This is a genomic window from Pseudomonadales bacterium (assembly GCA_024234615.1).
Taxonomy (GTDB): Bacteria; Pseudomonadota; Gammaproteobacteria; order Pseudomonadales; family IMCC2047; genus JAJFKB01.
This window is the reverse complement of sequence record JACKNY010000003.1, coordinates 1-115,078: the sequence shown is the minus strand read 5'-3', so window position 1 is coordinate 115,078 and position 115,078 is coordinate 1. Positions and strand designations below refer to the sequence as shown.

General features: G+C 48.3%; 120 protein-coding genes and 2 pseudogenes (1 of these 122 cut by a window edge). 67 read left to right on the top strand and 55 right to left on the bottom strand.

Annotated features, from left to right (window positions below; all coding sequences use genetic code 11):
- Positions 1 to 444, bottom strand: partial view of a 2,3-bisphosphoglycerate-independent phosphoglycerate mutase gene (locus H6995_13230; protein MCP5215961.1) — the 5' portion only. 1,107 nt of this gene lie to the left of the window's left edge; the window shows 444 of its 1,551 coding nt (coding positions 1-444); it begins with the start codon at positions 442 to 444; the stop codon falls past the left edge of the window.
- 307 nt (positions 445 to 751) lie between these two features.
- On the opposite strand from H6995_13230, the gene H6995_13225 reads away from it, so the two are divergent.
- Genes H6995_13225 through secB form a run of 3 tightly spaced genes read left to right on the top strand, consistent with a single transcriptional unit; the run spans position 752 to position 1,963 of the window.
- Positions 752 to 1,135, top strand: a complete 384-nt coding sequence (locus tag H6995_13225) for a rhodanese-like domain-containing protein (protein ID MCP5215960.1) — start codon at positions 752 to 754, stop codon at positions 1,133 to 1,135.
- Positions 1,136 to 1,147: 12 nt separating this feature from the next.
- On the top strand, positions 1,148 to 1,408 hold the full coding sequence (grxC, locus tag H6995_13220) for a glutaredoxin 3 (GenBank protein MCP5215959.1): 261 nt from the start codon (positions 1,148 to 1,150) through the stop codon (positions 1,406 to 1,408).
- Positions 1,409 to 1,447: 39 nt separating this feature from the next.
- Positions 1,448 to 1,963: a protein-export chaperone SecB gene (gene secB / locus H6995_13215; GenBank protein ID MCP5215958.1), complete on the top strand. Its 516-nt coding sequence runs from the start codon at positions 1,448 to 1,450 to the stop codon at positions 1,961 to 1,963.
- An 11-nt stretch (positions 1,964 to 1,974) separates the two neighbouring features.
- Here the strand turns inward: secB and trmL are convergent, their stop codons facing one another.
- Positions 1,975 to 2,451 (bottom strand): tRNA (uridine(34)/cytosine(34)/5-carboxymethylaminomethyluridine(34)-2'-O)-methyltransferase TrmL, encoded by a 477-nt coding sequence (gene trmL / locus H6995_13210; protein ID MCP5215957.1) that lies wholly within the window; start codon positions 2,449 to 2,451, stop codon positions 1,975 to 1,977.
- Between the two features lie 268 nt (positions 2,452 to 2,719).
- On the opposite strand from trmL, the gene H6995_13205 reads away from it, so the two are divergent.
- From H6995_13205 to H6995_13125, 17 genes are all read left to right on the top strand, one after another.
- Positions 2,720 to 3,655, top strand: coding sequence for a hypothetical protein (locus H6995_13205; protein ID MCP5215956.1), 936 nt, complete (start codon positions 2,720 to 2,722; stop codon positions 3,653 to 3,655).
- Positions 3,652 to 4,269 (top strand): PilN domain-containing protein, encoded by a 618-nt coding sequence (locus tag H6995_13200; GenBank protein MCP5215955.1) that lies wholly within the window; start codon positions 3,652 to 3,654, stop codon positions 4,267 to 4,269. Before H6995_13205 ends, H6995_13200 begins: the two co-directional genes overlap by 4 nt.
- Positions 4,269 to 4,955: a hypothetical protein gene (locus H6995_13195; GenBank protein ID MCP5215954.1), complete on the top strand. Its 687-nt coding sequence runs from the start codon at positions 4,269 to 4,271 to the stop codon at positions 4,953 to 4,955. The genes H6995_13200 and H6995_13195 overlap by 1 nt, the downstream gene beginning before the upstream one ends.
- Positions 4,952 to 5,314 (top strand): hypothetical protein, encoded by a 363-nt coding sequence (locus tag H6995_13190; GenBank protein ID MCP5215953.1) that lies wholly within the window; start codon positions 4,952 to 4,954, stop codon positions 5,312 to 5,314. The genes H6995_13195 and H6995_13190 overlap by 4 nt, the downstream gene beginning before the upstream one ends.
- 47 nt (positions 5,315 to 5,361) lie before the next feature.
- A complete protein-coding gene (gene mshL / locus H6995_13185) occupies positions 5,362 to 7,092 on the top strand; it encodes a pilus (MSHA type) biogenesis protein MshL (GenBank protein ID MCP5215952.1) in 1,731 nt (576 codons plus the stop codon).
- A gap of 109 nt (positions 7,093 to 7,201) precedes the next feature.
- A complete protein-coding gene (locus H6995_13180) occupies positions 7,202 to 8,113 on the top strand; it encodes an AAA family ATPase (protein MCP5215951.1) in 912 nt (303 codons plus the stop codon).
- Positions 8,110 to 9,528: a hypothetical protein gene (locus tag H6995_13175; protein MCP5215950.1), complete on the top strand. Its 1,419-nt coding sequence runs from the start codon at positions 8,110 to 8,112 to the stop codon at positions 9,526 to 9,528. The genes H6995_13180 and H6995_13175 overlap by 4 nt, the downstream gene beginning before the upstream one ends.
- 12 nt (positions 9,529 to 9,540) lie before the next feature.
- On the top strand, positions 9,541 to 11,292 hold the full coding sequence (tadA, locus tag H6995_13170) for a Flp pilus assembly complex ATPase component TadA (GenBank protein MCP5215949.1): 1,752 nt from the start codon (positions 9,541 to 9,543) through the stop codon (positions 11,290 to 11,292).
- 20 nt (positions 11,293 to 11,312) lie between these two features.
- Complete coding sequence (locus H6995_13165; protein ID MCP5215948.1) at positions 11,313 to 12,536, top strand: type II secretion system F family protein; 1,224 nt, start codon at positions 11,313 to 11,315, stop codon at positions 12,534 to 12,536.
- Positions 12,536 to 13,060: a hypothetical protein gene (locus H6995_13160; GenBank protein MCP5215947.1), complete on the top strand. Its 525-nt coding sequence runs from the start codon at positions 12,536 to 12,538 to the stop codon at positions 13,058 to 13,060. Before H6995_13165 ends, H6995_13160 begins: the two co-directional genes overlap by 1 nt.
- Before the next feature lie 72 nt (positions 13,061 to 13,132).
- Positions 13,133 to 13,696, top strand: a complete 564-nt coding sequence (locus tag H6995_13155; GenBank protein MCP5215946.1) for a type II secretion system protein — start codon at positions 13,133 to 13,135, stop codon at positions 13,694 to 13,696.
- Positions 13,697 to 13,788: 92 nt separating this feature from the next.
- Positions 13,789 to 14,226 (top strand): type II secretion system protein, encoded by a 438-nt coding sequence (locus H6995_13150; protein MCP5215945.1) that lies wholly within the window; start codon positions 13,789 to 13,791, stop codon positions 14,224 to 14,226.
- A gap of 58 nt (positions 14,227 to 14,284) precedes the next feature.
- A complete protein-coding gene (locus H6995_13145) occupies positions 14,285 to 14,731 on the top strand; it encodes a prepilin-type N-terminal cleavage/methylation domain-containing protein (GenBank protein ID MCP5215944.1) in 447 nt (148 codons plus the stop codon).
- 55 nt (positions 14,732 to 14,786) lie between these two features.
- On the top strand, positions 14,787 to 15,296 hold the full coding sequence (locus H6995_13140) for a prepilin-type N-terminal cleavage/methylation domain-containing protein (protein MCP5215943.1): 510 nt from the start codon (positions 14,787 to 14,789) through the stop codon (positions 15,294 to 15,296).
- Between the two features lie 8 nt (positions 15,297 to 15,304).
- A complete protein-coding gene (locus H6995_13135) occupies positions 15,305 to 16,093 on the top strand; it encodes a prepilin-type N-terminal cleavage/methylation domain-containing protein (GenBank protein MCP5215942.1) in 789 nt (262 codons plus the stop codon).
- Positions 16,083 to 16,538 (top strand): pilus assembly PilX N-terminal domain-containing protein, encoded by a 456-nt coding sequence (locus H6995_13130; protein MCP5215941.1) that lies wholly within the window; start codon positions 16,083 to 16,085, stop codon positions 16,536 to 16,538. Before H6995_13135 ends, H6995_13130 begins: the two co-directional genes overlap by 11 nt.
- A gap of 11 nt (positions 16,539 to 16,549) precedes the next feature.
- Entirely contained in the window at positions 16,550 to 21,832 is a 5,283-nt protein-coding gene (locus tag H6995_13125; GenBank protein ID MCP5215940.1) for a hypothetical protein, read from the top strand.
- A gap of 35 nt (positions 21,833 to 21,867) precedes the next feature.
- Here H6995_13125 and ntrC read toward each other — a convergent pair whose 3' ends face one another.
- The 6 genes from ntrC to H6995_13095 form a co-directional block, all read right to left on the bottom strand.
- Positions 21,868 to 23,265 (bottom strand): nitrogen regulation protein NR(I), encoded by a 1,398-nt coding sequence (gene ntrC / locus H6995_13120; protein MCP5215939.1) that lies wholly within the window; start codon positions 23,263 to 23,265, stop codon positions 21,868 to 21,870.
- Positions 23,262 to 24,341 (bottom strand): nitrogen regulation protein NR(II), encoded by a 1,080-nt coding sequence (glnL, locus tag H6995_13115; protein MCP5215938.1) that lies wholly within the window; start codon positions 24,339 to 24,341, stop codon positions 23,262 to 23,264. The genes ntrC and glnL overlap by 4 nt, the downstream gene beginning before the upstream one ends.
- A 263-nt stretch (positions 24,342 to 24,604) precedes the next feature.
- On the bottom strand, positions 24,605 to 25,195 hold the full coding sequence (locus tag H6995_13110) for a DUF4124 domain-containing protein (protein ID MCP5215937.1): 591 nt from the start codon (positions 25,193 to 25,195) through the stop codon (positions 24,605 to 24,607).
- Positions 25,196 to 25,343: 148 nt separating this feature from the next.
- The gene (glnA, locus tag H6995_13105) at positions 25,344 to 26,750 is read right to left on the bottom strand and encodes a glutamate--ammonia ligase (protein MCP5215936.1); all 1,407 of its coding nucleotides are present in this window, start codon (positions 26,748 to 26,750) and stop codon (positions 25,344 to 25,346) included.
- Positions 26,751 to 27,013: 263 nt separating this feature from the next.
- Entirely contained in the window at positions 27,014 to 27,250 is a 237-nt protein-coding gene (locus H6995_13100; protein ID MCP5215935.1) for a sulfurtransferase TusA family protein, read from the bottom strand.
- A 5-nt stretch (positions 27,251 to 27,255) separates the two neighbouring features.
- Entirely contained in the window at positions 27,256 to 28,317 is a 1,062-nt protein-coding gene (locus H6995_13095) for a tRNA (5-methylaminomethyl-2-thiouridylate)-methyltransferase (GenBank protein MCP5215934.1), read from the bottom strand.
- 162 nt (positions 28,318 to 28,479) lie between these two features.
- On the opposite strand from H6995_13095, the gene typA reads away from it, so the two are divergent.
- Positions 28,480 to 30,294: a translational GTPase TypA gene (gene typA / locus H6995_13090; protein ID MCP5215933.1), complete on the top strand. Its 1,815-nt coding sequence runs from the start codon at positions 28,480 to 28,482 to the stop codon at positions 30,292 to 30,294.
- Between the two features lie 54 nt (positions 30,295 to 30,348).
- Here the strand turns inward: typA and uvrA are convergent, their stop codons facing one another.
- On the bottom strand, positions 30,349 to 33,222 hold the full coding sequence (gene uvrA, locus H6995_13085) for an excinuclease ABC subunit UvrA (GenBank protein MCP5215932.1): 2,874 nt from the start codon (positions 33,220 to 33,222) through the stop codon (positions 30,349 to 30,351).
- 267 nt (positions 33,223 to 33,489) lie between these two features.
- Here uvrA and ssb point away from each other — a divergent pair, with 267 nt between their 5' ends.
- The 3 genes from ssb to H6995_13070 all read left to right on the top strand — a co-directional run bounded on the left by ssb (position 33,490) and on the right by H6995_13070 (position 35,694).
- A complete protein-coding gene (gene ssb / locus H6995_13080; protein ID MCP5215931.1) occupies positions 33,490 to 33,960 on the top strand; it encodes a single-stranded DNA-binding protein in 471 nt (156 codons plus the stop codon).
- Between the two features lie 39 nt (positions 33,961 to 33,999).
- The gene (gene rfbD / locus H6995_13075; GenBank protein MCP5215930.1) at positions 34,000 to 34,896 is read left to right on the top strand and encodes a dTDP-4-dehydrorhamnose reductase; all 897 of its coding nucleotides are present in this window, start codon (positions 34,000 to 34,002) and stop codon (positions 34,894 to 34,896) included.
- Between the two features lie 144 nt (positions 34,897 to 35,040).
- Positions 35,041 to 35,694, top strand: a complete 654-nt coding sequence (locus H6995_13070) for a 1-acyl-sn-glycerol-3-phosphate acyltransferase (protein ID MCP5215929.1) — start codon at positions 35,041 to 35,043, stop codon at positions 35,692 to 35,694.
- Position 35,695: 1 nt separating this feature from the next.
- Here H6995_13070 and fabB read toward each other — a convergent pair whose 3' ends face one another.
- The 4 genes from fabB to H6995_13050 form a co-directional block, all read right to left on the bottom strand.
- Entirely contained in the window at positions 35,696 to 36,913 is a 1,218-nt protein-coding gene (gene fabB, locus H6995_13065; protein MCP5215928.1) for a beta-ketoacyl-ACP synthase I, read from the bottom strand.
- Between the two features lie 9 nt (positions 36,914 to 36,922).
- The gene (gene fabA / locus H6995_13060; protein MCP5215927.1) at positions 36,923 to 37,441 is read right to left on the bottom strand and encodes a 3-hydroxyacyl-[acyl-carrier-protein] dehydratase FabA; all 519 of its coding nucleotides are present in this window, start codon (positions 37,439 to 37,441) and stop codon (positions 36,923 to 36,925) included.
- A 107-nt stretch (positions 37,442 to 37,548) separates the two neighbouring features.
- Positions 37,549 to 38,445, bottom strand: a complete 897-nt coding sequence (locus H6995_13055; protein ID MCP5215926.1) for a PilZ domain-containing protein — start codon at positions 38,443 to 38,445, stop codon at positions 37,549 to 37,551.
- A gap of 392 nt (positions 38,446 to 38,837) precedes the next feature.
- Positions 38,838 to 39,692: a fructosamine kinase family protein gene (locus tag H6995_13050; GenBank protein MCP5215925.1), complete on the bottom strand. Its 855-nt coding sequence runs from the start codon at positions 39,690 to 39,692 to the stop codon at positions 38,838 to 38,840.
- 62 nt (positions 39,693 to 39,754) lie between these two features.
- On the opposite strand from H6995_13050, the gene H6995_13045 reads away from it, so the two are divergent.
- Complete coding sequence (locus H6995_13045) at positions 39,755 to 40,189, top strand: OsmC family protein (protein MCP5215924.1); 435 nt, start codon at positions 39,755 to 39,757, stop codon at positions 40,187 to 40,189.
- Between the two features lie 3 nt (positions 40,190 to 40,192).
- Entirely contained in the window at positions 40,193 to 40,831 is a 639-nt protein-coding gene (gene pdxH, locus H6995_13040) for a pyridoxamine 5'-phosphate oxidase (GenBank protein ID MCP5215923.1), read from the top strand.
- Positions 40,832 to 41,109: 278 nt separating this feature from the next.
- Here pdxH and coq7 read toward each other — a convergent pair whose 3' ends face one another.
- Positions 41,110 to 41,757, bottom strand: a complete 648-nt coding sequence (gene coq7 / locus H6995_13035) for a 2-polyprenyl-3-methyl-6-methoxy-1,4-benzoquinone monooxygenase (GenBank protein MCP5215922.1) — start codon at positions 41,755 to 41,757, stop codon at positions 41,110 to 41,112.
- A gap of 159 nt (positions 41,758 to 41,916) precedes the next feature.
- On the opposite strand from coq7, the gene H6995_13030 reads away from it, so the two are divergent.
- The 5 genes from H6995_13030 (at position 41,917) to H6995_13010 (ending at position 45,997) form a co-directional block, all read left to right on the top strand.
- Complete coding sequence (locus H6995_13030; GenBank protein ID MCP5215921.1) at positions 41,917 to 42,255, top strand: PilZ domain-containing protein; 339 nt, start codon at positions 41,917 to 41,919, stop codon at positions 42,253 to 42,255.
- Positions 42,256 to 42,374: 119 nt separating this feature from the next.
- The gene (locus H6995_13025; GenBank protein MCP5215920.1) at positions 42,375 to 43,604 is read left to right on the top strand and encodes a spore maturation protein; all 1,230 of its coding nucleotides are present in this window, start codon (positions 42,375 to 42,377) and stop codon (positions 43,602 to 43,604) included.
- Positions 43,605 to 43,736: 132 nt separating this feature from the next.
- Entirely contained in the window at positions 43,737 to 44,078 is a 342-nt protein-coding gene (locus H6995_13020; protein ID MCP5215919.1) for a histidine triad nucleotide-binding protein, read from the top strand.
- Positions 44,079 to 44,084: 6 nt separating this feature from the next.
- Positions 44,085 to 45,338, top strand: a complete 1,254-nt coding sequence (locus H6995_13015) for a DUF711 family protein (GenBank protein ID MCP5215918.1) — start codon at positions 44,085 to 44,087, stop codon at positions 45,336 to 45,338.
- Positions 45,339 to 45,427: 89 nt separating this feature from the next.
- On the top strand, positions 45,428 to 45,997 hold the full coding sequence (locus H6995_13010) for a hypothetical protein (protein ID MCP5215917.1): 570 nt from the start codon (positions 45,428 to 45,430) through the stop codon (positions 45,995 to 45,997).
- Between the two features lie 60 nt (positions 45,998 to 46,057).
- Here H6995_13010 and H6995_13005 read toward each other — a convergent pair whose 3' ends face one another.
- Both H6995_13005 and H6995_13000 read right to left on the bottom strand, forming a co-directional pair.
- Positions 46,058 to 46,579 (bottom strand): GNAT family N-acetyltransferase, encoded by a 522-nt coding sequence (locus tag H6995_13005; GenBank protein ID MCP5215916.1) that lies wholly within the window; start codon positions 46,577 to 46,579, stop codon positions 46,058 to 46,060.
- A gap of 39 nt (positions 46,580 to 46,618) precedes the next feature.
- Positions 46,619 to 47,161: a peroxidase-related enzyme gene (locus H6995_13000; GenBank protein MCP5215915.1), complete on the bottom strand. Its 543-nt coding sequence runs from the start codon at positions 47,159 to 47,161 to the stop codon at positions 46,619 to 46,621.
- Between the two features lie 212 nt (positions 47,162 to 47,373).
- Between H6995_13000 and H6995_12995 the strand changes: the two genes are divergently transcribed.
- Both H6995_12995 and H6995_12990 read left to right on the top strand, forming a co-directional pair.
- Complete coding sequence (locus tag H6995_12995; GenBank protein MCP5215914.1) at positions 47,374 to 48,525, top strand: alpha-hydroxy-acid oxidizing protein; 1,152 nt, start codon at positions 47,374 to 47,376, stop codon at positions 48,523 to 48,525.
- Between the two features lie 98 nt (positions 48,526 to 48,623).
- Positions 48,624 to 49,067, top strand: a complete 444-nt coding sequence (locus H6995_12990; GenBank protein MCP5215913.1) for a DUF4124 domain-containing protein — start codon at positions 48,624 to 48,626, stop codon at positions 49,065 to 49,067.
- Between the two features lie 172 nt (positions 49,068 to 49,239).
- On the opposite strand, the gene H6995_12985 is transcribed toward H6995_12990, so the two are convergent.
- The 5 genes from H6995_12985 to tehB form a co-directional block, all read right to left on the bottom strand.
- Positions 49,240 to 50,160 (bottom strand): paraslipin, encoded by a 921-nt coding sequence (locus tag H6995_12985; protein ID MCP5215912.1) that lies wholly within the window; start codon positions 50,158 to 50,160, stop codon positions 49,240 to 49,242.
- A gap of 39 nt (positions 50,161 to 50,199) precedes the next feature.
- Complete coding sequence (locus H6995_12980) at positions 50,200 to 50,643, bottom strand: NfeD family protein (protein ID MCP5215911.1); 444 nt, start codon at positions 50,641 to 50,643, stop codon at positions 50,200 to 50,202.
- A gap of 112 nt (positions 50,644 to 50,755) precedes the next feature.
- Positions 50,756 to 51,124 carry an HNH nuclease family protein gene (locus H6995_12975; GenBank protein ID MCP5215910.1) on the bottom strand — a complete coding sequence of 123 codons (369 nt, stop codon included), beginning with the start codon at positions 51,122 to 51,124 and terminating at the stop codon, positions 50,756 to 50,758.
- Between the two features lie 172 nt (positions 51,125 to 51,296).
- A complete protein-coding gene (locus H6995_12970) occupies positions 51,297 to 51,674 on the bottom strand; it encodes a nuclear transport factor 2 family protein (protein MCP5215909.1) in 378 nt (125 codons plus the stop codon).
- A gap of 92 nt (positions 51,675 to 51,766) precedes the next feature.
- A complete protein-coding gene (gene tehB / locus H6995_12965; GenBank protein ID MCP5215908.1) occupies positions 51,767 to 52,333 on the bottom strand; it encodes a tellurite resistance methyltransferase TehB in 567 nt (188 codons plus the stop codon).
- A 211-nt stretch (positions 52,334 to 52,544) separates the two neighbouring features.
- Between tehB and H6995_12960 the strand changes: the two genes are divergently transcribed.
- A complete protein-coding gene (locus H6995_12960) occupies positions 52,545 to 53,003 on the top strand; it encodes a hypothetical protein (GenBank protein MCP5215907.1) in 459 nt (152 codons plus the stop codon).
- On the top strand, positions 52,981 to 53,325 hold the full coding sequence (locus tag H6995_12955; GenBank protein MCP5215906.1) for an IS110 family transposase: 345 nt from the start codon (positions 52,981 to 52,983) through the stop codon (positions 53,323 to 53,325). Before H6995_12960 ends, H6995_12955 begins: the two co-directional genes overlap by 23 nt.
- 504 nt (positions 53,326 to 53,829) lie before the next feature.
- On the opposite strand, the gene H6995_12950 is transcribed toward H6995_12955, so the two are convergent.
- The 6 genes from H6995_12950 to H6995_12925 form a co-directional block, all read right to left on the bottom strand.
- Positions 53,830 to 54,174: a hypothetical protein gene (locus H6995_12950; protein MCP5215905.1), complete on the bottom strand. Its 345-nt coding sequence runs from the start codon at positions 54,172 to 54,174 to the stop codon at positions 53,830 to 53,832.
- A gap of 125 nt (positions 54,175 to 54,299) precedes the next feature.
- The gene (locus H6995_12945) at positions 54,300 to 54,608 is read right to left on the bottom strand and encodes a hypothetical protein (protein MCP5215904.1); all 309 of its coding nucleotides are present in this window, start codon (positions 54,606 to 54,608) and stop codon (positions 54,300 to 54,302) included.
- Positions 54,609 to 54,699: 91 nt separating this feature from the next.
- Complete coding sequence (locus H6995_12940; GenBank protein ID MCP5215903.1) at positions 54,700 to 55,173, bottom strand: hypothetical protein; 474 nt, start codon at positions 55,171 to 55,173, stop codon at positions 54,700 to 54,702.
- Positions 55,174 to 55,288: 115 nt separating this feature from the next.
- The gene (locus H6995_12935) at positions 55,289 to 55,933 is read right to left on the bottom strand and encodes a hypothetical protein (GenBank protein ID MCP5215902.1); all 645 of its coding nucleotides are present in this window, start codon (positions 55,931 to 55,933) and stop codon (positions 55,289 to 55,291) included.
- Positions 55,934 to 56,420: 487 nt separating this feature from the next.
- Positions 56,421 to 57,263 carry a hypothetical protein gene (locus H6995_12930; GenBank protein MCP5215901.1) on the bottom strand — a complete coding sequence of 281 codons (843 nt, stop codon included), beginning with the start codon at positions 57,261 to 57,263 and terminating at the stop codon, positions 56,421 to 56,423.
- A gap of 94 nt (positions 57,264 to 57,357) precedes the next feature.
- Complete coding sequence (locus tag H6995_12925) at positions 57,358 to 57,744, bottom strand: ankyrin repeat domain-containing protein (protein ID MCP5215900.1); 387 nt, start codon at positions 57,742 to 57,744, stop codon at positions 57,358 to 57,360.
- A 247-nt stretch (positions 57,745 to 57,991) separates the two neighbouring features.
- On the opposite strand from H6995_12925, the gene H6995_12920 reads away from it, so the two are divergent.
- Positions 57,992 to 58,960 carry an integron integrase gene (locus H6995_12920; protein MCP5215899.1) on the top strand — a complete coding sequence of 323 codons (969 nt, stop codon included), beginning with the start codon at positions 57,992 to 57,994 and terminating at the stop codon, positions 58,958 to 58,960.
- Here the strand turns inward: H6995_12920 and H6995_12915 are convergent.
- The 4 genes from H6995_12915 to gatC all read right to left on the bottom strand — a co-directional run bounded on the left by H6995_12915 (position 58,957) and on the right by gatC (position 62,587).
- Positions 58,957 to 59,253 (bottom strand): PA4642 family protein, encoded by a 297-nt coding sequence (locus tag H6995_12915; GenBank protein MCP5215898.1) that lies wholly within the window; start codon positions 59,251 to 59,253, stop codon positions 58,957 to 58,959. The two genes, H6995_12920 and H6995_12915, sit on opposite strands and share 4 nt — an antisense overlap.
- Positions 59,254 to 59,261: 8 nt before the next feature.
- Positions 59,262 to 60,722 (bottom strand): Asp-tRNA(Asn)/Glu-tRNA(Gln) amidotransferase subunit GatB, encoded by a 1,461-nt coding sequence (gene gatB / locus H6995_12910; protein ID MCP5215897.1) that lies wholly within the window; start codon positions 60,720 to 60,722, stop codon positions 59,262 to 59,264.
- 46 nt (positions 60,723 to 60,768) lie between these two features.
- Complete coding sequence (gatA, locus tag H6995_12905) at positions 60,769 to 62,223, bottom strand: Asp-tRNA(Asn)/Glu-tRNA(Gln) amidotransferase subunit GatA (GenBank protein ID MCP5215896.1); 1,455 nt, start codon at positions 62,221 to 62,223, stop codon at positions 60,769 to 60,771.
- Between the two features lie 76 nt (positions 62,224 to 62,299).
- The gene (gatC, locus tag H6995_12900) at positions 62,300 to 62,587 is read right to left on the bottom strand and encodes an Asp-tRNA(Asn)/Glu-tRNA(Gln) amidotransferase subunit GatC (protein ID MCP5215895.1); all 288 of its coding nucleotides are present in this window, start codon (positions 62,585 to 62,587) and stop codon (positions 62,300 to 62,302) included.
- Positions 62,588 to 62,820: 233 nt separating this feature from the next.
- Between gatC and H6995_12895 the strand changes: the two genes are divergently transcribed.
- From H6995_12895 to H6995_12865, 7 genes are all read left to right on the top strand, one after another.
- Positions 62,821 to 63,855: a rod shape-determining protein gene (locus H6995_12895; GenBank protein ID MCP5215894.1), complete on the top strand. Its 1,035-nt coding sequence runs from the start codon at positions 62,821 to 62,823 to the stop codon at positions 63,853 to 63,855.
- Positions 63,856 to 64,149: 294 nt separating this feature from the next.
- Entirely contained in the window at positions 64,150 to 64,968 is an 819-nt protein-coding gene (gene mreC / locus H6995_12890) for a rod shape-determining protein MreC (GenBank protein MCP5215893.1), read from the top strand.
- Positions 64,968 to 65,450 carry a rod shape-determining protein MreD gene (gene mreD / locus H6995_12885; GenBank protein ID MCP5215892.1) on the top strand — a complete coding sequence of 161 codons (483 nt, stop codon included), beginning with the start codon at positions 64,968 to 64,970 and terminating at the stop codon, positions 65,448 to 65,450. Before mreC ends, mreD begins: the two co-directional genes overlap by 1 nt.
- A 29-nt stretch (positions 65,451 to 65,479) precedes the next feature.
- Positions 65,480 to 66,067 (top strand): septum formation inhibitor Maf, encoded by a 588-nt coding sequence (maf, locus tag H6995_12880; GenBank protein MCP5215891.1) that lies wholly within the window; start codon positions 65,480 to 65,482, stop codon positions 66,065 to 66,067.
- 98 nt (positions 66,068 to 66,165) lie between these two features.
- Entirely contained in the window at positions 66,166 to 67,650 is a 1,485-nt protein-coding gene (gene rng, locus H6995_12875; GenBank protein MCP5215890.1) for a ribonuclease G, read from the top strand.
- Positions 67,651 to 67,811: 161 nt separating this feature from the next.
- Positions 67,812 to 71,747, top strand: coding sequence for a TIGR02099 family protein (locus tag H6995_12870; GenBank protein MCP5215889.1), 3,936 nt, complete (start codon positions 67,812 to 67,814; stop codon positions 71,745 to 71,747).
- Between the two features lie 11 nt (positions 71,748 to 71,758).
- Entirely contained in the window at positions 71,759 to 72,598 is an 840-nt protein-coding gene (locus tag H6995_12865; protein ID MCP5215888.1) for a carbon-nitrogen hydrolase family protein, read from the top strand.
- Between the two features lie 54 nt (positions 72,599 to 72,652).
- On the opposite strand, the gene H6995_12860 is transcribed toward H6995_12865, so the two are convergent.
- The 13 genes from H6995_12860 to H6995_12800 form a co-directional block, all read right to left on the bottom strand.
- Entirely contained in the window at positions 72,653 to 73,162 is a 510-nt protein-coding gene (locus H6995_12860) for a DUF615 domain-containing protein (GenBank protein MCP5215887.1), read from the bottom strand.
- 36 nt (positions 73,163 to 73,198) lie between these two features.
- Positions 73,199 to 74,557 (bottom strand): magnesium transporter, encoded by a 1,359-nt coding sequence (gene mgtE / locus H6995_12855; GenBank protein MCP5215886.1) that lies wholly within the window; start codon positions 74,555 to 74,557, stop codon positions 73,199 to 73,201.
- Between the two features lie 320 nt (positions 74,558 to 74,877).
- A complete protein-coding gene (locus H6995_12850) occupies positions 74,878 to 75,147 on the bottom strand; it encodes an HPr family phosphocarrier protein (protein MCP5215885.1) in 270 nt (89 codons plus the stop codon).
- Positions 75,144 to 76,013 carry an RNase adapter RapZ gene (gene rapZ, locus H6995_12845; protein MCP5215884.1) on the bottom strand — a complete coding sequence of 290 codons (870 nt, stop codon included), beginning with the start codon at positions 76,011 to 76,013 and terminating at the stop codon, positions 75,144 to 75,146. Before rapZ ends, H6995_12850 begins: the two co-directional genes overlap by 4 nt.
- A 15-nt stretch (positions 76,014 to 76,028) precedes the next feature.
- Positions 76,029 to 76,490 carry a PTS IIA-like nitrogen regulatory protein PtsN gene (gene ptsN, locus H6995_12840; GenBank protein MCP5215883.1) on the bottom strand — a complete coding sequence of 154 codons (462 nt, stop codon included), beginning with the start codon at positions 76,488 to 76,490 and terminating at the stop codon, positions 76,029 to 76,031.
- A gap of 20 nt (positions 76,491 to 76,510) precedes the next feature.
- Positions 76,511 to 76,819 (bottom strand): ribosome-associated translation inhibitor RaiA, encoded by a 309-nt coding sequence (gene raiA / locus H6995_12835; protein MCP5215882.1) that lies wholly within the window; start codon positions 76,817 to 76,819, stop codon positions 76,511 to 76,513.
- 185 nt (positions 76,820 to 77,004) lie between these two features.
- A complete protein-coding gene (locus H6995_12830; protein ID MCP5215881.1) occupies positions 77,005 to 78,519 on the bottom strand; it encodes an RNA polymerase factor sigma-54 in 1,515 nt (504 codons plus the stop codon).
- A 152-nt stretch (positions 78,520 to 78,671) separates the two neighbouring features.
- On the bottom strand, positions 78,672 to 79,397 hold the full coding sequence (gene lptB, locus H6995_12825; GenBank protein ID MCP5215880.1) for an LPS export ABC transporter ATP-binding protein: 726 nt from the start codon (positions 79,395 to 79,397) through the stop codon (positions 78,672 to 78,674).
- Positions 79,394 to 79,948, bottom strand: a complete 555-nt coding sequence (gene lptA / locus H6995_12820) for a lipopolysaccharide transport periplasmic protein LptA (GenBank protein MCP5215879.1) — start codon at positions 79,946 to 79,948, stop codon at positions 79,394 to 79,396. The genes lptB and lptA overlap by 4 nt, the downstream gene beginning before the upstream one ends.
- On the bottom strand, positions 79,926 to 80,495 hold the full coding sequence (lptC, locus tag H6995_12815; protein MCP5215878.1) for an LPS export ABC transporter periplasmic protein LptC: 570 nt from the start codon (positions 80,493 to 80,495) through the stop codon (positions 79,926 to 79,928). The genes lptA and lptC overlap by 23 nt, the downstream gene beginning before the upstream one ends.
- A 16-nt stretch (positions 80,496 to 80,511) precedes the next feature.
- On the bottom strand, positions 80,512 to 81,048 hold the full coding sequence (gene kdsC / locus H6995_12810) for a 3-deoxy-manno-octulosonate-8-phosphatase KdsC (protein MCP5215877.1): 537 nt from the start codon (positions 81,046 to 81,048) through the stop codon (positions 80,512 to 80,514).
- 1 nt (position 81,049) lies between these two features.
- The gene (locus H6995_12805; protein MCP5215876.1) at positions 81,050 to 82,024 is read right to left on the bottom strand and encodes a KpsF/GutQ family sugar-phosphate isomerase; all 975 of its coding nucleotides are present in this window, start codon (positions 82,022 to 82,024) and stop codon (positions 81,050 to 81,052) included.
- A gap of 84 nt (positions 82,025 to 82,108) precedes the next feature.
- A complete protein-coding gene (locus H6995_12800; GenBank protein ID MCP5215875.1) occupies positions 82,109 to 83,083 on the bottom strand; it encodes a calcium/sodium antiporter in 975 nt (324 codons plus the stop codon).
- A gap of 283 nt (positions 83,084 to 83,366) precedes the next feature.
- Between H6995_12800 and H6995_12795 the strand changes: the two genes are divergently transcribed.
- The 9 genes from H6995_12795 (at position 83,367) to hisD (ending at position 90,093) form a co-directional block, all read left to right on the top strand.
- Positions 83,367 to 84,179: an ATP-binding cassette domain-containing protein gene (locus H6995_12795; GenBank protein ID MCP5215874.1), complete on the top strand. Its 813-nt coding sequence runs from the start codon at positions 83,367 to 83,369 to the stop codon at positions 84,177 to 84,179.
- A complete protein-coding gene (gene mlaE, locus H6995_12790; GenBank protein ID MCP5215873.1) occupies positions 84,176 to 84,958 on the top strand; it encodes a lipid asymmetry maintenance ABC transporter permease subunit MlaE in 783 nt (260 codons plus the stop codon). Before H6995_12795 ends, mlaE begins: the two co-directional genes overlap by 4 nt.
- Before the next feature lie 2 nt (positions 84,959 to 84,960).
- On the top strand, positions 84,961 to 85,419 hold the full coding sequence (mlaD, locus tag H6995_12785; protein MCP5215872.1) for an outer membrane lipid asymmetry maintenance protein MlaD: 459 nt from the start codon (positions 84,961 to 84,963) through the stop codon (positions 85,417 to 85,419).
- A 23-nt stretch (positions 85,420 to 85,442) separates the two neighbouring features.
- A complete protein-coding gene (locus H6995_12780; GenBank protein MCP5215871.1) occupies positions 85,443 to 86,108 on the top strand; it encodes an ABC transporter substrate-binding protein in 666 nt (221 codons plus the stop codon).
- A 16-nt stretch (positions 86,109 to 86,124) separates the two neighbouring features.
- Positions 86,125 to 86,427 (top strand): STAS domain-containing protein, encoded by a 303-nt coding sequence (locus tag H6995_12775; GenBank protein MCP5215870.1) that lies wholly within the window; start codon positions 86,125 to 86,127, stop codon positions 86,425 to 86,427.
- A gap of 101 nt (positions 86,428 to 86,528) precedes the next feature.
- Positions 86,529 to 86,765, top strand: a complete 237-nt coding sequence (locus tag H6995_12770; GenBank protein ID MCP5215869.1) for a BolA family transcriptional regulator — start codon at positions 86,529 to 86,531, stop codon at positions 86,763 to 86,765.
- Positions 86,766 to 86,825: 60 nt separating this feature from the next.
- The gene (gene murA, locus H6995_12765; GenBank protein ID MCP5215868.1) at positions 86,826 to 88,088 is read left to right on the top strand and encodes a UDP-N-acetylglucosamine 1-carboxyvinyltransferase; all 1,263 of its coding nucleotides are present in this window, start codon (positions 86,826 to 86,828) and stop codon (positions 88,086 to 88,088) included.
- A gap of 48 nt (positions 88,089 to 88,136) precedes the next feature.
- Positions 88,137 to 88,781 carry an ATP phosphoribosyltransferase gene (locus H6995_12760; GenBank protein ID MCP5215867.1) on the top strand — a complete coding sequence of 215 codons (645 nt, stop codon included), beginning with the start codon at positions 88,137 to 88,139 and terminating at the stop codon, positions 88,779 to 88,781.
- A gap of 1 nt (position 88,782) precedes the next feature.
- On the top strand, positions 88,783 to 90,093 hold the full coding sequence (gene hisD / locus H6995_12755; GenBank protein MCP5215866.1) for a histidinol dehydrogenase: 1,311 nt from the start codon (positions 88,783 to 88,785) through the stop codon (positions 90,091 to 90,093).
- A gap of 44 nt (positions 90,094 to 90,137) precedes the next feature.
- Here the strand turns inward: hisD and H6995_12750 are convergent, their stop codons facing one another.
- Positions 90,138 to 91,301: a Do family serine endopeptidase gene (locus H6995_12750; GenBank protein ID MCP5215865.1), complete on the bottom strand. Its 1,164-nt coding sequence runs from the start codon at positions 91,299 to 91,301 to the stop codon at positions 90,138 to 90,140.
- Positions 91,302 to 91,375: 74 nt separating this feature from the next.
- Here H6995_12750 and H6995_12745 point away from each other — a divergent pair, with 74 nt between their 5' ends.
- On the top strand, positions 91,376 to 92,137 hold the full coding sequence (locus H6995_12745) for a Nif3-like dinuclear metal center hexameric protein (protein ID MCP5215864.1): 762 nt from the start codon (positions 91,376 to 91,378) through the stop codon (positions 92,135 to 92,137).
- Positions 92,138 to 92,149: 12 nt separating this feature from the next.
- On the opposite strand, the gene H6995_12740 is transcribed toward H6995_12745, so the two are convergent.
- The 5 genes from H6995_12740 to H6995_12720 form a co-directional block, all read right to left on the bottom strand.
- The gene (locus H6995_12740; GenBank protein MCP5215863.1) at positions 92,150 to 92,638 is read right to left on the bottom strand and encodes a YhcB family protein; all 489 of its coding nucleotides are present in this window, start codon (positions 92,636 to 92,638) and stop codon (positions 92,150 to 92,152) included.
- 63 nt (positions 92,639 to 92,701) lie between these two features.
- Positions 92,702 to 92,914: a cold-shock protein gene (locus tag H6995_12735; GenBank protein ID MCP5215862.1), complete on the bottom strand. Its 213-nt coding sequence runs from the start codon at positions 92,912 to 92,914 to the stop codon at positions 92,702 to 92,704.
- A 166-nt stretch (positions 92,915 to 93,080) separates the two neighbouring features.
- Positions 93,081 to 95,855 carry a valine--tRNA ligase gene (locus tag H6995_12730; protein MCP5215861.1) on the bottom strand — a complete coding sequence of 925 codons (2,775 nt, stop codon included), beginning with the start codon at positions 95,853 to 95,855 and terminating at the stop codon, positions 93,081 to 93,083.
- 106 nt (positions 95,856 to 95,961) lie between these two features.
- Entirely contained in the window at positions 95,962 to 96,396 is a 435-nt protein-coding gene (locus tag H6995_12725) for a DNA polymerase III subunit chi (protein ID MCP5215860.1), read from the bottom strand.
- Between the two features lie 40 nt (positions 96,397 to 96,436).
- Positions 96,437 to 97,942 carry a leucyl aminopeptidase gene (locus H6995_12720; protein ID MCP5215859.1) on the bottom strand — a complete coding sequence of 502 codons (1,506 nt, stop codon included), beginning with the start codon at positions 97,940 to 97,942 and terminating at the stop codon, positions 96,437 to 96,439.
- A gap of 140 nt (positions 97,943 to 98,082) precedes the next feature.
- Here H6995_12720 and lptF point away from each other — a divergent pair, with 140 nt between their 5' ends.
- From lptF to H6995_12705, 3 genes are all read left to right on the top strand, one after another.
- Positions 98,083 to 99,186, top strand: coding sequence for an LPS export ABC transporter permease LptF (gene lptF / locus H6995_12715; GenBank protein ID MCP5215858.1), 1,104 nt, complete (start codon positions 98,083 to 98,085; stop codon positions 99,184 to 99,186).
- 1 nt (position 99,187) lies between these two features.
- Positions 99,188 to 100,249, top strand: coding sequence for an LPS export ABC transporter permease LptG (lptG, locus tag H6995_12710; GenBank protein MCP5215857.1), 1,062 nt, complete (start codon positions 99,188 to 99,190; stop codon positions 100,247 to 100,249).
- Between the two features lie 197 nt (positions 100,250 to 100,446).
- Positions 100,447 to 101,454, top strand: a complete 1,008-nt coding sequence (locus H6995_12705; protein MCP5215856.1) for a GGDEF domain-containing protein — start codon at positions 100,447 to 100,449, stop codon at positions 101,452 to 101,454.
- A 25-nt stretch (positions 101,455 to 101,479) separates the two neighbouring features.
- Here H6995_12705 and H6995_12700 read toward each other — a convergent pair whose 3' ends face one another.
- Together H6995_12700 and H6995_12695 are read right to left on the bottom strand one after the other, a co-directional pair.
- Entirely contained in the window at positions 101,480 to 101,881 is a 402-nt protein-coding gene (locus H6995_12700; protein ID MCP5215855.1) for an RDD family protein, read from the bottom strand.
- A gap of 110 nt (positions 101,882 to 101,991) precedes the next feature.
- Positions 101,992 to 102,384, bottom strand: coding sequence for a PilZ domain-containing protein (locus H6995_12695; protein ID MCP5215854.1), 393 nt, complete (start codon positions 102,382 to 102,384; stop codon positions 101,992 to 101,994).
- Between the two features lie 220 nt (positions 102,385 to 102,604).
- Here H6995_12695 and H6995_12690 point away from each other — a divergent pair, with 220 nt between their 5' ends.
- The 3 genes from H6995_12690 to H6995_12680 all read left to right on the top strand — a co-directional run bounded on the left by H6995_12690 (position 102,605) and on the right by H6995_12680 (position 106,430).
- Positions 102,605 to 103,021, top strand: coding sequence for a hypothetical protein (locus H6995_12690; GenBank protein MCP5215853.1), 417 nt, complete (start codon positions 102,605 to 102,607; stop codon positions 103,019 to 103,021).
- A 460-nt stretch (positions 103,022 to 103,481) separates the two neighbouring features.
- A complete protein-coding gene (locus tag H6995_12685; GenBank protein ID MCP5215852.1) occupies positions 103,482 to 104,672 on the top strand; it encodes an ISL3 family transposase in 1,191 nt (396 codons plus the stop codon).
- A gap of 396 nt (positions 104,673 to 105,068) precedes the next feature.
- Positions 105,069 to 106,430, top strand: a complete 1,362-nt coding sequence (locus H6995_12680) for a tyrosine-type recombinase/integrase (protein ID MCP5215851.1) — start codon at positions 105,069 to 105,071, stop codon at positions 106,428 to 106,430.
- A 20-nt stretch (positions 106,431 to 106,450) separates the two neighbouring features.
- Here the strand turns inward: H6995_12680 and H6995_12675 are convergent, their stop codons facing one another.
- The 3 genes from H6995_12675 to H6995_12665 all read right to left on the bottom strand — a co-directional run bounded on the left by H6995_12675 (position 106,451) and on the right by H6995_12665 (position 107,790).
- Complete coding sequence (locus tag H6995_12675) at positions 106,451 to 106,675, bottom strand: helix-turn-helix domain-containing protein (protein MCP5215850.1); 225 nt, start codon at positions 106,673 to 106,675, stop codon at positions 106,451 to 106,453.
- A 131-nt stretch (positions 106,676 to 106,806) separates the two neighbouring features.
- Entirely contained in the window at positions 106,807 to 107,007 is a 201-nt protein-coding gene (locus H6995_12670; protein ID MCP5215849.1) for an AlpA family phage regulatory protein, read from the bottom strand.
- A 108-nt stretch (positions 107,008 to 107,115) separates the two neighbouring features.
- Entirely contained in the window at positions 107,116 to 107,790 is a 675-nt protein-coding gene (locus H6995_12665) for a LexA family transcriptional regulator (protein ID MCP5215848.1), read from the bottom strand.
- A gap of 83 nt (positions 107,791 to 107,873) precedes the next feature.
- Here H6995_12665 and H6995_12660 point away from each other — a divergent pair, with 83 nt between their 5' ends.
- The 8 genes and pseudogenes from H6995_12660 to H6995_12625 all read left to right on the top strand — a co-directional run.
- Positions 107,874 to 108,173 carry a hypothetical protein gene (locus H6995_12660; protein ID MCP5215847.1) on the top strand — a complete coding sequence of 100 codons (300 nt, stop codon included), beginning with the start codon at positions 107,874 to 107,876 and terminating at the stop codon, positions 108,171 to 108,173.
- Positions 108,163 to 109,680 carry a ParB N-terminal domain-containing protein gene (locus H6995_12655; protein MCP5215846.1) on the top strand — a complete coding sequence of 506 codons (1,518 nt, stop codon included), beginning with the start codon at positions 108,163 to 108,165 and terminating at the stop codon, positions 109,678 to 109,680. Before H6995_12660 ends, H6995_12655 begins: the two co-directional genes overlap by 11 nt.
- Positions 109,667 to 110,269 (top strand): DUF2857 domain-containing protein, encoded by a 603-nt coding sequence (locus tag H6995_12650; GenBank protein MCP5215845.1) that lies wholly within the window; start codon positions 109,667 to 109,669, stop codon positions 110,267 to 110,269. Before H6995_12655 ends, H6995_12650 begins: the two co-directional genes overlap by 14 nt.
- A pseudogene (locus H6995_12645) lies at positions 110,259 to 110,810 on the top strand (helix-turn-helix domain-containing protein). Before H6995_12650 ends, H6995_12645 begins: the two are co-directional and overlap by 11 nt.
- A gap of 44 nt (positions 110,811 to 110,854) precedes the next feature.
- The gene (locus H6995_12640) at positions 110,855 to 111,889 is read left to right on the top strand and encodes an IS630 family transposase (protein ID MCP5215844.1); all 1,035 of its coding nucleotides are present in this window, start codon (positions 110,855 to 110,857) and stop codon (positions 111,887 to 111,889) included.
- A 22-nt stretch (positions 111,890 to 111,911) separates the two neighbouring features.
- Positions 111,912 to 112,613: pseudogene (locus tag H6995_12635) on the top strand (helix-turn-helix domain-containing protein).
- A gap of 187 nt (positions 112,614 to 112,800) precedes the next feature.
- Complete coding sequence (locus H6995_12630; protein ID MCP5215843.1) at positions 112,801 to 113,541, top strand: TIGR03761 family integrating conjugative element protein; 741 nt, start codon at positions 112,801 to 112,803, stop codon at positions 113,539 to 113,541.
- 433 nt (positions 113,542 to 113,974) lie between these two features.
- Positions 113,975 to 115,078 (top strand): ParM/StbA family protein (locus H6995_12625; protein MCP5215842.1); only part of this gene is annotated, 1,104 nt, incomplete at its 3' end.

Here is a 115,078-nt window from a genome sequence, read left to right as displayed (position 1 = left end):
GATGTAAATATTGGTTGCTCCCCGTTGCGCGGCAAGATCCACCATGGCGTGAATGTGATCTTCGTGACTGTGGACGCCGCCCGGGGATAAGAGTCCATAAATGTGTACGGAACGTCCGCCTATAACGGCTTTATCAACCGCCGAACAGAGTGCAGGGTTGCAAAAAAAATCGCCATCAGTAATGGCTTTGGTGATACGGGTATAGTTTTGATAAACCACACGTCCTGCCCCCATCACCATATGTCCGACCTCGGAGTTTCCCATCTGATCAGCGGGTAGCCCAACATCCATGCCGGAAGCTGAGATTAGTGCGTGCGGCGAATTTTGCCAGAGTCTATCCCAGACCGGTGTGTTGGCCGCCTCGATAGCGTTGGCGTCGGAGGTATCGCTGTGACCCCATCCGTCGAGAATAATAAGGGCAATGGGTTTGGGTGCTGTTGTCATGCAGGCTATCAATCTCTTTATCTGATGGTTGAAAATACTTGATTGATGGAATAGATGCCGAATGAGTTAACTAGAGGGCTCTAATCCCGTCAGCGCTGATTCTAACCGGAACAGCCTGTGATGGCTATTCAGCTGAGCGGAGCAAGGTGCGCCAGAGCAAATATTTTGTTAGTAAAATAAAAGGTTAGAGGCCCTCATTAAATTAATGGGGGCTGTTTAGTCATGAGTGATTGCAGTGTATACTTTCGCATCGATTTTTTAACGGAGTCAGGCATTGGAGCAGGTATTCGAGTTTATTGGCAATCATATGCTGTTGGCCACCGCGTTGGTGGTGTTACTGATTGCGTTGGTGGTTACGGAAAATAAACGGGGTGGGCAAAGCGTATCCACCCATGAAGCAACTAAATTAATTAATCGGGAAAAGGCCGTCGTGCTGGATTTGCGACCGCAGGCTGAATTTAAAAGCGGACATATCGTTGACGCCTTAAATATTCCTTATACCAGCCTTTCAGGCCATCTGACAGAGTTGGAAAAATATAAAGACCGCCCCATCATCTTGGTTTGTAAAATGGGTCAACACTCCGGTGCGGCCGCCAAAATACTCATGAAAGCAGGCTATAATCAAGTTACCCGTATGGCAGGCGGCATGGCTGAGTGGGGTTCATCTAATCTGCCGGTGGTGAAAAGCTAAACACGCACTTTTATGTCGGCACTGGTCAAGATTTATACTACAAAGTTTTGTTCCTATTGTATTAGAGCGCGGCGGTTACTCAACGACAAAGGTATCGAGTATCAGGATATTAGAGTTGATGAGGATATCCTGCAAATGCAGGAAATGGTGAGATTAAGCGGGCGTCATACGGTGCCGCAAATCTGGATTGGTGAACGACATGTGGGTGGTTATACAGATCTCAGTGCCTTGGATGATGCTGGCGAGCTAGACGCCCTTTTAGCCGTTGAATAAACAAAATTTAATATTCAGTAGAAAATTAAGGAAATTGATATGGCAGATAATGAATCGACTAATGACGCGGCAACAACAGAAAACTCAGCACCGCAACCCCAGTTTGGCATGCAGCGGATTTATATCAAGGATCTCTCCTTTGAGTCGCCGCGCGCTCCTGTTGCCTTTCAGGAAAAATGGGCGCCACAGGTAAAACTGGACGCGAATACTAATGCCTCCAAAGTGAAAGACGACTTGTTTGAAGTGGTGCTAACACTGACCATCACTGTGACCAATAATGATGAAACTGCTTACCTGGCTGAAGTGCAACAGGCCGGATTATTCTCCATTAAAGGCTTAGAAGGTCCCGCGATGGAGCATACGATAGGCGCTTTCTGCCCTAATATACTCTTCCCCTATGCGCGCGAAGCGATAGACAATCTGGTGGTAAGAGGAAATTTCCCACCCATGCATCTGGCGCCCATTAACTTTGATGCAATTTTTGCCGAAGCCAAGAAGCGTCAGGTGGAGCAGGGTGGGGCTGACGCCCAGAAAGAAGCGGGCACCACACACTAGTCTGATTGCGGTTAACGGCCGTCTTTAAAGCCGAGTTGACGCCAGGCTTCGTAGGTCAGAATAGCAACGCTGTTGGAGAGATTCAGGCTGCGGCTATTGTCCAACATTGGAATGCGTAAGCGTTGATGTTCGGGTGTTGCGTCCAGAATGTGCGTCGGTAAGCCTCTGGTTTCTGGGCCGAACATAAATCGGTCGCCAGCCGCAAAGCGGGGTTCGCTATAGTTTTTGCTGCCTTTGGTGGTGAGTGCATAGGTTAAGCCGGTGGGCTCAGTATGTTTCGATTCAGCACAGTAGTGCTGGTAGTTATCGTAGAGCTTGACCTCGGCCCATTGATGATAATCCAGGCCCGCACGACGTAGTTGTTTGTTGTTCCAATCGAACCCCAGTGGTTTGATGAGATGTAATTGGCAACCGGTGTTGGCGCAAAGTCGAATTATGTTGCCGGTATTTGGTGGGATTTCGGGCTGATAAAGTACAACATGAAACATAAAAAGTATTTGTCCTGAATAAAGAAAATAGAAAGTGCGCCGATACAGGGTTGCATAAGAGCTGAGGTATTTTGATCATCAATACCTGTCTCCCGTCCCACGTATCATATGCGACGCGATAACGACGTGACAACAAGGGGTAGAACCATATAAAGCTTAACAGAAATGACGTTCGGTTTAAGCTAACAAGTACGGCTGAGTAAATGGCAAAGTGGCGAAGGCACGCTAAGCTGTCAAAACAATAATAAAGCTCGTGAAGGAGAGAATATTGCTGGGTCTTTTTAAAAAGAGTGGCAAGCTTAAAGGGTTAGTGGGGGTCAGTGTTGACGCTACAGGCATTGCTGTCGCCCATATCGAGGGCTCCAGTGCAGACAAAATTCAATTAAAAGCCTGTGAATATGGTGAGTGTCAGGGTGCTAAAGCACAACTTGAGGTGCTCACCCAGCAAGTAAATAAAATGGGTCTGCAGGGTGCGTCCGCCAACTTTATCCTAAGTCCTTCCCAATATAGCCTGCTCTTGATTGAGCCGCCGGAAGTGCCGGAAGAGGAATTGACGCAGGCAGTCCGCTGGCGAATTAAAGATTTAGTTGATTTCAATGTCAATGAAGCGGCGCTTGATATCGTTCGCTTGCCAGCCGATGCTTTTCGTGGCCGCCAACAAATGATCTATGTTGTTGCGGCAGCACGCGCAGTAGTTGATGCAGCTGAGGATTTAGTCAATAACGCGGGCATGCAACTGAAATATATTGATGTTGCTGAAACCTCCCTATGCAATTTACTGAACGGTTTTGATACGGAAAGCCATGGTTGTGCGTTGATGTTCTTGAAGCGGGGCGAAGGCATCGTCAATCTGGTTAAAAATCATTCGCTCTATCTAACCCGCAGAATTAAAGCGGATCTCACTGCTGTTGACCCTCAGGAGCTAGCAAGTTCCAACGCCTTCAACCACCTGCTGTTAGAAACCCAGCGTTCTCTGGACTATTACGAAAGCCAGCTAGGACAAATTCCGGCAACTGAATTGTTGTTGCTGCCTGTTGGCGAATTGGGTGGGGCTTTGGGGGATGCGCTCAACGCTAATTTGGGATTAAACGCTCACATGCTTAATTTACCTGAATATTTGCCAGGTGCTGAGGCGCTTTCGATGGAGTTTCAACATCAGTGCCTGCTGGCGATTGCGGCAGGGCTGAGGCGGGAAGCACTATGAGTCAGCAGATTAACCTCTACGAGGCGCGCATCGAGACAAGTTTTTGGCAATGCTATGCACCCTTTCCGCAAATTGCGCTTGGGTTAGCGATGATATTGATGCTGGTTTATCTGTTTGCGTTTTGGGAATACCGGGATTTGCGTACCGAACTGGAAAGAGTGACAGCACAGCAAATATCAGAAGCACAACGGCTGGAAGAATTACGTCAATCTATGCCGCAACCGGGTATTGACCCGAAGCTCGAAGCGGAAGTGAATCGATTGGCTGCAAGACGGCAGGAGAAAGTCTTGCTGCTGAAAGCGTTAACTCAGGATAGAGTGGGCAATGACGGAGGTTTTTCAAGCTATCTGGAAGGGTTGGCGAGGAGGCATGTGGACGGCTTATGGTTGACTAAAATTGAGTTGACGGATGGGGGCATACATTTGGGTCTTGATGGTCTTACCGGGCGTCCGGAATATGTACCACAGTTAATTCAGAATTTAGCACAAGAGCCGGTATTCGAGGGAGCCCAGTTTGATATTTTTAGTTTGGCTAAGACCTCGGAAGCTCAGGCCTCTATGGTTTTTAGCGTTCGGGCAAAAAGCGATAAGGCTCAGAAGCAGGGAGAAAATTAATGTCTGCCGGGCTAGAAAAAATAAAGCAACAGTTTGAGAACATGAGTACCCGTGAGCGCAATATAGTTATGGTCGCCCTGTTGGCGCTACTGGTGTTCTTATGGGATCAGCTGTTGTTTTCGCCGTTACAAAGAAGTTCGGCTAGCCTGCGACAGCAGATCAGCGTAACGCAATCCAAAATAAATGAAGCAAGTACGGAAATGGTACTCGCTCTGAAAGCTGTTGCCGAAGATCCTAATCAAGAATTAAAACAGCAAAAACAACAGTTAGAAAAAGCTCTCCAAGAAGCGAATCAGCGCATTGACGGGTTAACATCAAGGCTGATAGCGCCGCGCCAAATGGCGGAGGTGCTAGAGCAGGTGCTGCGTCAAGAAACGCAACTGAGACTGGTCAAGGTGACCAATATTCCCGGTCGGCAAATTAGCGCAAACCTCCAACAAACGGGTAGTACTAACGCATCCACAGCCCAGCCGGATGAAGATAAGGTCGTGCTTTATCAGCATGGTGTGGAAATGCTGTTAGAGGGTGAATATTTTCAAACATTGCGTTATTTAAAGGCGTTGGAAGAGCTACCTTGGCAGGTTCTTTGGGGTGAACTGGAATATGAGGTGCAGGACTACCCACGTGCCAGTATTCGTTTGCAGATCAATACCCTCAGTACCGATTCCGGATGGATAGGGGTATGAGGGTGCTAAAATTTTCTATTGTCTTAAAAATTGTATTTAAAGCTTGTGCAGTGGCGGTTTTGGCCGCTCTTGTTAGTGCGGTTATCGCGGCGGAATTAAAAGACCCAACGCAACCTGCCTATTATACGGCGGGAGATAATGCCTATTTGTCACGCCTGCGGGAAAGCTATCGGCTGCATTCGGTATTAGTAAGTGCCGGTCGGCGCATCGCCGTGATTAACGGTAAGCGAGTGCGCGAAGGTGAAAAGGTGGCTGAAGCGGTTGTGCAGAAAATCAGTAAGTCGAGCGTTAGACTGGCCATACCTGGTGCTGTTTTTGATATTAGTTTGGCGGGTGAGAATGTTAAAAAAATTAATTAAGAGCTTCTCTCAGATGCTTAAAGTAGAAGGGTAGTGCGGAGACAAATATGCAGAGGATAACCCAAGGGGCAGTGCTGTTGATGGCCATCATGCTGTCAGGTTGCCAAGTAATCAAGACCGGCCCGGCCAAAGACACATCCTCGGTGCGACAGATGGAACAGGAGCTGGAGGCGTCGCTAGAGCAGGCTAAGGCGAAACCTGATAGAGCGACACCACCGGATTCGGTCAATCAGGCCTTAATCCCACCTTTAGAACTGGATCGAAGTTTATCTGAGCCGGTCGAAGACCGCTTCGATATCGCCGTTGATCAACTGCCTGCCCGTGACTTTTTTATTGGTTTGGTGCGTGATACCGCCTATAACATGGTGGTTCACCCTGGGATTACTGGCAATATTAGCTTGGAACTGAAGGATGTCTCAGTTGCTGAAGTCATGCAGGTCGTGCGCGATGTATACGGCTACGATTACGAGCAATCGGGGAATTTGTTTCGAGTGTTGCCGACCGGAATGCGGACCCAAATTTTTAAAATTAACTATCTTAACGTTAAGCGTAATGGCTCCTCGGAAACTCAGGTGAGTGCTGGACAGGTGAGCAGTGTTGATACCTCTAAAACGGGTACGGAAAACGATCTGGATAGTGATAATTTAAGTGATACCGGAGGGGTGCGCGCGGTGGTTGGGACACGCATCAAAACAGAAACACAAGCAGATTTTTGGAATGGTTTGAGCGCGACTATCAGCATGATTGTCGGCGGGGGTGAGGGGCGGTCGGTGGTTGTGTCCCCGCAAGCGGGAATTGTTGTGATCAAGGCTTATCCGGCGGAGTTGCGGGCAGCACAGGAGTTTCTCGATAAAGCCGAGCTGTCGTTGCGACGTCAGGTGATTTTGGAAGCAAAAATTCTTGAGGTTCAACTTAACGAAGGGTTTCAAGCAGGTATTAATTGGGCAGCTGTTGCCCAGGTTGGTCGTGATAAAAATATTATTTTTGGTAATGGTTTGACGCAGGGAAGTCGTATTATCGATTCGGATGGTTCGGCTTCGCTAAATGGCTCCATTATTAATGTGCCTAATTTGCAGACAGACTTATCTGGTACTGATATTGGTGGCGCTTTTAGCGCGGCGCTGAATCTGAAGGACTTCAACGGCCTGATTGAGCTGCTAAAAACTCAGGGTACCGTGCAGGTGCTGTCAAGTCCGCGGATTTCTACTGTCAACAATCAAAAGGCCGTAATCAAGGTCGGCACCGATGAGTTTTTTGTCACCGAAGTATCATCGCAAACCACCACCACCACAACCTCTTCGACACCAACGGTTGATGTGGAATTAACGCCCTTTTTCTCCGGTATTGCACTCGATGTTACGCCGCAAATTAGCGATGAAGGCGATATTATTTTGCATGTGCATCCAACTGTCAGCGAAGTGGTTGATCAGAGTAAAACTGTCGCTGCACCAACCGGGCAACTGACCTTGCCGTTGGCGCTGAGCACCATTCGGGAATCCGATACGATTATTCGTGCGCGTAACGGCCAGGTTGTGGTAATCGGCGGGCTGATGCAAAACAGTTCGACCGATGGCAATGCCAAAACGCCTGGGCTTGGAGACGTCCCCTTTTTTGGTAACGCCTTCCGCCAAAAACGGCAGGGCTCCACCAAGAGTGAGCTAATTATTTTGTTACGGCCAGTTGTTGCGACTGACGAAGCTTGGCAGCACGAGATCGAAAAAAGTCGGGAAAACGTTAAAGGTTTACGCGAAGCGATAGAACCTGGGTTTTTTAAGTAAAAACCCTAAGATGAATATTTCTGACCTGAGTTTGCGATACTGCCTTACCCGAAGCGGGGTGCGGTGTTGACAGATATTAATAATAACACGACAGATCTATTGAAAAACCATGTACCTACAGCATTTCGGCCTCAATGAAATGCCCTTTTCGCTGACGCCGAACACACATTTTTTTCTCAATGTGGGTAGTCACAAAGAGGCAATGAACCTGCTGCTCGTGGGCCTGGATAACGCTGCCGGTTTTATCAAAATTATTGGTGAGGTTGGCACTGGCAAAACCATACTTTGCCGTAAACTCTTGAACAGCTTGGATGAGCGTTATGTAACGGCCTATATCCCTAACCCACATTTAACGCCCGCAGGGATGCGCATTGCCTTTGCCGAGGAGTTGGGGGTGACTGTTCACCGCAACGAAGGTCAGCATGCGGTGTTAAAGAAAATCACCGAGCGGCTCATTGAACTCGCGCAACAGAATAAACTGGTGGTTTTGCTGATAGATGAAGCCCAGGCGATGCCGGAAGAAACCATCGAGGCACTGCGGCTGCTGACTAACCTGGAGACGGAAACGCAAAAGTTATTACAGGTGGTGCTCTTCGGACAGCCGGAATTGGATGAATTATTGAACCGTAAGTCGTTGCGTCAGCTTAAGCAGCGTATTACGTTTTCCTGTTACCTTAAGCCACTGGAATTGGAGACGTTGGATCGTTATATCACCCATCGCATGTCGGGTTCTGGCTACAATGGCGAACACCTGTTCAAACCTGCGGCGCTGAAACTTTTGCATCGTGCATCAGGTGGTGTGCCTCGGCTCATTAATATCCTCTGCCATAAGGCGCTGATGGTGGCTTATGGTAAAGGCGACCATCGCATTGAAAAAGCCTATGTCCAACGTGCTATTCAGGATACTGAAGGGGTCGCTTCAGTGATAAGCGCGTCTAGCTATGCCCACTGGGGCGCGTACGCAATACTGCTGTTATTGGCGGCCTGCGGTGTTTTCCTCGCCGGTCGGATGGCACTATGAGTTTGATAAACGATGTGCTTAAGGATTTGGATGATCGCCGGGCTGGCGGTGAGAGCTTTCAGCAAAGCCATGCTGGCGGAACCATTGCGCCAGTACGGGAGAGATCATCTCAGCTTAACTGGCATCGTCTGCTGTTGCTCTTGATTGTATTGGTGGGTGTGTTGGCCTTAGCGGTTTTCCTTTACCAGCTTTATGGGAGTTACCAGCAGCGCCTGACGACAGCCGAAGCGCAAAATCAAGAAGCCATGGTGTTGCTGCATCCGGCCGTAAAGGCGCAAATAACTCCCCCCACCGCTACTCAGGTCGCTCCGGAGCAAGCACAGATTAGCGCTGTGTTTGTGACACAACTGGAGCAAGGGGCTCGTATAGAAGTGCAATTAACACAAAAGGTAGAGCATCAGGTAAGTGCGCTGAGCCAAACAGAGTTAATGATTAAGTTGCCCAATACGGAATTAACCACGTTGTTACCCAGTGTTGCCGAACACCCATTGGTGGATTCGCTGGATGTAGCGAGCGCGCAGCGTGGCCTGATTTTAAAAGTCACTTTAGCCAAAGCTGCGAATTTTCAGACTTACCTGTTAGCTCGTGGGCAGTATTATGCTCTGGTGTTGGATCTATTTGCCGTACCTGAAATGGCGAATCTATCGAGTCCGGTGGTTGCGACAGAATCTTCGTCAAAGGTTCCGACAGACTTAGAACCCGCAGCGACGGAACCCAAGGACAATGTTCGGCCTAAAGCGCAGGCGCTTGCAGATGAGGGCGGCTCTTTCTCTGAGGTTGATCCAGTGCAGATATCTGGTAAGACGCAGCAGTTCAGTAAAACTACCAGTATACCTTCTCTTGCAGAGCGTGATCGAAGAGCAAGCCAAAATGCGTTAAACCAAATGCGATCCGGTCAGGCGCAGGCGCAAATGGCCGTGACGGAATTGCAGCAGTTTATTACGGAAAATCCCACAGCGCAGCAGGCGCGTGAGACATTAGCGGTTTGGGCGTTATCACAGGCTAAGTTGGAGCTGGCGGAAAACGTGCTGTCCGAGGGAATGCAAATTTCGCCTCAGCACGGTGCCTATATCAAATTACAGGCTCGTTTGCTCAGTGCGCGTGAGCAACAGGCTGAGGCATTGGCTTTATTGAATAGGAACTTGGTGCAGAACAATCAGGATCAAGAATATCTGGCGCTACTGGCATCGCTGTTTCAGCAGCAGGGGCAGCATGCGCGTGCGATAGAAGTGTATCAGGTCTTACTGAAAAAGGATGCGGAACAGGCGCAGTGGTGGGTCGGCAGTGCTATTTCTCTGGAAGCGCTGGAACTTAAGCAGGATGCGCTGAGAGCCTATGTGCAGGCAAGGCGTATCCCTGGAATTGATGCTAGGCTTAAGAAGTACGCTGAGAGCAGAATACAGGTATTAAATTAAACTGATGGAATTATGACAGAACCAAAACGAAAATTGAGACTTGGCGATTTGCTGGTTCAGGCGGGTGCTATCACTGAAGAGCAGTTGATGACGGCGCTGACTGAACAAAAGAAATCAGGTATGCGGCTAGGTCGTGCACTTATCAGCATGGGCTATGTTGACGAGGATAAGCTGTTGAACATTTTGTCGCAGCAGCTGAAATTACCCTATATCGATCTTAAAAATTTTAATTTTGACGAAGACTTGGTTCGGCGTTTACCGGAAACCTTAGCCCGCAGATTTCGCGCCGTGATTCTAAAAAAACAGGGTGGCGGTCTGTTAGTAGGCATGAGTGATCCTATGGATATTTTCGCCTATGATGAAATTTCACGGGTCCTGGGTGTGTCGGTTGAACAGGCTGTGGTGCGCGAATCCGAGTTGTTGGAAGCACTCGATATGGTCTATCGCCGCATCGGTGAAATTTCCAGCTTAGCTGAGGAGTTACAGGATGAATTGGGTGAAGATCAATTCGACTTAGGTCAACTTGCCGCGACCGGAGATGATAACGAAGCACCTGTGGTGAAGTTGCTGCAATCCATCTTTGAGGATGCGATGCAGGTGAAGGCCTCAGATATTCATATCGAACCGGATGAGACAGTCGTGCGGGTTCGGCAACGGATCGACGGTGTGTTGCAAGAACATGTGATGAAAGAGCGTCGCATAACTGCCGCGCTGGTGTTGCGATTAAAACTCATGTCAGGCTTGGATATTTCCGAAAAGCGCGTGCCGCAGGATGGCCGTTTCAGCATTCGTGTGAAAGGTCACGATGTGGATGTGCGGCTTTCTACCATGCCGACGCAGCATGGAGAATCGGTAGTAATGCGTTTGTTGGATCACTCCGAAGGTGCTATTAACTTAGAGCACTCAGGGATGCCTAAGGATATTCTGGCGCGCTTCCGCAAGCTTATTCATCGACCGCATGGGTTGATATTAGTGACGGGACCTACCGGTAGTGGTAAGACCACTACGCTTTATGGCGCATTAACTGAGCTGAATAAACCACAAAAGAAAATTATTACCGTCGAAGATCCGGTGGAGTACCAACTAGAGCGGATTCAGCAAGTGCAGGTGAACACTAAAATTGGCCTGACCTTCGGCAAAGTCTTGCGGGCAACCTTGCGCCAAGACCCTGACATACTCTTGGTGGGAGAGATTCGCGATAGTGAAACTGCCGAAATTGCCTTACGTGCTTCCATGACTGGCCACCTGGTACTCTCCACTTTGCATACCAACGATGCGGTCACCAGTGCTATGCGTTTAATCGATATGGGCGTGGAAGGCTATTTAGCCGCTGCATCTTTGCGTGCGGTTATTGCGCAACGCTTAGTGCGTCGTGTCTGTGATATCTGCAGTGCAGACTATGAACCGGATGTGCAGGAACGGGTATTATTGGAATCAGTGATGGATAGTCGTGACCTGGAGCGTGTCCAGTTTAAGATGGGCAAGGGCTGCCAGCATTGTAATCATACTGGCTACCGAGGGCGCATAGGGGTGTTTGAAATACTTGAAATTAACGCGCCAATGGCGGATGCCTTGCGTAACAACGATACTTCAGCTTTTACTAAAGCGGCAATAGCGAGCTCGGGATTTAAACCACTGATTTACGCGGCGCTTGAGTATGCCGAACAGGGCATTATTTCAGTGGAGGAAGTCTTCCGGGTTGCGGAAGAGGTCGATGAGGCGCCGGAAAATATTGAAGCCGGAATTGTCGAGCCCTCACTATGAGTAAAGTGAATCGCTAAACTATGGCTAAATATCAATACAAAGGGCGTGATGCGCAGGGGGCGTTGATCACCGGACAGTTGGACGCAGTTAATGCTGAGGCGGTAGCGACGCAGTTAAATAGCCGTGGCTTGATTCCGCTAAGCATCCAGGAAGTTGCTGCAGCGGCAGGTAATTCCTTTGATTTTGCCAAGCTGTTTCGCAAGCGCATCAGTGTGGAAGAGCTGATTATCTTCAGCCGCCAGATGCATAGCCTGAACAAAGCTGGCGTACCTATTATCAGGGCGCTGCGCGGTTTGGCGGGGTCGATTAAAAATGAAACCCTTAAAGAAACACTTTACGATGTCGCGGATACGCTGGAGTCGGGGGTGGATCTGGCTTCTTCATTGAATCGGCATCCGGAAATTTTTTCACCTTTATATGTCAGTGTGATCCATGTTGGCGAAAATACCGGGCGTTTAGATCTCGCCTTTAAGCAAGTAGCGGGCTATCTTGAGCTGGAACGAGATACCAAGAAGCGCATCGGTGAAGCAACTCGATATCCGCTCTTTGTCATCGTTGCCATTGTCATTGCCATCGGTGTTATTAACGTACTGGTGGTGCCTGCCTTTGCCAAACTCTTTAGTAGCTTTAACGCGGAACTGCCCTGGCAAACACAGTTTTTGATTAGCTGCTCCAATTTCACGGTCAATAACTGGTATTGGCTACTGCTGGCGATCATTGGTTCTATCCTGGCCTGTCGCTACTATATAGCCACTGATATTGGCGGTTTGAATTGGGATCGCATGAAGTTGCGGATACCCCTGGTGGGCGGAATATTTGAACGTATTAATCTGGGTCGATTTGCCCGCACCTATGCCATGGTGGCGCGGGCAGGTGTGCCTATCATTCAGGCATTGAATGTAGTGGGCAGTGCGGTTGGCAACCGCTACATAGAAAGTAAAATTAATGCCATGCGCACACGCATCGAACGGGGTGAAAACTTTTCCCGCGTGGCGCAAAATAGCGGTATGTTTTCTGAATTAGTATTGCAGATGATCTCGGTCGGTGAAGAAACTGGTACCATGGATGACCTTTTAGACGAAGTGGCCGATTTTTATGAACAGGAGGTCGATTACGACCTAAAAAGCCTAGGCGATAAAATTGAACCGATACTGCTGTTAATAGTCGCTGGTATGGTTTTGATATTGGCCTTGGGCGTATTTCTGCCAATGTGGGATTTATCGAGCGCGGTTAAAGGGCGTTAATGACGAAAGTGAAGGAAAAGAAAAACTCTTATTTAGAGCTGATACTGGCAATTACACTAGTGTTTGTTTTTATCGCTATGGCGTTAAAAATGTTAGTACGTTTTGCGGTCGATGCGGAACAGATGGCGATTGCGGAAGTTGTGCAAAACCTGGAAAAGGCGCTGACTAACCTGACCGCGGAGCATCTGGTGGTCAACGATATGGCGGGATTGTCGCGCTGGGATGGTGAGAACCCAATTAAACTGCTGACCATAAAACCTGAGAACTATGCAGGTCAATACACCAACCTGGAGAACAAACCAGCAAGTGGCAATTGGTATTTTGATTCCAATCGTAAAAAGTTGATTTATGGCGTTAAGCATAAAGGTTATTTTAAGGTACAAAATGGCGCTAAAACGCAGGCAGAATATCAACTAAAGTTCATTTATGCCGATAACAATGGTAATCGACAGTTCGATGCCAAAGTGGATGAAGCGCAGGGGCTTAGGCTGGTGTCGCTGAATCCCTATGAGTGGGTGAATTAGAAAATCAGGAGGGGTTTGTCGGTGCGAGGATAATATCATTTTGATATTTAACCGCATATTATCAGAAAAATTATGGGAGTAAATATGCATAACCAAAGAGGGAGTAGGCTGCAGGGCTTCACCCTGGTCGAGCTTGTCATCGTCATTGTCATTCTGGGGTTACTGGCGGCCACCGCTTTGTCCCGTTTTCTTGATGTCACCGACGAAGCAGAAGCGGCCGCAGTAGAGGGTGTGGGTGGCGGCTTTGCTACCGCCGTTGCTATTGCTCATGCACGTTGGATAGCGGATAAACACAGTCCAGGCACACCTAATATTCAGATCAACCTGGAGGGCAGCAATATCAACATGAACGAAAATGGCTGGCCGGCAAATACCGACACTGTTGGCGCAGGTTTGAACGACCAGAATGAGCAGGAATGCCAGCAAGTTTGGAACAGCCTATTACAAAGTCCGCCTTCTACCTCCGTTGCCGCTGCCGATAGAGGCAAAGCGCGATATCACGTTACCGTGGTAAACGCTAACCCAGACGTTTGCCGCTATGAGCTGGCCAGTGTGCCGGCGGCAAACCCACCCTCACACCGTATTGAATATAACGTGGGTACCGGTCAGGTCATCACCACAGTACCTGATCTATAAAGAACGAAAAAATTATTTGTAACTAACTGAATTTAAACTATAACTTTAGAAGAATTTGGAAGAAACTCATGAACTTAAAGGCAGAGGTAAAAATGCAGAATCAACAATCAGGTTTTACTCTGATCGAGCTGGTCGTGGTCATCGTTATTTTGGGTATTTTGGCGGCAACGGCGCTGCCGAGGTTTGTGGATTTGACTGGGGATGCAAACCAAGCTGCGGTGGAAGGGTTTGCCGGAGCAATTAACGGCGGTAATAATATTAACTATGCGACTTATTTAGCTAGAAGAGTTGATACGACCACGGCTGTTGATGCTGCAACTGGAAGAACTGCTCAAGTAGTTCAAACAACTGGTGGCTGTACCTTAACAGTAGCAAACAACCTATTACAGGAAGATATGCCTACCAGTCCAGCTTATGCAGTAGCAGGAGATACTACAGCTTTAGCATATGGTGCAAATAGAACCTGTACTTTGACAATTACTGGTTCCGGTGTAACTCCAGTTAATTTCACAATCACTGGTGCAGATTAAAAAGGTTTCCCGTTAATTGAGCGCTTTCTTTTTGTTTGAGGGCGCTCTTTAGCTCTAAATGTATAAACATTCTGGTTTCACTCTCTTAGAATTAATAGTCACCATCGTAATTGTCGGTGTACTTGCAGTGACGGTGGCTTCACGATTTGCGAATGAAGATACCTTCGCAGTAAGAATCGAACAGGAAAACCTGATATCCACTCTTAACTTGGCACAACAACTGGCCATGACAGGTCGTACTATCGCCTTTACTATCGATGCGGATAATAAACGTTACAGCCTGACCGTCGATGGTAGTGATTATCAGGTTGCAGGTGTTTCCTACCCTCTCCATTTTCAGGATGAAGTCAGCAGTATTACAGCGTCGACGGCGCTGCCGCTGGATTACAGCAATTCGCTCGGACAAACTACGGAAACTACCTTTACTATCAGTAGCATTGGTGGTGATTCCTTGTGCGTAATGGTAAATAATTCAGGGTTCGCGCGTGCTATTACTTGTCTGTAATTTTTATCGTACTCCTCCAGCTTTGAAACGATTGAATACCCAAAGAGCGCAAGGTCTGCATCTGTGCAAATCCGTATCCGCGCGGGGCTTTACGCTGATCGAGTTGATTATATTTATCGTCATTATTGGTATTGCCACTACCGGACTGTTTGCGGCGTTGAATCAACATAACCTCTCCAGCGTCAACCCCCTTTATCAGGTGCGTGCGCTGGAGCTGGCGCAGTCGACCCTGGATGAAATACTAGGCAAACGCTACGATGAGAGCAGTCCGAATGGAGGCTTCCCACCTTGCGACTCCGGTGAGCTGGGGATGTTGCCCTGTACCCTAGCTGGCAATCTGGGGCCGGAAGAAGGTAGTGTAGATGGATATGATGATGTGGATGATTATGCGGGCTACACGCCAACCTTGGTTGCCCCCTACGTTGGGTTTGGGTTAACTGTGACGGTGCAATATGCCGGAGCAGATATCGGGCTGCTTAGTAATCAGGCTAAGCTGATTCAAGTGACCGTGACACCACCGGTGGGCGCGCCGGTGGATTTAAGTGCCTATCGAGCGAACTTTTAGGTGGCAGGGTGACATCCAATAAAATACACACACAGGTCGGCTTCACCCTGATTGAATTAATTATGGTCATCGTCATTCTGGGGATTCTCGCCTTGGGCACCACGCGCTACATCGTGCAGAGCATGGAGCAATACACCCAGTCCGCCGATCGCGCAAAATTAATAGCCGCTGGGCGCATCGCGGTGGAGAAAATGACCCGGCGTTTACGTAACGCGTTACCCAATAGCGTGCGCGTGAGTACTTCAGGCAGCTGCATTGAATATTTTCCTGTGTTGGGGGCAAGTTCATATGAAGGTGTATTACCTGCATCGGTCAGCACTTTAATCACGGCTTCTTTTACGCTCTCTAGTGCAGCACAAAATTATGCGGTGATTGCCGCGCTCGCGCCGAGCGAACTCTATAAAGACAGCTATAGCGCCAGCGAAGTCATCGCACAAACGACGATTACGGGAACCGGCGCGCGCACCGATATTCCCTTGCAAAGCGAGCATAGTTTTACCCGCACTTCACCCACGCAACGGGTTTATCTCGTCGGTAAACCGGAACGTTTTTGTGCATCGAGCAATGCGCTGACTTTTTATGCCGGTTATAACATCGACAACACCTTTGTCGAAAGTAACCCCGGCGGGACGGACACTTTGATTGCTGAAAATATCGATATAACCGATCCACAGGTGTTTGAGTATGTGCCCGGTACGCAGGTGCGAAATGCACTGGTGAATGTGTCGCTGAATCTGCTGAGAAGCGGCGATCCCGTTAAAATCAGTCATACAGTGCAGATACGAAATGTGCCCTAGCCAAGCTGCACAGCGGCCACCCATGTTTCGTCAGGCTGGTTTCAGTCTGCCGATTGCCGTATTCATTCTGGTGATAATGGCATTATTGGCGGTGGGGATTGCGCAGTTATCATCACGCAGCAATCTGTCAGCGACTCATGAAGAATTATCCAATCGTGCTTTTTATGCGGCGGAAAGCGGCGCATCCTGGGCTATGTCACGATTATTTTTTAACGCCTCGGGACCCGCTGATAGTACTCATTCCAATTTAGAATGCACTGCCATTGGTGCATCCAGTAATTTGAGTTTTTCCCAGGCGGGACTGTATTCCTGTAGTGCGGTGGTCAGCTGCGTCTCACAGTCCGGCAGTAATGCCAGCTATTATACAATTAATAGTCAGGGGAGCTGCGGAAGCGGCCAGGTACAGGCCATTCGTAAGCTTGAGATCGGCGCAAAAAATAACTAAATGGACAATAGATGAAGCGTCTTCAAATAGTACTCACAGGATTGTTAATGCTGGCGTTGTCAACGCTGAGTATCAACGCCAGTGCAGATACTATGTGTGCGAATACGAGCTCTACAGCGAATAGTGGAACGCTTTATGATTCCGGCGGGCCGGGGGGTAACTATGGCAATAGTGAAAACTGTAGTTTTCTAATTCAACCCTCTGGCGGTGGCACTATCACCCTTAGTTTTTCCCAATTTGATACGCAAAATGCCGATCAACTCAGAATTTATAATGGAGCCAATGCCTCTGCGCCCTTGTTAGCGACCCTCAATGGTAGCTCGTTACCCTCGGATGTGGTGGCAAATTCAGGGGCAATGTACTTAGTGTTCACCAGCAACCCTGGTGGCAACCGGGCTGGGTTTACGGCGGCCTGGTCGGTTGCTTCTCCAGCGGCAACATTGCTCGCTCACTACAAATTCGATGTTTGCGACTGGGCGACCACGGGCGTCGCTGGCGACAGTGTCGGTAGTTACGATGGCGCGGTTAGTGGTGCCGTTAGTAGAGATAGTACGGCCACATCCGGTATCAAACCGGACACCTGCTCATCTGCGTTAATGGCGGGTGGCGCGATCGATATTAACGGGTTGCCAGTGAATACGACATCCGGTGCTAAAACCAGTGTTTCCTTCTGGATGTATTGGAGTGGCGCCAACAGTGTGATGCCGATCGGTTGGGGTGGCCACGATCTCTGGCTGGTGAGCGGTTCCTTCGGCTTTAATACCGGCAATAGCGATGTTTACGGTATCGCTTCAGCCGGTTTGGCCGATGGTTGGCACCATGTAACGGCGGTTTTTACTAACAATAATGTCACCGCCAATAAGCTCTACATCGATGGTGTGTCGCAGACGCTGACTCAACGACAGAGTTCACCCAATAACTCGGTAGCGGTGGTGGATCCTCATTTACGGATCGGAGGATGGTGGCGAGACAATGGCTACCGCTTCTCCGGCAATATTGATGAAGTCAAAGTGTACAGCGGCGAGGTAACCCAGGCTCAGGTCAATGCTGATCTCACCTATGTCAGTGCAACCTGCCCGACCTGTGTGCCGCCGCCTCCGGTTCCGGCGGTATTGGTGGCGGAGTACGATTTTGATGGTGACTGGCACCTAAGCGGTACCCTTTTAGATGCCGTGGGTGCGGCGAATGGCACCCAAACCGGAGCGGTAACGCGGGTTGATGCGCCAGCCAGCGGTGGTAAACCCAATACTTGCTACGCGGGGGAATTCAACGGTGGCGCATTTGATATGACTGGGCTGCCTGTTTCAACGGCCTCTGGAGATACAACCAGCGTTTCATTTTGGATGTTTTGGGACGGCACCAATAGCGTAATGCCGATGGGTTGGCAGTATCATGATTTATGGTTATATAACGGTGCGTTTGGCTTTAACTCCGGTGCGGGTGATATTTACGGGGTTTCATCGGCTAGTTTAGCCAACAGCTGGCATCATGTGGCGGTGGTCTTTACCAATAATAATATGACCAATAATGAGATCTACATTGATGGTGTCGCGCAAACTTTAAGTCAACAACACAGCTCACCGAACAATAGTAACTCGGTGGTTAATTCGCATATGCGTATTGGTGGCTGGTGGGGTTCAAATGGCTACCGTTTTAGTGGTCGATTGGATGAACTGAAGGTGTATACGGGAAGTATTTCTCAGGCAGAGGTCTTGGCAGACAAGGATAAAGGCTGTAACGACCCTGTCGCCTGGTGGAAAATGGATGAACCGGCATGGACGGGCGCTGGCGCCGAACTATTAGATGCTAGCGGCAATGGACATGACGCGAGTGCCGTCAATGGGCTGGTAAATGATGATTTGAGCCCAGCCAAGCTGGGAAGTCCTGGCACCTGTCGTTATGGCGATTTTGATGGAGTAAACGATTATATTGCAGTGCCGGGATCAGTGCCGAATTTGACTGGTGATTTTACTATCCTGAGTTGGATTAATGCTCGTGAATTGGGCAAGGATCAACGTATTTATGCCGATGATGAAAACAACTCGGGAGGTTTTGCCTTTAGCCTTGGCGACGGTGGTGATGGCCGCTTGAGATTCTTTTCCAGGAATGTCTCGCCGATAATAGTAGATACACAGAGCGCCGTCATTAGCGCCAATACCTGGCACTATGTCGCGGTTGTGCATAATGCGGCGGCCAAAACCCGACAAATTTATGTGGATGGAGTTGCGGTAGCGCTCAGTACCGGTGGCACCAGTTCTACCTATACTGGCACCTGGGGTAGCGATCCAGGCAGTGCTAGCATTGGTGGGGAAACGAATAGCGCTGGCGGTGAAGCGGTAGCTAATTGGCGCTTCAACGGCTTTATCGATGAAACACGAGTGTATCAGGGTGCGTTATCGGCAACGGAAATCGGTCAGTTGATGAATGAAACCCACCCCTGTGCCAATTCGCCTGTGGCGGAATGGCGTTTCGATGAGGGCAGTTGGTCGGGTGTCGCCAATGAGGTGGTGGATTCCAGTGGCAGCAATTACCATGGCGTTGCTGTTAATGTTTCCACGGTTGGTGGGGTGCTCTGCAAAGCGGCAGACCTTTCTGCAAACAGCGCTTCTGACTATTTATCCATGAACAGCCAAGCGATGAATGGGTTGGAGGATTTTACCCTGGTTGCCTGGGGAAAATCCTCCTCTATCAACGGTTTTCAGGCGATTGTTTCAGGGGCAAGCGGAACCTCGCTGGCAGCTGCTAATGAGCTGGTCATGTTGTTTGATACCGCCAACCGGTTTACGCCGATTATTTCTGAAGAGCTTTTTAATGACACCGGCGATATTAGCCTATTGTCGGCACCAAACGATGATGCCTGGCATCAATTTGCCTGGACCCGTGAAGCGTCAATTCGTGAAAGTTGTTTTTATATGGATGGAGTACTACAGGGCTGTGTTACCCACCCAGACAGTAACGATTCCGATCCGCTGAGTATTGTGGCGGGTGGTCTGATTATCGGCCAGGATCAGGATACGCTGGGCGGTGATTTTGATGCTAGTCAGGATTGGGAGGGTCTATTGGATGAAGTCATGGTGTTCAATCAACGCTTGAGTGCGACTGATATCCAGGCCGGGCGTGCTAACATTTTAGCGGGTAATAATTGGGATGGCACATTGCGCTCCTGCTCGGCGGTGGATCATTATGCGATCAGTTATTCGGCAACGCCTGGTATTACCTGCGAAGCGCAAACGGTGCGCATTACCGCCCACGATACGAACCATGATCCGGTGGCACCCAGTAGCAGTACTCAGATTACCCTGTCAACGGGGCCTGCGGCAAATGGTTGGGCCTTGAAAGCAGGAGGCGGTAGTTTTAGTAGTGGGCCCGGTGCGGGACAGGCGCGCTATACCTTTGATGGTACAGAAACTGTTGTCGAGCTGTATCTGACCCAGACCACAGTGACCACCAGCCCGCATATTGATATCGATGTGGACGACGGTACGGCTAGCGATATTGATGGTTCGTTAGAAGACCCAAATATTGCCTTCGTTGATGCCGCATTTCGTTTTTACGCCAACGGCACAGCGGAGACTATAGGGACGCAAATATCCGGAAAATCCTCCGCCGTAGCGCCGGGTGAGCAAGTCTTGCAATTGCGCGCAGTACAGACCAATACCGATACAATGGCCTGTGAAGGGGCGTTAAGTGGCAGTAATATTCCTGTAGAGCTCGCCTTTGAATGCAACAACCCGACCACCTGCAAAACTAATAATGGTGTAGTAATTTCTGCGGCGCAGACCTTGGCGATTGAAGGCAACCCCAATGGTTCGGTGGTTAGTTATCAACCGGTCAATATGAATTTCGATGCGTCGGGCGTCACCAATTTTAGTTTTAATTATCTGGATGCTGGTGAAATCCGCCTGCATGCCCGCAAGGAGGTGACGGCCTCCGCTCCAGATCCCGCGTTTATTCTGAACGGTGCTTCCAATCAGTTTGTAGTGAAACCGGCGGGCTTGTGTGTGGAGGCGACAGAAGCTGCTTCAGTGTGTGTATCAGGCAATGCCAGCTGTTCCAAGTTTAAAAAAGCCGGCGAAAATTTTGATTTGAATGTGCGTGGAGTCACCTGGGAGAGCGCTGCGGATACGAATTTCTGTTCTGGTGTTGGCGGCACTAACGCTACGACGAAGAATTTCCAACTAGCGAGTATCGGTCTGGCACCAAGCTTGGTCGCGCCAAGCGGCGGCGCAAATGCGACCCTGGGTGTTACTACCGTTACCATTGACGCAGCGAGTAACGGTTCCAAAACGCTGACCAATCAAACTATCAGTGAAGTGGGTGTATTTACTATTTCCGCGAACCCACCGCAATATTTGAATGAAAATTTGGGGCTTTTCACCAGTGCCAATATTGGCAGGTTTATTCCAGATCGCTTCGAACTTTCCGCCGGAATTGTCACCGAAGCTTGCGCTAGCGGAGGTTTTACCTATTTGTCTCAGGATTTCACGACGAGTTATACACTGACCGCGAAGAATACCGGTACGGCGACCACAGTGAACTATCGTGGTGGTTTTATTAAACTGGATGCGACGCTTGGTGCATTGGATTACGGCGCGATCGATTTAGTCATTCCCACATTATTTCCTACTCGACTTACGGAAACTGGGCTAGCTACCTTTAATTGGCATGACGACGGCACCGGTGATGTAAGCTCCACCCTTAATTTAGCGCGAGATACGATGGTTGATGGGCCTTATTTGGCCCAGATTGGCGTATTACCAACAGATGATGATGACGTAACCGTGATTCTGGCGAGCCGAGATTTGGATGTGGATAACGATGCCACGAATGATCATGTCAAACTGGGAGAAACGGTACAGCGTTACGGCCGAATGGTGGTGAATAACGCCTACGGACCGGAACTGTTGGACTTGGATGTGAACTTGCAGTCGGAATATTTTGATGGTGCACAATTTAAGCTGAATACCGAAGACAGCTGTTCTAGCTATATCAAAACAGATGCGACGCTATCGAACTATACGGGTGATTTGGCGGGTGTTGCCCCGGTAAATGTTATAGAACCTAGTGTTTTAACGGCTATGATCAATGGTAGAAGTCCTCGTCTGTCACCGCTGCTATTGGAGAAACCCGGCGCTGGCAATGATGGAAATGTGACAGTGACTCTGACGGTGCCCAATTGGTTGCAGTTTGATTTTAATGGTGATTTAACTCCCGAAAATCCGTCTGGGCTGGCGACCTTTGGTCACTATCGCGGGCATGATCGGATTATTTATTGGCGAGAAAAATTCCAATAGAAGTTAGTGGGGCTGGCGGGTTATTCCAAGCTTATTTACTCCAAGCCCAGCTCCTTAATCTTGCGTGTTAGCGTATTGCGGCCCCAGCCTAGCAACAAAGAGGCATCTCGCTTGCGCCCCGCCGTTTGTTTCAGCGCCGCTTCAATCATAATGCGTTCAAATTTAGGTGTGGCTTGATTGAGGATGCCGGACTGGTTGGCGTTTAAGGCAAGTTCGGCCCATTGCCGTAGCGCACTCTCCCAATCGTTTGGCCCAGTTTGACTCAGCGCGTTTTCGTCGAGTAACTCAGGTGGTAAATCGCGCAGGTGAATTTCACGGCCACTGGCCATGACCGTGAGCCAGTGGCAGGTGTTTTCCAGTTGTCGCACATTCCCCGGCCATTCCAGCATGCCCAGGTAATTTTCTGCTTCAGGTCGAAGTAGCTTCGGCTCTACGTTTAACTCTCGTGCTGATTTACTTAAAAAGTGCTTGGCCAATTGCGCAATATCTTCACGCCGATCGCTCAGTTTGGGCAGGTGGATGCGAATCACATTCAGGCGGTGAAACAGGTCTTCTCGAAATTGGCCTTTTTGGACGAGGCTCTCAAGGTTTTGGTGGGTAGCGGCAATAATGCGCACGTCCACTTTGACGGGTATATGACCGCCGACCCGGTAAAATTCGCCATCAGCCAATACTCGCAATAGGCGCGTTTGAGTGTCGGCGGGCATGTCACCAATTTCATCCAGAAACAGGGTGCCGCCATTGGCTTGCTCAAAGCGGCCCTTGCGTTGACTGGCGGCGCCGGTAAATGCGCCTTTTTCATGGCCAAACAGCTCTGATTCGATGAGGTCTTTGGGAATAGCTGCCATATTCAACGCAATAAATGGTTGTCCAGAACGAGGGCTGTGTTGGTGGAGCGCAGCGGCCACCAGTTCTTTGCCGGTACCGGAAGCGCCGTTAATGAGTACCGTGACGTTGGATTGTGAGAGTCGGCCAATGGCACGAAATACTTCCTGCATAGCAGGCGCTTCGCCAATAATCTCACTTTTTTTAGCGTCAACTGCCGGTGGAATCAGTAAATTTTTCTCGTGCGCGTGATTGATCGCGCGTTGCACAATAGTGGTGGCCTCGTCGATATCGAAGGGTTTGGGCAGATACTCAAAGGCCCCCCCCTGATAGGAGGCGACGGCGCTATCTAAATCTGAATGGGCCGTCATAATAATGACGGGAATATTGGGGTGATCTGCATGAATCAGGGCGAGTAAGTCCAAACCATCAGTACCAGGCATGCGAATGTCGCAAATGATAGCATCCGGTTGAGTCAAGTTGAGCCGTTTCAGCATGGCGTCGCCATTTTCAAAACTCTCGGTGTCGATATCGGCCTGTGCCAGGGCTTTTTCTAATACCCACCGAATTGAGTGGTCGTCATCGACTATCCATACATGATTGGTCATATTGGTTTGGCTGCCTTAAGCGGAATAAATACGGTGAAGCAGGTTTCGCCAGGCCGGCTCTGATATTGGATTAGCCCCTGGTGTTGATTAATAATATGCTGAGCTATGGTGAGGCCAAGACCTGTGCCATCGGCGCTACCGCTGACCATCGGGTAAAAAATCGTATCCTTTAGTTCTGCGGGAATACCAGCACCGTTGTCGGTAATGTCAACGCGGCAAACCATACGGTAGCGGCGATTAGCTAAAGTAATCTGGCGGGCTGCGCGCGAAGCGATACAGATCTTGCCGGGACCTGCCCGCGGGCTTTCCTTGATCGCACGCAATGCATTACGCATGAGGTTGAGGAAAGTCTGGATCAGCTGTTCTTTGTTGCCCAATATTTCTGGGATACTGGGGTCGTAGTCTCGAATAATCTCAACAGAACCTTCAGATTCACTGTCGACTAACTGAGTGACGTGCTCTAACACTTCATGAATATTGAGAGCGCAAAAATTGGTTTTACGAATGGGCCCCAGCATTTGATCGACAAGGTTACGCAACCGATCGGCCTCGGCGATGATGATATTGGTATAGTCGGTTTGTTGTGTGTCGTTCAGTTCCCGCGCCAAGAGTTGGGCTGCGCCACGTATGCCTCCTAAGGGGTTTTTAATTTCATGCGCCAAGCCACGGATGAGTAGGCGCGATGCCTCCTGTTGTCCTTGCAGACTCTCTTCACGAGAAATCCGTAGCCAGCGATCAAGTGGAAAGATTTCAATAATTAAATAAGTTTTCTCACCGTTTATGGGGGTGACCGTATAGTCAACGGTGAGGTGGCCATTGTTATGTAAAATTAACTGCGCTTCACGTTTGGTGTAGGCGTTGCCGGATCTGAGAGCTTCTTTGAGTTCATCGCTAATGGGGTGAGTTTCTGTAAATACCAGCTCTATGGATTGCCCTAGTAGCCTTGAGCCGCTGGAAGCGAAGAGCGCTTCTGCGGCACTGTTCATATACTCGACACACAATTTAGTGTTGAGTAGTAATACAGAAGTGGACTGGTTATCGAGCAGCCGTTGGTAAATGTTCAAACTCACGTTAATTATCCATCTTTTGGTGATGAGCTAATCTGTCAGGTTTATAGAATGCAAAAAACAAACCATCACTGTTTGTTTGCAGGATTTTAAAATCGATGCCGTTCGGAGAGCGGTAAATCAGTAGAAATAGTGGCTAGTTGAGGGTTATACCGCCAATAAAAGAATGTTTAAACTGATTTGCACAGCAATCCATTGAAATAAACTGGCAATTTGTCAGTTGATATTGCACCAAAACGGTGCGCAAAACAATCTAATCTATTTTTTCAATACTATTTAATGGGGGGAGTGGACGCGTCTTTCTTTGTTGGTGGAGGTGCTTCCGGCTTAATGATGCTGGTGCGGTGTACATGAATAGAAAGAGGGGCGCTGCTGATCAGAATCTTGTTATCAGCATTAACGACATCAACTTGGATAAGGTGAGTGCCTCGGCTTAAATTGATGAGCTGCATGGATAGCTTGCGGCTAGGCTCACCGATGGGTTGTCCATTATCGGAGTAAAGTAGCTTATGGCTTCTGCGTAAAGCGGGACTTATTTTCGCGCTGACGAGCACATCCCCCGGATCTCTGATGGTAGTATCCATTGCCGGCGAGCTGATTACGAGTGATTTATAAATGTCCTTTTCCTCAGATTTGTCCTGCAGTGGGTTGGCAGCTGGGGCTTTGGGGAAAGTGTGAACATTGGTGGGGGCAACCTCGATTTTTTCCGCGCCCGGATTTGGCTGATCGGAGAAGGTGACATTGCCTTCAGCATCGACCTGACGATAAACCTCCCCCGCCATCAGGCTGCTCCAGCCCAGACTCATCATGAGGCTAAGGGCAAAGAAGGAAAACTTACGCAACTCTAGGCCTAGTATATTCATTCGTCACCGCCATTTTATATTGGTTGCTGTTAACGATAGTCAGTCCTTTCGGAGTCTGCAAGAAAAAAGCCCTGCATCCGATGAAGGCAGGGCTTTTGACCGCAAAATCGCTGATTAAGTCAGAATTTCTTCTGTCTTTTGATCAGTTTTAAAGGCTGTAGTACATGTCGAACTCAACTGGGTGAGTGGTCATGTTTAAACGCTGAATTTCACCTTTTTTCAATTCAATAAAGGCGTCAATCATATCATCTGAGAAGACACCACCAGCGGTGAGGAAGGCGCGGTCTTGATCCAGGTTTTCCAGCGCTTGTCCTAGTGAAGAACAAACGGTTGGGATGCCCATTGCCTCTTCCTTAGGCAGATCATAGAGGTCTTTATCCATTGCGTCGCCAGGGTGGATTTTATTTTGGATACCGTCAAGGCCAGCCATCAACATGGCGGCAAAGGCTAGGTATGGGTTAGCGCTTGGATCAGGGAAGCGCACTTCAATGCGACGCGCTTTCGGGCTGCTGACATGCGGAATACGAATCGAAGCAGAACGGTTACGGGCTGAATAGGCTAACATGACTGGCGCTTCAAATCCGGGTACTAAACGCTTATAGGAGTTTGTGCCAGCATTGGTGAATGCGTTTAGCGCGCGTGCGTGTTTAATAATACCGCCGATATAGTACAGAGCGCTTTCTGACAGGCCGGCATAGCCATCACCGGAGAAAACGTTGGCACCATCTTTACCAATGGATTGGTGAACATGCATGCCGCTACCATTATCGCCTACCAGAGGTTTTGGCATAAAGGTCGCTGTCTTGCCATAAGCATGAGCGACGTTGTGGGTGCAGTATTTAATGATCTGCACTTCGTCCGCCTTGCGCACAAGAGTGTTAAATCGTGTACCGATTTCACACTGCCCGGCAGTACCAACTTCATGGTGATGTACTTCAATTTCTACACCCATTTGCTCCATGGCGTTACACATCGCACCACGCAGGTCGTGTAATGAATCAACTGGCGGTACTGGGAAGTAGCCACCTTTCACTTTAGGGCGGTGCCCCATGTTGCCGCCTTCATAATCGGCTGAGGAAGACCAGGCGGCTTCTTCAGAGTTGATGGTGTAGCCTGAACCACGTATATCCGAATGCCATTTGATATCGTCGAAGACAAAAAATTCGGGTTCTGGGCCGAAGAAAGCGATATCGCCAATGCCGGTAGATTTCAGATATTCTTCAGCACGCATGGCGACTGAGCGAGGGTCACGCTCGTAACCTTGCATGGAAGTAGGGTCAACAATGTTGCAGCGTAAGTTCAGCGTCACTTCTTCCGTAAAAGGATCAATCACGGCGCTGCTATCGTCCGGCATCAAAATCATGTCGGATTCGTTGATGCCTTTCCAGCCTGCAATGGACGAACCATCGAACATTTTTCCGCTTTCGAAAAACTCGTCATTAATTTCGGAAGTCGGCATTGTGACGTGCTGTTCTTTACCAATAGTGTCGGTAAAGCGTAGGTCAATCCACTTTACGTCATTATCTTTAATCATGCTTAGGGTATTCTCTGACATGCTACTGTCTCCGTTTGGATAGTTGTTAAAATTCAGTTGCTTAATTGTTGCTTTGGGTTAATAAACGTCATGGTTTAGGTCTTTATTCAACCGTATAGGTATCAATGTGGTGCTTCGATATTCTGCATTTGCAAATAGTGTGCCATGCTAAAAATTCTGTAACTCTTTGTTTTTGTAAAGGGTAATAGCGTTGCAGCTAAAGCTTTTGCATCAAAAAGGTGCAAATAAAAATAATTGCACCATTTTTGTGCTCACCATCAAAGTTAGCCTACCTCTATCGTGATGCTAATCACTCTGTCGTGCTCCTGGGTGTTAATTATTCGGTGTCCATTGATGCGACACCAAGCGGGAATATCCTGTAGCGTACCAGGGTCCGTGCAAAGTACCTCAAGAATATCCCCTTTTGCCAGCGTTTTGATACGATCCTGCGTTCTGATAACCGGGATAGGGCAGAGCAGGCGCTGCGCATCGAGTTTAAATCGCTGTGGTTGGCTAGTCATCTGGATCAAATATACCAGTGCTTGGGGATTTCATCAGCGCCGAAAGGCGTTACCTGTAAAACTTGGGCGGTGCCTTGTGTCGGCTCAATTTGAACGGTGACACTATCCGCCAGACGCCCCTGGCAATATCTGGCGACAATTCGGGCTGCAATTTCCAGATCTTCTGGCGTTGGTGCCCCGTCGATCAGTGCTAATGGGCCGGGATGGCTTAGTGTTCGAAGATGGGTGAACTCCTTGCGGTATCCCTCAAGGAAATTATTCTCCCCTTCTTCGCGGCTGACCATCAGTTTGAAGCGTTCATTGGGCCGGATATGACGGCCGATTTTTAACAACAATATGTCATCCAGCTCATAGCGCCGCTCACCTCTAGCTTGCCATAGATCGGCAAGTTTGCGGGAATAACTTGCATCGGTAAGAAAACAGCAGCCGCCAGCGGGTTGGGCGAAATCCTCAAAGCCGAATTGTTTGGCTAGCTCTATTTGTGGTTTGCGACTCCGTCCATGAAACCCGTATAGCTGATCGCGATTTACCCAGCCTTCTCTTTCGGGTAGGGTTTCTGGTAAATTTTTGGCACATAATGGTCTTAGTAAACGGTCATCAGCACCGGACTCCCGGGCAATAATTGGCATGGTTTCGGCGCGTTGTGATTTCGGTCGCTGGCCCACGACTTCACCGGTTATAATGAAGTCGAAATTATTTTCCTCCATCCAGGCCCAGGCTTTGGCCTGATTCACCATGAATATTTTGCAGTCCAGACAGGGGTTTAGGTTTTGGCCGTAACCATGTTTTGGGTTGATGACGATATCTTTGTAGTCTTCAGAGATATCGATAATGTGCAGTTTAATGCCCAGTTGTTCCGCTGACCACAGCGCATTATTGCGCTTGGGTTTGCTTTTGTCCTGCTTGCGAATAGCGTGGGTATGACCTTCGACGCAGAAGCCAGTATAGAAGTTAATGCCTTCGACATGCACGCCTTGCTCCATGATCACCTTAGCGGCTAATAATGAATCTAGGCCGCCTGATATCAGTGCGACGGCTTTGCGTTGTTTGGTTTGATTTGAGAGCATCGTATCGGGATTAGTCAAACAGCTGAAAAGGCAGCAGATTATACAGACAACGGCTGAGGATTTCACCTAATGTGAGTTCGGTGGCTGGGAAGCGAATTTAGTGTTATCCAAGGCGTTAGAGGTATATAATCCGCGCCTCGCAAATTACCCCGGATTAAAGTTGTGATCGAAAAGTTACGTAATATCGCTATTATTGCCCACGTTGACCATGGAAAAACCACGCTGGTCGATAAACTCCTGCAACAGTCGGGTACGCTGGATCGCAAAGATCAGGGTGCTGAGCGTATCATGGACTCCAACGATCAGGAGCGTGAGCGGGGCATAACAATATTGGCGAAGAATACGGCAATTGAGTGGAATGGCTATCATATTAATATTGTGGATACGCCAGGCCACGCCGATTTTGGTGGTGAGGTGGAGCGTGTGTTATCTATGGTTGATTCAGTGCTGCTGTTGGTTGACGCCGTTGATGGCCCCATGCCACAAACCCGCTTCGTTACACAAAAAGCCTTCGATCAGGGGCTTAATCCGATTCTGGTGGTAAATAAGGTTGATCGTCCTGGTGCGCGCCCGGATTGGGTAGTGGATCAGGTGTTTGACCTGTTTGATCGTTTGGGCGCTACCGATGAACAGCTTGATTTCCCCATTATCTATGCCTCGGCGTTGAATGGTGTGGCGGGGCTGGAAGTTGATAATTTGGCGGATGATATGACGCCGCTATTCAAAATGGTGACGGAGCGCGTTCCTTCACCACAGGTGGATGTTGATGGGCCGCTGCAAATGCAAATCAGTGCGCTAGATTACAGCAGCTATGTGGGCGTTATTGGTGTCGGTCGTATTACCCGCGGCAAATTGAAGCCAAGTACGCCGGTTGTTATTGTTGATAGTGACGGCAAGAAAAGGAAAGGCCGCGTCTTACAGGTTATGGGACATCTTGGTTTAGAGCGTATCGACGTAGAACAGGCCCGTGCAGGTGACATTGTCTGTGTGACTGGTATTGAAGGACTGAAAATTTCCGATACCCTGTGCGACCCCGATGTGCCTGAGGCGTTGCCGCCATTGGTGGTGGATGAGCCGACCGTGAGCATGACTTTTCAGGTCAACGATTCGCCTTTCGCGGGGAAAGACGGTAAATACGTAACTTCTCGAAATATTAAAGATCGTCTTGAGCAGGAGCTAATCTACAACGTTGCATTGCGCGTCAAGCCGGGCGACAGCCCTGATAAATTTAAAGTTTCCGGGCGTGGTGAACTGCACCTGTCGGTACTTATTGAAACCATGCGGCGTGAAGGCTATGAGCTGGGTGTATCGCGTCCAGAAGTTATTCAAAAGGAGGTCAATGGCCAGATTCACGAGCCTTTTGAGCAGTTGGTGATTGATATCGAAGATATCCATCAGGGTGCGATTATGGAAGAGCTTGGCCTGCGTAAAGCCGATCTGACCAATATGGAGCCCGATGGCAAGGGGCGGGTTAAACTGGAGTTCGTCATCCCTTCTCGAGGTTTGATCGGTTTTCGCTCGCATTTTCTCACGCTGACTTCAGGTTCTGGCATCATGACCAGTATCTTCGATCATTATGGCCCGGTGAAGCAGGGTGAAGTAGCGCGGCGTCAAAATGGCGTGTTGATTTCAATGGTGAAGGGTAAAACTCTGGGTTATTCGTTGTTCAACCTACAGGAGCGTGGACGCTTATTTACGGGTCACGGTGTCGATGTGTATGAAGGTCAGATTATCGGTCTACATTCGCGTGGTAATGACTTGACGGTCAACCCCACCAAAGCCAAACAGTTAACCAATATTCGTGCAGCGGGCACTGATGAAAATATTATCCTGACCCCGCCGATCAGGCATACCCTGGAGCAAGCGCTAGAATTTATTGAGGACGATGAGCTAGTCGAAGTTACGCCCAATCATATTCGCCTGCGTAAAAAATTGCTGTTAGAGCATGAGCGCAAAAGGGCGTCACGCGCAGGTTAGCAATCCGAGGGCCTATTTAGGCCCTAAACTTTTTCACGCATACCTAGCAGGCTACTAGGTGGTTTCGGCCAGTTGATGTGCTTCAGCTGTTTTGGTGGTTAGCATGGGTTTTAAAAAGCGTCCGGTGTGAGACGCTTTTGCCGTACTGACCTGCTCAGGTGTTCCCGTCGCGACGATGCTGCCGCCGCCATCACCGCCCTCTGGACCTAAATCAATCAGCCAATCAGCGGTTTTAATGACATCGAGGTTGTGCTCGATAACCACGATAGTGTTGCCGTGGTCTCGCAGTCGATGCAGCACATTAAGTAATTGCTCAACATCAAAGAAGTGTAAACCAGTCGTAGGTTCATCAAGTATATAGAGTGTCTGACCAGTATCGCGTTTGGATAACTCTTTAGACAGCTTGACGCGTTGCGCCTCGCCGCCGGAAAGTGTAGTGGCAGACTGTCCCAAACGAATGTAGGAGAGGCCGACATCCATCAGTGTTTGGATTTTGCGTGCCAGCATCGGTACGGCGCTGAAGAATTCATAGGATTCTTCAATTGTCATATCCAGCACTTCGTGAATATTTTTCCCTTTGTATTTAACGTCCAGTGTTTCCCGGTTGTACCTCTTGCCTTTACAAACATCGCAGGGTACGTAAATATCGGGTAAAAAATGCATTTCAACTTTAATGAGGCCGTCGCCCTGGCAGGTTTCACAGCGTCCACCTTTGACGTTAAAGCTAAAGCGGCCAGGTTTATAGCCACGTGAACGGGCTTCCTGCGTCGCCGCAAATAGCTCTCGGATCGGCGTAAACAGGCCAGTGTAGGTGGCAGGATTGGAACGAGGTGTGCGACCGATGGGGCTTTGGTCAATATCCACCACCTTGTCGAGAAGTTCTAAGCCCGTAATCTTTTTATAAGGTGCAGCCTTTAATGTGGTGGCATTGTTGAGTGCTGTTGCTGCCAAAGGGTACAGGGTATTGTTGATCAAAGTTGATTTGCCCGACCCTGATACGCCGGTCACGCAGGTCATCAGTCCGAGTGGGATTTCAATGTCGACCTGCTTGAGGTTGTTAGAGCTGGCGCCTTCTAAACGTAACACTTTATTTTTATCGAATGGGTGTCGGTGTGCGGGGATGTTAATTTCGCGTGTGCCAGATAAATATTGACCCGTGATAGAGTTGGGATTTGCCAGGATATCCTCAGGCGTCCCTTGCGCCACGATTTGACCGCCGTGAACACCCGCACCGGGGCCAATATCGATCACATAATCGGCACTGCGAATGGCTTCTTCGTCATGTTCCACCACAATTACCGAATTACCCAGATCGCGCAGATGGAAGAGGGTTTTCAGCAAGCGTTCATTATCGCGCTGATGCAAGCCAATGGAGGGTTCATCGAGTATATACATGACGCCCATTAAGCCAGCGCCTATCTGGCTGGCAAGACGAATACGCTGGGCTTCGCCGCCGGACAGGGTCTCGGCGCTGCGGCTCAGAGTTAAATATTCCAGTCCAACATTAACCAGGAAGGATAGGCGCAGGCGAATTTCCTTAAGAATTTTTTCAGCCACTTCGCCGCGGCGTCCGGGCAAGGTAAGTTGTTGTGCGTATAGCATGGCTTTGCCAACGGGTAACTGGGTAAGTTCCGGTAGGGTTTTGCCATCGATAAAAACATGGCGAGATTCCCGACGCAGCCGAGTGCCGCCACAGGAAGGGCAGGGCTGCTCGCTCAGATACTTGGATAAATCTTCGCGTACCATCTGCGATTCGGTGGATTTATAGCGTCGTGAAATATTTGGCAGTACGCCCTCAAAAGGGTGAGACTTGATGATGATATCACCACGTTCTGTAAGGTACTTAAACTCGACTTTATCTTCCCCTGAGCCGTGCAGGATGACCTGTTTGGCCTCTGAGCTCAACTCTTCAAAGGGCAGGTCTAGGTCAAACCCATAGTGGTTGGCGACACAGGTCAGCATTTGATAGTAATAGGCATTGCGTCTGTCCCAGCCCCGGATTGCGCCTTCGGCGATCTTGTGGTTTGGTTGATGAACGATGCGATCTTGGTCAAAAAATTGGTGGACGCCAAGACCGTCGCAGGTGGCGCAGGCGCCAGCTGGATTATTGAAGGAGAACATGCGTGGTTCTAGTTCTGAGATACTGTGACCACAGATCGGGCAGGCGAACAGCGATGAAAAAAGCAGCTCTTGTAACTTGCCCGATTCATCTGCTTCCATGGGGACGATTTTGGCGATACCGTTGCTGAGTGATAAGCAGGTTTCAAAGGATTCAGCTAAGCGCAGTTCGATGTCATCGCGGACTTTGAAGCGGTCGATCACCACTTCAATATGATGCTTCTTATTTTTGTCGAGCGCGGGCGCTTCATCCAGTTCAGTGATAATGCCGTTAATACGTGCGCGAATAAATCCCTGCGACTTTAGTTCGTTGAAAAGATGTAAATGCTCACCTTTACGGCCCTGTACCACTGGTGCCAGCATCATAAGTTTGCTGTCAGCGGGTAGTGCCAGCACCTGATCAACCATCTGACTAATGGCCTGAGCTTCTAAAGGTTCGTCGTGATCGGGGCAGCGCGGTTCACCTGCGCGGGCGAACAGCAAGCGCAAATAATCGTATATTTCGGTGATAGTGCCTACGGTAGATCTTGGGTTATGGGAGGTTGCCTTTTGCTCAATGGAGATGGCAGGTGACAAGCCTTCCACATGATCGAGGTCGGGCTTTTCCATCATGGAAAGGAATTGGCGGGCATAGGTCGAGAGGGATTCCACGTAACGCCGCTGACCTTCCGCGTAAAGCGTATCGAATGCCAGAGAGGACTTGCCTGAGCCAGAGAGGCCAGTGATGACCACTAACTTGTCGCGGGGAATATCGAGATCAATATTTTTCAAATTGTGCGTGCGAACACCACGCAATTGGATGTAACTCATAATATCCTATACAGCGCCAAAACCAGTCATTATATAAGGGAAGTTGAAGCGCTGACAAAATATAAGGTGCTTATTTTTGAGTCTCTGTTGAGATGGCAGTTAAGCCCTTAAACAATAGAGTGTTGAAGAAGTTTGTGTTGTTGGCAGCATCCGTGGGTTTATGGATTTATCGTTAGCGGTTTATCTGCTACCATCTTGCAGCTTCGGTTCAGCGAAAAGACGACCAGATGGGTTGGCAAAATGATGATGAATAAGAGGGGATAAACCATGGCGCGTGGCGTGAACAAAGTAATCTTAGTGGGTAACTGCGGTAGTGATCCAGAAACTCGTTATCTGCCTTCGGGTGGGGCAGTGACTAATATCACTGTTGCTACGAGCGAAAGCTGGAAAGATAAGCAAAGTGGTCAACAGCAGGAGCGTACGGAATGGCATCGTGTTGTGTTTTTCAATAAGTTAGCGGAAATTGCGGGAGAATACCTGCATAAAGGCTCAAAGGTTTATCTCGAAGGTTCGTTGCGTACGCGTCAATGGGAGAAGGATGGCGTCAAACGCTACACCACCGAGATTGTTGCCTCCGACATGCAGATGTTAGATAGTCGTTCAGGCAGCGATGCCAGCTCGGGCCAGTCACCGGCGCCGTCTCGCTCAGCTCCCGCCACTGCCTCAAAATCTCCAGCAAGCAGCAATGACAACCCGTCAGCCAGCTTTGATGATTTTGATGACGATATTCCGTTCTAGCTTGCATCTAAGGCAGTTCGGAACAGTGTAATTAGTGCGGTGAAACTACTCATTACAGGATCCGCCGGCCAAGTCGGTAGTGCACTCTGCGCGTTGGCGGAAGCAGGAAATATCGATTATCAGGCCTATTCGTCCGCTGAACTTGATATCACCAGAGAAAGCAAGGTGCTGCGTGTCATGCGCAGAAACCGGCCGACCTGTGTGATTAATGCGGCTGCTTATACCGCGGTAGATCAGGCGGAAGACGACTCCAATCACTGCTTCGCGGTGAATCGCGATGGTGCACGTTATTTAGCCAAGGCCTGTAGCCGTTATGGCGCGTCCATGTTGCAGATATCCACTAGCTATGTATTTGATGGTAAAAAAAAATCAGGCTATGTTGAGGAAGATATCACTAATCCAATCAACCGTTATGGGGCTAGTAAATTAGCGGGTGAACAAGAGATAGCTAAACTGTTAAACCGCTATGCTATTTTGCGAGTCAGTTGGGTTTTTGGCGAAGTAGGCGATAATTTTGTTAAAACGATTGCGCGTGTTTGCCAAGAGCGTGAGGAATTGTCGATAGTCGATGATCAGGTAGGCGCACCAACCCCGGCGACGGATGTAGCAAGAGTCCTTATCGCAATGGCACAACAATATGACTGTGGTTCAAAGGCTTGGGGGATCTACCACTATGCAAGCGAAGGCACTACTAACTGGCATGATTTCGCTGAACAGATTGTTGCTGAAACCAGTAAATATACACCGGTTAAAGTGAGGCAAGTCAAGGCGGTAAAAACGACAGAATATGACTATCAAGCGGCGCGTCCATTAAATTCGCAGTTGAATTGCCAGAAGATTTTAGATGCTTTCGGTATCAAGCAGCGATCCTGGAGATCGGAAATGGCAAAAGTGGTGAAATACTGCTGTCAGTCAAAGCTCAATTTATCGGAATAGATCGTACGTGTCTTCAGCCGCCGCCCTACCACCTCCTTATCCTTAGTTAAGAAAATATAAAGAGTTCTAGTGAAAGAATTTATTCAGCTAGTGAGATCGACGCTATTTTTAGTCGTCTTTGGTTTTGCGACTTTATTGCATTCGATGGTCTGTATTATATTGCTGCCTTGGCTGGCGGTACCGCATCGCTTCAAAATTGCCATTTTGCTCAACCGCTTTGTCATTTGGTGGTTCGGCTTTTGTTGCGGCGTACGCTATCAAATTGAAGGAATTGAAAACTTACCGCAAGACGGCGTCGCTATTTTGGTCAGTAATCATCAAAGTGAATGGGAAACATTTTATTTTCAAATTCTGGTTTCGCCGCTCTGTACCGTACTCAAAAAAGAACTGCTCTGGGTACCTTTTTTTGGCTGGGCGCTAGCCTTAATCAAACCTATCGCAATTGACCGAAAATCGCGAACCGGCGCTTTAAAACAGATTTTGCAGCAGGGCGCAGAAAAATTGAAACAGGGTTTTTGGGTTCTTATTTTTCCCGAAGGGACGCGCGTCAATCCTGGTGAGCGAAGAAAGTTTTCAAAAACTGGGGCGCTGTTGGCGGAGCAAACCGGTAGGCCTGTTGTCCCAGTCGCGCATAATGCAGGAGAAATTTGGCCGGCTCGAGGCTTTCTCAAAAACTCTGGCGTTTTGCATCTGGTGATAGGTGCGCCCATTGACCCGAACGGGCGCACGGTTAACGAAATTTATCAGCAGTCGACGGAGTGGATTGAAACCACCCGGGACCGTATTTCAAGGTGCTGATTTAGCTACGATATTTCTGAAAGACGAGAGAAGCATTCGTACCGCCAAATCCAAAACTATTAGACATGAGCGTGTTTAGCTCAATGTTATCCATTTTTTTAGTGACGATGGCAACGCCTTTTGCCTCAGGATCCAGGTTTTCTATGTTGGCAGATGCCGCGATAAAATTGTTTTCCATCATCAACAGGCTATAAATTGCTTCATGAGCACCAGCTGCGCCGAGGGAGTGTCCAGACAGCGATTTGGTGGAAGTAACATAGGGCACATGTTCGGTAAACACCTCACGTACCGCGTTGAGTTCCTTGATGTCCCCCACGGGAGTGCTGGTGCCGTGGGCGTTGATGTAATCGACGGGTTCTTTCACATTAGTGAGTGCTTGGCGCATGCAGCGTACGGCGCCTTCACCGGATGGGGCGACCATATCAAAGCCATCAGAGGTCGCACCGTAGCCAGTTATTTCGGCATATATTTTAGCGCCGCGCTGAATTGCGTGCTCAAGGCTTTCGATGACCAGCATGGCGCCGCCGCCAGCAATGACAAAGCCGTCCCTATCCACATCATAGGCACGTGAAGCAAGTTCAGGGGTTTCATTATATTTAGTAGAGAGTGCGCCCATCGCGTCGAATTGTGCGGTAAAGGTCCAGTGCTCCTCTTCGCCGCCGCCCGCAAAAACGATGTCCTGCTTGCCAAGTTGAATCAGCTCCATGGCATTACCGATACAATGAGCACTGGTAGAGCAGGCAGAGGTAATCGAATAATTAACGCCTTTAATCTGGTAGGGGGTGGCTAGACAGGCAGACACGGTGCTGCTCATCGTTTTGGGTACTCGATAGGGCCCAATCCGCTTGACACCTTTGCTGCGTAAAATATCCGCAACTTCTACAACGTTGGAGAGGGAAGGCCCACCAGAGCCGGCCACCAAGCCAGTACGAACATTGGACACCTGTTCCTGAGTTAAACCGGCGTCATCAATTGCTTCTTGCATTGCAATGTAAGCAAATGCGGCGGCATCGCTCATGAAACGGCGGTGGCGACGGTCAATGGCGCTGTCGATGTCAATATTAATGCTGCCGGCGATATGGCTGCGCAAACCCAGTTCTTTATATTCTTCTTTAAAGCGGATTCCTGAACGACCCTGTTGCAGTGATTCTAAAACTGAGGCCTTATTATTGCCGAGGCAGGAAACAATTCCCATGCCTGTTACTACGACACGTTTCATAAGAGCTCCTTAAAAGCTGTCGGTTGACTTGAACAGGCCAACTCTCAAATCTTTAGCAAAATAAATCTCTTTGCCATCCACAGATAATCTGCCATCGCCGATACCTAGAATTAACTTTCGTGTGATAACGCGTTTAAGATCAATCTGGTAGGTGATTTTTTTGGCGCTAGGCAGTATTTGGCCAGCAAACTTTACTTCTCCGCATCCCAGGGCTCGGCCTTTCCCCGGGTAACCCATCCAGCCCAGATAAAAACCTACTAATTGCCACATGGCATCGAGCCCAAGGCAGCCAGGCATGACCGGGTCGCCGGGGAAATGGCAATCAAAAAACCACAGGCTAGGGTCTATGTCTAATTCAGCAATAATTCCACCTTTGCCGTATTCGCCGCTTTCAACTGATATTTCGGTGATTCGATCGATCATGAGCATATTAGGAATGGGTAATTGGGCATTACCCGGGCCAAACATTTCGCCGCGTCCGCAGCTGAGTAGTTCTTCTTTTGTAAAGGATTGCTGTCTTTGTGTCATCCAGTATTCCAAGTTATCACGATTTCGAAGCCGTATTGTACGCAACAGGAGGGGAGGATAACAATTAAATTCACGCGCATTGGCGGCTTTGACTATGTAATACGAAATCAGAGTATCCCTGGGTATTGTAACAGAGAGGACTTCACGTCAAGTGCTTGAATGAGCTCAAAGGGTTGAAATTCACTGCCGACTAGGATTTCTTGTAATAACATGATTATGTTGTCTTCACTGCAGCGCATAACGCAGCCCCTGATGACAAAGGTGCGATGCAGCTGATCCAGCTTTAGTGTCATCGTCAGGTGGTCGCCGACTTTTAGAGTATTGGATACCGGTATGTCAGGGTTAAAGCGAATCTGCGTGCTGACCTCTGAATAATTGACCAAAATGCAGTTATAAAGCTGTTGGTTGGCGGTGAGTTCTAATTTGATCGGCATATTGCAAATGAGTCGGTGATGTGTGCGTTGTTCACTGATTTCTAAACTGGTTGCAAGTACCTCCAGGAGCACCAGCTGATGGTTTCGGTAATAGCCATCTTTAGGCAGAATGGATTCACGCACACTGGTTTCAACCATTATCGCACCGCGCTCCTGATAGCGGGCAATTAGTGTAATGGTGTTGCCGTTACGAAACTGGCCGCGGCTGCCGAGCGAGGCCTTGCTAAGGAAGTTGAGTTTGTATTCTTCCCCTGCTTTGCCTGGCAACAGAACGCAAAAGCTGTGAATCTTTGTGAATTCTAAATCTTGATTATCGATATGAAGAGTGATGCGGCCTTTGTCTTCGGCGTTATGCAAAATGTCTAATCGGTTCTGTGTATAAACTAGATGCCCATTGATTTCATAGCCTAGCACGATGGATTCCATCGTCATCTCGGGTTGGTATTCAGGGAAGTACTTCACGCGATCACCTATCGGGAAGTAAGAGACGATTTCCTTGAGTTGCTTAATGTTAACAGCTCGGGGGTGAGGGTTGTTCAGGATGCTGTTGTTATGCGGCTGATCTGGCATGGGCTTATTACTAGATGATGGATCATGTTTGAGTGTAAATGATTATCGGCAGTTTAGTCATAAGCATAAGAGCTAACATGTCGGTAATCAATAAGTCCCGGTAGGGGGTGTTTTCAGCTTAGCTTAGTGAGAGTAATGGCGATGAGCAAGGTTTTCTGGGCATAAAAAAACGGATGGCGGGGGGCCATCCGTAAGTATCACACATAGGTGTGTGGGAGGAAACTGTTACCATGTGTTTCTTTGTGTGAAATAAAGTAACACAACTTGTAGTGAAGAATAGCCCTAGATATGGATGCTGTCAAGCCGAATACAGAATTAATTTCACTATAAATCAAAAAGGATTGTGATTTTCACCGTAAACATTAGGATAAATTAGATTTTACTAATTGTAGCTATTGGTAACGTTTTAATATGATGGCCACTTGCGCATAATAACTGTGGCCGAATAAATTAAGGTGGTTCAGTAAATGGTAAAGATTATAAATATCCATGCGCTCTTCCCAGTCGGCCTGAAACGGGTTGTGTTGATGGTAGTGTTGATAAAAAATTTCTGGAAACCCACCGAATAATTTAGTCATGGCAATGTCTGTTTCCGCCCAACCCCAATAGCAAGCTGGATCGATCAAAGTAGCTCGTCCTTGCCGCCCAGGATGATGATTGCCTGACCAGAGATCGCCATGCACTAAACAGGCGGGTTGTACTGGAATCAAGTCGGCCAGACGATAGCAAAGTCTTTCGACAAAGATCATGTCCTGAGCGGTCAAAAGCCCCTGGCCGTAGGCTAATTGGCTCTGATACAGCAAGCGGTGCTGGGCAAAAAAATCGTGACCGTTTGCGCTATTCGGATTTGGTTGGGCGGTACTCCCACAATAGTTGTCCATACTGAAACCGAAACAGGGCATGGTTATCCTGTGCATGCTGGCCAATTGTTCGGCGAATGTTTGCCAATAATTGTGGTGCTGAGATGTGACAGGTAAGTATTCCAACAGCAGGAAAGAGCTGGAAAAATGAAAAACCTTAGGCGTGCTAATTGTATTGGTGGTGGCAATTGCCCTTAACCCCGCCGCTTCAGCAGAAAAAAAAGACAGTGGTGCAGCGGCCTTTTGTTTTACAAAATAGCGCTTTCCGTCACCCGTATCTAGTCGGTACGAATCACAAATGTTGCCGCCAGAGATGGAAGTTGCTCTAAATGGGGCGTGGTGGCCTTGCTGTAATAACCAGCACTCGATGTCAGGCAAAAGATTCATTTCTCAATTTCCTGTGGAACCTTATAATACAGCCTCTCCATTAATGGATTTAAGAGTAGTTTATGCAAGCAACGATAAAATGGGTAGAAGACGTAAATTTTCTAGCGGAGTCTGGCAGTGGCCATCAGGTGGTTGTTGATGGGCCGGAATCTCATGGCGGTCGTAATGCCGGGGCGCGACCGATGGAGCTAATTCTAATGGGGCTGGGTGGCTGCACCTCCTTCGATGTGATGAGTATTCTTAAGAAATCACGTCAAGAAGTGACGGATTGTGTTGCTCACCTGGAGGCAGAACGTGCCGATGAGGTGCCTGCGGTATTCACCAAAATAAAGATTCATTTTGTCGTTTCTGGGCGTTCACTCAAGGAAGCCGCAGTGGCGCGCGCGGTGTCTCTGTCGGCGGAAAAGTTCTGTTCTGCCTCTATTATGTTGGAACGGGCCGGGGTAGAAATTAGCCATAGTTTTGAAATTAAAGACCTTAATGTAACGGCTGCTTGAACTATGGATATTGATCATATACGACGCGAATACCTTGCTGGCGGATTGCATAGAGAGCAGCTGGATAAAGATCCCATCACCCAGTTTCAAAGCTGGCTCAGGCAGGCAATCGATGCTGATCTGGTGGATCCAACAGCGATGACGGTAGCGACGGTGGATAGTACCGGGCAGCCTTCGCAAAGAATCGTGCTGGTCAAACAATGTGATGCAAATGGATTTGTTTTCTATACCAACCTAGGCAGTCGTAAAGCTAAAGAGATTGCGATTAACGCTAAAGTCAGCCTTCACTTTGCGTGGTTACCATTGGAGCGGCAGGTAAAGATCTGTGGCGTCGCGGAAAGATTATCGACAGCTCAGGTGCTGAAATACTTTATTTCCCGGCCCAAGGATAGTCAGCTTGGTGCCTGGGTGTCCGAGCAAAGTCAGCCTTTGTCTTCGCGCATGTTGTTGGAACAGAAGTTTGCAGAGGTGAAACAAAAGTTTGCTCATGGTGAGGTACCGCTGCCTTCTTTTTGGGGTGGTTATTGTATCCGCCCACATGAAATAGAATTCTGGCAGGGCGGCCCTAATCGTTTACATGACAGGTTTCAGTACCAACTGGGGGCGAACCAAGAGTGGAGTATCGAGCGTTTGGCACCCTAAAGTGATATTGCGACTCATTGTAATAGGGTTGTTCTAATGAGTAGAGAACCTGAGCTCGAATGGCGGTAGACAACCTTTGCTGAGCTTTCGAAACATGAGTGCTATGAAATTCTGAAGGTTAGGCAAGCAATTTTTGCGGTCGAACAGCTCGGCGTTTCTCAGGACGTCGATGGTTTAGATGAGGCTGCGCCGCACTTAACCGCTTGGCAAAGCAACGATAGAGAGGCAAGGGTGATACTGGCTTATCTACGTGTCGTAGCACCTGGACACGAAGATACTTATATATGATAGGTGGTTTTAGTCATAACCTTGGACATCAAAGCCATCGCCAAACGAATCGGTGCCGGTAACTCTGTGCCGCCTGCCGTGATTGCATGGTCGGCATGCTTTGCCTCATCTTCATTCATTTGTTCGAGAATAGCGCGGGACTTATGGTCCTGTTTTGGTAATCGTTGTAGGTGATTTTCCAAATGTCGGCAGACTTGCTTCTCTGTTTCTGCAACAAAGCCCAGGCTCCATTTGTCTCCAGCGATACCAGCGATTGCGCCAACACCGAATGAGGCGGAATAAAACAAAGGATTAAGTATGCTGGGGTGGCTGTCGAGTTCATTCAAACGCTGCTGGCACCAAGCCAGATGATCCTCTTCTTCAATCATCGCCTGCTGCATTTCATCCCTAACATTGGCAAGGCGAGCCGTCAGCGCCTGCCCTTGATAGAGTGCCTGGGCGCAAACCTCTCCGGTATGGTTTATGCGCATTAATCCGGCCACATGCTTGCGGTCGGCGGCATCTAGTTCTGGACTATCCGCTTGTGCTGCTGGAGACGGCCGTTCAGAATGTGGAGATTGCGCAGCAACCGCACGCAAAGCGCGATCTGTCTGAATTAACAGTTGATCTAAAATACTGAGTGAGCGCTTTGCTGTCATATCGAAATTGAGATAAGCTTCGGAAGTCTCTAGAGTAAAAGAACAATCATCGTTTTGCGAGTGATTAATAGATTCCGGTCAGATTTAATGAGAGATACACTTTAGTCGGTGCGAGCATTATACGAACTGCGAAATATAACGACAAGAAGGGCTGAGAAAGTGGACGAAAGAAGGAATTACGTTAGAAAAAGCTTAAGCAGTACTGTCAGTGTTTTCGATAGAAATACTAATGAATATATTGGCCTGGTTGCGGATTGGTCTGAAGATGGATTGTTAGTAACCAGTAGCGTCAATCCAATCCATATTGGTGGAATTTATGAATATATGCTGTTGTCGCAATCGCCCAATGGTTCTGACGCCACTGACCGTGCGCAACTGGACGCCGAAAGTGTTTGGTGTGAGCGGACGAGTCCATCATTTTATGGCACAGGTTTCAGGCTTAAGCTCATAACGCCTGAGGCGCGTTACGTGTTAGAAAAGTGTTCTCATATTAATTAGTGTCCGCTCAAATTAAAGTTTTAGAGCAGGTGCTGGCGTTGGCCGTGTGGCAAGCTGGCAGGAGAAATCTGAACTGCTCACTATTGCACTTGCGAATTTATGCCGAACCGGGTGGTTAAGTGTTAAGCCATATTTGGTTCGGTTTCTTCCTGCTTGCGTTTATCGCCAGCCTTTTGCAATGGCTGTTGATGGGCCAAGCACATATTTTCTCCGATGTTATTACCGCCACTTTCGATATGGCCAAACTGGGCGTTGAAATTTCGCTTGGATTGATTGGTGTACTTTGTCTTTGGCTCGGCTTTTTTAAGGTGGCAGAAGCTTCCGGTATGATCGCCAAGGTAGCGAAATTGCTCGCGCCGTTGTTTCGCAGACTGATGCCCGAAATACCGCAAGGGCATCCGGCGCTGGGCTCCGTTACTATGAATCTGGGTGCCAATGTGCTTGGCTTAGATAATGCGGCAACCCCTTTGGGGCTCAAAGCCATGCGTGATTTGCAATCCTTGAACACCAGCAAGGATAGTGCTTCAGACGCGCAAATATTATTTCTCGTACTCAACACCTCTTCAGTCACCTTACTACCGGTGACTGTATTTCTGTTCCGCGCGCAGCAGGGTGCAGCAGAGCCAGCCTTGGTGTTCATCCCGATATTGTTAGCGACGACAGCATCGACGCTGGCTGGTCTGTTGCTGACTGCCAGTATTCAAAAATTACCGATCTGGGATCGTGTAGTGTGGGCCTATATCGCGGGTTTTATTTTGCTCCTGTCTATGCTCGTCTTTACTTTAGCGCAAATGCCACCGGAGGCGATGGCACCCTTCTCGACGCAGCTTGGTAACTTTATTCTTTTTGCTGTCATCATGCTGTTTCTTGTGCATGGCTATTACCGCCGAGTTAATGTGTATGAAGCTTTTATTGTGGGAGCTAAACAGGGCTTTGGTGTGGCGGTGCGTATTATTCCTTATCTGGTCGGAATGCTCGTGGCCATAGGTGTTTTTCGCGCCAGCGGCGTGTTAGATGGACTAATATGGATTATCGAACGCTTGGTCGTTGGTTTGGGCTTGGATGCAGAGTTCGTCAAAGCACTGCCGACCGCACTGATGAAGCCGTTAAGCGGCAGCGGTGCGCGTGCCATGATGTTAGAAACCATGTCCACCTACGGGGTTGACTCTTTCCCCGCTTTAGTTTCAGCAACGATTCAAGGCAGCACGGAGACAACTTTTTATGTGCTGGCCGTCTATTTTGGCAGCGTGGGTATTAAAAAGGTACGTCATGCCATTGCCTGTGGGCTCTTTGCCGATCTCGTTGGTATCATCACTGCAATTTTGGTTTCTTATTGGTTTTTTGGATAGCACAGACAAAGCTATCATGCAGAGAACGCAAGCCTGGACAGCCCCTATCAATAGCTGCGACAATTTCTCTATCCACATTTGATGTTTTTCCAAGATGATTCATGAGCCTAGTCTTGGCAGCGAGGTACTTTTATGACAGACACACTGTTTACGAAAATTATTGACCGTGAAATTCCCGCTGACATCGTTTATGAAGACGAGCAATGCCTTGCCTTTCGTGACATAAACCCCAAAGCACCCATGCATATCCTGGTGATTCCGAAAAAATGTATAGCCAAATTGGTAGATGCTGAGCCAGCGGATGAGCCTTTGCTCGGACATTTGATGACCGTAGCATCGGACCTTGCAAGCAATGAAGGTTATGGGGATGCGTTTCGCTTAGTTATCAATAATGGCGCTGCGGTGGGGCAAAGCGTATTTCATCTGCATTTGCATGTTTTGGGCGGGCGCGATTTTATGTGGCCGCCGGGGTAGGCCAACATGAATACTAAGTTTTCGCGACGAGAAATCATTGGATTGCTGGGGGCGGGAGCGCTAATGGGAATGATGCCAAGGGTTGCTGGTGCCGGGCAGAAATTGTTCCGAATCAGAACAATTACCGCTGGTGTACAGATGCAAAATACTAGCGATACTACCAGCCTGATGAACGCCATTGAATTTTTGCTGCAAGCAAGGTCCTCTTACCAAGCTTTAGGTTATGAGGTGCAGACGGTGCGGGTGGCGACTCAGCCCTTGACAGAATACTGCGAGGATTGGTCAAGCGATCGAAGCATAGAAAAATTACTAAAGCTTGACCAGATCGCTACGGCACATCAGCTGAATTTCAGCATTGGCCCGGTGATCACAAAAAACCTTCTGAAAAAAGATTTTGCGGCCTGGGCTGCGGAGCTGATTAAAAATACCCAGAGTATTAACTTTTCGGTGCAGGTTGCTTCTACCAAGTTGGGCGTTCATCAGCAGACCGTTGATGTTGCCGCTGAAGCGATACAATCAATTGCTCAGGTGCTTACAAATGGCGAAGGGAACTTTCGCTTCGCGGCTAGTGCTTTTTGTCCGCCTGGGACGCCATTTTTTCCGGCGGCTTATCACCAAGGAAAACCAGCCTTTAGTCTTGGGCTTGAGTCGCCACGTCTGTTGCAGACAGTTTTTAGTGAGACATCGGATAGGAGTGATGCCAAGCGCAGATTAAAACAACAGATGGAAAATCTTTATGAGCCGCTGGCAAAACAAGCGTTAATCCTTGCCGGGCAATCACAGCGCCGCTACCTGGGTATGGATGTGTCACCGGCGCCGGCACCCGATGCCAGTATTGGTCAAGCAATCGAAATATTGACCGGAGCGCCTTTTGGCAGTGCCTCAACGCTGGCGGGATGTGCGGCTATTACCGACGTTCTCAAATCACTCAACCTAAAAAAATGTGGCTATTCTGGACTCATGTTGCCGGTTTTAGAGGATAGCGTTCTGTCAGCGCGGGCGGCGGAAGGCCGCTACTCAGTTTCCGAATTACTCCTCTATTCCAGCGTGTGCGGTACTGGGCTTGATGTGGTGCCTCTAGCGGGTGATACTACATCCGATGCGATTGCCGCCTTAATCGGTGATATGGCGGCGTTAGCGACCAAGTACCAAAAACCCTTGTCAGCGCGATTGCTGCCGTTACCAGGATTAAAAGTGGGAGATATCGCCCGCTTTAATAACCCTTATCTAGTTGATTCGGTGGTAATGAAGATCGATTAAGCTTTAAAATAAGCCCTGTTATACGCTCAGCGGAAGCCAGATTGATCCGCTACTTTGCACTATTGAACCTGTTTGAAGAGATCCAATTGATGAGTCAGTTACACCAATTAAGTACCTTAACCGAATCGCTGCTGACTAAATTTTTAGAGCGCTATGGTATTCAGTCCATTGATATCGAGAAAAACTTTAATTTCCGCAATGACCGGGAAATCACAGAAGTGACTCTGAGTAATCAGCTTGAAGTGCACGGAGGTACTGAGGATTATCGGGTGAATTTCAAATTGCAGGAAGAGGGGGCTGACACGTATCGTTATTTGCGCAGCATTGTCGCTAAACCTGCGCTAAAAATCGAATTTACCGAGCAAGCCGGTAACATGGACGTTGCTGAAATAGAAAAACGGCTACAGAGTTTTTTAGCGTTGATTAAAACCCGTGTCGAGAAAGCCAAGCAGGAGCAGGAAGTACAGAGTATCCGTTTTGTGGGGAATACCTTTGTACTCAATAAAAGCACTACCTTTCGAGTGCTGGCGGATGACGGTGAAGGACGGTTGGATATTGAAATTCTGGGCGGGGATGGATTACAGGAACTGATGTTTTCCGCGCACGGTTTGCTGGATGGTCTATACACTGGTTTTATCGAACTTGTCGAAGAGTCTTAGTTCTCTAGGATAGCCCCAAAAAAACAGTAAGGGCGCTGATTGGGACTAGCGAGGACCTCTTCATTTGTTACTCTTTTTGTGACGGTAGATACCAAAGCGCCCCCACCAAAAATCTATCTCTTTCTCAAAGGTCGCGCCTAGCGCGAGTGCCAGATTGATTGATGCCTGATTTTCAACATGAATCAAACTGACAAAGGGGATTTCAGGCAGGTATCCATCCGCCGCTGTCAAAATCGCACGCGCCGCTTCGCTGGCATAGCCCTGCCCCCAGTACTCCCTGAGTAACCCCCATTTTATTTCAGGCTCGGGCCAGCCGCCGGGATACCAGTATCCAGCGACACCGAGCAGCTGCCCGGTATCCTGTAGCTCCAAGGCATAAGGGCCATAGCCGTAAATTTGCCAATGCCCGATCATGCAGGCAATGGTGCGCCAGCTTTCGTTGCGCGAGAGTGGCTTGCCAGTGGTAAAGCGAGTGATTACTTCGTCAGCATAATATCGAGCCATATCATCCCAATCAGCCGCAGTAAACTGACGCAGATTTAAACGCGTAGTGACTAAAGTATCAGGAACCTTAAAAATCATAGACACCGTGTTGCCAATGTTGACCAGTATTTGGGTTAACTAATCATTATGATCAAGCGCCGACGAATAACCTTCGTTTGCGAGCCGTTCGCCAATAAAATCACGGTACTCCGGTGCTGATTTAACCCCATAGCCTTCAATCAAACGGTTGTAGTAGTTGAATAGCCCGCAAATGGATACCGCATGGTAAAAAGCATCCTCGTCCCAGCCTGCCGCAAAGATAGCATCAACATCTGCCTGAGTTACTTGTGTTGGCTTCTCCGTAAGCTTTTTCACGTAGTTGAGCAAGGGTTTCATTTTATCCGTAATATCGGCATTGTCGATATCCATGATCAGATCGTCAATCAGGCCTTTTGGTATGCCCAGTACTTCCGCTGTGGCTGAATGTGTATCGCAGCAAAACTGACAGGCGTTTAAGCCGGAGGTAAAAGCGCCAATCAATTCGCGTTCCGCCGTTGTCAGGGAGGCGGGGCCACGAATGAGTTGCTCCGTAAACTGCATGATTAAACGTCCGCTTTCGGGAAATTTTTTCAATATGGTGGATGGACGAGCATTTTCTTCTATCGAGCTGAGGAATGGCATAGCGATTTACTCCTAAATTCTATAGTCTGCATCAAGTGTTTTAATTGAATGGATAGGGGCAGTGGTTATGATAAGTCTTTTTGTGGACGAAGGCACATTGGCTCAGGCCAACCTGGACCCGGTTGTAACCGCAAACCATAATATTTACAGTTTATTGCTTAAGGCGTTCGTTTGCGTCAGTTTAGCAGCTTTCAGCTAAGGTGCTCAGCCAGATGAGATTAAAAAATTGTTACAATACTGGAGATTTTCGACAATTAGCCAAGCAAAAACTCCCTGCCCCTATTTTTCATTACATTGACGGCGGTGCGGATGATGAGGTGACGCTAAGGCGCAATACCGATGCCTTTAACAGCTGCGACCTAGTGCCGAATGTGTTGGCAGGTATTGACTCGGTCGATCTCACCACTCAAGTTTTGGGGCAAAATCTGAAGCTGCCATTGCTGTTCGCGCCCACTGCTTTACAGCGCCTGTTCCATCACCAGGGTGAGAAAGCAACCGCCAAGGCAGCTGAAAAGTTTGGTGCTATGTACGGCATGTCAACTATTGCAACTTGCAGCATAGAGGAAATGGGCGCACTTACCCAGGCGCCGAAAATGTTTCAAATTTATGTACATAAGGATTCGGCTATGACGGTCGATCTCATTGATCGCTGTAAAGCCGCCAATTTTGATGCGCTGGCGCTTACGGTCGATACTATTGTGGCGGGCAATCGTGAGCGCGATTATGTGACGGGTATGAGTACACCACCAAAACTCACCCTTTCGAGTATGCTCAGTTTTGCATTACACCCACAATGGTCTTTGAACTATCTGCTCAAGGATAAATTTGATTTACCTAATGTTTCGAAATATGTACAAGATGGTAGCAATATGAAATCCTCGATTGTGGACTATATTAATCACCACATTAATTCCCGCATCTCCTGGGACGATGCGGCCAAGATGATTGAACAATGGCAAAAACCCTTCGCCATTAAGGGCGTGATGTCGGTTGCCGATGCTAAAAGAGCAGTAGATATTGGTGCTAGTGCAATCATGCTCTCCAACCATGGCGGACGGCAGTTAGACGGCTCAAGAGCCCCCTTCGATCATTTAAAAGCGGTTGTTGATGCTGTCGGCGGGCAGATTGAAATTATTCTGGATGGCGGTGTTCGACGCGGTACCCATGTACTTAAAGCGCTTGCGTTAGGTGCTACCGCCTGTTCTGGCGGCAGGTTTTATCTCTATGCGTTAGCAGCGGCGGGGCAGGCTGGAGTGGAGCGTGCTATTGCTCTTCTTCGCAATGAACTGGAACGGGATATGATGCTGATGGGCTGTCCTTGTCTTGCTGATTTGAACGAAAATATGTTGGTTCTACGTCCTTAGTGTTGAAGTCTATAGCGGCATTGATCGACGCTGTAGATTCTGGCCCTTATTTGACGCTCTGTTATCTGCGTACTAGCATTAAATAGGTTTTTAATGCGATGAAACTCATGAAATTCCTGATTGTTTGCCTTTTTATCTGCCAATATGCTTGGGCCGAGATTTACAAATATACCGATAAAAATGGCAAGATCCATTTTACCGACACACCGCCGATGGAGGTTAAGTCCGAAGTTTTAGAAGTTGAGCAGCCGATCCATCATGGTACTCCCCCGCCTAATAAAAAGGCAGCAAAGGCGCTTTTTGAGCAGGACAAGATAAAACAGGAACAGCTAAGACGGGAGCGAATTCTCGCTGCGCAACAACGTGAAAAGGAAAAGGCGACTAAGCAGATCGCCTGCGAGAAAGCGAAAAGTGACCTGGTACGAATGAAGCAATATCGGGCGCAGGCCAGTTCGACGAACAGTAAGCGCTACTACAATAAGCGGGTTGACATGGCGAAGGAGGTTGAGGATGAAGCCTGCAAACTCAGCAATTTTCGTTAGCTTGATAGAGGCTTCGTTCCACTGTCGATTCAGCGACTCCAGCGTTAATTAAGATTGGTTGTAAGAGGGTGGCTTTATGGTTGAGCGCTCAGTGTGCTTTCTCACAATCGTGAAAATATGGCAACGCAAGTAGTTTCATTTTACGCTCTCTGATAGCTCTCCCCCGATGCCATCATGAATTGCTAGGCGATGTTGAGTCACTTTTTACGATGCTGGTGGCAAGCGCAATCATGGACGAAATATCCGCCAAATTAGCGGGCACAACCAGCGTATTACTTTCTTTTGCCAACTTCCCGAACTGTGTCACATAGTCCTCGGCAACGCGCAGTTTCATCGCTGCTTCACCGCCTTCCTCTTTTAAGGCAAGGGCTACTTGGCGCAAACCCTCGGCGGTTGCGGAGGCGATGGCTAAGATCGCATTCGCTTCGCCCTCGGCTTCATTGATCTGTTGCTGTTTGACCGCTTCGGATTGTTTAATGACGCGTTGCTTATCGCCTTCCGCTTCATTAATTTTAGCATCTCGCTCACCTTCGGAGGTTAATACCACCGCGCGCTTTTCCCGCTCTGCCCGCATCTGCTTTTCCATCGCGCCTAGAACATCCTTGGGAGGGTTGATATTCTTTATTTCGTAACGCAGTACTTTTACACCCCAAGGGTCTGAGGCCTTATCCAGTTCTGCGACAACATTGCCGTTGATCGAAGCCCTTTCTTCAAAGGTACGATCCAAATCGATTTTACCAATTTCACTACGTAACGTGGTTTGCGCCAGTTGAGAGATGGCAAAGATATGATCGGTGATGCCATAAGATGCCCGTTCCGGATCCAGCACCTGCAGATACAACACTCCATCGACGCCGACCTGTACGTTATCCTTGGTAATACAGATTTGCTCCGCAATATCGATCGCTAATTCCTTGAGACTGTGCTTATACGCGGCCCTTTCGATAAAGGGAATGAGTATATGAAATCCTGCACGTAACGTCCGGCTGTATTTGCCGAGGCTCTCTACCACATAGGCGCTTTGTTGGGGGACGATGACTGCGGTTTTAGCGAGTATGATAATGGCAATAATAGCTATCGAAACTGCCGTCATGAATGCTGCATTCTCAAACATTTTGTGATGCTCCCTTTTCTAATTGATAGTTTCCGAGTTATTTAAAACTAGCGTTAGACCTTCGACTTTTTTGATCTCTGCGGTTTGCCCTTTCTCGATGATCTCCGATCCATTATTAAGCACAGTCCAAGTGGTACCGCGGTAGGTTAAACGACAAGTATCTCCGGGCGCGATGGTTTCCTCTAACCGTATATGCTCGCCAGCTGGGCCGCTTTTGTAATCAACTCCTCCGCCCCGAATCTTTTGATAGAGCCTTTCACGGAATAACACCATTGAAATGATGGCGAGCGCCGCGAACAGCAACCACTGTCCCCAAAGCGCAAGCTCAATACCAGCTAACCCCACTAAGCCGGTTATTGCCGCAGCAATGCCGATAAAGACCAAGTAGAATGCGACGTCGACGACAAAGAGTTCAGAGCCAAGTAGTAACACTCCAAAAATTACCCATCCCCACCAAGGCATCTTCCTTTCTCCTTAAGGTTAATTTTGTGACTACACGACTATACACAAACCAGGAGAATAGTAAATCTGTTCGCCAGGGTTAAAGACTTCCAGTATCCACAAATGCCCGGGATTATTTTTTATCTTTGAGCATATCTGCCAAGTTGGCAAAGGGGTTATGGGTGGCTGTGCTTTTGGTTGTATCGGCTGGGGTGTTGCCATAGTCTGAATCAATGTAACGTGAATGTTCGTTATCGTGACAATAAAGGCATAGCAACTCCCAGTTACTGCCGTCTGCAGGGTTATTGTCATGATTGTGGTCGCGATGATGGACGGTTAATTCACGCAAATTCTGATGAGTAAACTCACGGGCACAGCGACCACATACCCAAGGATACATTCTTAGCGCTCGTTCTCGATATCCCTTTTCCCTTTCTTCCCGAGCGCGGCGAGCTTGGATGACAACTTGGTTGAGCTTGTCTGGCGAACGATTGGATGACATAGCCGATCCTGCGAAATTTAATTCGGCGCTATTATACTCTTTTCAAACTAGACACCCACCAATCAAATTGCGAGCGTGACTTTTGCCGCCCTGTTGTCATTCTTTAATTGGTGGGTGTCTGGTATTACCGGCCTAACAGGGCCGGACTAATAACCGGTATTCCGTCGTTATTTCAGCTGACTGAAGGGAGGTTTCCCCCCAGCATGTTTTCAACCACTGCCGCATTATAGAAGGCTTCAACCGTCTGGATTTTGTCGTCTCGGACACGAAACCAGACTGCCAGCCGTACGTCCCCGATCGGTTCAAAGTTGGTCCGGTAATCAAGGATCGCGAACACGTGCTCCCCATCGGCACTGAGCTGGCGGAGGATCAGGTCTTTCTGGATGGCAAACATACCGAATTGGTAGGTCATCATGTCATCCGGGCTAAGAAAACGCATATTCGGCCCTACATATTCAAACCCCTCAGTAACCAGCAAGGTCTTTGCCTCATCAGTACGCTGGGCCTGGATATCAGCGATGAACTGCGCCACGATGTTTTTGGGTTGCATGAAAAACTCCACTTTTAATACTTCGACCACCGTTCCGCACTGTCCTCAGAATTGCCAGAATTCGCTCTTCATCATTCATTTAACTAGGTTCCCTAGCTAGGTTTCCGTGCCAAAATGGTCGCAAACTGCAATTGCGCGCCATTGTGCATAGTACCTACATCTTCATTGTACTTAATCAGCTCCCACCCCTCGTAAGCCTCACGCAACTGCCCTGCTTTTAAGGTAAATGGGAAGCGGACTGGACATGGGTGTTCTTCAGTGCTCATAGCGCAAACAATCAGGTTATAACCGCCGGGCAGAGTATGCTCTTGCATATCAGCAATAACGGCATCAACACGAGCTGAGTCGAGAAACATTAAGGTTACGGTGCAAGCAATAAAGCCATAATCCACATCAAGCCCGGCATTATTGATGTCGTACACCTGCGCCTTAATGTTGGCTATTCCCTCTTCGTTCACAATTTGATGCAGCGTATCAATAGCGCTTGGGTTGTTGTCTACTGCGATTACGTTAAAGCCAAGCTGGCTCAGGTATAAGGCATTACGCCCATTGGAACAGCCCATGTCTAAAGCATTGCATGGTTCAATAATTTTACACGCCTCTACCACTTCACTATGCGCAGGGTTTAGGCCGTAACGGCTATTTAGGTCAACAGTCATGGTATCCACTTAGTTTTTGAAATGAGGGCCAGTATATTACTACTTTTTAGATACAGTTAAATGACAATAGCCAAAGCTTTTAGGGCTAACAGGGCTTTTCTCACTTATTGGTAAAAAGACTTGTTATGAGTGTACAACCTAATAGCGAGCAATAGGATGCCGGAACTGAAAGAGAGACCGAATAACCTTTATTCTCGGACACGCCCTGTATATGAAGGCGATCCATGGGGGTAAAGCCAAGTCCGATAAAATCGATTCCGAGAAAATAGCCCGCTTGATCAAGGGTGGCACCTTCCCTTTAGCCTATACCTATCCGCCAGAATTACGGCCCGTACGGGACTTAATGAGACGACGCCGTAATCTGGTACGCTTTCGCAGTGAACTACTGGCCCACATCAAGATTACCCACCATCAATACAATGCCGACATCTTTGAGAAGAATATCAACAAGAAAGGCAATCGCCAGCATGTCATTGAGTTATTCACAGATCCAGCGACAAAAAAGAATATCCAGATTGATTTAGAGCTGGCGGATCATCTTCATGATGAAATCGTCAAGCTGGAAAACGTACATCGTACGTCATGCCAAGCAGTTCGATGCGCGCACCTACTACCGCCTACAAACTGTCCCGGGTATTGGGCAAGTATTGGCGCTCACCCTGATGTATGAGATTGGCGATATCGACCGCTTTGATCGGGTGCAGAGTTTTTGTTCCTATGCGCGATTGGTGAAGTGTGCCAAAGAATCGGCGGGAAAACTCTATGGTTATGGTGGCGGCAAGATCGGTAACGCTCATCTGAAATGGGCCTTTAGTGAGGCAACCTGCATGCTCATGCGCGAGAGCCAGCGTGCCAAAGATTACGTGGCTAAATTGGAAAAGAAACACGGCAAGAGCAAAGCCATGTCGATATTGGCCCACAAGCTGGGGCGGGCTGTTTATTTTGTGCTTAAGCGCAAGGATGCGTTTGATCTGAATTACTTTTTTCGTTGAGTTGCGGTAGTCGCTGTCAGCCAACAACGCATAACTGGCTTATCGAGCGCCAACCGATCTCATGGCAACCCTAAAGGTGGCTTTGACCACGTATGCCATGATCGGAGAATGCGCCAATGCCCTCGCTTTGAATGGAGGCAGCGACTGCCACCTAAACCATTGATTGACTGTGTCTGCCCCTGACGTGAGTAGCGCAATAACTGGACGCCTTGTTCTGTTTAACTTAGGCGAGCCCGACACTTTGACACACCACTATTCAGGGTAACCGGCAAGATTCTAGTACGTGATGGTGAATCCCAAAGACCATCACCCCTGATGCAACCGAAGTAACGGTCTGCGCCAGGCAGATGCTCGATAGATGTTTGTTCGCAGGCACACCTGTAGAACGACAATAAATGGGTCGGCAGTAGAGACAACAGATCAAAGGATAAGAAAAAGAATAAACCGGCTGACGCCGGTTTAAAAACTCGTTTTGCCTATTGACGAGGGGCGGTCATATAGATGTTAGAGTGCTTTATCATCTTGTTTCCGAGTTAATTTAAATATCGCATCTCTTATCGCGGCGATGACCATAAGAACAATAAATATAAATGCAAGCGTGTTTGTTACTGGCACAGTTCGAGTATTCGCAAAGGGCAGGAAATTACACTGACTGCCTTTCATAAATAGCGTTTCTAGAAACCCACAGTTCGCACCAATTGCCACAATTCCGCTAAAAATTACAGACATTCCAGAAAACAGCCCAAACATTAAAGAGAGATTTTTTACCGTCATTTTTTCACTTTTAATAAACATCAACGGTAATAACGCGGTGATACCGCCTATTGAAACAAACAGCATTAATTTCAAACTTGAGTCCATAAGCACTCTAACGCCCACAACACGGGCCGGAACGCAGTGGCGAAGCCGCGGAGTGGAGGTCCGGCCCCGAAGGGGCTAACGTGGTTGTGATTGTTATATGCTTTTTATGCACTCTATTTCCTGTAGGCCGAGAAAAATGGCCCTTTAAACGACTTATTGCCAGTGCTGGAGTCAACGAATGACACCACAACTGATACCTCATCTGGGTGAAGGTATAGGACATAATCTAAATCTTTGTACCTGACATAGCATGAACTTGAAAACTCGTCGGCGCTAAATTTTTTCAGGTAAATATTTTTATCCGTAGCCAAATCTCCTTTTTGGTCCAGCTTTTCGACCAACTTATGGAGAATAAGCTCACAATCCTCGGCATGGCAGATGCTTGAGGCGAAAACTAATATTGCGGCGATAACTTTTCTCATGGCATATAACGCCCACATAAAAGGCGAGCGTTTTTTGCGAGTCCAGCCCACGTTTTTTGTGGGTGATTTTTAATGTGCTTGTTAAGCGAAATCATTCCTTTTCATACCTAGTATCGCTAATTATATCTGGTGAAAAATCTTTTTCTTCGATAATCTTCACACGATTTGCTCTAATTTGGTTTAAACCCAAAAAAGCTTTTTCTTCAATTATTCGTTCACAGAATAGAATGTAACTTACACCACCCTTAACCTCTGCGGTGACCTTGGGAAATGAGTACGTAAAACCATCATCACATCTCGTGTCAAAGTGGTATTTGCCTGGTTCAAGCGTTACTCCAAGAAATGCACCTTCATTACTGAAAAGTGAATTACTTCCTAGAAGGAGATTTCCGGATTCTGAATACACTCGATTGATGGAAGCAGAGTGACCATTCTTCAGCCATGGCACGACATATGTTTTAACTCTAGCTAGCTCTTCTGGAGCCAAGCCAGACTGGTTGTAAGATGGATTGGTCACTGCACATGATGAAACTAAAAAAGCAGAAAAAATTATAGTGTGTTTCATCTTATTCCTCTGATTTTAGGTCGCTTAACGCCTACAAAAGCGGCGCAGCTTTGCTGCGTCCGATGGAGCGAAGCGAAATGAATTTGTTGTTTTTGTTATATTTTGGAACGAGGGTTTAATCATGGTTCTCAGTAGGGCGACTCGGAGTTTTGCATGGTGGAAAATCTCTGCTATTTCCAAATATCCAATTTATATTCCCGTCTTTGTCTCTGTCTGGAACAAATACTTCGCTTTTTACAGACCGCTTCCAAAGTCCAGGAACTTCATACTCAACTATGACGCGAACTGCTCCCCATTTATGCCAGGACGGCGTTCCCTTATAGCCGTAAAAAATGTCGTACGAGGTATTCGCTTCTATGTGGAGATTTTCTTCATACCCTGCGCCACGAAGAAGACCGTCACAAACATCCCCGCGCTTTTCATCTGGACTTCCAACTCCAATTATTCTTATAACCCTAACATCGAAATATCCATTATTAGTAATCCGAAGCGGGATTAGGTGTTCGTTTTTACGTCGATTCTCTCCCGCATAAACCAGATCAACTTCAGGAAGTATTTGCAAATATGCCAAAACTAATGAAACAACAGTTGTCACAATTGCCCACAAGCGCAACAAATGATAGCGAAGATAAACTAACACCAGCTTTAAGTTTAAAATGGCGAATTTGTCTCTGGCCAGTCGCTTTTTTCCTAGCTGTGGTTTTGACGGCGGCAACGGTCTACCTGGTTTTTTCCCTTTTATTCTGGATCGTTTCCCCATGACCAGCATCCTTGCACAAATAAAGAGTGTTTCGCAATCTAGCAGCCGATTTAAATATAACGATTAAGCTAACGGGCGGACAAAAGCGTAGCTTTTGGACGTCCGGCGAACGAAGTGAGCAGCGTTGAGCGACTTGTTAGAGGTCACAGCTCGTACTCTGGATTGTAAACAACGAAGTGTGGCGAGTCTTCAAAGCTCTTGTCTTGGTCGGATAAGTGCTCATGACTCCAAGATTTCCCATGCCTCTCGATTCCGTTTGCACAGTTCTCGAGAAATTTAGCAATGCGCCGTAGCTCTTTAGGAGATGCGACAAGCGTGATTTCTGCTAGCTCGGCCGGTATTAGATCTTCAGCGTACTGCTCTTCCTTGGAGTAACCGTGAATTTCCACTGTAACCTCTAACGCTCTGCATGAGGGGCGCATTTGGAGTGTAGCCCGAAGGGCGTAGCGGAAAATGCGTCCCTCTCCATGCAATTGTTAGATGCCACTTACTCCAAACCGTATTTTTGTTTTAACTCTGCCAAGCGCTTTTGCTCGCGCTCGGAAAAGCCAGTTGTAGAATATAATGCTTCACCGTCAGCGCCATCTAAGCGCTCGACTGTTACGGTAAAGATTGCATCCGCAGGTGCTTCAACTTTGCCCCAGTCAGAGAACATATTTGGCGCAAGGCTCCAACTTGCCTCTTCTCCCGGTTCTAGACCTCCAGAAATTCTGTAATTAAAAGTATCCTTTAGCCAAGGAACGCTGCGATTTGGGCTGGCTATTGTTCCCTCGAAGTACGCTCTTGATACCGCAGAACTTGTGCCATTTTTTACAGTTAACTCGATGACTGGTTGCTTGCCACTATACCGCTGCTCTTTCATATGAAAGCGTGAGCGAATAATCTCGAATGCTTTAAGCTGCTCTCTCGCCGCAGCGGCATCTGCTTTTTCTTGCTCCAGTTCTTTGATTTCGTTAAGCGCCTGTTCCTTCTCTCGCGCTTTTCGTTCACGCTGGATACGCTCGGCTTCAGCTACAACTTCTCGGGCTGTTTTGCCGTGTAATGATTCCCGCATTTTCCCCTCAAGATTTCCAGCGCCCGCTGCACCCTCAGCGAATATATCGTTGAGATTGATTTGGCTAAACGCCAAAACCTGCAATGCTTTGTCAAATTCGGCTCGCTCGTTTTCAGGCAGAGATTCTCGTATTTCCTGAGCCGATTGTTTCATTGATTCATCGGAAGACGCATCAATCGTCGGTGCTGGAGCAAGCTGGTCACAGCCAGAAACTACCAGTGCAACAAAGATTGAGATTAAGATTTTTGAAGGTTTCACATAGTTCTCCTGTGGCATCTAACGCCCGGCTCACGGGAAAATTTTGCTGGCGGCTTTTTTGCCGCGCAGCGCTAAAAAGGTGACAGTAAAATTTTTCCAGTGGAGCCGCTTGTTAAATTCCATTTTTGAATAGCTCCGGACTTATTTCCATGGGAGATACTCCATGGTTATTTTCTTTGTCGGGGTCTGCTCCGGCTTCTAGTAAAACATGAATTAATTTATTGGAAGAATTTGAGTTCATTGTTGCGACCCATAGCGGTGTGTTGCCATTACATTCAGCTGCGGCAATATCTGCACCAAGATCAATTAGTTCTTTTGCAATAATGCTATCGCCTTCCTGTGCAGCAAAATGCAATGGTGACCACCCATTTTTATCTTTCAAATTAACATCTTCACCTGACTCAACAAGCTCCTTCAATATCCTCACCCGATCACCCTCTGGGTAGTCAATACAGAGATAATGAAGTTTAGACCTTTTATATTCGTCGAGTTGGCTCATTGGGCCTCTTTGAATTTAACAGTATGTTTATGAGGCCAGCGGCCTCATAATAATTATTATCGGGCTGGCATTTAATTTTTTCGCAACATTTACGCAGTCAGCAACTTATTGAAAAACAAAACAAAAAAATAATAGATAAACGTCGGACGCAGAAATATCGGGCCGGCTTTAAGAAAAAAAGAATTGACTTCTTTGAAAATAAATATACTGTTTATTTGTACAGTATTTAAAGGATAAGGAGTTCCTAATGTCATCTTCGCCATTCCTTCGGACAATCCGGGATTATATGCTGGTACGTAATTACAGCCCCAGAACGATTAAGTCGTATTTATACTGGATCAAATTCTACATTATTTTCCATAAGAAAAAACACCCCAATGAGTTGCTCGCTGCTGACGTTGAAGCTTTCTTAACGTATCTAGCGGTGCACCGGAAGGTTTCCTCTGCTACTCAGGCTATAGCGCTGAACGCGTTGGTCTTTCTCTATAAGAATGTCATACAGCGTCCAATAGGAGATATTGGAGACTTTCGCCATGCTCGTAGGCAGCGCAAGCTGCCGGTAGTTCTTAATAAGGATGAGGTACGTGCTTTAATTGCCCAATTCGATGACACTAGGCTACTTATGGTTTCGTTGCTTTATGGATCGGGATTACGGCGTATTGAGTTGGTTAGGCTGCGTGTAAAAGACGTTAATCTTGATCACTTACAATTGCAAATTTGGTATGGCAAGGGCGGAAAACACAGAGTAGTCACTCTTGCTCCTGAGCTGGTTAACCTGATTAAGATGCAAGTGCTGAAGGTTAAAAAATTGCTGGAAGTGGATTGCTTGGTTGAGAGTTACGCCGGTGTATGGTTGCCAAACGCGCTATCTCGCAAGTACCCTAGCGCGAGTAAAGAGTTGGGTTGGCAGTATTTGTTTCCGTCTACGCGGCTCAGCTTGGAGCCTGGAACGGTTAAGTTACGTCGTCATCATGTTGATGAGTCTGCCGTTAACAAAATGATCCGAGCTGCGCGCCAAAAAGCAAACATTCAAAAAGACGTCACCAGTCACACCCTGCGCCATTCCTTTGCCACTCATCTGCTGCAATCCGGCGCAGACATTCGCACCGTACAAGAGCAATTGGGCCATGCTGACGTTAAAACCACAGAAATTTATACGCATGTGCTGAATCGAGGTGCGCGGGGGGTGCGTAGCCCTTTATCTGACCTGATCTAGATGGCACCGTGCTGTTTTAGTGCTGTTATATAATCTCCCGCCTGCTGATGTTGAGAAATCACGCTTAGCAGGGTTTTTCCTAAAGGGTTCTGCGCATTAATATCGTGGCCAGCGCTAATAAAAAGTGCTAAAAACTGGGCAAAGTAGTCGGCGGTCATGCCTCGATAGGCGCGTTCCAGTATGTTGTAGTCAGAATTGACACCTTCCGGAGGGCGGATATTCAGAAATAATTTTAAGCGTGCCTCGTCGAATACTTCATCGATGACTTTTGCTTTGTCTTTTTTTAATGCCATTTTTGTTCCTAAGTGTTTAATTTACTTAAAAGTATCTCGTTAACCTGCTTTGGATTGGCCTGCCCCTTCGAGACTTTCATCACCTGCCCGACAAAAAAACCGAGCATTTTAGGACGCTTACTGTCGTCGGCGTTGCGGTAGTTTTCGACCTGTGCTGCATGGTTGGCGATAACCTCATCCACCAGGGCTTCAATCGCGCCGCTGTCGGAAACCTGTTTGAGTCCCTTGGCGGCGATGATTTGATCGGCATCGCCTTCACCATTCCACATGGCTTCAAACACGGTCTTGGCCATTTTGCCGGAAATACTATCATCCTGAATACGTTGCAGTAGGCCTGCCAATTGGTCGGCGGAAATGGGGCTTTGGCTTATTTCCGTATTGTCTTTGTTTAAGGCCGCAGCGAGTTCGCCATTCACCCAGTTGGCGGCAAGCTTGGCATCGCCAATAGTCTGTGCCACGGTTTCAAAAAATTCGGCGGTCTCACGTTCGCTGGAAAGTAAGTCCGCATCGTAGGGGGTGAGTTGGAATTCATCGATAAACCGATGGCGCTTTTGCTGAGGCAGCTCGGGCAGGCTGTCGCGGATAGCTTGAATGTAATCTGCTTCCAGCACAATTGGTAGCAGATCAGGGTCGGGGAAGTAACGGTAATCGTTGGCTTCCTCTTTGCTGCGCATGGAGCGGGTTTCGTCCTTGTCGGAATCGTAAAGCCGCGTTTCCTGCACAACTTTGCCGCCGCTTTCCAACAGGTCAATCTGGCGTTCTACTTCATGGTTGATGGCTTTTTCAACAAAGCGGAAGGAGTTAACGTTTTTGATTTCCGCACGGGTGCCGAATTCCTTTTGTCCTTTTGGCCGCACCGAAACGTTGGCGTCGCAGCGCATGGAGCCTTCGGCCATATTGCCGTCGGAAATACCCAAATAGCGGATCAGTGAGTGAATCTTTTTAAGATAGGCAACGGCTTCTTTGGCAGAGCGTAAATCCGGCTCGGAAACGATTTCCAATAAAGGTGTGCCGGTGCGGTTGAGGTCGATGCCGGTCATGCCGTGCCCATGTATTTCAAAAGTGGCTTCGTGCAGGGATTTCCCCGCATCTTCTTCGAGGTGCGCGCGGGTGACGCCGATTTCCCGGATTGATCCGTCGTCCAGCGTAATCTCAATATGGCCCTTGCCGACGATAGGTAACTCCATCTGACTGATTTGATAGCCTTTGGGCAAGTCGGGATAGAAATAGTTTTTGCGTGCGAAGACGGATTTTTCGCCAATATGGGCATCAATCGCCAAGCCAAATTTAACCGCCATCCTCACCGCCTCTTCATTGAGCACGGGCAGTACGCCGGGAAAGCCAAGATCGATGGCGCTGGCTTGGGTGTTGGGCTCAGCGCCAAAGGCGGTGCTGGAGCCGGAAAAGATTTTAGATTGGGTGGCGAGTTGGACGTGAATTTCCAATCCGATCACAGTTTCCCATTGCATTGTCTGTTTAGCCTCTTGTTCTCAATTTGATTCTTAGAGTCGATCTCTATTCAATGTTGTTCGGTTTTTGCTGATGCCAATCGGTTGCCTGCTGGTAGCGATGGGCGATATTCAATAACCGTGCTTCATCAAAATAGTTGCCGATTAAATGCAACCCAACCGGTTTGTTATTGACCATACCACAGGGCACGGACATACCTGGTAGCCCCGCCAAATTGGTGGATATGGTAAAGATATCTGCTAGGTACATGCTCACTGGGTCGCTGGTTTTTTCGCCGAGATTAAAGGCGGTCGATGGTGAAGTTGGGCCCATAATAACGTCGACTTCCTGGAAGGCTTTAACGAAGTCCTCTTTGATCAGACGGCGAAGTTTTTGCGCCTTGAGGTAGTAGGCGTCGAAGTAGCCTTCGGATAGTACGTAGGTACCGATTAAAATACGCCGTTTCACTTCACGGCCAAACCCTTCGGCACGGGAGCGCTTATAAAGGTCTTCCAAATCTTTGGGGTCTTGGCAGCGATAGCCAAAGCGGACGGCGTCGAAGCGAGATAGGTTGGAGGAACATTCCGCGGGAGCAATCACATAGTAAACCGGCACGGAAAGATCGCTGTGCGGTAGGCTGATTTCTTTGACGGTGGCGCCTAATTTCTCATATTCCCGAATTGCGGTTTGGATTGCTTCGGCGATAGCCGGATCCAAGCCCTCGCTAAAAAACTCTTTCGGTAAGCCGATGCGTAAACCTTCCAAGCTGTTGTCGAGGTCTGCGCAATAGTCGGGCACGGGGCTGTCGATGCTGGTGGAGTCTTTCGGGTCGAATCCGGCCATGACATCCAGCATCATGGCGCAATCTTGTGCGCTGCGGGCAATCGGGCCGGCCTGGTCGAGGCTGGAGGCGAAAGCAATCATGCCCCAGCGAGAAATACGACCATAGGTTGGTTTTAGACCCGTCACGCCGCACAGTGCGGCAGGTTGGCGAATGGAGCCGCCCGTATCGGTGGCGGTGGCCCCTGGCGCCAAACGAGCCGCAATTGCCGCCGCAGAACCGCCGGAAGAGCCGCCGGGTACACAGGTGGTATCCCAGGGGTTTTTCACTGGGCCATAGAAACTGGTTTCGTTGGAGGAGCCCATGGCGAACTCGTCCATATTGGTTTTGCCTAGGCAAACCGCGCCCGCATTCTTAAACTGGGTCACTATAGCGGCGTCATAGGGGGCGATGAAATTATCCAAAATTTTTGAGGCACAGGTAGTTTTTATACCTTGGGTCAGGAAAATATCTTTGTGGGCAATGGGTATGCCGGTAAAGGGTTTCGCGTCGCCTGCTGTTCTCATGCTATCGGCGTGGCGGGCAGCATTCATTGCCTGTTCATCGGTGACGCTGATAAAGGCGTTGTATTGCCCATCAAGGCGCTTAATGCGCTGCAAAAAATCCTGGGTGAGTTCGACACTGGAGTACTCGCCTTTGGCCAACCCTTGGCTGAGCTCGGCAATGGTTTTATTGTGCATTGGGGTTATATCCTGAAATCATTGTAGACCCGGCGAAAGCCCGGCAACTCTGAGTGATTAATCACTCGCAATCTGGTTAATCAATTACTCGGGGTACTAAATACAGACCATTTTCTGTTGCGGGAGCGATTTGCTGGAAGTAATCCCGCTGGTTTTCTTCGGTGACCTGGTCGGGGCGCAGGCGTTGCACTGCATCCGTTGGATGTGCCATGGGTTCGATCTGGTCGGTGTTGACTGCTTGCATCTGGTCGACAAGGGCGAGGATGTTGGCAAGGTCTTGTGTGTAACCCTCGATGTCGTTCTCATCGATTGCAATACGCGCCAGGTGAGCGGCATTTTGTACGTCGGTTCGTTGGATTGTCATCCTTTCTCTCGCATTTGATCTATACTGTTCAATTAATTCAATGTTTGTAGCGTGGCCGTGCTCTATTTTTGCGGATTGAGTGGCGCTTACACAAACGGATTTTAGCGGCCAGCACGCTGGCCTGGAAAAAGAAGCAGAACTTACCACATTTCTGCCTTGCTCTAAATCCCCAGCGTTGATACATTTGCGGATTTAGCGCAATAAGGCCAAATTCAAGGCGATTATACATGTCGATTTTTAAAAAAATACGTGGTTTATTCTCAACGGATCTATCCATTGATCTGGGAACCGCCAATACCCTTATCTATGTGCGCGATAAAGGTATTGTTCTGAATGAACCTTCGGTGGTGGCCATTCGTACGGTGGGTAACCAAAAAACCGTTACCGCTGTGGGTACCGATGCTAAGCGCATGCTCGGTAAGACGCCTGGTAATATCACCGCGATTCGACCACTGAAGGACGGGGTTATCGCCGACTTTCTGGTGACAGAGAAAATGTTGCAGCATTTTATTAACAGGGCGCATGAGCATAATTTTATCAAACCGAGCCCGCGGGTTTTGGTCTGCGTGCCCTGCCAATCAACGCAGGTGGAGCGCCGGGCAATTAAAGAGTCGGCATTAGGGGCGGGTGCCCGCGAAGTGTATTTGATTGATGAGCCCATGGCTGCGGCAATCGGCGCTGGTTTGCCTGTCGATGAAGCATCCGGTTCTATGGTCATTGATATCGGTGGCGGTACTACTGAAATTGCGATTATTTCTCTCAGCGGTATTGTCTATGCCGAATCAGTGCGTGTGGGTGGTGATCGTTTTGATGAAGCGATTGTTACCTATGTACGACGTAACTATGGCAGCCTGATCGGTGACGCAACAGCGGAGCGAATCAAGCAGGAAATTGGCTCGGCCTATCCCAGCGACGAAGTTCGTGAAATTGACGTGCGTGGGCGTAACCTGGCGGAAGGTATACCGCGCAGTTTTACACTCAATAGCAATGAAGTATTGGAAGCTTTGCAGGAACCGTTGTCGGCCATTGTGCAAGCAGTAAAAAGTGCGTTGGAGCAATCGCCGCCGGAACTGGCATCGGATATTGCGGAAACCGGCTTGGTGCTTACCGGTGGTGGTGCGTTATTGCGCGACCTTGACCGTTTGCTGAGTGAAGAAACCGGGTTGCCGGTATTAGTGGCTGATGATCCTCTCACCTGTGTTGCTCGGGGCGGCGGTAAAGCATTGGAGTGGATCGATCTCGGGGTAGATTTGACCTCTCGAGATTAACTTAAAAATAGCGATGGTCTAGCTGGTCTAGGCTAACCAAAAAACCGCATCTTTTGGGATAGCGGTTTTTTTGTTTCACCACCCTCGTTTTACCTAGGGCGCGTCATGCCGCACAGGTGGAGGACATGTTATCAAGCTGTTGCGGTAAAAGTTTGCTGAGAAATACAGGCGTTAGGCATTGTGTTGCCCAAGGCTTTCCCGAATAATAGGTGAAGTTTATGATTAAATACAAAAATAACAAGGGGTTAGGCAATTAAGCCGTTATTTTTAAAAGATACGGACATTGGTCTACGTTTGTTAGTATTTTCCGTCGCCTCATTGGCGCTGCTATTTGCTGATTATCGATTCCGGCAAATGGATGCGGTGCGCTCAATATTAAGCACTGCGTTAGCGCCCATTCAAATTGTGGCTGACGTACCTTCGCAGCTTTGGCATTGGGTGGATCGTATGAGTGCCGATTACGAGCAACTGCATACGGAAAATGGAGAGCTCAAATCCCAAGCGTTGATCTTACAGCGCGAACTTCAGAAAATGGAAGCCTTGGCAGCGGAGAATATTCGGCTGCGGGGGCTTCTTAATGGTGCTGCCCAACTGGATGAAACGGTGATGGTGGCGGAGGTCATCGGCATCGATCCAGATCCCTTCACACACGAGCTGGTAATCAACAAAGGCTTTCGAGAAGGTGTGGTGGCAGGACAAGCATTGGTGGATGCACGGGGGGTTATGGGGCAGGTGACGACGGTTAACCGTTATACCAGTCGGGTACTATTGATCAGTGATGCGCGTCATGCGATGCCAGTGCAGGTCAACCGTAATGGTGTGCGGGCCATTGCTGCCGGAAAGGGGTCTTTCGATGAGTTGGAGCTTTTGAATTTGCCTGATACCGCAGATATCCAACCGGGTGACCTGCTGATTAGTTCGGGGCTGGGTGGTCGTTTTCCCTTTGGCTATCCGGTAGCGGTAGTGGCGACAGTGAAACACGATCCCGGTCAACCCTTTGCTGAGGTGACGGCTAAGCCGAGCGCACGTTTGGCACGCAGCAGGCAGGTGATTCTAGTATCTAGTCCGCAGCCGGTTGGCACTGCAAGCACCCCAGCGCAGGGAGAAGAATAATGGCACGGCGATCCGGTAGCGGTGTAATTCTGGTTTCATTAATCATTGCGCTCATATTAAGTTTGTTACCCTTGCCGGAGAATCTACAAAGCTGGCGTCCGGAATGGGTGTTGTTGGTGCTCTTCTACTGGTTGGTTGCTTTGCCGGAAAGAATCGGCTTTGGCGTCGCCTGGTCCTTGGGTATCGTGCTGGATGTGATGGAAGGAAGCTTACTGGGACTCAATGCGCTGGCGCTGACGGTCGTTGCTTACTTCTCCCTCTTGTTTTACCAAAGACTACGCATGTTCAGTTGGTTGCAGCAGGCGCTGTCTGTGTTTGTCTTGGTTGCTTTAAATCAATTTTTGTGTCATTGGATTAAAGGAATCTTGGGCTCTTCGGTGCAAACGCTGATGTTTTTGGTGCCAGCGTTCGTTAGCGCGTTACTATGGCCTTGGGTGTTCGTGGTGATGCGCGGAGTGAGGCGTAATTTTAATGTTAACTAAAAGCAAGTGCCGACGTGGAGTTAGGGTTTTTGGCTAACCCTAAGTTATACCTTGCCTCGGCTTCACCACGTCGTCGTGAGTTGCTATCGCAAATCGGTGTTACCTTTGAAACTCTCCGGGTGAGGGTGGATGAAAGCTTGCGTTCTGGGGAGTCTCCGCAAACCTATGTGACAAGGCTGGCTTTGGCTAAAGCACGGGCGGGATGGCAGCAATCTGCGTTAGCATTAAAATTACCGGTGTTGGGTGCGGATACAACGGTGGTTTGTGATGGTCGTATCATGGGTAAGCCATTGGATCGAACAGATGGTTTGGCTATGTTGCGACATCTATCAGGTAAAGCACATCAGGTATGGTCGGCGGTTGCCATTGTTCAGGCTGGTCGGGAGGATAGCCGGACAGTGGTCACGGAGGTGTATTTTCGTGTGTTGGCAGAGGGTGAAGCTGAAGCCTATTGGCAAACGGGAGAGCCTTGCGATAAAGCCGGAGCTTATGGCATCCAGGGCTATGCGAGTATTTTTGTTGCCCGCATTGAAGGTAGCTATTCCAATGTGGTGGGATTACCGTTGATGGAGACGGCACAATTGTTAGCCGAATTTGATGTACCTATCTGGAATTGAAGAGTAGTTTGGGCTAGGTTTAAATGGATCGTTTTAAAAGAAAAGGCGATAAAATACTGGCTTACTAGCCGTCGATAACAGGACAATAGGATAGGACGTTGAGTGAAGAAATTCTGATAAATATTTCCCCCATGGAAACCCGTGTCGGCGTGCTGGAAAATGGCATGTTGCAGGAAGTTTATATTGAGCGTTCGAGTAAACGGGGGTTGGTGGGGAATATCTATAAAGGCAAGGTGCTCCGGGTGTTGCCAGGAATGCAGGCGGCCTTTGTTGATGTTGGGCTTGAGCGTTCGGCGTTTATCCATACGGCAGACATCGTTACGCTCAATGATGATGGTATTGAGGAACGGGAAAAAAATACTGCTGATATATGTGAAGCGCTCAAGGAAGGTGAGTCAATCATTGTGCAGGTAACCAAGGATCCGATTGGCACCAAGGGCGCGCGCTTAACGACCCATTTGTCATTGCCATCGCGCTACCTGGTATATATGCCGCGCACCCAGCATATAGGCATTTCGCAACGTATTGAAGATGAACAGGAGCGACAACGCCTGACGGCCTTAGTGAAGGAGTGTATTGGCGCTGAAGGTCTTGAAGGCAATGCAGGCTTTATTATCAGAACAGTGGCGGAAGGGGTTGGTAAAGACGAAATAGCCGCTGATATTCGTTTCCTAAAACGTTTATGGGGTTCCGTTGAGGGAGCAACCAATAGTGCGAAGGCACCCTGTAATATTTATGAAGAGCTGCCGCTCTACCTACGGTCAATGAGAGATTTCATTCGTCCCGGCCTGGAAAAGGTACGGGTGGATTCACAGGAATCCTTTTTAAAAATACAATCCTTTGTGGATTCCTATGTGCCGGAGTTGGATGGCCGCGTTGAACTTTATCAAGGCGAGCGCCCGATCTTTGATCTTTATAATGTCGAAGATGAAGTACAAAAAGCATTGGGTCGAAAAGTATCCTTAAAATCAGGTGGTTATCTTATTTTTGATCAAACCGAAGCCATGACCACTATTGATATCAACACGGGTGCCTTTGTCGGCCATCGCAATTTGGAAGAAACCATATTTAAAACCAATCTGGAAGCGACCACGGCCATTGGCAGGCAGTTACGATTACGTAATATCGGCGGTATTATTATTATCGATTTTATCGATATGCTTGATGCTGAGCATCAGCGTCAGGTTATGCGCATGCTGGAAAAGGTCTTGGAGCGCGATCATGCCAAAACCAATATTGTTGGTATGTCTGATCTGGGCTTAGTAGAGATGACGCGCAAGCGTACTCGCGAAAGCTTACAACAGATAGTTTGCGAACCATGCCCTGAATGCGATGGTCGCGGCTCAGTAAAAACGGCAGAGACAGTTTGCTATGAAGTATTACGAGAAATTTTGCGTCAGGCACGTGCCTATAGCGCGAGTTCGCAGAGCTTTTTGGTATTAGCTTCCCAGGCAGTTGCTGAACGTTTGTTGGATGAAGATTCATCCAGTCTGGCTGATTTGGAAACCTTTATAAATAGAAGAGTCACTATTCAGTTGGAGCCGATGTATGCCCAGGAGGAATTTGATGTGGTATTCCGGTAGGGCAATCAACCACGGTTCTGTATAAAAGTTAAGCGATACTCCGGTCTCATACATTTCTTAATTACGATGCCTCAAATCCAGTGGTTATCATCCACCATTCAGAGTGGGTTAAGGTATACTCCGCATAATGATGGCCTAAGGCTTTTGAGACGCGCGACACAGTGAATTCGTTACTTAAATACATCGTCCACAAAATCTGGCTAATTACGTTATTGGCCCTGGTCTTGGTAGCGGTATACGTCAGCCTGGGACGGGTCATGCTGCCCCGACTGCATCAATATCAAGAGCCTATTAAGACTTATCTCTCCGAAAAAATGGGCAGCCCGGTTTATTTTGAGCAATTGCAGGGCGCTTGGCAGGGTTTTCAACCAGCACTCTCCCTTCGCCATTTTTCAATACAAACATCGACACAAACGGAGCCTTTCAAACTGCGCGAACTGGTCATTCGCCTGGATGTGTGGCAATCGATGTTGCAAAGGCAACCAGTGTTTAGCACGATCAGTCTGGAAGGGATGGCCTTGCGGCTGAGTCGCAATGAAGGGGGGCAATGGCAGCTTGAAGATACCGAAACACGAGCTTCAGCGGAGAACAGTACTGCACAGTTAGTTGCGTTGTTGTTGGCGCAGGGTAAAGTTCAGATACGAGATGCGCAATTAGTACTGTTGCTTGATGAAGGCCAACAAAAGCAGCTCAATATTACAGACTGGCAGTTGCATTGTGTGCAGTCGATTTGTTCCAGCAAAGGTCAGCTAATGTTGGATGCGGAGCAGGAAAGACAGATTTCTTTCGCTATGAATATGCATAACCATCCTGGAGAGAAGGATTTCCAATTAGATGCTTATGTTCAATGGAGCCCTTTATCGATAGAAGAATGGTTGCCGATAATGGGGGAAATGCTACCGGTAAAGCTTAAAACGGGTACTTTTTTACTGGGTGGGAAAGTTTGGCTGAGTGTCGAAAATGGTCGGTTGATGGATGTACGCGGAGCCATCAACGCGCCTAAATTGCTGCTAACGTCCGTAGCACAAAACATAGCGCCAGTTGAAGACTTACAAACCGCTTTTTTTTGGCGCAGAAACGAAGGTTTGGGTCAGAACAGTTGGCGCTTAGTGCTGCAAGAGTTCGGTTTTAAATGGCAAGATGAAGTTTTTGTTTCGAAGCAACAGGATTGGTCATTGGCAAAGCAGGATGAGCAGCGCTTGCTCAGCTTGGTAGCTGATGCAGTCGAGTTACAGTTCTTCTCGCACTTATTTCTATCGCTGGACCAGCTTCCGGATACAATCAGAAAATTACTCACACGGCTACAGCCGCGTGGCCGACTTACCAATGCACATCTGCAATACCGGTTAACTGCTAAGGACAAGGTCGATGATATTCCGCTGTTTTTGCTGGAGGCGAACTTGGATGAGGTGGGCGTATCGGCCTGGAAAAATGCACCGGCGGTTGATGGGGTTAATGGCTATCTAAAAGTCACGCCGAGCGGCGGAATGGTCGATTTTTCATCGAACGACTTTAGGCTATTTTTTCCAAATCTCTATTCTGAGCAATGGCACTATCAACAGGCGTCGGGTTTGGTACGTTGGAAAAACCAGGGACGATCATTTTGGCTCTATGGTGATCACCTTAAGCTGATGGGGAACACTGGCAAGCTGGAAGGGAAATTCGGTCTTGCAGCCCCACGCAATGGTATCGAACCGAGGCTGGATTTGCTGGTGAGTATGAGGGATGCACCCGCCAAACCCGCTCTGACCTATGTGCCAGATAAAAAAGTCAGCCCCGAACTGCTGAGCTGGCTGACACAAGCCGTTCAAGCTGGGGAAGTGCGTAATGCGGAATTTGTTTATTCCGGTTCCGCTGCCAAGGGGGCGTCGGAAGCGACACGCACGATGCGGTTGGATATCAATGCTGAGCAAGTGGATTTATCCTATTTACCGGATTGGCCAGCACTTCGAAAAGCCAACGCGCGGATTCTAGTGAAAGATAAACAGACCCATGTGATCGCTGCTTCAGGGCAGATATATGATGTACGCATTGAACAACTGCAAGCTGACTTTACGGCGAGTGAGGCGGGCGGTGATTTAGTCATCAAATCAAATCTTTCCGGCCCTGTTAGTGATGGCCTGAAGTTATTGACGGAAACACCGCTAAGAAAAACGCTATTTGATCTGATAGACGATTTTAAAGCACAGGGTGATATGAAGTTGGCGTTGGCGCTGGCGATCCCGCTAAAAGGGCAGTCACCACTTAAGACAGCGGTCGTTCTGGAGACCGATAACACAAAATTTTCGATACCTTCTTTAAACCTGTCTTTTGATCAAATAAAAGGGAGTTTTGACTATCGTGAGAACGCAGGGTTGAATGCCGGGCAGGTGACCGGCCGTGTGTTTGGCGAACCGTTCCTGGCGAAGATTTCCTCAAGTGTTCGAACGGTGTTAGGCGGAGGCCAAAAACAGCAGACGCAAATAAGGTTAAATGGCGCAATCACAGCTAAGGCGCTACGACAGTGGATACAGCATCCGTTGTTTAGTCGATTTGAGGGTAAAACCGATTATCAGGCGGAATTGAATTTTGGTGCTAAGGAAGGTAACGGTATAGTGATTTTGTCGGACTTAAAGGGTATCGATGTTAACCTGCCGCAACCCTTCTCCAAAGCCGCAAATCAAAGGCAACCTTTAACCTATATGATTAGCCTGGATGATAGTCCGATTCATTATCTGAGCTATGCAAACCTGTTGCAATTTGCTTTACGTTACGCCGAGGGAAGCTATCAGCAGGGGGAGATTAGGGTTGGCGGAGATCCGGCCGTATTTGAAAATATTCCAGGTATTCGTCTGCAGGGAGATATTGCTTATTTGGATATAGAACAGTGGCAGACATTGTTTAATGCGATGTATGAGAGTGCTCCTGCGTCAGAAGGGAGAACCGGAGAAGAGGTCGCTACGACAAAGGCTAAGTCTTCAAATATGGCGCTCTTAAAACGAGTACGCTTGAATGTGGATAGCTTAAAATTTATAGGACAGACCTTAGAGCAGGTGATTATCGAGGCGGAGCAAATAAACCGTGACTGGTTGCTCAGATTTGAGAATCCTGTCATTAAGGGGCAATTGATCGCCTATTCCAATAACAGCAAACCCACGGATATCAAACTGGATTATCTGCGTTTGCCGAAATCCTCGAAGGAGGGCGCCGACCCGCTGACGGATGTGTCGCCCCAAAAATTGGCATTGTTAGATTTTAGTACAAAGGAGCTCAGTCTGGGTGAGCACAACTACGGGAGTTGGGCCTTCAACATTAGACCAAATGATAAGGGTGCACGAATAGAGCAAATTATCACCGATGCGGGCGGTCTTAAAATTTTGGGCGATATCGACTGGGGCTATGATGAAGCCGTCCACACCAGCCGATTTGTCGGTACAGTGAAGACCAGTGATGTTGGTGGCGCACTTGAGAGTTGGGGCTATAGTCGTTCGATTGAAGCGAAAGAGGGTGGTGCGAGCGGTAACCTAAGCTGGCCAGGAACGCCTGCGGCATTTTCTCTCAAAAATGCCAGCGGAGAGTTAAAATTACACAGTCAGGAAGGGCGGTTGCTGGAAGTGGAGGGCTCCGCTAATGTACTCCGGCTGTTTGGCATATTTAATTTCAGCTCTTTGGCGAGACGCTTACGACTCGATTTTTCCGATCTATTTAAGAAGGGCTATAGCTTCGATACATTGAAAGGCGAACTGGCTTTTCAGACGGGTGAAGTGCAAATTGCCGATTCGTTAATCATTGATGGGCCTTCGGCTAAGTTTAAAATTGATGGCCGCACCGATCTGATTAACGAGCAACTGGATCAGGATATGATCGTAGTGCTGCCCGTCGGGGATAATATTCCTATTGCCGCTACCATTGTTGGTGCACCGCAGGTGGGCATTCCTCTGTATTTACTTAATAAAGTGTTCGGCGATATGTTTGAGCGTTTTACCAGTGCGCGTTATCGCGTGACAGGGTCCTGGGATGATCCAAAAATTGAATTGGTGAAAATGTTTGAAAACCGTTCTACTAAAAATCATTCTGTGGTTGAGCCGGGAGCAGGCTCGACTGCGGCAAGTCAATAGGGAGAAACTAGATGGTGTGTGTTGCTGCAATTCAAATGGTCAGTGGTGATAATATTGATACCAATCTTGAAGTGACACAAAGCCTGGTAAAGGGAGCGACTGAGCAAGGTGCCCAATTAGTTGTTTTGCCGGAAAATTTTGCGCTTTTTTCCACCGTTAAACTTCAGCAAGCGGGTATTCAAGAAATCGAATCGGCAGGCCCGATCCGTAGTTTTCTTTCCAATTTAGCCAGGAATAATAAAGTGTGGATTGTGGCGGGCAGTGTTCCCGTGGCGGCCCGGCCAGATGGTCATTTGCTGGAAAATCACGTCCGTGCTGCTTGCTTTGTCTATGACGATCAAGGCAATGAGGTTTGCCGTTACGATAAAATTCATCTGTTCGATGTGGATGTTGCCGATAGCTATGGTAGCTACAGAGAATCGGACGCCATTGAGCCGGGAGAACGGGTGCAGGTGGTAGAGACCCCTTTCGGCCGTCTTGGTTTAAGTATTTGCTACGATCTCAGGTTTCCTGAACTGTTTCGGTTGTTGTCAGATAAAGGCGCGGAAATTATCACCCTGCCCTCGGCTTTTACCGCAGTGACCGGAATGGCGCACTGGGAAGTGTTGCTGCGCGCCAGGGCAATTGAGAACCTTTGTTATATTGTGGGTGCGAATCAGGGCGGGCGTCATTCTAAATCCCGAGAAACCTTTGGCCATAGTATGATTGTCGATCCCTGGGGACGGGTATTGGCGCAAAAAGATAAAGGTGCCGGTGTGGTTTTGGCGGATATCAATATGGAATATCTGAAAGAAATCAGGGTGCGGATGCCTGTTGCTAAGCATCAACGCTTAAGGATGCGGGTTGAATAAACTATTGTTGTATCCAGTTTGTCGTTGTATCCAGGCTGTATGAGGATTGATACGTTAGGGTGTCATCAGTTCTCGCAATTCACGAAAGAGTTTTCGGTAACCACCTAAATCTTTCCCCTTGTCACGTTCCTTGAGCGTGTTGCGGATTAATTGTCGTAAATGTTGCACATTCACCTGGGGGTATTCGTCGATAAATGCGGTGATGCTGTTTGGGTCGTTCAATAGGCGTTCGCGCCAAGTTTCAATTTGATGAAAATGTTGCGTGTGCGTGGCATGGCTGGAGTCAAACAGGTTTAACACCTGGGCGATCGCTTCGGCATCTGCGTTACGCATTAATCGTCCGAGATACTGTAATTGACGACGTTTTGCTTCGTGCTTGGTAAGGCGCTGGTACTCTTTAATCGCGAGGAAAACATTTTCTTCAACGGGAACCTGACTGAGTTGTTCGTTATTTAACTCCGTCAGTCGTTTGCCCATCTCTTGCAAGGCTTCCATTTCACGCTTTATCTGGCTTTTACTTTTTTCATCAGACTCTAATTCAGGGCTATTGGGTTCTTGAATCATGATGATATTTCTCTTATTGGATTTGGTATTTGTGCGTTAGGCATAAAATAATGTGGCGAGACCGAGAAAGGCCATGAAGCCAACGATATCGGTAATGGTGGTCAAGACAACGCTACCGGCAATGGCGGGGTCGACACCAAAGGTACGTAATATGCTCGGTAAAGAGGCGCCGGCAATAGCTGCCACGACTAAATTGATGACAACCGCTAAAGCGATGACGATACCGATAGTTTTGTCATTAAACCACCAGATGGCGACTGCAGCCACCACCACTGCCCAAACAAGGCCGCTGATCAAACCGACAATGGCTTCGCGACGAATGAGCCATCGCGTATTGGCGCCAGCGACATGTCCAAGTGCAATCCCGCGGATCATGAGTGTTAGCGTCTGGCTGCCAGCGACACCGCCCATACTGGCGACAATTGGCATTAGGATAGCCAGCGCTACAACCTTGTCGATGGCGGCTTCAAACAGGCCGATGACATAGGATGCCATAAAGGCGGTCAGTAGATTAATGAATAGCCAAACGGAACGGCGTTTGGTGGTTTTCCAAATAGGCGCGAAGGTATCTTCGTCTTCATCCAAGCCCGCCATTCCCATGAAAGAATGCTCTGCTTCTTCGCGGATAACGTCGACCACGTCATCAATGGTAATACGTCCGAGCAAGACGCGATTGTTATCAACCACTGGTGCTGAAACCAAGTCATGGCGCTCAAATAGCTGGGCAACTTCGAGTTCAGGCATTTCGGCTGTGATGGTAATGACATCAGTATTCATCAATTCACGAACGGAGGAACTTGGGTCACTGACCAGAATTTTACTGATGGGCAGAATCCCCACTAGTTCATCTTTACGATTCACTACCGGCAGGTTGTCGGTCATGTCTGGGATTTTAGGGTGCAGCCGCAAATACCTGAGTACGACATCGATAGTAATGTCCGGTCGAACGGTGATGGTATCGATGTTCATCAAGCCGCCAGCCGTGTCTTCCGGGTAAGACAATACCTGTTCCAAACGGTGGCGGTTTTGGCTGTCCATGGAGCGCAGTACTTCCTGGATGATCTGGTCAGGAAGTTGTTGCAGTAGGTCAGCGATATCATCAAGATCAAGGCCGGCGGTGACATCGACCAATTCTTGAGGATTCATTTTGCTCAATATTTCAGAGCTAATATCTTCGCTGAGGTGCTGTAGGATTTCACCGCCCAGCTCGCGGTCAATCAGATTCCAAAGTACGTTGCGGACTTTTGGGGGTGATGATTCTAGTAAGTGGGCAACGTCTACAGCGGGTAAGCTGCGATTAAGGATGCGGCGCACCTGCACGAAGGCTCCGCTATCGAGAGCTTCGTTAAGATTGAGCAATTGCTCTTTGGTGGCAGCACTATCCCGATGTAACATAATTTTTCCTAGCGAGCCGTGTGGCGTGAAAAACCGTAAAACTTTCCGCTTACTTCGTGTGAAATGATTCCTTTGAGCCGGAACAAACCAAGGCGGATTTTCGCAGCAATACCTATGGCATGCAAGAACAGCCGCGTAGCGTCAGCAGAAGTTGCCGAAATAATTTTGGGTTTTCAAAACTAGGGTTAGTAAGTCGCTGGTTCAGGTTCGCCAGAATAACGGATAGACGATTTGAGTGGCGGGTGTTTTACGAGTAAGCATAAATTGATATGTTGCAAGGCGGGACTGTGGATTCGCGCTGACAGCAAGAGCCTAATGGTCTATTCACCCTCGTCAAAACGATTGTTGATCAGGTTTGCAATCGCTGTATAGGCAGCGTCCTCATCCGGACCATCCACCTCTATTTCGAGGCTAGTACCTTGGCTGGCAGCTAACAACATCACTGACATGATACTTTTGGCATCAACCATGCGTGATTCATAGCCTATTTTGATTTGACTGGAGAATCCTGCCGCCTCGCTGACGAGTTTGCCAGCTGCACGTGCATGTAGGCCAAGTTTGTTAATGATGATGATTTGTTCTTTGATCATGCGTTGACCGATCCTAGTTCACGATGCCGAACCTGTACATTGGATGAAGGTTGACGAAACTTTTCCGCCAGTCGTTCGGCCAGATACACCGAACGGTGTTGCCCCCCCGTACAACCAATGGCGACCGTCATATAGCTACGATTATTGGCTTCGAAACAGGGTAACCATTTTTCCAAGTAGCGACAAATATCAGTGAACATATCTTCGACGATGGAGTGGTTCTGGAAGAATTCGATAATTTCCTGATCTTTGCCGGTAAGGTCTCTGAGGTTGGCATCCCAGTGAGGATTGGGTAAACAGCGTACGTCGAAGACTAAATCCGCATCGACGGGAACGCCACGCTTAAAGCCGAAGGACTCAAACAGTAGCGCGAGTTTAGTCGAGCTTTGATGCGCAATTTGCTGGGTGACGATATCTCTTAACTGGTGCATGCTGAGATGCGTCGTATCAATTTTTAAGTCAGCGAGCGAAGCGATCGGATCAAGTAGCTCACTTTCTCTATGAATGGATTCTTCGAGTGAAGTGGATTCGTCGCTTAATGGATGCTTACGACGGGTCGCGCTAAAGCGCTTCAATATGGTTTGATCGTCTGCATCCAGATAGGCAATACTGTAGTTAATACTGGTCTTATCGATGCTCTTAATGATATCGGGAAAGCGCTTTAGGTTTGCCGGTAGGTTACGCGCATCGATGCTTATGGCGATCTGACGTTTACCCTCGGTTTGATGCTGCTGCATTTCTTCAATCAATGCAGGTAGCAGGCCGCCCGGGATATTATCAATGCAATAATAGCCCAGGTCTTCCAAAACATGTAATGCAGTACTCTTTCCTGAACCGGATCGACCACTGATAATGACGAGCTTCATTGTGCTGCCTGCTTGTTAACTGACGCCGATATGCCTCGTCGCGGCTAGGTAGAGCTGCTCATTATTTTGAGCTTGCCTTAAACTTGAGCGGAATTCCTGCTGCCCAAATTTTTCGGCGATAGCCTGTAGCGCCAGCAAATGTTCACCAACCGCCTCCTGAGGGACTAATAATACAAATACCAGATCAACAGGTTGACCGTCAATGGCATCAAAGTCAATGGACTCAGTTAACTGCAATAGGAATCCGATAATTTGTTTGCAGTTGACGATTCTACAATGGGGTAGCGCAACCCCATCACCCAAGCCAGTGCTACCAAGGCGCTCGCGTTCAAGTAGGCTATCGTAAGTGGCTTCTGTATCGATCTCTGGGTGCTGGGATGAGACGAGTTTTGCAATAGTTTCAAAAAGACGTTTTTTACTTCCCCCTTGCACACCCGCTAGGGTGCACTCGGGGGAAAGGAACTGCTCTATGTGCATGTAATTAACTTAATTTGAATTTATCTGGAGGTGGCGCCTTGCATTCTGGCGAGGGTTTTTTCTTTATGTTTAATCAACTGACGATCTAACTTATCTGTGAGCAAGTCAATGGCAGCGTACATGTCGTCATGCGCAGCATTAGCGACAACGTCAGCGCCGGCGATATGGATGGTGGCGTCGGCCATCTGTCGTTGTTTTTCTATGCTTAGGGTGACGTTAATGCTGGTGATTTGATCGAAATGACGTTCTAGCTTTTCAAGTTTATTGTTGATGAAGTCTTTTAGTGCAGTGGTAACATCGATGTGATGACCGCTTATCGTTACTTGCATATTTTAGCTCCTTACTATTTCAAGGTTTTACGCTGTTGCAGTGCTAATATTCGGAGTGGGGCATCGCCAGATTAGGGTAGTCCAGTTCGCCTGTTTAGAAAACCATCCTAACCATGCATAGGGTGAGGGGTTGATTTTGCTTGGCGGGCAATCGTGTAACCCGTTATTTGTAGATGTTTTAACTCCTATATTAGTTGTTTTCGTTCATTTGATGGTGGAATCATCAGCGCCTCACGGTATTTTGCTATAGTTCTCCTTGCAACTTTAATCCCTTGGTCGGCCAAGATATGCGCTATTTTGCTGTCGCTCAAGGGTTTGGTTGGTGTTTCTGCAGCAACCAGCTTCTTAATAATCGCACGAATTGCGGTTGATGAACAGCCCATTCCGCTATCCGTATCGACATGACTGGAAAAGAAATATTTCAGCTCAAAAATACCCGCAGGAGTGTGCATAAATTTCTGTGTGGTAACGCGGGAAATAGTCGATTCGTGCATATCAACGGCGGTAGCAATATCGTGCAATACCAAGGGTTTCATTGCTTCCGCACCGAAATCCAGAAAGTCGCTTTGGATCTTAACAATTTCAGATGCCACTTTGAGCAAAGTTTCATTGCGGCTTTGCAGGCTTTTTAAAAACCAGCGTGCCTCCTGGAGGTGGTTACGAAGATAAGTGTTATCGTTGCTGTTGTCGGCGCGCTTGACCATTGCCGCATAGGTGGCGTTGATCTTCACCTTGGGCATGGCGTCGGGATTGAGTTCAACTGTCCAGTTACCCTTGTTTTTTCTTACCACGACATCCGGTATGACATATTCCGGACTGGTATCGTTAATAATCTCTCCAGGCCTTGGGTTCAGACTTTGAATGAGTTGAATAACCTGGAGCAAGTCTTCTTCTTTTAATTTGGTACGGCGCATTAACTGCACATAATCGCGATTGCCGAGGAGGTGTAGGTAGTTGCCAACAATATCTTTCGCAATTGCCAGCAGCGGTAGCTCAGATGGTAATTGCATCAATTGAATCGTTAGGCATTCGCCAATATCGCGAGCACAGACACCAATAGGGTCGAAATGTTGTAAGCGGTGCAGTACCGCCTCTACTTCGTCCAGCTCTACTTCATCATGTGTAATTTCTTCGTGTCGCGTGAGTTCAATGTTGACGCTGGCGACGATACTTTCAGTGGAGGTTTTCAGATAACCTTCGTTATTGACACTGTCGATGATAGTAATCGCGATCAGGCGATCAACGTCTGACATTGGGGTTAGGTTTAACTGCCAGATTAGGTGATCCCTGATTGATTCGGTGACGCTAGCATTAACTTCAAAATTATAGGCATCGCTGTCGGCTGAGGAATAATTTGACGTAGGCATATTTTGATAAACGTCATCCCAGGCGCTATCAGTGGGTAGTTCGTCAGGAATGTTGTCAGACCATTCGTTGGCGTTATCATCATCGCTGCTAGTATTCGAACTGACACCATTTAGATTTTCTGACAGGCTAATATCATTGCTAGCAGTGGAATCATTGCTATCGGTATCCGTTTCGCTCGGGTCCAGGGCCTCGAGCATTGGATTCGAGTCTAGTGTTTCTTGTATTTCCTGCTGTAAATCAAGGGTTGATAGCTGCAACAGGCGAATAGCCTGCTGCAACTGGGGCGTCATTGTTAGGTTCTGGCTAATTCTGAGCTGTAACGATGGCTTCATAAAATTCTTATTACTATTGGCTCTATGAGCTGCTCTAGGGTTGAGTACAAGTTAATATTAGCGCAATTTTCGGAAAGGTAACAAAATTGGCATAAAAATCGCGTGTTTTTAATGCTGGCGCATGAAGAACAAATGTACGATCGTGTTTCGAGCTATAATCTAAACTGCTCACCCAAATAGACATCTCTAACGCGTTGATTAGCTAGAATTGATGCGGAGTCACCCTCTGCGATGATATGCCCCTCGTTAACTATGTAGGCTTTTTCGCAAATATCCAAGGTTTCTCTGACGTTATGGTCGGTGATGAGGACACCGATTCCTCGTTGCTTTAAATGGAGAATAATTTTTTTAATATCATTGACCGAGATCGGATCGACGCCAGCAAAGGGCTCATCGAGCAAGATGTAGGAGGGTTCCATCGCCAAAGCACGTGCTATTTCAACTCGTCGTCTTTCGCCGCCGGAGAGGCTGATACCTTGGCTATTGACGATATGACCAAGATGGAATTCCTGTAACAATTCATCGAGTTTCTCCCTGCGCTGCTTGCGGGTAATATCTTTGCGAGTCTCTAAAATCGCTAAGATATTATCTTTTACGCTAAGTTTTCTAAAAATAGAGGATTCCTGCGGGAGATAGCCAATGCCTTTACGTGCTCTGCCGTGCATGGGCAGCTGTGTGATTTCTTCATTATCGATGAATATTTTGCCGTGGTCGCCTTTGATCAGACCGACTATCATATAAAAACAGGTCGTTTTACCAGCCCCATTGGGGCCGAGTAATCCGACGATTTCACCTTTGTTAATGGAGAGGGAAACATCCTCTACCACGCGGCGCTCTTTAAAGCTTTTTGCAAGCTTTTCAGCCGATAGTTTGCTCATTGCTCTGGGTTATCCCCAGCATCCGTGTGCGTTTTATTTTTCTTGGGTTGAAGCACCATATTCACACGCGAACTAGCGTCTGAATTGTCGGTGTTGTCGCTATAGGCATTGACGATGCGATTTTTCATGTCGTAATCAATTCGGTCGCCTGTAAAATAGTCTTGTTGCTGCTCAAGCTTGGCATTTTTTCGTAGTTCGATGCGTTCATCGGCGAGTAGGTAATTTATGGTGTCGCCAAAGGCGTGAGTGAGGGGTTCATCGACTTCATTTTGTTGACGGTAATGCGCAGGGTTGCCAACTGCGATAACTTTGGAAATACCCTCTTTGTTATTATAAATAGTGACCACTTCGGCAGTAAGATTGATGCTGCCCTGATCGATATTGACGTTACCTCGGTAAATTGATATTCCCTTGGCATCATCAATTTCAGCGGTATCTGACTTAATATGAATAGGTTGCTCTTTATCGCCGGGTAGCGCGTAACTTGGGGTAGAAATCAGCGTCGCCAATAACAATAAAAGCAGGGTATTAACGGATTTTAATAGGCTCATGCCGAACTCGTACATTGGACAATAGTTCCATCCGGTTCTCATCGATATAGGCTATCATTCCTGTGGCATCGATGCGACCAGCGCGATTGGTGATGACAACATCCTGTTCTGTCTTAGCAATATCCTTTTTGGGGACAATGGTCAATGTGCGTGTTTCCATTTTCAAAGGTTCCTCTTGGGAGCCTCTGAGAATGACAACTTGATCCCATAATTTAATGGATTCACTACCTGAGGTAATCCGACCTTGTCGGGCGCTAATATACCAGGGCGTACCGTCATTATGGAAGAGGGTAACGTCTGGAGTTTCAATCAAGGTGTAATCCCCTTCGGGAAAGTGGTTGAGTCGCTGGGCGTTAAATCGATAACGTATTTTGCCTGACTCATCGAACTGTACGCTTTTTGCATTGAGCAGATAAAAATCCGGTTCTGCATTTTGTTTGCGATCAGCGGTTGCGACTTCTTCGTCAGGCTTTTCTTGGTACTCAAAAGCAATTGCCACCAAGATACTGATGATGCTCAAGAGTGTGATAAAGGTTAGGCGTGACAAAACAGTCTCTTGCTCGCTAATTTAAGTAAGGTTGTAACGCGTCATCGAGCGTTCCCTGTGCTGACATAATAAAATCACATGCTTCCCGCACAGCGCCTTCACCGCCCTTTGCGGTTGAGCACCAATCAGCGTGATGTTTGACCAATTCGTAGGCATTTGCAACCGCCATACCTAATCCGACTTTGCGTATGACAGGCAAATCCGGCAGATCGTCCCCTAAATGGGCAACTTCTGCGAAGGAAAGTTCTAAGGGCGTTATTAATTCTGTTAGGGCCTGTATCTTATCTTCACGACCCTGATAGAGGTGATTAATGCCGAGGTCCGAAGCGCGTTTGGCTAATGCCTCAGAGCGACGTCCAGAAATGATAGCGACTTCAACGCCGGAATTCCGCAGCAATTTAATACCGAGACCATCCAGAATATTAAACACCTTTAAGGCTTCGCCTTGTGCGGAAAAATATAAGCGTCCATCGGTCATGACGCCATCAATATCCAACACCAATAGTTTAATGGCCTTGGCTTTTTGGAGGACTCGCCGCTGATCCTTCTCCATGTCAGATGACGCCCGCTAGCAGTAAGTCGTGCATATTCAACGCTCCCACAGGACGATAGTTTTGGTCAACGACGACTAGGGACAAAATTTTATTATCTTGCATCAGGTTCAGCGCCTCTGCAGCGAGTCGATCTTCAGTAATGGTTTTGCAAGGTGCGGTCATGACTTGGTCAATGGGGGTGGTGTGGATGTCGAGTCCCTGGTCGAGAGTGCGACGCAAATCGCCGTCGGTAAAAATCCCCAGTAGGGTGCCGTTGTCATCCACGATAGTCGTAATTCCCAGTTTTTTGGCGGTAACTTCTAGCAGAGCATGGCTCAGTGGTGTGTGCTGTGTTACCACCGGAATAGCGTCTCCTGTGTGCATGATATCTTCAACTTTGAGCAGTAAGCGTCTGCCCAGTGCGCCGCCGGGATGAGAAAAAGCAAAATCCTCTGCGCTGAAACCGCGTGCTTCTAATAATGCAATCGCTAGTGCATCACCCATCACTAACGCGGCTGTTGTGCTGGAGGTCGGGGCTAACCCTAGAGGGCAAGCTTCCTGTTCAACTCTGACATCCAAGTGCGCCTCGGCCGCTTGGGCTAAAATTGAGCCAGGCGCCCCTGTCATGCTAATCAGCGGTGCGCCCATACGTTTTATTAATGGCAAGATGGTGACTAATTCGGCTGTGTTACCGGAATTTGAAATAGCTAACACCACATCTTTTTTGGTGATCATGCCCATATCACCGTGGCTGGCTTCACCGGGGTGAACAAAGAAGGCGGGGGTGCCAGTGCTGGCAAGGGTTGCTGCAATTTTGTTACAAATGTGCCCGGATTTCCCCATGCCGGTGACAACCACGCGCCCCTCACAGGCGAGTATTAGTTGGCAGGCGGTGACGAAGTCTCCATTGATTTTTTCAATCAGCGAATGGACAGCTCGGGCTTCCACTTCTACAGTGCGCCTTGCTGCGTCGATATACTGCTGTGCTTCAGTCATGCCCTCGTTAAACCGTCCTTTCAAATGCTCGACATTATACTCCGTTTAGCAATGGATGCAGTGATATATCACCATTCATGCTGTTTAAATCTGTCCGCTCGACTGTAGATAAAGCAAGGCTAGGTAACCTAGATATAAACTACAAAATAATATCCCGCTGGCGCGACCGAGTTGTATTTTTTTAAATCGAATGCTGGAGTAGGAAAAAAATACCAGCATTGCGGTCAGCAAACAGATCAATCCATAATCACGCCAAACTAATGCTAAGTCGAACTGGTAAGGCTTGATGACAGCGGGAAGCGACATAACGATCAACAAATTAAAAATATTTGAGCCGATGATGTTGCCAATGGCAATTTCGTGATGGCCTTTTAGAGCGCTGGTGACGGAGGCAGCTAATTCCGGCAAGCTAGTGCCGATGGCAACAATAGTCAGCCCAATTATCAGGTCGCTAATACCCAGTTGTTGTGCAATAAAGGTAGCTGCCCAGACCAGTGCGCGAGAGCTTAACACAAGGAGCAATAGCCCAGTTATTAGCCAAAATATAGCTGTCTTTGTGGTGAGCTGGGGCAATTCCTCCTCCTCTTCCACGATCAGCTCTGAATCTTCGTCGCTGGGTTGATAGTGCGCTAGGAGATAGAGTGTGACCACCATCATAGCGAGTAATATGAGGCCATCAATCCGGCTTAAACTCAGATCGATTAAGAGAAGGCCAGCAATGAGAGTGACAACCACAAGAATGGGTAATTCTTTGCGAAATAGTTTTGAGTGTACGGGGAGCGGAACAATCAGAGCGGTAATGCCTAACACCAAACCTATGTTGGCGATATTCGAACCAAGGGCATTGCCTATCGCAATCCCGCTTGCACCCACCAGGGCGGCGGTGACTGAGACCAAAATTTCAGGAGCCGAAGTGCCAATCGAAACGACAGTTAGGCCGATCAGTAATGGCGACATGCCCAGATTTCTCGCTAAAGAGGCGGCACCCGCGACGAATTTATCGGCGCTCCAGACCAGTAATGCAATGCCAATGATGATGGTGGCGCTAGCTAGCAACAAGGCGATTTAATCCAGATAAGTAAAGGAGTGCGCTATTAGAATGAACATTCAGTATGAATGCAAGCCTTTGGCATCTCGCTATCTTTATGGCCTTGTATGAGAATAGGTAGCTAACTGAGCTCTCGCATATCTTCAGAGCATAATAATAATGAAAGCCCTAGTTAACAGGGTAGAGCGCAGGTGGTATAGTCGCGCCTTTGAGTTGGCAGTGCTTTGACTAGGCTAACTTAGGGCGTTCTTTTGTCAGGGTGCTAGGCTTCGAAAGTGGAACAGAATGGGCGATATGGCGAAACAGGGTGATAACATTGTTGAGGTGAGAGGGCTGTGCTTTGCGCGCGGTGATCGCGTGATCTTTGATAATGCGAATTTTGACTTCCCGCGTGGTAAGATAACTGCCATTATGGGGCCCAGCGGCACCGGCAAAACCACGTTGCTACGGCTCATCAGCGGCCAAATCAAGCCGGATGCGGGCCGTATCTTGGTGAATGGTCAGAATGTGCCCGAGTTGACCCGCAACGAGCTCTATGAAATGCGACGAACGATGGGGATGTTGTTTCAAAGCGGAGCTCTTTTTACTGATCGTTCGGTATATGAAAACGTTGCATTTCCACTACGTGAACACACCAATCTTCCGGAAAGCATGATTCGTGACATCGTATTAATGAAGCTACAGGCGGTTGGTTTGCGGGGTGCGCGAAATATGATGCCAAGCGAACTCTCAGGAGGTATGACAAGGCGCGCGGCGTTGGCGCGAACGATTGCGCTGGACCCTGATATGATCATGTATGATGAACCGTTTGCCGGTCAAGACCCCATTGCGATGGGGGTGTTAATGCAGCTGATTAAATTGCTCAATCAGGCATTGAGCTTAACTAGTCTGGTGGTATCACACGATATTCATGAAACGGCAAGCATTGCAGATAAACTGTATATAATTTCTGAAGGAGACGTTATTGGTGAAGGTGCGCCCAAGGATTTGGTGAAGTCTGAGTCGCCGCTGGTACGACAGTTTATGCAAGGGCTGCCCGATGGTCCTGTGCCTTTTCATTATCCGGCGCAGGATTATGAAGATGACATGTTAGGAGGTGAGTCTTGATCGCTCGTTTGCGTATGATCGGCCGTAGCGGTTTGAATGTACTGCAAATACTGGGGCGTTCTGGCGTCTTTGTAGCACTGTCACTGTTTGGCGTACCGAATTTGAGGCGAGCACTGCCGCTATTTATTAAACAACTCTATGCAGTTGGGGTGTTGTCGTTGCCGATTATTGTGGTATCGGGCTTGTTTATTGGTATGGTGCTGAGTTTGCAGGGCTATACGATCTTAGTAGACTATGGTTCGGAGCAAGCGGTGGGGCAAATGCTAGCGCTGAGTTTAGTGCGTGAACTGGGGCCGGTAGTGACAGCGTTGTTGTTTGCGGGACGGGCGGGATCTTCCCTGACCGCTGAAATTGGTCTGATGAAAGCAACCGAACAAATCACTAGTTTGGAAATGCTGGGTATTGATCCATTACGTTATGTGATTGCACCCAGATTGCTGGCTGGTTTTATTGCGATGCCTTTACTCGTTATGATTTTTAATGTGGTGGGAGTCTGGGGCGGATACTTGGTTGCCGTGGACTGGCTTGGTGTTTACGATGGCTCGTTTTGGTCGAACATGCAGAATTCTACGGATTTTTATTCTGATGTTATGAATGGCGTCATCAAAAGTATCGTGTTTGCATTTGCGGTTTCCTGGATTGCCGTATTTCAAGGCTACGATTCGGTGCCGACATCTGAAGGTATTGGCCGTGCGACTACTAAAACCGTGGTCTATTCATCTTTAGCCGTACTCGGCTTAGACTTTATATTAACCGCTGTGATGTTTGGAGACTTTTAGGCATGCGGATGAAAACCTTGGAATTAAGTGTGGGTTTATTTATGTTAATGGGCTTCGCATCGTTGGCCGTATTGGCGTTGCAGGTCAGTGGTTTGAGTTGGGCGCCTGAAAAGGGCAGCTATACCCTTTATGCCAGTTTCGAAAATATTGGTGGACTGACGGAACGTTCGAAAGTAACTGTCGCTGGGGTGACGGTGGGACGAGTCGTGAATATCACCTTGAATAAAGAAACTTTTTCCGGTGTGGTTGAAATGGCGATTAACGCCGACTACGATAATTTTACGGCTGATACCACAGCAGCAATTCTGACGGCAGGATTGTTGGGTGAGAAGTACATTGGTCTAATCTCGGGTGCGGATGAGGAATTGTTGGAAGACGGAGCCATGATAGAAGATACCCAGTCAGCATTAGTACTGGAGGATTTGATCGGACAGTTTTTATTTAATAAGGTGAACGAGTAGCACTCGGGCAGGACTAAAGGCTGATGATGCGCAATAAAAAAGCAGGAGATAGTATGCGAGTTTTAGTACATTTCTTCGGTGGAATACTCATTTGGTGGTCGGCGGCGGCAGTGTCAGCTATGGCGCCCGCACCAAATCAGGCAGCATTTGAGTTAGTGCAAACGACGACAGATGAACTGCTTCAACGGATAGTCGCAAAACGTGAAATTTACATCCAGGACAATCAGATTTTTTTTGATGAAATACAGGATTTGCTCGACCCAGTGATTGATTTCGAGCGAATTGCCAGACGAGTGATGGCAAAATATTACAAGTCGGCTACCGTCGACCAGAGGGAAAAATTTGTTGAAGTATTTAAAGAAAGCTTGTTAAAGATATATGCGAAGGGACTGCTGGAGTTTGATAATCAAAAGGTCGTGGTGCTGGATCCGCCAAAAAACGCTGAAAAAAGAGGTGACAAGCAAAAGGTAGATATTGAGGTGCGCGACCAAGGCGGAGCAATATTCCCTATTAGCTACTCCATGTATCTGGACAAGACCAACGCTTGGAAGATGGAGAACGTTATCGTAAACGGGATCAATATTGGCTTAACCTACCGCAATCAATTTTCCCGTTTGATGAAAGAGAACAAAAACGATATCGATCTTGTCATTACCGATTGGACCTCAAAGGTTAACTCTAACGAATGAACAGGACGACGTTTTAATGACAACGATTGAGTTGGTTTCGCCGCACTGTCTCAAGGTTTCCGGTGATCTTGGGTTTGCTGACGTGGTGGCAATTAAAGAGCAGGGCGTCAATTTATTGGACAAAACGGAGTCGAACGTTGAGATCAGCCTTGCCGGAGTAACCCGCGCTGGCAGCGCAGCCGTTTCGTTATTACTTAGTTGGTTGCGCTATGCTTCTGAAAATGAAATTAAACTAGTGTTTTCTCATTTGCCAGATGATCTGTATGGTGTTGCCCGGGTCAGCGGCATAGATCAAATCCTTCCCATCGCGGCTGGCTAAAAACTAAGCGGCGACAATTTTAAACTAGGTTAAAGTCGCCAAACTATCCTGGATTTGTTACTTTAGCGGCTTTGATTGTAAAGATAAAAATAGGGCTTTTTATGCAACCAGAGGAAGTAAAAGCGCAGCTGGAAATACAGTTGCCGGATTGTCAGTTTGAGGTGAGCGGAGATGGTAGTCATTTTCAGGTGGTTGCTATTGGTGCGGTCTTTGAAAGCCTGAATGCGGTAAAAAAGCAGCAGCTCATCTATGGCGTATTGAACGATAAGATTGCTGACGGCTCAATTCATGCTTTGGTGATCAAAACCTTCACGCCTGACGAGTGGGCTGCTCAATAAGTTGCCCATGATTAGACTCTTGTATTTATTGGTATTTAAATTGCGGCGCTGGAAATAAAGATGGATAGACTGATAATTAAAGGCGGTAAGCCCTTGCAGGGGGAGATCCGTATTTCCGGTGCCAAAAACTCAGCGTTACCTATTTTGGCGGCAAGCCTACTTACTGACGAACCGCTTTTATTGGGTAATCTACCGCATTTGCACGATATTACCACCATGATTGAACTCTTGGGCGTCATGGGTGTTGAAGCGACGCTTGACGAAAAAATGAATGTTGAAGTCAATGGTGGCACTATCAAGCATTACAGTGCACCCTATGAACTCGTGAAAACAATGCGCGCCTCCATCCTGGTGCTGGGCCCCATGCTAACTCATTTTGGTCAGGCGGAAGTATCCCTGCCCGGTGGTTGTGCCATCGGTAGCCGTCCGGTCGATTTGCATATTCGTGGTCTTGAAGCGATGGGTGCAAAAATTGTTGTCGAAGATGGTTATATAAAAGCAACTGTCGATGGTCGGCTGAAGGGCGCTCGCGTATTTTTTGACACTGTCACGGTAACCGGTACAGAAAATATTATGATGGCGGCCACTTTAGCGGAAGGGAAAACCATTCTTGAAAATGCGGCGCGAGAGCCAGAGGTAGTGGATCTGGCTGAATGCCTGATCAAAATGGGAGCGGATATCCGTGGTGCGGGCACCGATACCATTGTAATTAATGGCGTAAAAAAACTGCATGGCTGCCAGTACTCCGTTTTGCCTGATCGAATTGAGACTGGCACCTATCTCGTCGCAGCGGCAGCAACACGTGGCCGTGTTCGAGTGAAGGATACTCGGCCCGATATCGTGGAAGCAATTTTAGTGAAATTGCGGGAAGCAGGTGCCAGCATTGAGACTGGTGATGATTGGATTGAGCTGGATATGACAGGTCGAAAACTGAAGGCGGTTAACGTGCATACAGCACCCTATCCGGCCTTCCCGACGGATATGCAGGCGCAATTCATTGCCTTGAATTCGGTTGCTTCGGGTACCGGCACGATTACGGAATCGGTTTTTGAAAATCGGTTTATGCATGTACATGAAATGATCCGCATGGGCGCCAGTATTTTATTAGAGAGCAATACCGCAATTGTCACGGGTGTCCTGAAGCTTAAAGCAGCACCAGTGATGGCGACAGATTTGAGAGCATCCGCGAGCTTGGTGATTGCCGGTTTAGTTGCCGAAGGTGATACGCAGGTAGACCGTATCTATCATATTGATCGTGGCTACGAATGTATTGAAGAAAAGTTACAAATCTTAGGTGCGACCATTCGGCGTGTACCAGCTTAGTTGCCTCTAGTTGCAGATTTTCTATTTTAAAGTGAAATTTTTCCAGTAATGACTCAACAGCTAACCATCGCCCTTTCGAAAGGGCGTATATTGGACGAAACTATTCCACTGCTACGTGAAGCCGGGATTGAGCCGGTCGAGGATATTCACGCCAGTCGCAAATTGATTTTCGCAACTAATCGAGCAGAGATTAAGTTGGTGGTGATACGTGCCACCGATGTGCCCACATACGTCGCTTTTGGTGCGGCGGACATCGGTGTATCGGGTAAAGATGTGCTGATGGAGTACGGTGGCCAAGGTCTGTATGAACCGTTGGATTTAAATATTTCCAAGTGCCGTTTGATGACTGCTGGCCGTGTTGGTGAGTCAGAGCCGACCGGCCGTTTGCGCATTGCCACGAAGTTCGTTGAAATTACCAAGCGCTTTTATGCCAATCAAGGTCGGCAGGTAGATATTATAAAACTCTACGGTGCGATGGAATTAGCGCCGATATTGGGTTTAGCGGATCGTATCGTCGATATCGTCGATACCGGACGGACATTGACGGCGAATGGTTTGGAACCATTGGAATTGATTGCGCAAGTCAGCGCGCGCTTGGTAGTCTGTAGAGCCTCAATGAAGATGAAACACGCCCTGATTCAGCCCATCATCAAAGACCTGGAAACGGCGGTGGCGAGAGCCTCTGGGAAATAGTATGACAGCATTAAATATTTCTCGTTTGGATTCAAGTCAGACTGACTTTCAGCAACAGTTAGATCGCCTGTTGGCCTGGGATGAGGTTTCAGATCAAGGGGTCGTTAATATCGTCACCGAGATTATTCAAAGAGTTCGACAGCAAGGCGATGAAGCGCTACTGGCTTACACCAATCAGTTTGATGCGGTTAATGCTACAACGGTTGCGCAGCTCAAAGTGGATGGCGAACGAGTCCAGCAGGCTTTAGAAAAAATTGAGCCGGAGCAGCGACAGGCGCTTGAGCTGGCGGCGCAGAGAATTCGGCAATATCACGAACATCAAAAGCTCTCCTCCTGGCAATTTGAAGAGGCGGATGGCACTTTGCTGGGGCAACAGATCACGGCGCTACAGCGCGTTGGTATATACGTTCCCGGTGGTAAAGCGGCATATCCCTCGACGGTGCTGATGAATGCAATTCCGGCAAAAGTTGCTGGGGTTGATGAGATTATCATGGTAGCGCCGACGCCAGGGGGAGCCCTCAACGATATAGTGCTGGCGGCGGCGGCTATTGCTGGGGTCGACCAGATATTTAGCATCGGTGGTGCACAGGCGGTTGCTGCATTAGCTTATGGTACCGCTACAGTGCCGCGGGTCGATAAAATCGTCGGCCCAGGTAATATTTATGTGGCAACGGCGAAGAAACAGGTGTTTGGCGTTGTTGGCATTGACATGATCGCAGGGCCGTCGGAAATACTAGTGCTATGCGATGGGCAAACGGACCCTGATTGGATTGCGATGGATTTGTTCTCACAGGCTGAACATGACGAGAGCGCACAGTCGATTCTCATTTCGCCGGATGCAGATTTTCTCGATGCCGTACAAGCAAGCATGACTCGGGAATTGAAGTCGATGGAGCGTGCGCAAATGGTACGCACATCATTGGAGCGACGTGGCGCATTGATTAAAGTGAAGGATATGGATGAAGCGGTGATGATTAGCAATCGCATAGCGCCAGAACATTTGGAGCTGTCGGTGTCTGACCCTCAGACTTTATTGCCGGCTATCCGTAATGCCGGCGCAATTTTTATGGGACGCTATACCGCTGAGGCGCTGGGTGACTATTGCGCTGGCCCAAATCATGTTTTACCAACGTCCTCTACCGCGAGGTTTTCTTCACCGCTTGGTGTTTACGATTTTCAGAAACGATCATCCATTATTAGGTGCTCAGAGCAGGGGGCTTCTGACTTGGGTGTTACCGCTGCAATCTTGGCGCGAGCCGAGGGACTGATTGCGCATGCCAGATCTGCGGAATATCGAATTAAGAAAAAGTAACACTTTTGATGATGTGTTAGGTAGACGGCCGACGAGGATAATCGCTAGTGTTCACCCGTCGGCGCACGTCTGGCAATGATAGCTTCAATTTGTTTGAGTTCACCATTGCGCAGCACGCTAATACTGATTTTGCTGCCGGGCTTAGCTTGGGTGATTTGATTCATTACCGCTCGACCATTCAGAACTGGTTGCTGGTCCACTTCGAGCAGAATGTCCCCGGGCTGGAGTCCTGCCTGATGGGCCGGGCCGTTGCGGTGAACGCCAGCTACCAAAACGCCAAAAGCTTTTTCCAGGCCAAATGAGCTGGCGAGTGCCGGTGTAAGCTGTTGCACCTCAATTCCGAGCCAACCGCGAATGACACTACCGTGCTCGATAATTTCTAGCATAATTTGTTCGACCAGCTCAGAAGGAATAGCAAAACCAATCCCTTGCGAACCCCCGGATTTGGAAAAAATTGCGGTATTAATACCGATAAGATTACCGTAGGCGTTAATTAACGCGCCACCAGAGTTGCCGGGATTAATTGCGGCATCGGTTTGGATAAAATCCTCAAAGGTAGTCAGTCCCAATTGATTACGGCCTGTCGCACTGACAATACCCATAGTAACAGTCTGGCCTACACCAAAAGGATTCCCAATCGCTAAAACTACATCACCGACGGAAATTTCGTCAGATGACGTCAGGGTGATTATCGGTAACTCCTGGAGATCTATTTTTAATACGGCAATATCAGTTTCCGGGTCAGTGCCGACAACTTTAGCAAAACTCTCTCGGCCATCCTGAAGAGCGACCACAATTTCATCGGCATTAGCGACAACGTGATTGTTTGTGATGACGTAGCCGTCTGCACTGATAATTACGCCTGATCCCAGGCTAGACTGCATGCGCTGGCGTTTTGGAACATTGCCTTTACCAAAAAACTGACGAAAGAAGGGGTCGTCAAATAAGGGGTGCGGTTTGCTCTGGACTATTTTAGTGGTATAAATGTTGACTACTGCCGGGGTAGCTTTGCTTACTGCTGCAGCGTAGGAAGCTGGACCAAACGAAGGTTTTACAGAGCTGCTGGCTTCCTCCAAAGGAGCGTTTAAACCCACCGCAACAGTCGGATTTAATTTTTCCAGTTGGTTGGGAAAAAAGCGCAATATAATAACGGCAATGATAATGCCGGCAAAAGCAGGCCATAGCACAAGTCGAAGTAGCTGATTCATAGCGGATTAGCAGTGGTTCCATCTTCAAAGTGCTCTATTATGGCATGCTATCGATTGAAATAAAGGTAATTTAAATGACAGCTCAACTTTCCGATCTGCTGACGCTGTGTGATAGGCTGATGCAACCGTCGAGATTTCAAGACTATTGCCCCAATGGGCTGCAAGTTCAAGGATGCGAGCAAATATCAACAATAGTAACCGGAGTGACGGCTAGTCAGGCCTTGCTAGAGGCGGCAATAGCTAAAAAGGCAGATGCTGTTCTGGTGCACCACGGTTATTTTTGGAAGGGAGAAGACCCTTGTATAAGGGGAATGTTACGCAGCCGATTGGCGTTGCTGTTAAAGCATGATATTAACCTGTTGGCCTACCACTTACCGCTGGATGCGCAACCAGAATTTGGTAATAACATCTGTTTGGCTAAAGTGTTGAACCTCAAAGTGACAGGCGCAATGGAAACGGATGCAGAATACAGTATCGGTTTGGTGGGTGAATTGCCTTCTCCGATGACAGGAGAGCAGTTTGCTCAACACCTGCAAAGCACGCTTAGGCGAGCACCTTTATATATTCCGGGTAAGAAAAAAATTATTGAAACTATTGCTTGGTGTACCGGTGCCGCTCAGGGCTTTATTGGAAAAGCCAGCCAGCGACAGGTGGATGCGTATCTCACCGGCGAAGCTTCTGAACCGACCACCCATGTGGCGAGGGAAACGGGACTACATTTTTTCGCGGCGGGGCATCATGCAACAGAACGCTTTGGAGTGCAGGCTTTAGGTGAGCGGCTTGCCAGAGAACTGGAAGTCGAACACCATTTCATCGACATTGATAACCCGGTTTAGTGGATAGTGAGTTTAGGCAGACTCTTTTTTAGGTGTATCTGTTTTTTTTACACCGACACTATAGGATTCCGATAAAGTGCCTTCTGAGGTGTCTTCTTTGGGCGCGTAATCTTTTGGCGGCTCGATAGAGTCGGTTTTATCAGTGTTACCGGAGGCATCTTCGACATCGTTGATAAAAGCAACCATAGGGCTGGATTTTGGTGAGTTAAGTTGAGGTGTTATTTGAACGTCTGTGAGAGTTTCTGCACTTGTCGCCAAGTGTTTGTACACCTTCACATAATCTTCAGTCAGATTATTGACCAACTCCGAGGTTTTGCTAAAGTGTTCAGTGACACTTTGTTTATAGTTTTCGAAATCCTCAGTGACCCGTGTTAGCTCTTCTTGCAATTTTTCAGAACGAGCATCATCAGAATACTTTATTTTATAGATAAAAAATCCTACACCAGCGCCCACGAAGAAGGCAACCAGTGCAAGTAACCAGCCTGCGCTAAAATAATCCACATCAACTCCCGAGTGGTGTTACATACAACTTGGATGCCGCTCCATGTTAGTCGGCGGCATAACTTATGCCGTAGGAGAAACGTCCTCTGCTTGAAGTCCTTTTTGACCTTCAACCACAGTGTACTCTACCCGTTGACCATCAAGCAATTTACGGTAGCCTTCGCCGGTAATAGCGCGATAATGTACGAATACATCTTGACCGTCTTCACGCTCAATAAAACCGTACCCCTTAGCATTGTTAAACCACTTGACGGTACCTACTTCACGCTCTGCCATACTCTTTTCCTCGAACACCTATTTTAATTGTTGTACGTTCAGCTAATCTGCAAGTTTTCCCCTGCTCACAGCACAAGCTAGTTCGCATTATATATAGAGAAATCTGGTTGACAACTGACTTATCTCAAATTTTCAACATTCTAGGCGTTTCATTTTAAAGAAAAAATTAGCTTTTTAGGGTTTTAAGCTCGGCGATTTGTGTGCCAATTTTATCTCTAGCCAGTTGCTGTTCGGCGAGCTTGGCCTGCTCTTTTTCTACGACGGTTTGCGGTGCTTTATCAATAAAATTAGAGTTTTTAAGTTTGCCACTGATACGAGCCAACTCAGCATCCAATTTGCTCGCTTCCTTGTTTAGCCGCGCTAATTCTGCAGTAACATCGATTAAGTCTTGCATAGGGACGAGCAACTCCATGTCATCGACGAGCTGAATTGCGGACATGGGTGGTTTTTGATCTAGGGGTAACAACTCGATACTGTCTAATTTTGCTAATTTAATGAGAAACTGGTGGTTTTGCTCCAATCTTTTTCGGTCGGCCGCAGACGTATTTTTGAGCAGGACTGGGATTGGCTTGGCAGGAGAAATATTCATTTCTCCTCGAATATTGCGAAGTCCGGCAACAACGCCCTTTATCCATTCGACATCATTGATAGCCTCTGGATCGAGGCTGGCTTGATTGGGTCTGGGATAGCTTTGCAGCATGATAGTGTCGCCCTGTTTGCCCGCGAGCCCTTTAATTTTCTGCCAGATTTCCTCGGTGATAAAGGGCATCATTGGATGAGCGAGTCGCATTGTCGCTTCCAACACCCGAATCAAAGTGCGGCGGGTACCTTTCTTTTGTGCGGCGCTGGCTTGGTCGTCCCAGAGCACTGGTTTGGATAATTCCAGATACCAGTCGCAGTATTCATTCCAAACAAAGTTGTAGAGTGCTTGCGAAGCAAGATCGAAGCGATAATTTTCAATTCCGTCAATGACCGCTTGCTCGGCCTCTTGCAGTCGAGAAATGATCCAGCGGTCAACTAGAGATAATTGGTAGTCCTCGGAGTTATCCTGTCCGCAATCCTGTTCTTCCGTGTTCATCAGGACATAACGAGTGGCGTTCCAAATTTTATTGCAAAAATTGCGGAAGCCTTCAATTCGACCAACATCAAAATTAATATCTCTTCCGGTAGAAGCGAGTGAGTAATAGGTAAAGCGCAACGCATCGGTACCATATGCGTTAATGCCTGCGGGGAAGTCAGCGCGGGTTTGTTTTTCAATCTTTTCTCGCAGGTTTGGCACCATCATGCCAGCGGTGCGTTTTTTGACCAGTGTCTCCAGCTCAATACCATCGATGAGATCGATAGGGTCAAGTACGTTACCTTTGGATTTCGACATTTTCTGGCCATGGCTGTCGCGTACAAGGCCATGTACATAGACGGTATGGAATGGAATATCTTGTGTAAAGTGCAGCGTTAGCATAATCATGCGTGCTACCCAGAAAAAGATGATATCAAATCCGGTGACCAGAACATCGGTAGGATGAAAGAGCTGTAATTCTTCGGTTTGTTCTGGCCAACCCAGTGTGCCAAAAGTCCAAAGCCCTGAGGAAAACCAAGTGTCCAGCACGTCCTCATCCTGCTTGAGGATGATCTCATCGGAAATCTGGTGCTTGTTGCGGATCTCCTGTTCTGACCGACCTACATAGAGGTTGCCGCTATCATCGTACCAGGCAGGAATACGATGTCCCCACCAGAGCTGACGTGAAATACACCAATCCTGTATATCGCGCATCCATGAAAAGTACATATTTTCATATTGTTGTGGGACGAATTTGATGCTCCCATCTTCAACGGCTTGGATGGCTTTTTCGGCCAGCGGTTTGGTGCTGACATACCACTGGTTGGTTAGGTAAGGCTCAATGACTACACCACTGCGATCGCCACGTGGCACTTTTAAAGTATGATCATCGACCTTTTCTAGCAATCCTAGTGCATCAAGATCGGCAACGATTTTTTTGCGCGCCGCGAAGCGATCCAGGCCTTGGTAGGCTTCTGGGCCATTACTATTAATCTGAGCGTCATCGTTAAAGATATTAATTTTGGGTAATTGGTGGCGTTCACCCACTTCATAATCATTAAAATCGTGTGCCGGTGTAATTTTTACACAGCCTGTGCCGAAGGTCATATCCACATAATCATCGGCGATAATGGGAATTGTGCGATTGGCTAAAGGCAGGCTGATAGTTTTGCCGATTAATTTTTGGTAGCGTTTATCTTCTGGGTGTACGGCGACAGCAGTATCACCCAGCATTGTTTCCGGTCTTGTCGTCGCGACGGTAAGGTAGTCAGAGCCATCCGTTAAGGGATAACGGAAATGCCAGAGGTTGCCTTTTTCTTCTTCGGAAATAACTTCGAGATCTGAAATAGCTGTGTGCAGCTTTGGATCCCAGTTAACTAGGCGGTTACCGCGGTAAATCAAGCCTTCTTCGTAGAGCCGAACGAAAACTTCCTGTACTGCTTGATAAAAACCATCGTCCATGGTGAAACGTTCGCGTGACCAATCTGGTGATGCTCCGAGACGGCGTAATTGCTGTGTAATATTGCCGCCCGACTCCGCTTTCCACTCCCAAACCTTCTTAATGAATTCTTCGCGCCCTAAATCATGGCGAGAGATACCTTGTGCGTCGAGCTGTCGTTCTACCACCATTTGAGTCGCAATGCCGGCGTGATCGGTGCCGACTTGCCATAAAGTGTTATCACCCTTCATACGATGATAACGAATCAGACCATCCATGATAGCTTCCTGAAACCCATGACCCATATGCAGGTTGCCAGTCACATTGGGTGGCGGGATCATGATGCAGTAGGGTTCCCCTTTGCCGGAAGGTTTAAAGTAACCGCTGGCTTCCCAAGACTGGTACCAGTTCGATTCTATCTGTGCAGGCTGATAGGTTTTTTCCATGAGAGGTAGTAAAACTCGTTCAATGATTAGAGGGCAAAAGATCGGGGATTATACAATGCTCCTCCGAGAGGGGGAATCATCGCTGTGGAGCGAGAGGACATTCCTGCTACTTTTTTCGCATATCGTGAGTTTTCATCGGATAACCGCGGTCACGATAAAAGGCATAGCTTTTACGCGAGGCTGCCAACGATTCTGGCTGTTGCAACACCAGCTCTGCGACACGCTCAAAACGGCTAAAAAAAGCAGGTGTTTCGTGTGCCAAATTAATCAGTATGTCCTGGTGCTGTTTAGGGTCATGTTGATGGCCTATTTCAATAGGAGCGGGCGTTGCAGGTTGTTGATCAATACGCTGGTGCGGAATAAAACTGTCAGCACGGTACTGCCACAAGGCGTCGTCGATACTCGCAGTTGTCTGCTCATCATCGGTATGGACATAGAGTTGTCGACCAAGCTTGTAGGCCTTTTCGATCAGTCGGCAGGCGAACTGTACACGCTCTTGCGCTTCGCTACTGGCTAAAATATAAAAATCGATGCGGGTCATGCTCAGTATCAATCGAGGTCGTGGAGTTATATTCTACGCGCTAATCTGCTTGCGCTTCTTCGGCGCGATCAATCAAGTATTGAGTCAACAGGGGGACGGGTCGCCCCGTTGCGCCTTTATTTTTTCCAGTGTCCCAGGCAACACCAGCGATATCCAAGTGTGCCCAGCGCTGATCCTTAGTAAAACGGGAAAGGAAACAGGCGGCGGTGATGCTGCCAGCGGAACGTCCTCCGACGTTGCCCATATCGGCAAAATTGCTATCAAGTTGATCCTGATAATCATCCCACAGCGGCATATGCCAGGCGCGATCATTGGTTTCATTGCCGGCGCGAAGCAATTCAACTGCGAGGCTATCTTGGTTGGCAAAAAGGCCTGTGGCGTGGTGTCCTAGGGCGATCACGCAGGCGCCAGTCAAGGTTGCAATATCGATGACGGCGGCTGGATTAAATATGTCGGCATAGGTGAGCGCATCGCATAAGACGAGGCGGCCTTCGGCATCAGTATTGAGAATTTCAATGGTTTGACCTGAGAGCGAGGTGACGACATCGCCCGGTTTGGTGGCGCGTCCGTCCGGCATGTTTTCGGCGGCGGCAACGATGCCGATAACATTGAGCGGTAATTCAAGTTCGGCGACCGCTAAAAGGGTACCGAACACACTCGCGGCGCCACACATATCAAATTTCATTTCGTCCATGGCGGCGCCAGGTTTCAAACTAATTCCGCCAGTATCAAAGGTGATGCCTTTGCCGACCAGCACCTGAGGAGCCTCATCTTTTTTGCCACCTTTATAATTCATGACGATTAGTTTTGCTGGTTCTTCACTGCCTGCGGCGACGGATAGTAATGCGCCCATCCCCAACTCTTTCATTTGTTTTTCTTCGATTACGCTGGTGGTGATTTTTTTGTGGGATTGCGCCAGTGCTTTTGCTTGCTCGGCCAAATAGCTGGGTGTGCAAATATTGCCGGGCAAATTACCTAAGGTTTTTGCGAGCTGTTTACCCTCGGCGATGGCCGCGCCAGTTTTTATTGCTGTTTGCGCTGCTTCAGATTGTTGTCGGTCTGAAAGTGCTAAATAGATACTGGACAACTTAGCAGGCTTATCCGCCTTTTTGCTTTTTAACTGTGTGAATTGGTACATGGCGTCTTCGCAGAGCATGACAGCTTGCGTGGTTTTCCATTCCAGATCGTGTTTCGGTAGCACTAGTTCTTCCAGTAAAAAGGTTGCGTCTTTTGTGCCGCTGTCTTTGATGGCGGTAAGGCTGGCTTTTATAATTTTGTCGAATTTTCTATCATTAAAAGCCTTTTGGTCGCCACACTGAACCAGTAGTATACGCTGAGCTTTAACATTCGGAATATCGTGGAGCAGCAGAGTTTTACCTTCTTTGCTGCCAAGATCCCCACGTTTGATCAGCTTTCTTAAAACGCCGTTACTTGCTTGATCCAAAATCTTAGCGGAGGGGGAAAGCTTGACGCTACCCGAAACGGAAACAACTAGGCAGCCAGTGGTTATTTTTTCAGGGCTACCAAACTTAATTTTATATTGCATTCTGTCCTCTGAAAGTCATTCTATCGCCTGAGAATTAAGCAGTTTACGCATTTATTTCCTGATTACCAGTTCGCAACACGAAAAGAAGCGTTATAGAATGTAAAACTTTTCCAGCACCCGACAGAGACGTATAACATACCTTGATTATTTTCCGTTATCTCGCCAAAAATGTTGTGGTGACCCTGCTCGCTGTGACAGCTGTTTTGCTGCTGATCATCATGAGTGGTCGTTTCATCAAGTACCTGGCTGAAGCAGCTGCTGGTGAGCTTTCAGTGGATGTGCTCTTCTCCTTGATAGGCTATAAGATGCCCAGCTTTCTGGAGTTGATCCTGCCGCTGGGCTTGTTTTTGGGAATTCTTATGTCCTATGGCCGACTCTATCTTGATAGCGAAATGACAGTGCTCTCGGCCTGTGGTATGAGTACTAAACGCCTAGTTATCTATACCATGATTCCTGCTTTGTTCGTGATGCTTCTGGTAGGCTTATTAAGCCTTGAGTTGAGCCCTTGGGGAACTCGGAAGGTGGATGAAATTTTTCGTGCTCAGGACTCGCGTACAGAATTTGATACGTTGATTCCCGGACGTTTTCAGGAGTTAGGCACGGGTGGGCGGGTTACTTATACTGAGAAGCTCACCGATAAAAGAAAACGTATGGAAAACGTGTTTATTTCTCAGCGGACGGAAAAGAAGCCAGGGAAAAAAACAGAGCTCATTTTATTAGTGGCTAAGTCCGGCTCCCAATATATTGATGCAGCAACAGGTAGCCATTTTTTGTTATTGGAAAATGGTTACCGCTATGATGGTAATCCAGGTGATCCGGAATATCGGATCACCCAATATGAAAAATATGGGGTCAAAATTCCCAGACCAGCGGAGCGAGCGGCGCGGGTTAAAGCTGAGTTAAAGCCAACCAGAGAATTAATTAACTCTGAAAACCCACAAGATATTGCCCAGTTGCAATGGCGGATTTCCTTGCCTCTGCTGGTACCTATCATCACGCTAATTGCGATCCCCTTGAGTAGAGTTAACCCCCGTCAGGGCCGTTGGTTGAGGTTGCTACCCTCTATCTTTCTTTATATGGGTTATTTGGTACTGTTGAGTACAACGCGTACTGCTATTGAGGATGGTAAGGTATCGCCACAGTTGGGCTTAATTTGGGTACACCTTCTATTTTTAGCAATAGGTATTGTCCTGGTGGGGAGCCTACATCAAAAACTAGCTTGGTTTAAAAGGTCGAGGGGTTAGGGTGGGGTTATTAGATCGTTATATTGGTAAAGTGGTTATCGCATCGATTCTTTTGGTAGTTGTCGTCGTGGTCGGTCTGGATGTTTTGTTTGCGCTCATTGATGAGCTGCAAAATTTAGAAAGTAACTATCAATCCACGGAGGCTTTGCAATATGTACTGGCAACTATTCCTAAGCGTTTTTATGAGTTTATTTCGCTATCGGTGTTGATTGGATGTCTGCTCGGTTTAGGTTCGTTGGCTAACCATAGCGAATTAACAGTGATGCGCGCTGCGGGAATGTCAGTGATGCGGATTTCCTATGCGGTAATCAAACCCGCATTGGTCTTTGTCTGTTTAGGATTGCTCATTGGCGAGTTCGTTGTGCCTTATACAGAAACCTATGCACAGAGTCAGAGGGCGTTGGCACAGAGCGGAAATGAGGCGCTGAAGTCTAAGCATGGCTACTGGCATCGTGAAGGGAATATCTACATGTACTTTAATGCGGTGTTGCCTGGTGGTGTGCTCTACGGGGTAACTCAATATGAGTTTGATGAGCAGCGCAAGCTAAAACAGTCAAGTTTTGCGCGTAAGGCGATTTTTCAGGGGAATCATTGGGTATTACAAAATATCACGTTGACAAAAATTGAAGATGATCAAGCGCAAAAGCTGGAGTTAGCAACGATGCGTTGGGATACCGAATTGACACCAGAGGTGCTTAAAGTTGTTGTCGTTAAGCCGGAAGACTTATCAATTCAAGGGCTGCACACCTACAGTTTGTATTTAGTGGAGCAGGGTTTAAATGCAAAAAAATACCTCCTTGCCTATTGGAAAAAAATACTGCAACCCTTGGCGACGGTGGTGATGGTGTTAGTGGCGCTGTCCTGTATTTTCGGTCCACTTCGCTCGGTTACTATGGGTTTTCGTATATTTTCGGGTGTGATTTTGGGGTTGCTCTTTAAATATGTCGAAGATTTTTTGGGCCCAGCTAGTATCGTATTTGGGTTTGATCCGATCTTCGCAAGCCTGATTCCCATTTTGCTTTTTTTCGTGCTTGCCTTGGTGCTGTTAAAAAGAGTTGGGTAATATCTTGGTTAGAGTAGGAAATGGCTTACACATAATTCTTGTAATTGCTTACTTTTGTTGAGTGGCGTTTGTCAAAAAATTAATCACAATTGAGCATCGATTAAGCGACGCAAAATAATTTTTGCGAAAAGCTCATTGACTATTTTTATAATAAAATATGTATAATTAAAACAATAAGTTAAAAAAAGAAGAAGGTTATGTATTTTAGAGAGGACTCTCAAGCTGCGGCGGAATTGCTAAAGCAAGCTATCCCACTGATGGTGCAACGCAAAATCCCTACTAATCCCTGTAACTTCGCCCTCTGGTACGCTTACGCTGCCAATAAAGATAAAAATTTGAAGCAGGCGTTAGATTCTAGCTTCTCAAACAATGCTCAGTATGCACCCGAGAAGAGCGAAGAACTATTTTTTGATTATTTTGTTAAATCCTACATGCCTGGTCACGAAACGGCGCAGGATGCGATGGTGACGTTGTTAACAAATTTATTTGAGAGTACGAAACGGACAGCCGATGGCACTCGTGAATATGGTACAGCTCTGCAAAAAGGGCTAAATGATTTAAAAAATGAGACGGATCCGAAGGAAATGGAAAAAACGCTGGTCTCGCTGATGCAAGATACGGAAACAGTCGATCATTTAACACGACAGTTTAGTAAAGAGATAGACTCCGCGAAGCAAGAAATCGAATCACTGAAGCAACAATTGAAAGATACCGAAAAAAGTGCTTTTGTTGATAGCCTTACAAAAATTGGCAATCGCCGTGCTTTTGATAGGGCATTAGTCGGGGCAATGACCGATTCGGATACAAGGTTGAGCCTATTATTAATCGACCTTGACCATTTTAAGAAATGTAATGACACCTATGGGCATTTAACGGGAGACCGGATTCTGACAGGAATAGGGCAGCTGTTAGATTCCTTTAAGGCCGAGCACATTCAAGTGGCTCGCTATGGCGGGGAAGAATTTGCGGTAATCGTAACGCAAAAAACACTGGAGGAAGCCAGTCATTTGGCTGAAATGATTCGCGCCAGGATAGAGAAAATTCGGATTAAACAACTGGACGAATATATTGATAATATCAGCGCATCAATAGGTGTCGCTCAGTTGCAGCCTGGCGAAACGAGAGAAAATTTGATCCATCGCGCCGATCAGGCACTTTATAGCGCTAAACAAAATGGTCGGAATCAGGTTAAGCTTGCCGATTAAGAGCGGGGTTGATGTGTAATTAGAGTCATCGCTGGTCGATCTGTGGCGTAACGATAACTAATTTCGTATCCGACCAGCGGTCATGCCAAGCTAACCTGTCCTTATCGAATATCGCCCACCAATAGCCTAAACCCAAGCAAGCCCATGACACGGCAGCACCTATTAGGCGTATTGCGCTTTGTTTGAGGCTCACCGGACTTTCGTCGATGGAAACGAGTTTAATTTTCCATGTCTGCATCCCCAGAGTTTGGCCATTACTCATCCAAAATTTTGTAAAAAATACAAAAATTAGAACGGGTAAGAGCAAAGGCAGCAGGGGTGACTCGATTATCTGATTATTATTAATAAACATCAGCAGTCCGCCAGTCATCATCCAAAGAGCGGTGATTAATAGGGCGTCGTATAAAATGGCAGCTAAACGCCGCATTAAGCTAGGACTGATTAATTCATTAGTTGCGTTCAAAGGGTAATCCACTATCTGTTAGATGCGATAATTCTAACAAAACAGCATATGGTTAGCGCAACTAACTTGCTAGGTTAGATCAATAATTGCTCAACCGCGCACAGCAATTCTTTGATTTCATGCGATTTCATATGGCTATTCGCGCCGAAACTAAATTGTACGCCGTAGCGGTATTTGCCAGCTTGTCGTCTGGCGTTATGTATGACCGCAACAAGGGCATGAATTGAAAAATTACCTATTTTGAGGTTGATTAGTACTTCTTCATGGATGTTGAGATGGATGTTGCTAGCGAACGCCATGCCATGCTGATTAAAGTTAAGCCACTCTACTGCTTCGCCTTTGATAAATTCGCGCAGTAGACTGCGACGCTTTACCCAAACCTGCATGGCTCCTTCGTTATAGCGCACATACTTTCGGCGTTCTCTATAACTTGCGATGGGTTCAATTTGTTTTTCGGGTGGTATCATTTGTCTGGAAAATACAAAGCTCAGGCTTAATACTATTGAATAAGTATAGTTCAATTTTATAAATACATAGGAAAAACTGGTATTTCAGGTAGCCAAATTGCCACTTGATTTGAATACGGAATTTGCGATTAAAACTCAGGTGTAAGTAACCGGAGATAATCTCTCAAGCTGCGGCTTAGAGTGCCGATAAGAATGTTACCCTCAGCTTGCCGGATCAATCGTGAAATTAGCAATTACCGACAACCTTTCAGCAAGTCTTGCGCAACCGCTTCAGCATGCTGCTCAAACGACCAATGGGGCGCAGTTTGCCTTAATGTTGAGTCTGATTTTTGAGGCTAAAGCAGGAGCAACAATCTCGCCAACCCAGGAAAGTAACGCTCCCCTGGCTATTAGTCGATTTGCCCCGGTGCACATCGAGCACTCCCTCTCCCGTGCACTAGCGAGCGGTAATGCGGCAGCATTTAACCTGTATAACTGCCTTTATCTGGAGTGCCCGACTGGTGATGAGACAAACTTAGAAAAGCCGACACAGACCGAAGAGTTTCCAGCAGCTTTTGATCGTCGTGGTCGTGGCGAGGAAATGCTCAAGGAAATCGAGCAATCCAAACAGCACACAGGCTATATGAAAGCCAGCTAAGGCCTGAATAGACCTGCTGGATGAGTTGGCTATAGGTGAAGTGCTGCCATTATTCTTTAAATCAAACTGAAGCTATTAGTCATTACCGAAAAAAAACGACAATTTATGATAGGCATATAAATGTCGATTTTGTTTTCAATAAGTTGCTGGCGTCGCAATTGTTGCGGAAAAAATAAACTCTGGCCCGATAATAATTATTACAAGCCATAGGCTTCTGAATTTACTGTTATGTGTCAGCACATAAGGAGAGTTGGGTGGAACTAAAAGATTTCATTAAAATACATTGGTTCAAATTGTTGATGGTGTAATTGAAGCTGAGCAAGAGTTAGAACAAAAAGGCGCCACAGTTAACCCTGTCGGTGGCTATTTTGATCAGAAGCAAGTGGCTCTTCATCATTAACGGGGGACACCGGCATTCATTAAACTGATTTTGCGACAATCAATTTAATGGAGAACACCGATGTCCCACGCAGGAAACATTATAGGCCTACCTGGCCTAGAGATTGAACGGGTAGCCCGAAATCAAGGCATAGAGGTGTGGGCAAAGCCCACTCGCAGGCCGTTGTGTCAGCATTGCCACGGCAATCATTTGAAGATTAAAGCTACTCATCGCCGGACAGTAAAGCACACTCGCCAGGGTAACCAGGTGATGACCTTGCACCTGCGGGTGCCCAAATACCATTGTCCGTGTTGTGGTAGATACTTCCGTCATGCCTTTCCCGGAATTCGCCCTCGTTTTCGTGCGTCTGAAGCCTATCGGCTGGAAGTTTTTGAAGCGCATGATGGTGGTATTACTCAGCGAAAACTGTCCCGAACACACCATATCAGTCCGGCGACGGTTGAGCGGTGGTATCAGCACCATATTGGCCAGAAGTGCTCCGAGATGAGCCATCGGCCCTGTCCTCGGGTGTTAGGCATTGATGAACACTTTTTTACCCGCAAGCAAGGCTACGCGACCACCTTCGTGGATCTGAAGAATCACAAGGTGTTCGATGTGAAGCTGGGACGATCAGAATCCAGCTTACGCCGCTACTTACGGGCACTGGAGGGGCGCGATAAGGTGCAGGTGGTGGTAATGGATATGTCCGAAACCTATCGCCGTATTGCCAAACGTTACTTCCCCGAAGCAACCATTGTGGCCGACCGGTTTCACGTTGTAAGACTAATCAATCAACACTTCTTAAAGGTGTGGCAACAATACGATCCAGAGGGCCGAAAGAACCGCGGATTAATCAGTCTGATGCGCCGGCATCAATGGCATTTAAGCGATGAGCAACACGCAAACCTTATGGTTTATCTCGCTGAATATCCGGTTTTACAAACGCTGTATGTCGTCAAACAAAAACTGATTCGTTTGATGCTTTTGAAAACGCTAACCGCTCAACGAGCAAAAAAGAAATTACCGCGCTATGTGAAGCTTCTAGAACAACTACAAGACAGCCCCTTACGGGCGTTGGCTCGGACATTAAAGTCTTGGATGGGGCCGATCATTGCCATGTGGCGATTCAGTAAAAGCAATGGCATAACCGAAGGGTTCCACAACAAGATGGAAATGATCTCGAGACGAGCGTATGGTTTTAGAAACTTTGAGAATTACCGATTAAGAGTGCTGGCCCACTGCGGGTGGGATGGTATTATCAACCGGGTTTGATGAGTGCTATCCCCCGATAATGGGGTAGAGCCCTCAAAGTGGAACAATCAGGTTGTACACTTGAATAGAAGAAATGACACTGAAGCCGCCTAAACAGCGCTCTAAGCGGGTTTAGGTTAAGGTTGGTACCAGAGGCCGGACTCGAACCGGCACGCTTTTAAGGGCGGTGGATTTTGAATTCACTCTTTATACTCATTTCTCGACGTTGAATAACGTTCCGCGAAGTAGATTAAAGCTCTCTATGTTGTTGATATAAAAGGCTTTGTATCTATATTCTGTCTGCGGTAGGCAATTCTGGTGTTACTCAAGATTTCTCTTGGGATGCAAAAATTACTTCCATTTGCATCCCAGATGCATCCCAGATTTTGCCGGTGAGGATGAACATAAGGGGATCTCATGGGAGCTATATCTGACAACCGAATCAAGTTCAATAAACCGAATCTGAAAGCCATCGAGAATCGTATTAATCGAGGAGAGTTTACCAAAGAAACCTACATTTATGATGCGGATAGTCATCTGGCTGTTCGAGCAAGGCCTGGCCGTTCCTATATTGATAGTGTTTTTTGTATGTATGCTCGTATTCGAGTTCGTGGTGAATGTAAGAGTCGGATGTATAAACGCCAAATAATGAGGGTCGGGGAAGCTCGTAATGCTGAGATCACCATTTCAGAACTACGGCAGAAGGTTGATAGCTTATTTTTGGAAATTCAGGAGGGCCGGGACCCTCAAGTAATAGCTCAAAAAGAAGCTGCAAAACAGGCTGATAATCAAGGCCTGATAGAGGCAAGGCGCTCATTTAAAGATATGATCTACGGAACACCGGTTGATGAAAGTGATGAATGCCTGCCAGATGGATTTATTGCCGAGAGGCGACCAGGTCAGCGTTATTTAGTGGATATCAGAAATAAATGCGAGGTTCTCTTAGTTGACCTGTTAGACCTGCCATTACACAGTATTTCGCCAGAGCAGGTAAAAACTGTTTATCTCCAGAAAGTAGGTCGTGGTAAAACTCAGCTCGATTGCGCTATGCGTATTCTTAGGTCGATTTGGAATTGGGCGCAGACCAAATACGATGATTCGGATCTCTTTATCCGAAACCCGGTTAGCCGTGCAATGAAGCAACTGGGTGTAAATATTAATCGTACCAATCGCTGTACTGGTCGGTTAGATGATGCTGATTTTAAGCCATATCTGAAGTCTGTCTTAGCACTTCGAGAGCATGATCATACATCCGCTTATCGTAATGGCCGTGATGCATTGTTATTCATGTTATTTTCCGGTGTAAGACGAACTGGGACGATGACTGTCCGAATGGAGGGAATTGATCTCAATAGATTAGTGTTCAACATTATTAAAAAAGGGGGCGACCAAGTAGAGCTACCCCTAAATACAGTGACCGCGGCAATCGTTCGTAACCGTCAAGATTATTTGCCTGAAGACACTGAGTACTTGTTCCCTGGCATGGGAGGGCGAGGATATTACAGAGATACCAAGGCAGTCCGTGATATCGTTAAAAACCAAACGGGTATATCTGTTACCAATCATGACCTCCGACGAACGTATAAATCTATTGGGACGGAACTAGACATTAATTCCGTACTTGTAGATGAGTTACTGAGTCACGCAAGGGAGGGTGTTGATGCTCACTATATTCACCCGTCTATGACAAGGCTTCGAGATGCTAGTCAGAAAATTGCTGACTACATGGTTAAACAAGCAGGGTTTGATTTGATCGACGAACTCACGAGCCGCTGGTAGCAACGTAAGGTTATAAAGTTCTAAATGTAAATTTCGTTAGATGAGATTTTGGTGCTCAATTCTTTGAATTCAAGAACGTCTGATTCGAGATAGAATACATGGCGAAATCGCTTTCTCCAGGTTAATTCGGGGTGTTCATGAGTGCAGCGCCATTTTCTCAGTGTGCTGGGTGATAAGCCAAGTAGCGAAGCCGCTTCTTTGGTTGTGAGTTCACGATCATTATTAGCTGCTGCGATGTCATCCATGTTTTGATGTCCGATAGAGTCAAAAGCTCATATAAGCCAGGAAAAACATTAGCATTGAGCTAATTGTTCTTACAAGTCAGAATCGAATCTATCTTTTTATCAGCAAGCTAAACAAGCCTTTGTGGAGGCGGTCACTTTGTTCCGGATGGAGTCCCTGGCGTGGCAGCAGAGCCAGGTCTGATGGCTTTATCTCTGGACTGCTTTCGTTCCTCTATCCAATGCTCTATTTCAGCTAAATCCCAGGCCACCTTACGGCTCGTCAAAACGATGCGGCATGGAAATTCTCCGCGCTTTTCCATGTCGTAAATGGCGCGGTCCGAAAGTGGAATCATTGCCAACAATGTTTTTCGGTTGATCAAGGTAGTTATTTTTTTACTGTTGTTTGTGCTGATCACTGGTTAGTCCTTATGTGGGTAGGAGTCTTATTCTACGATCAGCGTTTAGACAACTTCTCCCTTGAAGACAATGACTCCACAGATTGTCGCTTCTTCATCCACTTCGATAATGCGATTCGGCCAATCAGGGTTGAGCGCCTTCAGGTACTGCTTGCCCTCTTCAATAATTAACTGCTTGAACGTGGCTTCATTGGATTCATCGAGTCGAACAACCACGTACTTTCCGTGGTCAGGTGAAACATTGGGGTCAACAAAAATCAGGTCGCCCTCATGAAATTTGGGTTCCATACTGCTGCCGCGAACCCTAAGTACAAAGGATTCAGGACTACAGCACACCGGGCAGGGTAAAAGTTCTGAACCGTAGGCCGGCACGAAACTTTCAGAAATCTCATACCAGTTTCCCGCTTGGACCCAGGATATCAGCGGGTGGAGACTGCGCAAATCCGGGCCATCGTGGGCGTTGTGTTCTTTTTGTCTTGCCCCGTCCGCATGGGGGGTATCCATCCATCCTTGGTCTTTATTCATGGCCTTTTCCAGTTTCTCCGCCAGCTCATCTCCGATAGAGCGGGGCGTTCCTTTTTTGGTGGGGAGCTGGTTGCGCACCTGGCTGAGGTAGGAGCTATTGGTCCCGGCCGCGCGCGCCAACTTGGCAGCTGAGCCCGCTTCGGCAATCAGAACTTCAAGATTGTGGAGCCGGATCTGGTTAAGTTTTAGCGTCATGCGAAACACTTTAGCATGATTTTTAGCAGAGTGATAAACAAAAAGCGGTGATTGAGCGTTGTTCAATGATTCGCACGGTGCTAATGTTTCTGCGCATGGAGCTAAAGGATTTCCTCAAGATGGCAACCAAGCGGGAGCGGGCCGACGTCGCTGCGGCGTGTGGCGACTCAGTCTCCTACTTGTATCAGATTGCCGGCCAGCATCGATATGCCAGTCCATTGATGGCGACGCAAATCGAGCATTACACCCGTACTGTGGCGGACCTTTCGGATGGTCGACTGGAGCCTGTGCCTCGGGCGAGCATGGTTCGACATCCAGAGATTTTCTACGGCGTCGTGCCTGAATCGGGTGCACAAGAAGCAGGTGGCAACGATGACGCCTGAGAGATCGCCATCCGCCCACGAGATCACCCGTGTAGACGTCACTCGTATCCACCATTACTCCCGCAATCCCCGTCGGCAGCAGAACCCTGAATACGATCGAATAAAGGCGTCGATCCAGGCTGAAGGCCTGGATCAACCATTGGTGCTATCACAGGAGCCGGGGGCTGCTGATTATGTGCTCCACAGTGGCGGCAATACACGGCTGAGGATACTGAAGGAGCTTTTGGACGAAACCGGCGATGAGCGATTTCGCTGGATCGATTGCGTCGTCAAGCCCTGGTCGCAGGAGTCCAATGTACTTTTTGCCCACCTCCGGGAAAACGAATTGCGCGGCGGTTTGCCTTTCATCGATAAAGCGTTGGCCGTATTCGAAGCAAAGTCTCTCCTCGAAAGCGAGATGGGGGTTGAGAGCCTGTCTCAGCGCCAACTGGAAGAGTTGTTCAGAGAGCGAGGTTTCGGGCTCAGCCACAGCATGATTTCCAAAATGGGATATGCCGTTGAGACCTTGTGGCCATTGATGCCAAAAGCCTTAGCTGCCGGATTGGGTCGACCACAGGTGGAAAAGATCCGAGCCCTTGAACGCGCTGCCCGAGCGATCTGGGATCGTCGCCAATTGGGGGATAACACCGTCTTCGATGCGATCTTTGCCGAGTTGTGTCGCCGTCATGATGGCGCCGAATGGGACATTCAGCCACTGCGCGATGCATTGGAAAATGAGATCGCCGTGGAGTCCGAACTGAATCGCCAGGTGATTCATCTGGAGATGGAGGCACAACTATCGGGCCGCGCATTCAGCCTTCCCGCTCATACCGAAGAGGATACAGAGCCGGGGGCGGACAGGGACCCGGAACACCCGGAGCATTCCGATAGTGGGCCGTCATCGAATACGATGACATTGGAAAAACAGTCCGCTGGCATCGATTCACCGGCGAGTGGTCGCGACAAAAGCAAAGACCAACCGAACATGGCAGCTGAGTTGACCTCTGCGCCGAATTCCCAAAAAGGTGGTCAGCAAAGAAATCTTGAGGTTTTGCGGAGCCAGTTGTGGGACTGCGCAGTAACCCTGGCGACATCCCACGGACTGCACGAGACAGTCATTCATCTGCCGGATCAGGGCTTGGGCTTTCTGCTGATTGATGTGCCTTCACCGGAGCTGCGGGAATCCCTTGACCAGGACATGCTGGATTTAGTGTCCGCACTCTGGTGGCAGTTGGCTGCGAGCTCAGAGTTGACCGTCGCTCCGACGGACATTGTCCTGGCCTACCTGGATAAAGACTCGCCCCTATACCAGGCCTTGGCATCCCATGATGCCGGTCTGCTCTTTGGCAGTGTCTGGACGCCTGATCCCGGCCATCTCAACAGCCAGCTCTGGCAACAACTGAACCCGCCAGACTGGCAGCGTTTGCTGCAAATGATGGAGTCCTACCGGAGCATTAAACGGTTAGCCTTCGATACCGGGGTCGAGCTTTGGGCGCAACAAGGAGGTGAAAGCGATGTCGTCCAATAAGGAAGCCGACCTCACCACCGCCGTGCTGTTGTACGCCATGCGATGTCTGGCAGAGGGGGATCAGCAGGCATTGCGCGCCATGAACTTTGGCCCCAAAGAACTGGACGCCCTGAAAGAGATGAATCTGGCCGATCTCTATCGGGCCGATGCACTGCGTGTGCACTGTCTGCAGATTGGTCTCAATCGTGATGTTTTTTGGCCGATGCTCGATCACCTGCGTCATCAGCGGGAATCTGAGGATCTGCAGCGAACATTGCTGGTCGCGGACGCACCGTTAGAGATGATGCAGCAGCTGTTTGGTGTGAGTTCTCGGGAGTACACGCGATGGCGCCGATTGTTGACGCTGGCGCCGGCCGTGGGCCGGCCTCCCGAACTGAATGAAACCGATACCCACGCGCTCTGGTATGCCTGGCAGGATAAGGTACAGGCGGATGACAAATCCACATTAACTGCAGAGGACTATCTCGACCTACAGCAACAGACAGGCATTGGATTGCGATCGATTTGGGCGCTGGTGCAGCGTTGGGAAACCTACGGCGTGGGAAGCAGTGCCGCGACGTCCGGGCGGGTTGCCGAGAATGGCTCATGAAGCGGATGCGCTGCGACCAGAAACTGTTGCTCTCGACGCTTTAATCAAGGCAACTGTTGCCAAGGTTCGTGCCCAGAGTGATCCATCGTTACCGGATGCCATGTTGTTCATGGGGAATTGGCATCAGGCCGTGCCGGCCATGGTCATCCAGGATCCGGTGTTGGAACCCGTCGATAAACTGGTATGGATGGTTATCATGCTCCATGCCAGGGAGACTGGAGGACGAACGGCGTTCCCCGATTACGATACCATTGCGGCTAAAACTAACGTTTCCTCAACCTCCACTGTCTCTCGTGCTATTGCCATTCTGCGCTTGACGCGTTGGCTAACGCTGTGTGCCAGAGTGCGTCAAAAAAGCGGCCGTTTCACCGGCAATGTCTACAGTCTTCACGATGAACCCCTGCCTCTGGTCGATGCCCTGTACCTGGATGAGTCCTACATGGCATTCGTTACCCAATCCCAGGAGCATCATCACGCCCGCGTCCGGCGCGTGGCGCAAGCTGTGTTGGAGAGTCTGGATAAGGATATTCAGGAAGGTGAGTCGTTATTAATCCGGCAGCCATATAGATATGATATAATGGCTGCATGAATGAAGACGCTCGCACCCTCCCTGCCGCGGCCCAGGAGGAAAAACGCAAACAGGCCGTACGAATGTGGAAAACCGGCAGATACACCCATCGTGAGATTGGTGAACAAGTCGGCGTCCATTACCTCACAGTCGGTCGCTGGATCAAGAAATACCAGGACGGCGGCGCAAAGGCTTTGCAGGCCCGAGCTCGGGGGCGCCGGGAAGGTTCTGGTCGGCGGATGACCCAAGAGCAGGAGGCGATGATCCAGAAACAGTTGATCGACAAGACACCCGACCAGCTGAAGTTGCGCTACGCCCTGTGGACCCGTGAAGCAGTGCAGCAACTGATTCAGCAGGTCGCGGGCTTGAAACTCGCCATCCGCACCGTGGGTGAGTATCTCAGGCGTTGGGGTTTTACCGTTCAGAAGCCGAAGAAGAAGGCCTATGAGCAGCGCCCTGCTGAGGTCCAGCGTTGGCTGGACGAAGAATACCCCTCGATTCACGCCCGAGCGAAGGCAGAGAATGCCGAAATTTACTGGGGTGATGAGACAGGTCTCAGGAACGACTGCCAGCATACACGGGGCTATGCACCAAGGGGCCAAACTCCAGTCATTCGGCTCAATGCCAAGCGGGAGTCGATCAATCTGATTTCCGCGGTGACCAACCAGGGCAAGGTGCGCTTTCGGTTCTTCGACGGCACGATGAATGCCGACCTCCTGATCGATTTCATGAAGCGGCTGATCAAGGATGCGCAGCGCAAAGTTTTCCTGATTCTCGACAACTTGCGCGTTCATCACGCCCGCAAGGTCAAGGCGTGGCTGGCTGAGCATGAGGATGAAATAGAAGTCTTCTACCTGCCGGCCTATTCGCCGGAACTGAATCCCGACGAATATCTGAACTGTGATTTGAAGGCAGGCGTTCACAAGGGGCAGCCGGCACGCAACAAGAAGGAACTCAAGGCGAAAGCATTGAACCACCTGCGGAAATTGCAAAAGCTGCCCGGGCGAGTTGCCAAATACTTTGACGCTGAGTTCATTCGCTATGCCGCATAATATCTATTTGAATGCCGGGTTAATAGGACGGAAGGAGTCAACTATTGAGCGTCGACTGCAGGCCGCCCAACAATTGTCAGTTTCCAGCGGAAACCACGGCAACAGCGGTCGTTATTTTACCTTTCACGCCGCGACCATCGGGAAACTGAAAAATTCGTCCGGGGCCTGCGCATCAGCACAATCCGTCCAGGACCAAAATTCAAAGGCGGAGGCTAAGGAACACTACAGTAGTCGTTGTAGTAGTCATTATAAAAAAACAACTACAACAACCACTACACAAAATACAAACCATCAAGAGAAAACATTTTCTGAATCCAATCCATCAGTCCCGTCGGTGACAGAGCGAGCGCTGATCTATCCGCCGCGCTTGTCGGAGAACCAGAAACACCTGGCGGACGGGTATCTTGCCATGATCGATCTTGATGATCGGCAGTTGGTGCTCGACGAACTTCAGGGTCGTCTGGAGTCTGAGCAAAAAGGCATGAAGCCGGTTTATGACGAGCTGCGATTCTTGCATTCGCTGTGCAAGGCGGCACAACAAGGCGAATTTGTGCCCAACCTCGGGATCAAGGTGGCCGAGGCAAGACACGATCGGGCACATCACGTCCCGCCGCCAGAAAACGAAGAACAGAAAAGTAAAGCGGCTGAAGAGCGAGCACGAAACCAAGCCTATGGGCTGGAGCAGCTGGCCAAGTTACGAGCATCATTGAATATGGACAAATAGCGCTGCCGCCCGTTGTCACACACGATGTGACATCTCTCTGTCGTTACTTCCCCGCACTGCTTCCACTGGAACCATCTGATCGCAACAACACAAAACACTGCACCAGTCGGATGGATATTCCGTGGTGCCATTTTCCCATTCGTGGATTCATAGCACGTCAGAGTTGATCTTGAAGGGAATGACGCAAATGAATTCAGACGCAGAGCAGTCACACGAGAGTACAGCCGAAAATCAAAACGAGTCAGTGCCAGGCGCCCTGCAGGGTGAAGTCTGGTTGACGATTCAGACCTATCAGGCCCAGAGCCTGATCCGCGGCCGCCGTGCAGCCGATGGCAAGCCTGCCATTATGGGATTGATCGGTTTTGCAGATCGGCTGAAGTCGCTATGGCAGGCCGTCCGCTTCGACGACCCTTATGCCGACTGGTGGTTGCTCAAAGTGGAAGAGGGCGTTGCCGATATCCGAGCACAGCTGCAGGGATTGCAGCAAAGGATGGACGCCCTTATCACTGAATCCAACAGTGCGCTCGAATTCACCGTCGCACAATCGAGTCGACCACAGCGCGTATCGTTACAGTTCGCCAATCCCTACGCCTTCCGCGCTGCACAGTTGCTGGGTGAGTACGACCGGTTGATGTGCGCAGACATGACGTTGCATCACTTAGGTCTCGACATGCCCACTGACCTCATTGAGCAGGTGTCGGCTAGTGGGCGATGGGTGCGCCGGGTGTTTGCGTTGCCCCAGGGGTATCACTGCCTGGACGTTCGTCGCTCCGATATCCGGCAAGGAACACCGGCAGCCATCAAAGCGAGAGAGCGGATGGGCGAGATTCCCCAGGACATCCTCAATGGTGAGCGGTTGCCGTCTCTGCGTCCCCTGGCATTTCAACAGCTGAATAACAACGCCATCGCAGATTCTGACGAGGGCTGAACGCCGTGGCCACCAGCACGCTTCAGCAGCTTGTCATCTCGCTCGATACGCGAATTCCACTCGAAGCGATGGTGCTTCAGCGTTTACGCCGCCTGCCTAACAGCAGACAAAACGAGTGGTTGCGGCAGCTGTTGCTGGTGGGATTTCGAAGCGAGTGTCAGGCCATCAGATCTGAGCAAGCGCTGCCGGCACACACAATTCCTATGAGCCAGCCGTGTACATCCACCCAGATAAACGGAAGTCGCGGATCGGGTTCCGTCCAGCCGCGAACAACCGAGACGATGGTCGATCACGCTGCGCGGTCACCTGGCAGCTCACACAACAGCGAACGCGCCAGGCTTGCTCCCCCAAACGACACCAGAAAACCCTTTACGCACCTGAGACGAGTGATCGGTGAGTAAAGACAGCTAACCCCGATATCAGGAATCGCACCATGACAGAACTGACCGATGAGAAATTTTCTGACGAAGACAAACCTCCCGTGACCACTAATCCCATGGCGGTGGGACAGGTGGGTCTCGATGACGGCTATGCCTATACCAAAGTGGCGTTACCGGATGGTCGCCTCCTGGCGGTGCCTTCGCGGGCACGCATGGGATCGGCCGGTGTCACCTGGATACGGGATGAGGAACAGAAAATTTTTGAGTACGAAACCGGTGGCAGTGTGTATTCCGTCGGTGCGGTCGATGGTGAGCCCACCCAATTCGATGAATACCCTGGCTCGGCCCTGAATCGGGTGATCGTCCAGCATGCACTGCAACAGGCGGGTTTGTCGGGCCGATCCGTCCATGTGGTGACGGGGTTGCCGGTCTCCGCCTTTTACCGCAACGATGGTCAGCAACGACGACAAGCGATCCAGGCCAAAAGGGATGGTTTGAAATTGGCGGTTGAGCCTGTTGTTGCCAGAAAAGCATCGCAAAGGTCAGCGCAACAGGGGCTCCTAAAGGTGAGCATCGCCTTTCATGAAGTTATTCCGGAGGCGCTGGCTGCCTGGTACGACTATGTGATTGTTATGACCGATGATGATGGTGTGACGTTGGACGCGGATCGCGTCAACGCGCCCATCGCCATTGTCGATATCGGTGGCCGCACCACGGATTATGTAGTGGTTCAGGACCAGGGCATTGTGCACGGTTCCTCCGGCTCTCTGAATCGCGGCATGCTGAACGTCAAGATTCGCGTGGCGAACCGTATACAGGAACAGTTCGATATCAACGAGCTCGGCGAGCAGAGTATCAGTCGGGCCGTCGATACACATCGGTTGCGCCTGCATGGCAAGGATCACGATGTCTCGGCCATGGTGGCGGAAGCAAAACGCGAGTTGGTGGAGCGACTCTATACCGAAACCCGCCGCAAGCTTGGACTCGGTGTGGAGTTGGATCGTGTGCTGTTCGTCGGCGGTGGCAGTGCTGCGTTAGCCGCTGATATTGCCAACTGGTTTCCCAATCAAATTATGGCCGACCATGCCGCTTTTGCTAACGCAAGGGGCATGCTCAAGTACCTGCAGTTTGTCTGCGACGCCCCGGTGAGGGAGGGG

Bases quoted from the DNA above. Each gene is read 5' to 3' on its own strand.
- H6995_12730 (MCP5215861.1), bottom strand. From the start codon at position 95,855: ATGGAAAAAACCTATCAGCCTGCACAGATAGAATCGAACTGGTACCAG.
- fabB (MCP5215928.1), bottom strand. From the start codon at position 36,913: ATGAAACGTGTCGTAGTAACAGGCATGGGAATTGTTTCCTGCCTCGGC.
- H6995_13070 (MCP5215929.1), top strand. From the start codon at position 35,041: ATGGTCTGTATTATATTGCTGCCTTGGCTGGCGGTACCGCATCGCTTC.
- trmL (MCP5215957.1), bottom strand. From the start codon at position 2,451: ATGTTTCATGTTGTACTTTATCAGCCCGAAATCCCACCAAATACCGGC.
- ptsN (MCP5215883.1), bottom strand. From the start codon at position 76,490: ATGCACATAGAGCAGTTCCTTTCCCCCGAGTGCACCCTAGCGGGTGTG.
- H6995_13155 (MCP5215946.1), top strand. From the start codon at position 13,133: ATGGGAGTAAATATGCATAACCAAAGAGGGAGTAGGCTGCAGGGCTTC.
- H6995_13175 (MCP5215950.1), top strand. From the start codon at position 8,110: ATGAGTTTGATAAACGATGTGCTTAAGGATTTGGATGATCGCCGGGCT.
- H6995_13150 (MCP5215945.1), top strand. From the start codon at position 13,789: ATGCAGAATCAACAATCAGGTTTTACTCTGATCGAGCTGGTCGTGGTC.
- H6995_12670 (MCP5215849.1), bottom strand. From the start codon at position 107,007: ATGATTCCACTTTCGGACCGCGCCATTTACGACATGGAAAAGCGCGGA.
- ssb (MCP5215931.1), top strand. From the start codon at position 33,490: ATGGCGCGTGGCGTGAACAAAGTAATCTTAGTGGGTAACTGCGGTAGT.
- H6995_12780 (MCP5215871.1), top strand. From the start codon at position 85,443: ATGATGCGCAATAAAAAAGCAGGAGATAGTATGCGAGTTTTAGTACAT.
- H6995_12650 (MCP5215845.1), top strand. From the start codon at position 109,667: ATGTCGTCCAATAAGGAAGCCGACCTCACCACCGCCGTGCTGTTGTAC.
- H6995_12990 (MCP5215913.1), top strand. From the start codon at position 48,624: ATGAAACTCATGAAATTCCTGATTGTTTGCCTTTTTATCTGCCAATAT.
- H6995_12925 (MCP5215900.1), bottom strand. From the start codon at position 57,744: ATGAGCCAACTCGACGAATATAAAAGGTCTAAACTTCATTATCTCTGT.
- H6995_13130 (MCP5215941.1), top strand. From the start codon at position 16,083: ATGTGCCCTAGCCAAGCTGCACAGCGGCCACCCATGTTTCGTCAGGCT.
- H6995_12775 (MCP5215870.1), top strand. From the start codon at position 86,125: ATGACAACGATTGAGTTGGTTTCGCCGCACTGTCTCAAGGTTTCCGGT.
- fabA (MCP5215927.1), bottom strand. From the start codon at position 37,441: ATGACACAAAGACAGCAATCCTTTACAAAAGAAGAACTACTCAGCTGC.
- H6995_12770 (MCP5215869.1), top strand. From the start codon at position 86,529: ATGCAACCAGAGGAAGTAAAAGCGCAGCTGGAAATACAGTTGCCGGAT.
- H6995_12930 (MCP5215901.1), bottom strand. From the start codon at position 57,263: ATGCCACAGGAGAACTATGTGAAACCTTCAAAAATCTTAATCTCAATC.
- uvrA (MCP5215932.1), bottom strand. From the start codon at position 33,222: ATGAGTTACATCCAATTGCGTGGTGTTCGCACGCACAATTTGAAAAAT.
- H6995_13125 (MCP5215940.1), top strand. From the start codon at position 16,550: ATGAAGCGTCTTCAAATAGTACTCACAGGATTGTTAATGCTGGCGTTG.
- H6995_12970 (MCP5215909.1), bottom strand. From the start codon at position 51,674: ATGCAACCCAAAAACATCGTGGCGCAGTTCATCGCTGATATCCAGGCC.
- H6995_12915 (MCP5215898.1), bottom strand. From the start codon at position 59,253: ATGGCATTAAAAAAAGACAAAGCAAAAGTCATCGATGAAGTATTCGAC.
- H6995_13010 (MCP5215917.1), top strand. From the start codon at position 45,428: ATGAGTCAGTTACACCAATTAAGTACCTTAACCGAATCGCTGCTGACT.
- H6995_12830 (MCP5215881.1), bottom strand. From the start codon at position 78,519: ATGAAGCCATCGTTACAGCTCAGAATTAGCCAGAACCTAACAATGACG.
- H6995_12685 (MCP5215852.1), top strand. From the start codon at position 103,482: ATGTCCCACGCAGGAAACATTATAGGCCTACCTGGCCTAGAGATTGAA.
- gatB (MCP5215897.1), bottom strand. From the start codon at position 60,722: ATGCAATGGGAAACTGTGATCGGATTGGAAATTCACGTCCAACTCGCC.
- H6995_13195 (MCP5215954.1), top strand. From the start codon at position 4,269: ATGTCTGCCGGGCTAGAAAAAATAAAGCAACAGTTTGAGAACATGAGT.
- H6995_12640 (MCP5215844.1), top strand. From the start codon at position 110,855: ATGAATGAAGACGCTCGCACCCTCCCTGCCGCGGCCCAGGAGGAAAAA.
- kdsC (MCP5215877.1), bottom strand. From the start codon at position 81,048: ATGGAGAAGGATCAGCGGCGAGTCCTCCAAAAAGCCAAGGCCATTAAA.
- secB (MCP5215958.1), top strand. From the start codon at position 1,448: ATGGCAGATAATGAATCGACTAATGACGCGGCAACAACAGAAAACTCA.
- hisD (MCP5215866.1), top strand. From the start codon at position 88,783: ATGACAGCATTAAATATTTCTCGTTTGGATTCAAGTCAGACTGACTTT.
- mgtE (MCP5215886.1), bottom strand. From the start codon at position 74,557: ATGTTACATCGGGATAGTGCTGCCACCAAAGAGCAATTGCTCAATCTT.
- H6995_12980 (MCP5215911.1), bottom strand. From the start codon at position 50,643: ATGCCTTGGTGGGGATGGGTAATTTTTGGAGTGTTACTACTTGGCTCT.
- ntrC (MCP5215939.1), bottom strand. From the start codon at position 23,265: ATGACCAATCATGTATGGATAGTCGATGACGACCACTCAATTCGGTGG.
- tehB (MCP5215908.1), bottom strand. From the start codon at position 52,333: ATGACTGTTGACCTAAATAGCCGTTACGGCCTAAACCCTGCGCATAGT.
- H6995_12655 (MCP5215846.1), top strand. From the start codon at position 108,163: ATGACGCCTGAGAGATCGCCATCCGCCCACGAGATCACCCGTGTAGAC.
- H6995_13145 (MCP5215944.1), top strand. From the start codon at position 14,285: ATGTATAAACATTCTGGTTTCACTCTCTTAGAATTAATAGTCACCATC.
- H6995_12675 (MCP5215850.1), bottom strand. From the start codon at position 106,675: ATGGATGACATCGCAGCAGCTAATAATGATCGTGAACTCACAACCAAA.
- H6995_12665 (MCP5215848.1), bottom strand. From the start codon at position 107,790: ATGACGCTAAAACTTAACCAGATCCGGCTCCACAATCTTGAAGTTCTG.
- gatA (MCP5215896.1), bottom strand. From the start codon at position 62,223: ATGCACAATAAAACCATTGCCGAGCTCAGCCAAGGGTTGGCCAAAGGC.
- H6995_12705 (MCP5215856.1), top strand. From the start codon at position 100,447: ATGTATTTTAGAGAGGACTCTCAAGCTGCGGCGGAATTGCTAAAGCAA.
- H6995_13100 (MCP5215935.1), bottom strand. From the start codon at position 27,250: ATGACTAGCCAACCACAGCGATTTAAACTCGATGCGCAGCGCCTGCTC.
- H6995_12995 (MCP5215914.1), top strand. From the start codon at position 47,374: ATGAGATTAAAAAATTGTTACAATACTGGAGATTTTCGACAATTAGCC.
- murA (MCP5215868.1), top strand. From the start codon at position 86,826: ATGGATAGACTGATAATTAAAGGCGGTAAGCCCTTGCAGGGGGAGATC.
- H6995_12975 (MCP5215910.1), bottom strand. From the start codon at position 51,124: ATGTCATCCAATCGTTCGCCAGACAAGCTCAACCAAGTTGTCATCCAA.
- rapZ (MCP5215884.1), bottom strand. From the start codon at position 76,013: ATGAAGCTCGTCATTATCAGTGGTCGATCCGGTTCAGGAAAGAGTACT.
- H6995_12850 (MCP5215885.1), bottom strand. From the start codon at position 75,147: ATGATCAAAGAACAAATCATCATCATTAACAAACTTGGCCTACATGCA.
- H6995_12695 (MCP5215854.1), bottom strand. From the start codon at position 102,384: ATGATACCACCCGAAAAACAAATTGAACCCATCGCAAGTTATAGAGAA.
- H6995_12865 (MCP5215888.1), top strand. From the start codon at position 71,759: ATGGTGTGTGTTGCTGCAATTCAAATGGTCAGTGGTGATAATATTGAT.
- H6995_13015 (MCP5215918.1), top strand. From the start codon at position 44,085: ATGAATACTAAGTTTTCGCGACGAGAAATCATTGGATTGCTGGGGGCG.
- H6995_12680 (MCP5215851.1), top strand. From the start codon at position 105,069: ATGGGAGCTATATCTGACAACCGAATCAAGTTCAATAAACCGAATCTG.
- H6995_12960 (MCP5215907.1), top strand. From the start codon at position 52,545: ATGAAGGCGATCCATGGGGGTAAAGCCAAGTCCGATAAAATCGATTCC.
- H6995_12945 (MCP5215904.1), bottom strand. From the start codon at position 54,608: ATGAGAAAAGTTATCGCCGCAATATTAGTTTTCGCCTCAAGCATCTGC.
- H6995_12750 (MCP5215865.1), bottom strand. From the start codon at position 91,301: ATGAATCAGCTACTTCGACTTGTGCTATGGCCTGCTTTTGCCGGCATT.
- H6995_13200 (MCP5215955.1), top strand. From the start codon at position 3,652: ATGAGTCAGCAGATTAACCTCTACGAGGCGCGCATCGAGACAAGTTTT.
- lptB (MCP5215880.1), bottom strand. From the start codon at position 79,397: ATGAGCAAACTATCGGCTGAAAAGCTTGCAAAAAGCTTTAAAGAGCGC.
- H6995_12935 (MCP5215902.1), bottom strand. From the start codon at position 55,933: ATGGGGAAACGATCCAGAATAAAAGGGAAAAAACCAGGTAGACCGTTG.
- H6995_13005 (MCP5215916.1), bottom strand. From the start codon at position 46,579: ATGATTTTTAAGGTTCCTGATACTTTAGTCACTACGCGTTTAAATCTG.
- H6995_13020 (MCP5215919.1), top strand. From the start codon at position 43,737: ATGACAGACACACTGTTTACGAAAATTATTGACCGTGAAATTCCCGCT.
- H6995_12700 (MCP5215855.1), bottom strand. From the start codon at position 101,881: ATGCGGCGTTTAGCTGCCATTTTATACGACGCCCTATTAATCACCGCT.
- H6995_12725 (MCP5215860.1), bottom strand. From the start codon at position 96,396: ATGACCCGCATCGATTTTTATATTTTAGCCAGTAGCGAAGCGCAAGAG.
- H6995_13180 (MCP5215951.1), top strand. From the start codon at position 7,202: ATGTACCTACAGCATTTCGGCCTCAATGAAATGCCCTTTTCGCTGACG.
- H6995_13225 (MCP5215960.1), top strand. From the start codon at position 752: ATGCTGTTGGCCACCGCGTTGGTGGTGTTACTGATTGCGTTGGTGGTT.
- H6995_12735 (MCP5215862.1), bottom strand. From the start codon at position 92,914: ATGGCAGAGCGTGAAGTAGGTACCGTCAAGTGGTTTAACAATGCTAAG.
- mlaD (MCP5215872.1), top strand. From the start codon at position 84,961: ATGCGGATGAAAACCTTGGAATTAAGTGTGGGTTTATTTATGTTAATG.
- mreD (MCP5215892.1), top strand. From the start codon at position 64,968: ATGGCACGGCGATCCGGTAGCGGTGTAATTCTGGTTTCATTAATCATT.
- H6995_13160 (MCP5215947.1), top strand. From the start codon at position 12,536: ATGACGAAAGTGAAGGAAAAGAAAAACTCTTATTTAGAGCTGATACTG.
- gatC (MCP5215895.1), bottom strand. From the start codon at position 62,587: ATGACAATCCAACGAACCGACGTACAAAATGCCGCTCACCTGGCGCGT.
- H6995_13000 (MCP5215915.1), bottom strand. From the start codon at position 47,161: ATGCCATTCCTCAGCTCGATAGAAGAAAATGCTCGTCCATCCACCATA.
- H6995_12760 (MCP5215867.1), top strand. From the start codon at position 88,137: ATGACTCAACAGCTAACCATCGCCCTTTCGAAAGGGCGTATATTGGAC.
- H6995_12920 (MCP5215899.1), top strand. From the start codon at position 57,992: ATGTCATCTTCGCCATTCCTTCGGACAATCCGGGATTATATGCTGGTA.
- lptA (MCP5215879.1), bottom strand. From the start codon at position 79,948: ATGAGCCTATTAAAATCCGTTAATACCCTGCTTTTATTGTTATTGGCG.
- pdxH (MCP5215923.1), top strand. From the start codon at position 40,193: ATGGATATTGATCATATACGACGCGAATACCTTGCTGGCGGATTGCAT.
- H6995_12860 (MCP5215887.1), bottom strand. From the start codon at position 73,162: ATGATTCAAGAACCCAATAGCCCTGAATTAGAGTCTGATGAAAAAAGT.
- H6995_12630 (MCP5215843.1), top strand. From the start codon at position 112,801: ATGAATTCAGACGCAGAGCAGTCACACGAGAGTACAGCCGAAAATCAA.
- H6995_13045 (MCP5215924.1), top strand. From the start codon at position 39,755: ATGCAAGCAACGATAAAATGGGTAGAAGACGTAAATTTTCTAGCGGAG.
- H6995_13190 (MCP5215953.1), top strand. From the start codon at position 4,952: ATGAGGGTGCTAAAATTTTCTATTGTCTTAAAAATTGTATTTAAAGCT.
- H6995_12795 (MCP5215874.1), top strand. From the start codon at position 83,367: ATGGCGAAACAGGGTGATAACATTGTTGAGGTGAGAGGGCTGTGCTTT.
- H6995_12660 (MCP5215847.1), top strand. From the start codon at position 107,874: ATGTTTCTGCGCATGGAGCTAAAGGATTTCCTCAAGATGGCAACCAAG.
- H6995_12745 (MCP5215864.1), top strand. From the start codon at position 91,376: ATGACAGCTCAACTTTCCGATCTGCTGACGCTGTGTGATAGGCTGATG.
- H6995_13110 (MCP5215937.1), bottom strand. From the start codon at position 25,195: ATGAATATACTAGGCCTAGAGTTGCGTAAGTTTTCCTTCTTTGCCCTT.
- H6995_13095 (MCP5215934.1), bottom strand. From the start codon at position 28,317: ATGCTCTCAAATCAAACCAAACAACGCAAAGCCGTCGCACTGATATCA.
- raiA (MCP5215882.1), bottom strand. From the start codon at position 76,819: ATGCAAGTAACGATAAGCGGTCATCACATCGATGTTACCACTGCACTA.
- H6995_12940 (MCP5215903.1), bottom strand. From the start codon at position 55,173: ATGAAACACACTATAATTTTTTCTGCTTTTTTAGTTTCATCATGTGCA.
- H6995_12985 (MCP5215912.1), bottom strand. From the start codon at position 50,160: ATGACGGCAGTTTCGATAGCTATTATTGCCATTATCATACTCGCTAAA.
- H6995_13050 (MCP5215925.1), bottom strand. From the start codon at position 39,692: ATGAATCTTTTGCCTGACATCGAGTGCTGGTTATTACAGCAAGGCCAC.
- H6995_13165 (MCP5215948.1), top strand. From the start codon at position 11,313: ATGGCTAAATATCAATACAAAGGGCGTGATGCGCAGGGGGCGTTGATC.
- coq7 (MCP5215922.1), bottom strand. From the start codon at position 41,757: ATGACAGCAAAGCGCTCACTCAGTATTTTAGATCAACTGTTAATTCAG.
- grxC (MCP5215959.1), top strand. From the start codon at position 1,148: ATGTCGGCACTGGTCAAGATTTATACTACAAAGTTTTGTTCCTATTGT.
- H6995_12720 (MCP5215859.1), bottom strand. From the start codon at position 97,942: ATGCAATATAAAATTAAGTTTGGTAGCCCTGAAAAAATAACCACTGGC.
- mshL (MCP5215952.1), top strand. From the start codon at position 5,362: ATGCAGAGGATAACCCAAGGGGCAGTGCTGTTGATGGCCATCATGCTG.
- H6995_12805 (MCP5215876.1), bottom strand. From the start codon at position 82,024: ATGACTGAAGCACAGCAGTATATCGACGCAGCAAGGCGCACTGTAGAA.
- H6995_13055 (MCP5215926.1), bottom strand. From the start codon at position 38,445: ATGCCAGATCAGCCGCATAACAACAGCATCCTGAACAACCCTCACCCC.
- glnA (MCP5215936.1), bottom strand. From the start codon at position 26,750: ATGTCAGAGAATACCCTAAGCATGATTAAAGATAATGACGTAAAGTGG.
- tadA (MCP5215949.1), top strand. From the start codon at position 9,541: ATGACAGAACCAAAACGAAAATTGAGACTTGGCGATTTGCTGGTTCAG.